Consider the following 115,343-nt stretch of genomic DNA (forward strand, 5'->3'; position numbering starts at 1 on the left):
TATGCGGATGTCGGCCCGATCAAGGTCGAATCCGATCTGCGCGATGACCAGCTGTTGTTTCTTTCGGACATTTATCCGACAGGCTATCAAGCGGTCGACAACTGTGACATGGAAGCCGGCGACACCGTGGCCATCTGGGGTTGCGGTCCGGTCGGCCAGTTCGCCATTCGCAGCGCCTGGATGCGCGGCGCGGGGCGGGTGATCGCGATTGATCGCGTGCCGGAACGCCTGAAGCTGGCCAGTGAGAAAGCCGGCGCCGAGGTCATCGACTTTGAACAAGATGACGTCTACAGCAAGCTACTCGAGATGACCGGCGGTCGTGGCCCGGATTGCGGTATCGACTGTGTGGGTGCCGAAGCACACGGGCAGGGCGATCCCGAAGCTGAGCGCCGCAGTGCGGATTCAAGTGAGGAAAATCACCCCAACGCCTTCAACGAGATGACCATGTCGGTACGCAAGGGCGGCCGGCTTTCGCTGCCCGGGGTATATACCGACAAGGTCGATGGCGTCGCGTTGAACGCGCTGATGAACAAGTCGCTGTCGGTCAAAAGCGGCCAGACCCACATGCAGCAGTATCTAAAACCGCTGCTGAGGACGGTGGAGCAGGGGCTGATCGATCCGTCGTTCATCATCACTCATCGCTACCCGCTGGCCCAGGCACCTGAGGCCTACGCCAATTTCAACGCCAAGCAGGATGGCTGCATCAAGGTGGTGATGACGCCGTAAGGCGCCACCGTTCAATTGTCAAGCACCTAACTGACATGCAGGTCATATGCGGAAAAGCGTCGCCATTTCGGTGGGGCTTTTCCGTGGTGCCGTACACGTTTCTCAGCTCCACTGGAATGCCAAGGAAGGGACCCATGCCGAATCGTAGACAATTTTTGACCGGAGCGGCGGCCGCGGCGACCGCAACAGCTGCACCACGCCTGCTGGCCGCTGGGGAAGGTTCCAGTCCGGCCGACACGACTGCGGCCGGTAACGAAGCGGGCCCCATCTCCGAATTGCCCAATAATCCTCCGCTGGCTTCGAAGCTGTTTCCACCCGAGCACAAGTTCGGCGTGGGCGGTACCCAACTGGGTAACATCTTCGAGGTTACGCCCGACGACGAAGCCGAAAACATGCTCGAAGCCTGTTGGGAAAACGGCGTGCGCTATTTCGACACCTCGCCGTTCTACGGCATGGGATTGTCCGAGCGCCGCCTGGGACATTTTCTCAACGACAAGCCCCCGCAGGACTATCTGTTGTCGACCAAGATGGGGCGCCTGTTGAAACCCGACGCATCGGTGGATAGCCAGGGTAACTGGAAGGGCGATCTGAACTTCAGTTACCACTTCGACTATACCGCCGCCGGTACCCGTCGCTCGGTCGAGGACAGCCTACAGCGCTTGGGCGTGCCCAAGCTCGACATCGTCTACATTCACGACCTGACGCCGGGCATGCTGGGCGACGACTGGAGAGAGTCTCTCGAGGTGGCCCGCAAGGGCGCCATGCCCGAGCTGTCGCGCATGCGCGAGGAAGGCATCATCGGCCATTGGGGGATGGGAGTGAACAACATCGAAACCTGCCTGGCGGCCATGGAGGCTTCCGACCCTGACGTGATGCTGCAGGCCACCAAGTACAACCTGATGGATCATGAGGATGCGCTGAATCGCCTGTTTCCCAAGTGCCGTAAGAACGACGTGTCGGTAATCGTCGGCGCGCCGCTGGGGGCTGGCTTTCTCGCTGGAGTGAATCGCTGGTTGTACAGTGGCGGCATCCCCGACGGTTACTGGGAAAAACGCGACCGTATCGCCCGGATCGCCCATCGGCATGGGATCGATCTGCGCACAGTGGCGCTACAGTTCACCGCCGCGCCCGACGTGGTCGCCGCTACCATTCCTGGCGCGCGCAATGCCCAGCAGGCGCGCGAAAACCGGGCTTCGATGACGGCCAAGATCCCCGCCGAACTCTGGCAGGAGCTTAAGAGCGAAGGGTTGATCGCTCAGGACGCACCTACACCGAGCTGATGTGTAGCCCACGCCGGAACGTAAAAGGCGCCGCGGTTGCAGAGTTCGTGTTGCCGTAGCGCCGGTTACTGGTGAGGCATGCGATCCAGAGGTGCCTGCCGGAAGTAGCGTCCCAGCAGTGCGTAGAGCTCAGGATAGGCGGCGTCGAGGATGTCCGGTGCGGTGAAGAAGTACTCGCAGCAGACCGCGAAGCATTCGCCGGGATGGCTGGCGGCATAGTCGTCGATGGGGGGCGCGTCGCCGCGAGCCAGATGCGCTTGAAGGTCTTCCCACACGTCGGTAAAGACGCGGTGCCAGTCACGTGGATCGATATCGCGTGGCAAGGGTGGGAAGCCGTCGGCGTCCAGTGAGTTGCCCATGTCCAGCTTGTGGGCGAACTCATGAATGATGACGTTGAAGCCGCCCCAGTCGCCGCTTTCCTGGATGTCCGACAAAGCCAGGACGATAGGCCCCTGATGCCAGGTCTCGCCGACGCGCTCGTCCTCGAATTCGTGGACCACGCCCGCCTCGTCCATCTCCGCGACCTTGCTGCGGAATGCCTCCGGCAGTACGCGCACCTCATGGACGTTAGCAAAGGCCTCGCGGGCATCGCCCTCCGACCAGTAGAGCGTCATCAGGCAGGCTTGGGCGACTAGCGCCAACCGTGCGGGAAGGTCGAACAACTCGTCGTCGAATAATGAAAGCCGCTTGCGGCGAAGGAAGGCCCAGGCGCGCTCGCCGAGGCGGCGTGCGTCCTCATCGGGTAATGTCATCAATAGCGGTACCCGCGCAAGGCCCTCAGCCCAGGCCTCGGCAGGGAAGTGATGGCGCTCACCGCGCCAGGCGTTCCACCATTTCATGACTGGGCTCCTTCTCGACGTCTCCCACGACGCATCGATTCAAGCGTCTTCCTGGCGCGAGCCGGATGGCCGGCCCCCCGATTTCCACGACCAGTCGCGCCAGCGCAGGTCGAACAGATCCTGGCGGCGGTCCTTCAGGTTGGTGACCGAGCCTTCGTTGCGCACTACTGTGAGACGGGTCAGGTCGAGATCCGAGAACATGATCATCTCGGTATTGGGCGTGGTTTCGGCCAGCACCGCATCGTGGGGGAAGGCGAAGTCCGAAGGCGAGAACACCGAGGACTGTGCGTACTGGATCTCCATGTTCTCGATCGAGGGCACGTTGCCGACACTACCGCAGAGCACCACGTAGCATTCGTTTTCGATGGCGCGTGCCTGAGAGCAGTGGCGCACACGCAGGTAGCCGTTCTTGGTATCGGTCCAGAACGGCACGAAGAGGATGTCCATGTCTTGATCGGCGAGCAGACGTGAGAGCTCTGGAAACTCGACATCGTAGCAAATCAGGATGCCGATTCGGCCGGCATCGGTATCGAAGACCTTTAGGTCATCGCCGCCCTCGATGATCCAGTCGCGGCGCTCTTGGGGGGTGATGTGAAGTTTGGCCTGCGCCTCTATGTCGCCGTCGCGGTGGAAGAGATAGGAGATGTTGTAGAGGTGCCCGTCGTCGTGTTCCTCGATCATCGAACCGGCGATGATGTTGATGTTGTAGGACACCGCCATGCGTGACAGCTCGGTCTTGAAGTGTTCGGTGAAGCCGGCCAGAAAGCGGATGGCAGCGATTTGATCCTGCTGAGCGGCGCGGTCCTGCAGGCCCATCAGCGGCGCGTTGAAGAGCTCCGGGAAGACCGCGAAGTCGCTTTGATAGTCCGACAGCGCATCGACGAAGTACTCGGCCTGCTGCAAGACCGCCTCCACCGAGGAGAACTCGCGCATCTGCCATTGCACCGCGCCGACCCGAATCTGGGTCTTGCGAGTGTCGAGCACTGACTCGGCCGGTTCGAAAAGGATGTTGTTCCACTCGAGCAGGGTCGCGTAGCCCTGAGATTTTTCGTCCTCCGGCAGGTACTTGCGCAACAGCCGCTTGACTTGGAAATCGTTGGCCAGTTGGAAGGACAGGATGGGGTCGTGGATCTCCTTGCGCGAGACCTGATCCAGGTACTCGGCCGGCGACATGTCGCTGGCGTGCTGGTGATAGTTGGGAATCCGCCCGCCGGCAAGGATGGCCCGCATGTTCAACGATTTGCACAGATCCTTGCGGGCTTCGTAGAGGCGCCTGCCGAGCCGGTAGCCGCGATAAGCAGGATCGATCAGCACGTCCAGGCCATACATGGCGTCGCCTTTGGGGGCGTTGAGGATGATCTCCCGCTGATCCATCAGATCGTCGTAGCGGTGCGGGTTGGAAAACTCCTCATAGTCGACGCGGGCAGTCAAGGCCACGCCGACCAGTGTCTCGTCATCCTCGATGACGATCTGTCCGTCGGGGAACTCGCTGATCAAACGCTCGATGGTGCGCTGCGGCCAGGCGCCGCCGAGATCGTGATAGACACGATCCATCAGCGTCTTGAGCTGTGGATAGTCCTCGGGCGTCAAGTTGCGAAGGTTGAGGTGAAGATCGTCGAGGGACATGGCGGCGTCCTGCATTGCGGATACGAAAGTGAGCGCTAGTGTATCACGCGGGGGCGTGGCCCATGAGCCAATGGCTGGGTAGTGGAAAGCCCCTTGCGACCGAAAAAGCCCTGCACGAAGCAGGGCCTGTCGGGTGACTAAGGAGCTACTGGCGACGTGCTAGGAGGCCTGGAAGTTTTGCCGCGCGTTGGCGTTGCCTTGGCTATCCGCCTTGGGCTGGGTCCGCCAGATGGCGATGTTGGCGTAGCCGTAGAAAATCGTGATCGCGATCACCAGCATGTGGTACCAGAGGAAGGGCAGGTAGGACATGGTCGAGACACCCAGAGTCGTGGCCATGAATACACCGCCGTCGGTCCACGGCACCATGGGGGTGGTGATGGTGCCGCCGGCTTCGGCATTGCGCGAGAGCACTCGCCGATCCACGCCCTGATCGTCATAGTTCTTCTCGGTGATGGTACTGGCGGTAATCAAAGAGACATAAGCCGCGCCGCCGAAGAAGTTGCCGAAGAAGCCGCCCAACATGGTCGATACCGTCAAGCGTCCCGGGTTATTGGCCCAGCGCAAGAACCCATTGCTGATAGCTTTGAGGATGCCCACTTGACTCATCAATCCGCCGAGTCCCAAGGCAAACAGAATCAGTGCCACGACACTGAGCATGGACTCGATGCCGCCGCGATTGAGCAGGGTGTCCAGAAACTCCACGTCGGATTGCATGTCGTTGCCCACGTAGGCGATGCGAATGGCATCGATGGGACCGGTCCCCTGTGCCCACCAGGCGCAGATGCTGCCCAGAACCGCCCCGAAGGTGATGACCGGAATGGCCGGATAGCGGCGAGTCAGCAACCCGATCACGATCGCCGCCGGCAGTAGCAGCCAGGGACTGATGGTGAAGTTGCTCTCGAGCGCTTGCATGGCGACAGTGGCGCGTGAGGTGTCCACGTCACCGCTCACATAGAAGAAGCCGACGACCAGGAACAGAATGGAGGCAACCGGAATGGCGAGGGCGCTGACCGTCAGCATGGAACGGATATGATCGATCAGATTGACCTTGCACAGCGAGGCGGTCATCACCGTGGTATCGGACAGCGGCGACATCTTGTCGCCGACGTAAGCGCCGGAGATGACCGCACCGGCTACCAGTGGGAGCGGAATGCCGAAGCTGTGACCGATGCCCATCATGGCGACGCCGGCGGTGCCCGCAGTCCCGAAGGAGGTGCCGGTGGATAGCGAGGTCAGGGCGCAGATGACGAACGCGGCGAACAGGAATATCTGCGGGTTCATGACCGTCAACCCGTAGTAGATGATGCTGGGCACGATGCCCCCTGCGATCCAGGTGCCGATCAGCGCGCCGACGGTGGTCAGAACCAGTACCGCCTCCATGCCGTTATGAATGCCGTCGATGAGGCCTCGCTGCATGTCGGCATAAGCCATCTTGAGCTTGAGGCCGAGTGCCATGACCAGGAACCAGGAGGCGAACAGCGCAAGCTGGATGGGAAGGCCGAGTACGTTGATGCTGAGGAACATGATGGCGATGAAGCCCACCATGACGGCCAGCACCTCTATCATATTGGGCAGTCTTGCGGGGCTTTGGGATGAGGACATGATGTCTCCTTTGATCTTGTTGTCTTGGATGAATGTATGACGCTTAAAAGCGATCGAGCCGATAGGGTTTCAGCTCGGGAAGTGCTCGGTCGTGGGCAGAGGGAGTGCGCCGGGATGTACCAGAGCCCGTGGCGTCTGACGTTGCCAGCTCTGCTATCAGCTCAGCCGTAACCGCGGCCTGGGTAAGCCCCAGATGGTGATGCCCGAACGCCAGCAGTACCCTGCCGTCTTGCGCGCTATCGATGATGGGTAGCGAATCGGGAAGCGAGGGGCGAAAGCCCATCCAGGGCGTTGCCTCGGTGGTATCGAGTGGCGTCTTGAAAAGACCCTGACTCAAGCGATGCAGCTGCCAGGCCCTTTCCATGTTGGGCGGTCGCTTCAGCCCCGCGAATTCGACGGTGCCTGCCAGGCGCAGGCCGTCCAACATCGGTGTCATGATGAAACGACGCTCCAGCGATGTGACCGCCGTGGGCAGACGCGATTGCTCGCCGGGGAGCATCAAGTGGTAGCCACGCTCCGTATCCAGCGGTACCCGCGTACCGGTAAGGCTGGCGGTAAGCGGTGCCGAGTGAGCGCCACAGGCCACCAACACCTGGCGGCCGTGGAGCCGCCCCAGGGCGGTCGTCTCGAGTGTGACTCCCTGGGCATGAACGTGGCCGGAGACGACTTCGTCTTGGCAGAATTTGACGCCCTCGGCCTTGGCGGTGGCCACCAGGCGCTGGACGACCGCTAGCGGGTCGACGACGTGACCGGTCGAAGGGAAGAACAGGCCTCCGCGAATCGACTCGGACAGTTGCGGCGCCACATCGCGGATGGCGTTTCCCGACCAGGATTCGACCGGCACGCCCTGCGCCGCCATGCGGGACTGCAGTGCTTGCAGGTCGGCCAATGAGCTTTCCTGCTCGTAGACCATGAAGGAGCCATCTTCCTTCAACAGGTGAGCGCCATCGACCGTGTCGAGGAGCCTGCGCCAGGCGTCGAGGCTCGTCTCGTTGAGTGCACGAAGCCCACTGACGCTGGCCTGGTAGGGGGCTGGGCGCAGATTCGACAGCAAGCGGGTGAACCAGGGCAGCGCCCGGGGAAGATAACGCCAATCCAGGCGTAGCGGCCCCGTGGGATCCATCAGCATGCCAGGCAGGCGTTTGAGGATCGACGCATCGGCGATGGGAAAGACCTGCTCGGTCGCCATGTGGCCCGCATTGCCAAAGGAAGCCCCCATGCCCGGCGCCTGCTTGTCCACCACCATCACGTTCAAGCCTCGGCGACTCAGCGTGAGGGCGCTGGCGATACCAACCACGCCGGCGCCGATGACGGTGACGTCGGCGTAATTGGTACCGTCGTGAAAAGCTTGATCCTGTGAGCCCATGGAGGTTTCCTCGTGGGTGGCGCACTTTGTCTTTGTCGATTGTATAAAATATAAGATATGTCGTTGTCGGCTTCAATACCGCGTCGACCAAAGTCGAGACGTATCACGTGAATGACGTTATTGGCGGTGGATGACGGCGGGGCATGGGGCTGCCTCAGCGCCTTGGGTGGGCACTTCGGGCGAGTAAAAAGGGAGATATCGACACGCCGGCGCTGGCTCGAATGATGGCCGAAGGTCCGACGCGGGGTGGTTGGATAGTGTTGAAGAGAAACGCTAGCGCTTGATGGGCGAGAGCCGGTTTATGAGGCGCCGATCATGATGTTTCGGGCTGTTTAGCGCGCTCTTCCAGCAGGGCGACGATGCCTTCGCAGGCTTCCTGAATATGCGTCTTCAACAACTCACAAGCCTTGTCGGCATCGCCCTGACGCGCCAGTTCGAGCAGTCCGTGATGCTCCTGTTCGGCCTTCTCGATTTCCTGTGTGTAGACCAGTTGCATGCGAATGTAGCGATCGGACTTGGTGTTCAACTGGCTAATCAAGGAGAGAGTTTCAGGTAGCTCGGCCGGGGCGTAAAGCGCCTGATGGAAGGCGAAGTTATACTCGCTCCAGTTATCGATGTCGCCGCCGGAATTCAGCGCTTTATCGTACTTGAGCAGGATGTCTTCGGCCTTTTTCAGATCCGCGTCGGTGAGGCCATTGATGGCGTGGCGCAGCACGTAGGTCTCAAGCAAAACGCGCAGATCGAAAAGTTCGCGAATCTTGGCCACCGAAAGCTCGGTGGTGAAGGCACCTCGGTGGGCATGAAACTCGACAAGTCCTTCGGATTCCAGGGTCAGCAGGGCTTCGCGAACAGGGATGCGACTGACATCGTAGTCATTGGCCAAGGCATCCTGACGCAACTGGGTACCGCCCTTGAATTCCCCGCCCAATATGCGCCCGCGCAGGTCGTCCGCGACGAATTGCGCCCGTGTCTTGTAGGTCGCCATAGTCTGCCTCTGCCGAAGGAGTGATTTTGCACACTGTATACAAACTGCAATGAATGTCCATGACGAGGCCGTCTTCCATGGCTTGGTCATAAGTCCACGCCTTGGAGGATCCCTGTGTGTCGAGCCGAGGGCCGTTCATCGAGGCGCGGGGCAGACTCCTCGGCATCGACCTGTGATGTATCGCTCAGGCGCCGTCGTGGGCGGCCGACCAATGGGCGTACCAAGTACGGAACAGATCGTACTGGGCTTCAATGTAATGACGCTGGGCGTCGCTAAGCACGTCGGTTTCATTGAAATGAAGCGTGTACTCGTTTTCGCCGTTAAGGACCATCAGGTGCTTGTAATAAAGCACCAAATCGGCGCCTTCGTCGAAGGAAGACAGCACGCCGAGGGCTTCTTCGAGCTCCTTGGCTTGGCGGCGTGCGACGACGTCCCCCTGGGCGGCTTTCTTGCTGAGTGCGACGAGATGCAATACTTCACGGGGCAGGGCGTTTCCGATACCGGTGATGGCGCCGGTGGCGCCGCAGTTGACGAAGCCGTGATATACGGTGGTGTCGACGCCGACCATCAGGGTGACGTCCCGGTCTTGGGAAGTGATGTGTTCCGCCGCGTAACGCAGGTCATCGGCGCCGCCGAACTCCTTGAAGCCGATCAAGTTCGGGTGTTGGGCGCGCAATTCGAAGAACAGGTCGGCGCGAGTGGCGAAGCCATAGTGCGGACTGTTGTAGATCACGGCCGGCAGGTTGGGTGCAGCGTCCAGAATGGCCGAGAAGTGAGCCTTCTGCGCGGTGGCGGACGTGCCGCGGGACAGGACGCGGGGAATGGCCATCAGTCCATGCGCGCCGACCTTGGCCGCATGCGCCGCATGGGAAACAGCTTCCTTGGAGTTGACCGCACCGGTGCCGACGATGGTCGGGATGCCCGCTTCGACCAGCCGTGCGACGCCTTCCTGACGTTGCGTTTCGCTCAGCAGCGGCCAGTCGCCCATGGAGCCGCAGTACACCACGCCGCTCATTCCCAGTTCGATCAGTTCACGGCCCTTGGCGACCAGAGCGTCGAAATCTGGCTGGCGGTCGGCGGTGCAGGGCGTCATCAGTGCGGGAATGCAACCGGTAAAGATGGCATCGTTCATCGTTGTTCCTCTAAGGTTGGTCTATTGCATGCAAGAAGCTCAGCGCAGCGGTATCGCCGTGATGACCGGCGCTGAATCGTCGAGAGAAGTTGGGTTACTGACGCGTGATGCCCCAGGCGAACGGGTCCTGCTCATCGATCAGTAGGGTGGCGTCGGCGCTGAGATAGGCGCGTCCCTTGATCGAAGGACGAATGCGCTCGCCCTCCCATTCGTAGGAGGCCTCGAAGCGGCTGCCGCAGATGCTTGCCTGAGTCCAGGTCTGCCCCGGTGCCAGCCTGCCATCGGCGGCGAGACAGGCGAGCTTGGCGCTGGTGCCGGTGCCGCAGGGCGAGCGGTCATAGGCCTTTCCGGGGCACAGCACGAAGTTACGGCTGTCGGCTTCGCGGTCGTCGCAGAAGAGCTCGATGTGGTCGATGACGCCGCCGTTTTCCCCGGTGATCGATTGGGCCTCCAGTGCCTGACGAATGGCCCAGGTGTAGTCGGTGAGAGCCTCGACGTTGTCGAGTTCGATGGCCATGCCGTGATCGCTGACCAGGAAGAACCAGTTGCCGCCCCAGGCAATGTCGCCGTGGATAACGCCGTACCCCGGCACCTCGACGGGGACCCGGCGGCGATGGCGGTAGGAGAGGACATTGCGCACGGTCACGGCGCCGTCGTCATGCAGCGTGGCGTTGATGGGGCCCGCCGGCGTATCGATCTTGTGGCACCCCGGCGTCATCTGCCCCAGGTGATGCAGTGATGCCACCAGCCCGATGGTGCCGTGGCCGCACATGCCGAGATACCCGCTGTTGTTGAAGAAGATGACCCCGCAACTGGCATCGTGGGACTCGGGCGCGCAGTACAGCGCGCCGACCAGTACGTCGTGCCCACGCGGTTCCAACATGACGGCCCGTCGCCATGCATCGTGATTGTCGCGGAAGTCGTCGCATTTCTCGGCGATGGTGCGACCCGAAAGCGCCGGTATGCCTTCCATGACCAGTCGTGTCGGCTCTCCCGCCGTGTGGGAGTCGATGACGTGAATGCGTTTCATAAGGCACCTTCATTCGATCTTGTTAGGTTTTATATTTTATACAATCTTCAAATGGATTTGTGAAGCCATGGTCGACGATAGTCTTCCCTGGAGGAGTCCGGGATACAGGTCGAGAGGAGAGTGGACTCGTACATGCTGCAGCCAGCCCTGGATCGGCGAGGAAGACACCGTTTGAACGGATGGAAGCAGGAGAAATGTGATCGGCAAAGGGGAAGGAAAGTGGGTGACCGCAACGGCCGAGCGCCCGATCAAGACGTGGCATATCACGCCCGCTCGACGTCACACAGGTAGGTTCAGACGTGCAAGAAGGGGGCGTCAGACAAGGGGCTAGCGCAACTGGCTGTCCTTGCTGCCGCGTCGATTGTATCCACTGACGGTGGTGCGCTGCTTGTCGCGCTCGCTCTGACATGCGATGCACAACCGCACGCCCTTTATCGCTTCACGTCGTGCCTGTGGAATCAGGTCGCCGCATTCTTCGCAGTATTCGAGGCTTTCCCCGCTGGGTAGCTCGCTACGCGCGCGTTCCAGGGCGTCCTCGATGGTGCTGTCGATCTGCTCCTGGACGGCGCCGTCTTTTGACCATCCGCCTGCCATGTTCTGCCTCCTTCATGGTTAACGGTCGTTTCGGGAAGGTTGCCATTTGCGCCCCTTTGCGTCGCTCATGCAACGTCGGGGCACTGACAGTATGGAACAACAAGTATGGGACAACACGGGCGGCGGCACATGCTCGCATTCAAGCGCCGATGCCGAGGGTGTCGTTATTTCGGGCGAGCCATCTTGAAGTTCTGCTCGGCGCTGATCTCGAAGTAATCGGCGGGGCCGCCGCCACGCAGGATGGGGTGGGCTGCGGCGGTTTGGTAGACGCCCTCGTGAAGCAGTTGCTTGTCGATGTGCACGCCGACGACTTCGCCCAGCACCAGCCAAGTCTCGAGCGACTCACCGGCGGCGGAGTGGAGCTGAATCACCTGACTCAACCGACACTCGAAGGCGACGCGAGCTTCGGCGACGTGAGGCACGTCGACGACCTGGGAAGCGCGCGGCGTGAGGCCGGCTAGCGCGAACTCGTCGACCTCGGGTGCCACACTGGCGCAGCTGGCGTTCATCTGCTCGGCGAGCGGTCGGGTCGCCAAGTGCCAGCAAAACTCGCCGGTGGCGGCGATGTTACGCACGCTGTCCTTATAGCCGATGCTGGAGAAGCCCACGATTGGCGGGGTGTAATTGAAGGCATTGAAGAAACTATAAGGCGCCAGGTTCAAGTGGCCGTCGCGATCCTGGGAGGAAACCCAGCCGATGGGTCGCGGTCCGACGATGGCATTGAATGGATCGTGAGGCAGCTCGTGTCCTTGGCGTGGCTCGTAGAAGTGAAACGTATCACGCATGGTGTTTTCCTTGCTGACGGCGAAAGGCGTGGCACCAGGCCTGTCGCCCGTTGCCGGATATGGCGTGATGGTAGCCAGAGACGTGCGTTGGTGATAGGGCCACCGATGTCCGCTAGGTCGCACTGCCGTCGAGGGCGTCGCGCGTTCGGCGAACGTTGGTGAGAAGCGGCGCACCCGTGGCGGGGTCCGTGATCAGCGAGCACTCGACACCGTACAGTCGCCTGACCAGCTCAGGTGTGACCGTCTCGCCGGGCAGCCCCTCGGCGATGACATGGCCTTGGTGCATGGCAATCAGGTGGTCGGCGTAGCGACATGCGCTGACCAGGTCGTGGATGACCATGACGATGGTCTTGCCCGAGGCGGCGAGTGATTGGATGAGCTCATAGACTTCGACCTGATGGCCGAGGTCGAGCGCCGAGGTGGGTTCGTCGAGCAGCAGCGTTGCGGTCTGCTGGGCGATGGCCATGGCGATCCACGCGCGTTGGCGCTGGCCCCCGGAAAGCGCGTCGACGGGACGCTGGGCAAGCGGCGTGAGCCCTGTCATATCCAGTGCTTCATCGACGATACGTTTGTCCTCGAGGGACCATTGGCGCAGCCAGCTCTGGTGCGGATGCCGACCGAAGCGCACCAGTTCAGCGACGGTCAACGCCTCGGGGGCATGCGGCTGCTGCGGCAATAGTGCCAGCCGCTTGGCCAGTTGGCGGGTCGGCTGGTGCCGGATGTCCGTGCCGTTGAGCAGCACCGTGCCGCCCCGGGGTTTGAGCAGCCGCGACAGCCCGGCCAGCAGTGTCGACTTGCCGCAGCCATTGGGGCCAACGATGGCCGTGACCTGGCCAGCGGGTAGTTGCAGGTCGAGATCCTCGATGACCGCGACCGAGCCGTACGCCAGCGACAAGCCCTGAGTCGCCATATCCGGCGCCGTCATATCCGGTGCGGTGTCGGGCTGAGCAGTGTCACGCTCGCAGGCTGGGGCGTCGTGTGTCATGGCGCGGTCCTGGCATTGGGGTTCAAGAGTATCCACAGCAGTAGTGGGCTGCCGATCAGGGCGGTGACGATCCCCACGGGGATCTCGATGGGTGCGAGCAGCATGCGCCCGAGCAGGTCGGCGGCGACCATGACCACCGCCCCGGCGAGGGTCGCTCCGACCACGGGTACCGTGTTCTTGGCGCTGAGCTGACGCGCAAACTCCGGGCCGATCAATGCCACCATTCCCACCGGTCCCGCGACCGCCACGGCGAGCCCGGTGAGAATCACCGCGACGCTCAGGGCGGCCATCCGGCAGCGTCCCGCCGCGATGCCCAAACTGATGGCGACGGCGTCGGAAAGTCGCAATACGGTGAGCGAGCGGGTCAGCCATATGCCAGCCAGCAACGCGGGCGGCAATGCCAGGGACAGGCTCAGTACTGCGTGATCGGGGCGGGCATTGAGGCTGCCTACCGTCCACGGGTAGGCCGCATTGGCGGCGTCGATGGAGACCCGCGTCAACATGAGTTGGGTTAGGGCACCAAAGACGGCCCCGACGCCGATGCCGGCGACCAGGAAGCGATACCCGCGCACGCCGATGCGGCCCGTCAAGCCGAAGGTGAGTGCTGCGGCGACGGCGGCGCCGGTCAGGGCCATGGCCGGTGGCGCCAGGCTGATGCCGGTGCCCACCACAGAGGCCACGGCAAAGGCGGTGGCGCCGTTATCGAGACCGACGATCCCCGGCGTCGCCAGGCGGTTGCGCGCGACGGTCTGCATCAGGCAACCGGCCAGCGCAAAGGCGCCACCGGTAACGATGCCTGCAATCACGCGTGGCAAGCGCAATTCTTGAATCACGAAGGTGTCGAGTGGGCTGCCGTCGCCTAGCAAGGCGCGAAGCGTCGCCGGCAGCGATAGCGACGCGGCGCTGCCGATATTCAGTGAGGCGCCTGCCAGCAGTATCAGGAGCCCTAACAGCAGCAGATTGGCGAGCAGGTTGCGCTTGTCGACGATCACGCGCAGCGGGGAGCGCTGGCCCAGCGGCAACGCGAGGTAATACTTATCCTGGCGCACTGCGTTCGGGGTATCAGCGGGGGACGTCATGGCGTGTCCCATGGAAGATGTCGTGGATACAGAGTCGGGCATAAACGGCCTAGAGCGTCGGCAGCCGGCGGCCACGCACCACGCCGATCAGTACCGGAGCACCGATCAGCGCCGTGAGCACGCCCAGCGGGAGTTCGGAAGGCGGCACCACGAGCCGCGAGACGATATCCGCGCTGACGACGACGATAGGGCCCAACGGCAGGCATAACCATAGCGTGCGCCGAATGTCGGGGCCGGCCAGTGCGCGTGCGGCGAAGGGGACTACCAGCCCTACGAAGGCGATGGGGCCGGCCGCGGCGGTGGCGCCACCCACTAGAAGGGCGACGACCACGATTACCAGCAGACGCACGACGCGAGGATGATGCCCGAGCCCGATGGCGACGTGCTCACCGAGCGCCAGCGCCGCCAGTGGGCGCGCGAGGAGGATGGTCAGCAATGTGGCCACTCCCAGGGTGGGGAATAGCGGCACCAGGTCGTCGAGTTGGCGGCCAGCGAGGCTGCCCACCACCCAGAAGCGAATTTCATCCGCCGTGTGCTGGTCGTAGAGGAGGATCAGCGACGATAACGAATGCAACAGGCCCGACAGGATGGCGCCGGCCAGGATGAGGCGGATGGGATCACTGCCGATGCCTTGCAGGCGCGCGGCAGCAAGTACGCAGAGACAACCGCCCAGGGCACCGAGTTGGGCGACCGAGACGCGTAGCGTGGCGGTATCGGCGCCCCACAGGATCGCCAGCGTCACGGCGAATGCAGCCCCTGCGCTGACGCCCAGCAGCCCGGGTTCCGCCAGCGGGTTGCGCGTTACGGCCTGAAGTAACGCGCCCGCGATACCCAGTGCGGCGCCCACCACCAGGCCGATCCACAGCCGGGGGGCGCGTAGCTCGGCGATCACGAAATGAGCCTCGCTATCGTATGAAGCGGCGGCGCCCAAGTCCTGCAGTGCTTGCCAGGCGCGTGCAGGGCCGACATCACCGGCCCCATACAGCAAGCTCAACAGCGCAATGGCGGCCAGCAGTCCGCTCAAGCCAAGCCACAGGCCGATCAATGAGCGCGGCTTGCCGAATGACAGGCAATGAGTCAGGACACGCATGAGAGCATCGTCACCATCAAGTGCTTAGGCATCCGTGGACGCCATCATTGGGCCGTATCCATGGCGGAGGCGATATCGTCGAGTATGGCCCTTGCCGCCATCGGCCCGGTAGCACTGGTCCACAACTGACCGTCGACGGTAACCACCTGATCGCGCTGAACGACATCGAGACGCTCGAAGGCCGGCGATTGCTTGGCCGCCTCGTAAGCTTCGTCGCCTTCGGCGTTCAGCGTGGCCAGGAACAACCAATCGTTATCGATCCGTGAGAGGTTCTCGAGACTCAACGGGTCGCTGTGCGGGCGTCCCTCTTTGGCGGTACCGCCGTCGTCGACCGCAAAACCGCTTTTGCTGAGGAGTGTGTTGGAGAAGATTTGCGGCGCCATCACGAGCGCGCCTTGCGGCATCCAGCGAATCAAGCTGGCGCTCGGAGAGTCGTTCTGATGTTCACTCAACGTCTCGGCCTTGGCATTGACCTCGGCGATGGCGTCATCGATGGCGTCGCTGCGCCCGAGTGCCTCGCCATAGACCCGTGCCTCATTCTCCCAGCTATCCATTTGGTAGGGCTTGACATCTGGCACCACGGTCGGGGCGATGTGCGACAGTAGGTCGTACTGAGCCTCGGGTAGTCGCGGAGAAGCCAGAATGACATCTGGCTTGAGCGCCGCCACGGCTTCGATGTTGGTCTCACGCGGTGTGCCGACGATCTCGATATCCCCGGCCTGCTCGCTGAGGTAACGCGCGACGCCGTCACCGCCTCGGGTAGCGACCGCTCCTAAAGGGGCCACGCCCGCCGTCAGCGCGCTATCCAGTGCGTTGGTATAAAGCGTGACGACACGCGAGGGATCGTCGTCGATCTCTACCGTACCGAAGGCGGTCTCCAGGGATTTGGCGTTGGCCGGAAGTGTCGCGGAAAGCGCGGCAATACCGGCAGTCGCCATGCATAGGTGTCGTAGCGAGGTCATGAGAGGCTCCTGATGGTGAATACCGTGCTGGTCGATACCGAATGCAGGTGTCCTAGGTTCGAATGCGTGGAATAGTAAACGAGAACAAATGTAAATGAGAAGCCATCTCATGAGGTTGCCGGTCACGTTCCGGCTCGCGGCGCCATGCCGAGCGAGCATGTCTCCATTGACCTCGTGTTTCACGAGGTAATGTTCGGGGTAGCTCGTAATTTATTAACTTGTTGTTTTTAAATTAATATTTTGAGATGGGAAGTGGCGAAGCAGGCGTGTCCGAGGCGGTGGCGGTGACACAGGCGTTCTAGATGATGAAACAAGGTGTTCGTCGATTATCGAGCTGCGGTGGAAGGGCGCACCGCTCGGTGAGCGGTGCGGGAGCGTGGTGATTATGCGCGGCGATCTGCAAGGACGCGCCGGCCGCGTAGGCAGTCCTGCTCATGGGGCTCGTCGACCCAGGGCTCGGCGATGCCCTGGGATATCCAGTCAGCGACGCTGGGGTGCTCGAGTAGGCGTTGCACATAGGCTAACGCTGTTTCTCCGAGCGGCAGGTCATAGCCGTGAATGCGCACTGCCACTGGGGCGAAGAAAGCATCGACGGCCGTAAAACGTTCGCCTGCCAGCCACGGGCCGCCGAAACGTTTCAAGCCTTCGCACCATAGGGTCTCCAGGCGATCCAGGTCCCGTTGCAGTCCCTCGCTCGGCGTACCCAGTTCAATACGCAACGCACAGTTCATGGAGCATTCGTCACGCAAGGCCGGGAAGCCGGAATGCATTTCGGCGGTGGCGCAACGTGCCCAAGACCGGGCAGCTCGTGATTGAGGCCAGAGGACCGGGTGGGCTTCGGCGACATACTCGATGATCGCCAACGAGTCCCAGACCACGTTGTCGCCCTCATGCAGGCACGGCACCTTGGCGGTGGGCGAGAACGATGTAAAAGCCGTTTGAAGGCCGGCGCCCTCGAATGGTGTCAGTACCTCTTCAAAGGGGATATCGAGCGCTTTGAGTGCCACCCATGCGCGCATGGACCAGGACGAGTAGTTCTTATTGGCGATAAAGAGGCGATATGACATGCGGGACTCCATGGAAAACGCCGGGGCGTCCGTTCGTTGGTGACGAGAAACCCTCAGGCGAGGGTTTCTCGGGATCGTGGGCCTCGCCGAGGTCAGTCCTGGCCTTCGAGGAAGACCAGGGTGCGACCATGGGAAAGCGCAGCCGCGTGACGGTGGTAGGCGCTACGTGCCCAGCAGTTGAAACCGTGATCGGCACCGTCGTAGACATTGATTGTGACGTCGTCGCGGTCGGCGAAGGTGGTGCGGACTTGGTCGACGGTCTCGGCGGGGATATGCCCGTCGTTGCCGGCGAAATGGAACTGTACCGGTACGTCGAGACGCGGCGCCTTGTCCAAGTGCTTGTGGATGCCTCCGGGGTAGAAGCTCGCCGCGCGGTCGACGCCTGACTCAATGGCGGCCAGATAGGCGAGTATACCGCCCATGCAGTAGCCGATAGCGGTGATGTCGCCTTCGCATTCGGCGCGCTGGCGCAATGCCTGGGTCGTGCTGGCGAGATCTTTGACGGCCACCGTGAAGTCGATGTCGCCGACGAGCTTGAAGGCCTTGTCCATGTCGGCGCCTTCATAGGTAAGCTCCACGCCCGGCTCCTGACGCCAGAAGACATCCGGTGCGAGCACCACGTAGCCGTCCTGGGCGTATTGTTCGGCAACGCTGCGGATGTGGGCATTAACGCCGAAGATTTCCTGAATCAATACGATACCGGGGCCCTTGCCCGCGGGTGGTAGGGCCAGATAGCCCTTGAAGGTCTGACCGTCGTGGGAAGCGATATCGATCCACTGGGGGGTGACGGCGGAGTCGTTCATGGTGTCTCCTTGGAAGGATGAAGCGCTCAAGATATGGCTCTAGTCTAGAGAGTCGTTGCCGGAGAGGCCAGGTGGTTCGCAGGCAAATGATGCCCGGGGCTCGGTTTTGTCCTTTAATCCTTATGGGAATATAAAAATCGCGCTTTAGAATTTTTCATTCTTTTCAGACTTGCTAGTCTAGAGGTTTTCGTTTTCCGAGCATTTACGCAACGGTGAGAGGTCCAATGTCGCAAGGACGCTTGTCCGAATCGAACAGCCCCCTTAGCGCCGATCAGGCGCGGCGGCTCAATGACGCGCTGGCCGATCTCGACGCCCGGCAGCGTGCTTGGTTGCAGGGCTATCTAGCCGGTCTGGATGCGCATGACGCGCCGGCAGCCGCCGAGTCGCCGACCTCGGCGCCCGGTGAGCCGCTGACCGTGCTTTTTGGCAGCCAGACCGGCAATGCCGAAGGCGTGGCCGAACAGGCGGCCGAGCGCGCACGCGCCTGGGGGCTCGACGTCGAGCTGAAGGATATGGCGTCCTTCGGCAAGCAAGACCTCAAGCAGGCCACTCGACTGATGGCGGTGGTCAGTACTCAGGGCGATGGCGACCCACCGGATAGCGCCTTGGGCTTTTACGAGTTGCTGGCCGGACGCAAGGCGCCACGTTTGAGTGACGACCATCGCTTCGCCGTCTTTGGACTCGGCGACGCCAGTTACGAATATTTCTGCGAGTCCGGCAAGGTGCTCGATTCGCGGCTCGAGGCCCTGGGCGCGCAGCGCCTGTGTGCGCGGGTCGACGCTGATGTCGACTACGAAGAGGCTGCCACGCAATGGATCGATGCGACGCTCGAGGCTTTCGCCGCGCTCTCGGGGAGTGCTGCGCCGGGGCCGGCGTCGGGTACGTCCGGTGGCGCAGCCGCGACCTACTCGCGTTCACATCCCTTCCAGGCGGAAGTGCTGGAGGCGCAACCACTCAATACCCAGGATTCCGACAAGCAGACCCTGCATATCGAGCTCTCACTGGAGGAATCGGGCCTGGAATATAGTCCCGGCGACGCCGTGGGTGTCGTGCCGCAGAACGATCCTGTTTATGTCGATGAATTGCTGGCCGCCTTGCGACTGGATGGTGAGGCACCGTTCGAGGAAGGGCGCCAGCTGCGCGATGCCTTGCTCAACGATTTCGAGGTCACCACGCTGACGCGTCCCTTCCTCAATCATTGGGCCGAGATCAGCGATGATGCTGAGCTACGTCGCCTGCTCGACGAGGAATCGCGCGACGAGCTGCGCGAGTGGCTGCAGGGGCGGCATATCATTGATGTGCTGGAGCATTTTCCGGTCGAGGGGCTGGAGGCGGACACCTTCATTCGTGCGCTGCGCAAGTTGCCGCCGCGCTTGTACTCGATTGCCTCGAGCCAGGCCGCGTCTCCCGACGAAGTGCATCTCACGGTGGCCGTGGTGCGCTATGAGACCCACGGTCGCGCTCGCGGCGGTGTGGCGACGACTTATCTCGCCGATCGCGTGCAGCCCGGCGATTCAGTGCCGATTTACATCGATCACAACAAGCACTTCAAGCTGCCCGACGATGACGCGGCACCCATTGTGATGATTGGTCCGGGCACGGGTGTGGCACCGTTTCGGGCCTTTCTCCAGGAGCGCGAAGCGCGTGGGGCGAGCGGTGACAACTGGCTGTTCTTCGGCGACCGGCGGCGGCGAAGCGACTTCCTGTATCAGGCCGAATGGCTGCAATGGCGCAAGACAGGGCTTCTGTCGCGATTGGACGTGGCGTTCTCCCGCGATCAACAAGACAAGGTTTATGTGCAGGATCGTCTGCGCGAACAGGCTGCCAATCTCTATGATTGGCTACAGGCCGGGGCCTATGTCTTCGTGTGCGGCGATGCCGAGCGCATGGCGCCGGACGTCCACCAGGCCCTGCTCGATGTGATTCGTGAGCAGGGTGAATACGACGAGGAAGCCGCTGCCGAGTACCTGCGTGACCTGCAGCAGCAAAAGCGCTATCAGCGCGACGTCTATTGAGGAGATCGACATGGATATCATCGCCAAGATGCGTGACGTGTCGCTCGACGAGCTGCACCCCAACGAACGGCTCAAGGTCGAGAGCCACTATTTGTATGGCACCTTGGAGGAGAGCTTGGCCGACCGGGCCACCGGCGCGGTCAATGAAGCGGACACCCAGCTGACCAAATTTCACGGCTTCTATCAGCAGGATGATCGTGATGTGCGCGACGACCGTCGCCATCGCAAGCTGGAGCCGCTGTATTCGTTCATGGTGCGCCTGCGCTTACCCGGTGGGCGGGTGTCGCCTGAACAGTGGTTGACGCTGGATGACAACGCTAGGCGCTATGCCAACGGCACACTGCGTATCACTACGCGCCAGACCTTTCAGTATCACGGGGTGTTCAAGGAAAACCTGCGCGGCCACTTGCAGGCGTTGGACAAGTCGATGATGGACACCATCGCCGCCTGTGGCGACGTCAATCGCAACGTGATCTGCAGTGCCAACCCGCACCGATCGCCGGTGCACCGTCAGGTCTACGACCTCGCGCATGAGATCAGCACTCGCCTGCTGCCGCGGACTCGGGCCTATCACGAGATCTTCCTCGGCGAAGAGCGTGTGGCGGGTGGGTCTCAGGAAACCGATGACGAGGTCGAGCCGCTCTATACGCGGCACTATCTGCCGCGCAAGTTCAAGGTCGCGCTGGCGATTCCGCCTGAAAACGATGTCGATGTGTTCGCCCACGATGTCGGCTTCATCGCCGACGTACAGGCGGGCGAGCTCAAGGGCTTCAATGTTTGCATCGGCGGCGGTATGGGCATGACACACGGTGAGACCGCGACCTTTCCGCGGCTTTCCGACATCGTCGGTTACTGTACGCCGGATCGTGTGGCCGCCGTGTCGGAGGCGATCATGCTCGTGCAGCGTGATAACGGCAATCGCCATGATCGCAAGCAGGCGCGCCTCAAATATACCGTCGAGGCCTTGGGCGTTGAAGGATTCCGCGAGCGCGTCGAGGAGTACTTGGGCGAGTCGCTGGCGCCGGCACTCGAATTGCCGCTCACTCATAACGGCGACCGGCTCGGTTGGTATCAGGGTGAAGACGGCTTTTGGCATTATGGCCTGTTCGTTCAGAACGGCCGCCTGGCGGATGTCGATGGCGGGCCGCAGCTCATGACGGGCATGCGCGAGATCGCCCAGGCGCACGATGGCGATATCGTGCTGACCACCAACCAGAACCTGATCATCACCCAGGTGCCTGAGGTGCGGTGCGAGATCATCGACGAGCTGTTGGATCGCTACCGGATGACGGTCGAGGCGACGCCGCTGCGCCGTCATGCGATGGCCTGTGTGGCATTCCCCACCTGCGGTCTGGCGATGGCCGAAAGCGAACGCTACCTACCGTCGCTGATCGACCGTCTGGACGCGATCATGCATGACGCGGGCCTGGACGATGATGCCATCATCGTACGTATGACGGGGTGCCCCAACGGTTGTGCGCGACCCTACCTGGCGGAGATCGGCTTCGTGGGCAAGACCTTGGGACGCTATAACCTCTATTTGGGAGGCGGTTTTGCCGGCGAGCGCCTCAACAAGCTCTACCGTGAGAACATCGACGAGGCGACTATTCTCAAGGAGCTCACGCCGCTGATTCAGCGCTACGCTGACGAGCGCGAGGCAGGCGAGGCCTTCGGCGACTTCGTGGTGCGCGCGGGCGTGATCGCGCCGACCCTGGCCGGACGTGAATTCCACGCGCGCTGAGCCTGCCCCACTTTGATGCCGCCTTGGCGCCTGGGTGCGCCAAGGCATGGCCTTCGGTCGCGCGGTGCCGTGTTATTGGAAAACGAAGCTCGATCCCTCGTGAATGCCGATCTGCCGCAACAGTTTGACCAGTGCGCTGTAATCGCGAAGTGAGCGGTTCGTTCGGCTCTTCGAGGCCATGTCTTGCAGTATGCTCTCGCGTTCGGGAATCGCCAGATAGTCGAGAATGGCCCTCCAGAAGCCCACGTCGAGTTCGATGAAGTCGTCGATGGCGCGCATCAGGTGGGCACGAAAGATGGCTTGCTGTCCGGTCCCGAGACGCTCGTAAACGGCACGGGCGATCTCACCGAAAATGGCGGCATGCGAGGCTTCGTCCTGACGGTGAAGCTCGGTGTTCAGACGGTTGAGTGGCTGGATGCCGCGGTCCTGTGAAAGACGTTTCAAGAACACGTTGATGGTCATTTCGGCCACGGTGGCGTAGGCCATCCGGATCAGGGCGAACTCGCGTTCGTTGTCCGCCTTGGAAAGCGCTGTCTCCATGCGCTGCTCGAGCAGAGGCGTGGGAATGTGCAAGTCATGTAGCTGGTGCTGGCGGCGTGCGCAGTCGCAGACCTCCAGGCACATCAGGATGTGGAACTGCTCGTCCACTTGGGTCTGGGCGATGGCCTTTTTGGTTACGCTATCGCCGACGCCGGGCAGGGCATCCCGAAGCAGCAACGAACACATGGGATTGATGACCTTGTCCTCGACGCAGATTGTCTTCTCGTTGTAGTTGATCCAGGCGCCGGCGAGGACACGGCGTTTTTTTGTCTCGTCGATGGCTTGGAAACGCGGGTCGTTCCAGAACGGCACCATCGACGGCGGAAAGTCCGGCGCCGTGGTGTCGTAATAGTCATTCAGATCGAGCCGCGCCTTGCGCACCGCAACGCGCTGATTCCAGCTCTCGGTGAGGCGCGCGAGTATCTCGTTTTCACGTGCCGTCATGGGGCTGTCGGTGCCGGTGTACATGTGTGGATCTTTCCCTGAGATATCTACCTAGAAGCCGGCCGCTTTTCCTAGCGTTGGGCGATGTTGATCGAGTCGGCGAAGGAAGTTCGCCAGCATGAGGTGGCCATGCTCGGTGAGGATGGACTCGGGATGAAACTGCACGCCTTCGATGTCCAGGTCGCGATGCCGGATGCCCATGACGTCCTCGATATTGCCCTGTGCGTCACAGGTCCAGGCGCTGATCTCGAAATCGGCGGGCATGCGCTGGCGAGTAACGATCAGCGAGTGGTAGCGCGTCACGCGCACCGGTTGGCTGACCCCGGCGAACACGCCACGTCCGTCATGGTGTACGTGCGATACCTTGCCGTGCATGACCTCGCGAGCATGTTCGATATACCCACCGAAGGCCTCGGCGATCGCTTCATGTCCCAGGCAGATGCCCAGAATCGGGACCTTACCCGCGTAGGCCTTGATGACCTCGAGCGTAATACCGGACTGTGATGGCGTGCAGGGCCCCGGCGAGATCAAGATGCCTTCGATATCGTGGCTCGCCAGTTGGTCAAGCGTCATCGCGTCATTCTTGACGATCCAGGGCTGGACGCCCAGTTGGTTGAGGTAGGACACGATGTTGTAAGTGAACGAATCGTAGTTATCAATGAGACACAGCATAGGTAGCCTCCTGGCCCGCCCAGGCGGTAAGGGTTTGTATGGCCTGCTCGCTGAGCGTGACCGGTATAACGCCACGCACGGCGTTGGTCAGCCATATGGCGTCGGCGTCGAGTAGATCCCGCGGCGTGATCGGGCGTTCGCAACAGCGCTCACAACTCGCTTCGATGAGTGTGTCGCGGGCGATGCCGGGCAGTACGCCTTCGTCGAGGGGCGGTGTCAGCAGCAAGCCGTCCTTCTCGATGAATAGGTTATGGCGACTTGCCTCGGTTACCCGACCGTCGTGATTGAGGAAGGCGACGTCATAGTCGCCTTGAGTCTGATGTCGCCGATATTCGCTATCGTAGAGATCGCGTGCGGTGGTCTTGTAATGCAGCAGGAAGGCGTGCTGGTCGATGGGATGGTCACTAATGCCCAGTCGCGCCGCAGATGGCGCTTCGTCCTCGGGCCCCAGCGACGTGGTGGTAATATCGAACTGGCCGTCGTGGGCCAGGGCAAGGCGCACCCGTGTGTCTTGCTCGAGTCCGTCGATGGCTTCGGCGAGCGCCAGGCGGACGCTGGCGGCCGCGTAGACGAAGTGGAGATCGCGTGCCGCGTGTGACAGCCGTTGCAAGTGTTTCTCGAGATGCTCGATATGAGCGTCATTCGCCCGATAACGCATGGTTTCTATGAGTTGCAGGTCCTGATTGAGCCCGCTCAAGAAGCGCGCCTTGAGCAGGCATTCCTCGTATTCGGCTTCAGGGTCGGACTCATGAAGCACGCCGCCGCCAATTCCCATCTCCGCATGGCCATCGGCATGCGCGATGCAGGTGCGGATGGGCACGTTGAAGCAGAAATCGTTATGAGGCGTCAGGTAGCCGATCGCGCCGGTATAGACGCCGCGCGGCTCGCGCTCCAGCTCTTCGATGATCTGCATCGTACGTATCTTGGGGGCGCCAGTTATCGAGCCGCAGGGGAATAGCTCGCGGAATACCTGCTCGATCCTGGCGTTGGCGTCGATCTTGCCGGTCACCGTGGAAATCATCTGATGCAGCGTCTCGAAGGTCTGTATCTCGAACAGGTTTTTGACCGCCACGGAGCCTGGCGAGGCGACGCGGCTGACATCGTTGCGCAGCAAATCGACGATCATCACGTTCTCGGAGCGTGTCTTCGTATCGTTGCGCATCGTGTCGAGAATATCGGCATCCTCTTCGGCCGATGTGCCGCGTGGGAAGGTGCCCTTCATGGGCTTTGATTCCAGTTCCGTGCCTTGTTTACGCAGGAATAGCTCTGGCGATAACGATAGTACCGCGTATTCCGGAAAGTTGAGCAGTCCACCGAACTCGACTTTCTGGCGGCTGCGGAGTTTGCGATACAGCGCGATGGGTGCGCCTTGATATTCGAAACGATATTTTAGCGTGTAATTGACTTGATAAGTATCGCCTTCTCGAATATAAGATTTTATCTTGTTGATGTTGTCGAGATATTCTTCGCGTCGCGCGTTGAGCGCTAAGTGGCGAATGGCTGCGGGTGTCGTGTCGGGCGTGCGCGCTTCGAGAAACCGGCTGGCTTGGTGCTGCGATAAACGGCGCACGTTGCGAAACGCATAGAAATGCACGAGTGGGGCATCGCTCTTGGCGCGCTTGCAAAACTTGAAATCCGGCTTGTCGGCAAGCGCATAGCCCGCTTCGTAGGCGAGGTAACCGGATACGTAATAGCCTTGCTCACGCAACTCATCGAGCTCTCGCAACGCGCCTTGCAATGCATCGTTGCGGTAACAAATTACTTCGTATTCGGGGTTTTCGAACAGCAATGAAGCGCGGTGATCGCTTGAGCAACGAGTGTTCTCTAGCAATATAAAAACATTGTCTGTTTGTTGTTTATTCAGGCTGCGCATCACCCTTGCTCCCTAGTATTAATTATGTCTTTATTTAAGGATGCGTGGGCATTTATGTCAATAATGATTATATTGGTATTATTATGTTATGTGTTTGGTGAAAAGAGGTGTTTTTGTGTTTAAAAGTTACCTTAAGAGTAGAGTGGTAAATCTACACAATGGGTAGTAGAAAAATACCGCATACCGATGAAGAAGATCATTCCACCGTCGATCGTAATGCAATTCACTGACGGCGGAACGCCTCAGCGCTACTCATGGCGAGAGTCTCTGTGGCATTCCGGCTTTTTAACTATCGTAGGGTGCTAGCAGTATGGCAACGACAGCGCAATCTCGCGGGCTAACCAGGGGGAAGAAGGTGATGGGAGTCAGAGATACGCCGGCGGCGTATCTCATGACGGGGCGGGGTCATGCCACAGCGGCGACGGCGGCCTTGGCGACTTGGACATCCTGATCGGGTTTGACGCCGGAAACGCCGACGCTGGCGATGACGTTGCCCTCGACGATCACCGGCACGCCACCGGCGAGCAACGCCTGCATCGGCGCGCTGACGAAGGCGGTGCGGCCATTGTTGATCATGTCCTCGAAGGCCTGGGTTTCCTTGCGGCCGATGGCGGCGTTGCGGGCCTTTTCGGTGGCAATCCCGGCGCTGAACGGGGCCGCGCCGTCCAGGCGGCGCAAGCCGAGCAGATGGCCGCCGGCATCGGCCACGGCGATGGTCACCGCCCAGCCATTGGCCTCGGCTTCCTGTTGCCCGGCGTCGAGCAGCCGATTGACGTCACTGAGTTCGAGTACGGCTTGAGTTTTCATGCAGGCCTCCTGTGGGAAATGTGAGCTACGAGCTACGCTGTCCGCGCCTCGTCATTCGGTGCCGATGTTAGCGCCTCATCGACGACTTCGATCCAGTGCCGGACGGTGGTGCGCCCTGCGCCGCTCAGGTGAGTCTGGCATCCGATGTTGGCGGTGACGATTTCGTCGGGATGTCCGGCCTCGAGCGCGTCGAGCTTGTCGTCACGTAACTGTGTTGCCAAGGCGGGCTGGGTGATCGAGTAGGTACCGGCCGATCCACAGCATAGATGGGGATCGCGCACCGGGGATAGTGTGAATCCCAGGCGGCCGAGCACGCTTTCCACTGCGCCGCCCAGTTTCTGGGCGTGCTGCAGCGTGCAAGGGCAATGGAAGGCGAGTCGTGCGTCGCCGTGAATCGTCAATGCTTCCAGGTCTTCTTCTCGCAGGATTTCCACCAGGTCCTTGGCCAGGGCGCTGATGCGTCTGGCCTTGTCGGCGTAGCGCGGGTCGTCGGCGAGCATGTCGCCGTATTCCTTGACGAACGCCCCGCAGCCGCTGGCGGTCTGCACGATAGCTTCGACGCCTTGGTCGATGTATGGCCACCAGGCGTCGATGTTGGCCCGCATGCGCTCGCGGCCAGCCTCCTGGGCATTGAGATGATAGTCGATGGCGCCGCAGCAGCCTGCCGCGGGGGCCGAGCTCAGGGCAATGCCCAGCCGGTCGAGAACGCGGGTCGCGGCGTCATTGGTGTTCGGCGACAACCCCGGTTGCACGCAGCCTTCGAGCACGAGCATGCGGCGGGTATGTGCCGCGGGCGCGGTACGTCCCGCGCGGGACGCGCGGGGCGGGATCTTGGCCTTCAGCGAGGTCGGCGCCAGCGGGCGGAAAGTCTGGCCCAGGGCGAGCAACGCTTGAAACCGCCGGGGCTCGACCAGCGCCTTGCGCAGCCCGTAGCGCAGGGCTCGCTCCCTGGTAGAGCGTCCCACACGGCGGTCCACTTCGGCGCGCCCGATGTCGAGCAGCTTGTGGTACTCGACCCCCGAAGGGCAGGTGGTCTCGCAGTTGCGACAGCTCAGGCAGCGGTCGAGGTGGGTTTGCGTTTCGTGGGTGACCTGGTCGTCATCGTCGCGGCTTTCGAGCAGCTCCTTCATCAGGTAGATGCGCCCGCGCGGGCCGTCGCGCTCGTCGCCCAGCAGTTGATAGGTCGGGCAGGTGGCGTTGCAGAAGCCGCAGTGCACGCACGATCGCAGGACGCGGTCGGCCTCGCGAATGTGCGGCTGGCGTAGCGCCTCGTCAGTGAAATTCGTCTGCATGGCTATAGCCCCTCGTAGAGTCGCCCGGGATTGAAGATCCCCCTTGGGTCGAGCTTGGCCTTGAGCTGGCGATGATACTTATCCATCACCACGGAAAGCGGTGTGAACGGCGCGTCGACGCCGTGCGCTCGGTCACGGTCGACAAGGGTGGCATGGCCGCCGGCCTGAGCGGCGTGCTGGCGAATCGTTGCGGCGGGAAGCTCGCTGCGCAGCCAGCGTTGGGCGCCGGCCCAGTCGACGAGCGTGTCGCCGTCGAGTACCAGAGGCGGCGCGCGATGCGGTAGCGATAGCCGCCAGAGCGGGCGGTCGTCGTGTCGGCGCGAGAAGAACGCCAGTTCGAGTTCGCGCAGTTGCGTCCAGAACGCCGTATCGTCCGGCTCGCCACCCAGTTGCGCCTGGGTATTGGCCACCGAACTGGCACCTCCCTCGAGCCGCAGATGCAAGGTCTCGCCGTCGTGGGCGGCGCCGGTGATGGGCATCGGCTTGCGTCCCCATTCGGCGAGGCGTGCCATGGCGTCGCCCAGCCCCATCTCGAGGCGCAACGTGGCGCTGGCGGCGGGGCGCGGCAACACCTTGAACGAGACCTCGTCGATGATGCCGAGCGTGCCCTGGGCGCCGACCATGAGCCGCGAAAGGTCGTAACCAGCGACGTTTTTCATGACCTCGCCACCGAAATGCAGCCGCTTGCCGTCATGGGTGATCATGCGTGTGCCGAGCACGAAATCGCGCACGCTGCCGGCCCACGGACGGCGTGGGCCGGAAAGCCCGCAGGCCACCGTGCCGCCCACGGTCGCATTCTCGCCGAAATGGGGCGGCTCGAAGGCCAGTTGCTGTCCCTCTTGGGCCAGCACGGCTTGCAGATCGGCCAGGCGGGTGCCGGCGCGTACCGTGACCACCAGTTCGACGGGGTCGTAGTTGACGATGCCGGTGTGCTCGGCCAGCGAGAGCGTTTCGCCGGCGACCGGTCGACCATAGAACCCCTTGCTGCCACCCCCGACGAGGCGCAGCGCCGTGCCGGTCGCCGCGGCTTGGCGCACGCGTTCGAGCAGGGTCTCGCTGGCATCGTGATCGCGCGCCGGCAAGGTACGTGCGTCCTGTGGCGGATGTTGATTCTGTGGATGGGTCATATAGTCTCCTTCGCACGCATGCCGTTAGAAACGCGGCAACTCGGGGTGGGGCAGGTTGCCGTGATGCACGTGCATGGCACCGAATTCGGCGCAGCGCGCCAGCGTCGGAATGTTCTTGCCGGGATTGAGCAGCCCGAGTGGGTCGAAGGCGGCTTTGACGGCATGAAAGACCGTGATCTCGTCGGGGGAGAACTGGGCGCACATCTGGTTGATCTTTTCGCGCCCCACGCCATGCTCGCCGGTAATGCTGCCGCCGACCTCGACGCAGAGTTCGAGGATCTTGCCGCCCACTTCCTCGGCCAGTGCCAGTTCTCCCGGCGCATTGGCATCGAACAGGATCAGGGGGTGCATGTTGCCGTCGCCGGCATGGAAGACATTGGCCACGCGCAGGCCGTGGGTTGCCGAGAGGTCGGCGATGCCCTTGAGCACACACGGTAGCTCGCGCCGGGGAATGGTGCCGTCCATGCAATAATAGTCGGGCGACATGCGTCCCACCGCGGGGAAGGCGTTCTTGCGCCCGGCCCAGAAGGTGGCGCGCTCGGCGTCGTCGCGGGCGAGCCGAATGTCGGTCGCGCCGGCGGCCTCGAGCACTCGGCGAACCGTTTCGCAGTCATCATGAACGTCGGCTTCCACGCCATCCAGCTCGCACAGCAGGATGGCCTCGGCCTCCACCGGGTAGCCGGCCTTGACGAAGTTCTCGGCGGCTTGAATGGCCAGTCGGTCCATCATTTCCAGGCCGCCGGGAATGATGCCGGCGGCGATGATGTCGCCCACCGCCTTGCCGGCCTTCTCGACGTCGTCGAAGCTGGCCATCAGTACCTTGGCGCTTTCCGGCTTGGGCAGCAGTTTGACGGTGATTTCGGTGATCACGCCGAGCATGCCTTCGGAGCCGGTGAACAGCGCCAGCAGGTCGAAGCCCGGCGTATCCAGGGCTTCGCTGCCGAGCGTGATGTGCTCCCCTTCGATGGTCAGGATGTTCACCGCGAGCACGTTGTGCACGGTCAGCCCGTACTTGAGGCAGTGCACGCCCCCGGCGTTCTCGGCAACGTTGCCGCCGATCGAGCAGGCGATCTGCGAAGAAGGGTCGGGTGCGTAATACAGCCCATGGGGCGCAGCCGCCTCGGAAATCGCCAGGTTGCGCACACCGGGTTGCACGCGTGCGGTGCGGGCCTCGGGGTCGATGTCGAGAATGCGGCTGAAGCGGGACATCACCAGCAGCACTCCCTTTTCGAGGGGCAGGGCGCCACCGGAGAGGCCGGTGCCCGCGCCGCGCGTGACCACCGGAACGCCCTGGGCGTGGCAGATGCCGAGCAGGGCTTCCACCTGTTCCAGGGTATCGGGCAGTGCCACGAGCATGGGCAGCACGCGGTATGCCGAGAGGCCGTCGCATTCGAAGGGACGCAGGTCCTCCTCGCGATGCAGTAGCGTCATGTCGGGGAGGTGCGCGGTCAGATGCGTGACAAGGGCATCCTTGTCGACCGCCGGCAGCGTGCCGTCCAGGCGTTCGTCAAAGAGGATGTTCATGCGGTCTCCTTGGGCGATGCCGCCACGCGTGGGCGAGGATGTTCGGCGCATGGCGCCAGACTAGGCATTGTCTGAAAACTGCCTGCGCTCGGCCATACTGCGTTAAACCTCAGCTCAAAATGCTCATTTACACCCCGTAAACTCCGCTTTTTCGCTGATTTTTGCCTTGTCTGACCTTCGCTCGTCGACTTTTCAGCCAGTGCCTGGACCTCGCCGCTTATGGAAAGTGTTTCCATATTCTCTTATGGCGCACGGCCGTGCCTATTATCCGAAAGCCTAATGATTGGAGAATTGGTCTTACCAATAATACCCCCGAAGAAAAACCCCGCCCGGCATGGCCGGGGCGGGGCGATAGTGTGGGCGATGATGTGAAAGCGCGTGGTGGTCGGGCGCTAGCCCATGAGCGGGTCGCTCACGCCGATCACGTAGAAGGCGATCAACCCGATGAGTCCCGTGAAGATCAGGTAGTACAGGGTGGGGAGGATCGTCTTGCGCAGCGTGGTGCCCTCGCGGCCCAGCAGCCCCACGGTGGCGGAGGCGGCGACCACGTTGTGGATGGCGATCATGTTGCCGGCGGCGGCGCCCACGGCCTGTAGGGCCACCATCATCGCGGTGGACACGCCCAGCGCCTCGGCGACGTTGAACTGGAAGTCCGAGAGCATCAGGTTGGACACCGTGTTGGAGCCGGCGATGAAGGCACCCAGCGCCCCGACGGCGGGGGAGAAGAACGGATAGACGTGTCCCACGCCATCGGCCACCAGTTGCGCCATGGCCACCGGCATCGAGACCAGGTCCGCCTGGTTGACGCCGGAGTTGATCAGGATGCGCACCATGGGCACGGTGAAGATCAACACGAACCCGGCGCCCAGCAGTGTCTTGGTCGACTCGCTGAAGGCCGCCCCCAGTTCGCTGGCGCGCATGCGGTGCAGCAGTACGGTGAGCAGCACGACGATGAGAATGATGCCGCCGGGAAGGTACAGCGGTTGAAGGCTGCCCGACACACCGCTCTCGCCGAGGATGTTGTTCCAGCTCACGCTGATCGATTGCAGTGCCGAAGTGACCGACGGCACGGTGCGCGAGATGACCAGCAGGACGGCCAGCAGCACGTAGGGCACCCAGCCCATGAAGATCGACATCGGTGCCTTGCCGGCGACTTGGTCCATCTTGATCTCCAGGTTTCCCAGCCATTCGTCCGGCCAGGTCGTGCTGTCGGGGAAATCCCAGGTGTCCTTGGGCAGCAGGAAGCCTTTCTTGGCGGCCGGCACGACGATGGCCAGCCCGACCAGGGCGCCGATCATTGACGGGAACTCGGGGCCCAGAACGACGCCCACCAGCGCGTACGGGACCACGAAGGCGACACCAGTGAATAGCGCGAACGGCGTGATCGACAGGCCCTCTTTCCAGGAGCGGTTAGCACCGAAGAAGCGCACCATCACGATGACCATGATCAACGGCATCAGGACCCCCACGATGGCGTGGGTGATGGCGACTTCCGATGCGATCAGTCGAAAGAAGCTTTCCCAGCTCGAGCCGTTGGCGGTCAGTTGCTCGGTAATCACGTTGCGATTGAGGCCGCCGGTGACACCGACCACGATGGGCGTGCCGACGGCACCGAAGGAGACTGGCGTGGATTGGATCATCATGCCCACGGTGACAGCCCCCAATGCAGGGAAGCCCAGCGCGACCATCAACGGCGCGGCGACGGCGGCGGGCGTGCCGAAGCCGGATGCCCCTTCGATGAAGCAGCCGAATAGCCACGCCACGATCAGCGCCTGGACGCGACGGTCGGGGCTAATGCTGGAGAAGCCGTTGCGGATGGCGGTGATCCCGCCGGAATGCTTCAAGGTATTGAGCAGCATGATGGCGCCGAAGATGATCCACAAAAGGGCCACGGTGAGGATCAACCCTTGGAACGTGGAGGCCAGCACGCGTGTGAAGGTCATGTCCCAGGCCAGTAAGGCGATCAAGGCTGTGACCAGAAACACCACAGGCATGGCGATCTTGGCCTGAACCCGAAAGCCAATCAGCAATACGCCGGCCAGCACCAATGGCAGGAAGGCGAGTAGCGAGAGCAGCGTTTGATTCATGAAAATGCCCCTGATTGTGTTGTTGTACAGCGCAAAACGGAGTCAGACGGATGTCGCCCGTCATCGAGCAAAAGATAAACGTGAAACGCGATGGGGCCAATTAGTGGATAATTGGTATTACCAATAATGACGGTAAGCTGAGAGGCTTAAAATATATTTCAAAATCAAATATCTATGTGTCCTCTTGTGACCTTCGTTGGAGGCATTCAGAGCAGTGGCGAGTCGTTTTGCGCGGTGTGAGTTCGACTAATAGACGAGTCTTTTCAAGGACATCGTGGCCAGGGTGCGTAGCGCATAGGCGCGATTGCATGGCGTGTGGTAGCGTCGACTTCCTGGGCGTGGGCGCTTCCCACGCGATGCATCTCGAGAAGGAGCGATGATATGGCGTTGCAGATGTACGAGTTGAGCGGTCGCGACGAGCGGCTGCGGTTTTCTCCCTATTGCTGGCGCGTGCGTTATGCGCTGGCACACAAGGGCCTGGAATGCGATTTCATTCCATGGCGTTTTACGCAGAAGGAAGCGATCGCGTTTTCAGGACAAGGCAAGGTGCCGGTACTCGTCGACGGTGAGACCTCGGTCACCGATAGCTACGAGATCTTCCGCTATCTGGATCGCGTATATCCCCAAAAGCCGCTGTTGGGCGACGACACGGCGGAGTCACGGGCGCGCTTCTTCAAGTTCTACAGCGAGCGGGCCCTGGCGCCGGGCATCCTGCGCACCATCGTCATGGACTTGTTCAATGTCGTGCATCCCGACGATCAGGCCTATTTTCGAGAAACGCGTGAGAAGGCGCTGGGACGCAGCCTCGAGGAAATGCATGCACCCAGCAAGGGGCTATCGGCACTCGATGCGGCCCTTGAGCCGCTGCGTGGGCGTCTCGAAGAGGCCGATTTCCTCGACGGCGAAGCGCCCGGCGGTGCCGACTACATGGTCTTCGGTCATTTCATGTGGGCACGGTGTGTCTCGGCGGCGGATCTTGTCTCCAATGCCGATCCGGTCTATGCCTGGATCGAGCGCATGCTGGATCAGCATGGTGGCGTAGGTCGCAATGCCACGCGCATCGTCGATATCGAGGGCGGCTATCCTGGTTGATGGCGCTGTGAACGTACCATGAGTGGCAGGGCGTACGTGGATAAGGAGCAAAGCATGAGCGATATCGTATTGATTACTGGCGCGACCTCGGGCTTCGGGCGTGCCGCGGCACGGCGTTTCGCCGAGGCTGGCTGGTCGTTGATTCTCACCGGTCGGCGCGCGGAGCGTCTCGAGGATCTCGAGAAGGAGCTAAGCGACAAGGTGCCCGTGCATACCGCGGTGCTCGACGTGCGCGATGCCGAGGCGATCAAGGACGTCGTGGCGGCCTTGCCGGAAGGCTTTCGCGCGGTCAAGGCGCTGATCAACAACGCCGGCTTGGCCCTGGCACCGGAGCCGGCGCAGAAGGCGGATCTGGACGACTGGCATACGATGATCGATACCAACATCACCGGGTTGGTCAACGTGACGCATGCGCTGCTGCCTACGCTGATCGAGACCGGAGCCGGCGCAAGTATCGTCAACCTGGGCTCGGTCGCGGGGCAGTGGCCGTATCCGGGGAGTCACGTTTACGGCGCGAGCAAGGCCTTCGTGCAGCAGTTCACCTATAACCTGCGTTGCGATCTGCAAGGCACCGGCGTGCGGGTCACCGATATCGCGCCGGGCATGGCCGAAACCGAGTTCACGCTGGTGCGCACTGGCGGCGATCAGGCGGCCTCCGACAAGCTTTACGGTGACACCACGCCACTCGAGGCCGAGGATATCGCCGAGCTGATCTGCTATACGGTATCGTTGCCGGCGCACGTCAACATCAACCGCCTCGAAGTCATGCCGACGCGCCAGGCATGGTCGGCCTTCGCCGTCGACCGCGACTGAGTCAGTCGTCTGCGATCAAGCGCTTGCCAAGGGTCACGAAGTCACCATCGTCGTACCCTTGGCGGCGGTAATACTCGACGAGCTCGGGGTGTTCGTTGCGGACCATCAGCATCAGCTTTGGGCAGCCCCGGGCTTGCAAGGCGCGTTCCACGGCGGCGAGCAGAGACGTGCCGAGCCCTTGCCCCTGATGGTCGGGGTGGATCGCGAGGTAATGCACCCAGCCGCGATGCCCGTCGTAGCCCGCCATGGCACTGGCGATCACCGTGCCCGCCTCTACTCCAACCAGAAACAGACTGGGGTCTTCCGCCAGCTTGCGCGCGATGTCGCGGCGTGGGTCGTTCCATGGACGCGTTAGCTCGCAGCGTTCCCAGAGCACAATGACGCTCTCTTCATCGACAGGCTGAAAAGGTCGAATCTGCATATGTTCCTCTCGCAGGGTGCCGGCCATCAGGCGGTCTTGGCCGTGGCAGTGGCCGGTGTCTGACGTTCGGCCATGACCTCGGCCTGTCGTTCCAGCACCAAGACTAGTCGCTCGATCAAACCTTCGAGGAGCTTGCGCGCGTCTTCCTCGATGCCGCCATGGCGTGCGATGGCGTCGTCCAGGGCTTGGCCGGCCTCGCTTATTCCCTGGGGCGAGCGGCCATGGGCACTGTCCTCGAAGCCGTCGGCCAGCGTGTCCAGGAGATGTCGCATGGCGTCGCGCACGGGCGGTGCGGCATCGTCCAGGCGATGGCGCAGGCGCAAACACGAGCGCCCTAGGTCGAGGCCGTTGAGGCCGATCATGAATAAGTGACGATGATCCTCGGGCAGCATATCGTCATGCCGCGCGAGTTGCAGCAGGCGGTCGGCCATACGCCCGCTAAAGCGGCTCTCGGTTTCGTGCAAGGGCAAGTCGCTGATGTGGCGCAGGTCGTGGCTGATGGCAGTGATCAGGCGTCGGCGCCGAATCGGGGCGCCCAGGCCGGGAATTAAACGAAAGCCCATGACCACGGCACTGAGCCCGACAATGACGGCGATGGCGCGATTGGCGAAGCTGTCAAAAGAGAAGTCCATCCCGTTGCCGGGCATGGTCAGCAGGATATTGAAGATGGTGAAGGCCAGGCAGTAACCCATCAACCGAGGGTTGGAGGCGCCGAGCAGCCCCAGGAACAGGGGCGTGACGAACAGCATGGCGAGCATGGGAAAGCCGTTGGCCTGCGACAGCAGGACATGCCCGAACAGGAAGGCACTGGGCAACGCTGCCAGCATGCCCTTGAAGAACATCATGCAGATCGTCACGGGGTTGTCGCGCGTGGCGAAGAAGGCCGAGAACAGGGTGCCGAGCAGCATGGCCACCTGGCCGTTGCTCCAGTGGGTCTGCAGCCAGAACACCGCCAGGCATGAGAAGACCAGCCCTGCGCGGCCGGCGTTGAGCAGCGCCACCAGATGATCACGGTGCCAGGAAAGCGAGCCGCCGCGTAGTTGTTTACGCCCCGGGTGGGCGATGGCCTCGCGCGCGTCGAGCATGATCATGGCATGACCGAGCACCTCGCGCAGCGCCAGAATGACACGGCGCTGCAAGGGATCGAGCTGAGTATCGGCGTAGGCGTGCGCCCGCTTGCGGAGCTCCAGAAGCTGTTGACGGGCCGCCGGGACGCCTTTCACGTGCTCGGCGTTGCGAAAGCCATCGGCGATCTCGCTGGCCAACTGGTGCAGGGGCGTGCTGATACGCTCGCGATGATCGTGCAACAACTGATAAAGCGCGCCCAGTGTGGCGAAGAAACGCAACGTGCGCCGGGTGAGAACGTGGGTGGCACGCATACGCCCGTTGCCATCGGGCCCTTCGTAGCGCGCTGCTTGGCTATCGGTCTCGAGCATGGTCAATGGCTCGAGGCTGGCGGTCAGCGACTGCTGCATGGCCTCGGGGTCATCGCTGGCATCGAGCCGCTGACTGGCATGTGTGAAGGCTTGGTTGATGACCTCGTCGGCCTGATTGGCCAAGTGATCCTTGACGCGCGTGGGCCACAGCAAGGCACTGACCAGGGTGGCGCACAGCGCACCGAGGCCGAGTTCGGATAGCCGCGCCACGGCGATGTCGAAGATGCCGCTCGGCGGTTGGTTGGCAGAAATCACCACGATCAGCATTGCGGTGACGGCACCCATGATGCAGCCATAGGAGAAGTTGTTGCGCAACAGCGAGCTACCGTAGGTGCAAAACATGATCCACAGCGTCAGCGCAATCAGCGCGGGGACACGCTCCTGGGCGAAGAAGGCCATGATGACGATGCCGACCAGCGCACCGATGAGTGTGCCGCCTATCTGGCAGATGCCCTTCTCGACGACCATGCCGCTCATTGGGCGGATCTGCAGGAAAGCCGCCGAGATCAGTGCCCAATAGGGACGGTCGAGATCGCACCATAGCGCGATATACAGCGCCAGCAGCATCGCCAGTGTGGTCTTGGCGGCGAACTGCAGTGACGCTTTAGAAGGGGTGAGGTAGGTTTCCAGCCAGGGCGACATGGGCGGCTCAGTCGGTATCCGTCTCGTCAACGATATGGATGGTCGCGGTCATGCCGGCACTGAGCAGCGTCTCGTCGGGGACCTCATCGAGCGCGATGCGCACCGGAATTCGCTGCGCTAGCCTGACCCAATTGAAGGTCGGCTCGACCTGGGGCAAGAGCTGATCGTTGGGTGAGGTATTGCTATTGGCGATCCCGCGACTGACTCCCGTGACATGGCCACGCAATTCGGTATCGCCGTTCATCAGCGTGATCCTGGCAGTGTCGCCTTCTTCGATACGCGACATCTTGGTCTCTTCGAAATACCCAGTCACGTAGTAGGAGTTCGCCTTGACCAGCGCCATCACGGCATTGCCGGCATTGACGTAGTTGCCCTCGCTGAGCCGGAGGTTAAGGATATGTCCGTCGGCGGGTGCCGTCACTACGGTGCGTTTCAGGTCGATCTGTGCGCTTTCCAGCTGCGCCTTGGCCGCGTCGAGGTTGGCTTGGGCGACTTGGGTATTGATCCGTGCGATTTCCCGATCCTCGTTGCTGATCGCCTGGTTGCTCAGGCGGTTGCGGCGGCTTTCCTCATGTTTCTTGAGCTCCAGTTGTGCCTGGTTCAGTTTCACGGTGGCCTTGGCCTGTTCGAGGGCAGCACGATAGCGGGCCTGGTTGATCTTGAAGAGCGTCTCGCCCCGGGACACGCGTTGCGTATCTTCCACCGAGAGTTCGCTCACCCAGCCGGAAACATCGGGGGCGATCGTGACGACGTCGGCGCGAACGCGGCCATCGCGGGTCCACGGCGTATAAAGGTAATAATGCCAAAGCCAGACGCCGGCAGCGACGGCCAGTGCCACGACAACGAGAGTGATCAGCATGCGTAGCGGTGTGCGCATTTAAACGATTCCAGCAGTGGTCGAGAAGGCAAAGGCGACGGCGGCGGTAATGATGACGAACAAGGCGGCATCGAACCACGCTTCGAACCAGGGGATATGTTGTCCGCCGATTCGGTGCAACAAGGTACGCACGATGAGTGCGCCAATGAACCCTAACAGGGCATAGATAAGCAGCGGACTGAGATAAATGCCACCGACAGCGATTTCCTTGAGACCCATTCCCTCTCCCGTTTGCCCAGGCAAGCGAATATGTTAGCACGCTATCTAAATGCGCGACACCTGCGCATCAGCATTTCGCATGAACCGACCTTCGCATGAACTAGTCTTTTATATGAACTCGTCTTTTATAAAAGAGTTCAGCATGCTGGTTTGAGGCTATCAGTTTAGCGTGAAAGCGCGTTCGGGCGGGATACGCGAATGCAGGCGCCAGCTTTCCGGCACGGTCTGGCGGATCTGTTCGAGAAGCGTGACGCTCTTGCGAGGTAAACGCCCGAATGGATAGAGCAGGGTGATGGGAAGCGACGAGGGCGCCCATTCTGCAAGACAAGGCGCCAGGCTGCCGGGATGGTGCTGCAGGCGTTTTTCGGCCATCCAATGGGGAAGAATGCCGAGGCCGCCGCCCCGTGCGATGGCGTCGATATGTAGCATATATTGATCGACGCGCAGTCGCGAGGGCGGCAGGGTCAGGTCCCACTCGCCCTCTCGGGCGTGATGCAACGTCACGCCGTGCTCGCTGGTGCCGAGTAAGTCGACCCAAGCATGTTCGGCTAGATCGCGCGGGTGCCGGGGCGCACCATGGCGACGCAGGTAGTCGGGATGAGCATAAAGGCCACGACGCATGCAGCCGAGTGTTTCTTGACGCAAACCGCACTCGTCGACTGCGCCCAACCATACACATAGAGCGTCGTCTTGGGGAGCGGTGGGCGGCGTGTGGCACGTATGCAAATTAAGACGCACGCCGGGATGGTGGGAGACGAAGTCCTCCATCTGTTGCGCAAACCACCCTCGGGCGAAGGCATTGTGCACCTGCACGGTGAGTTCGCCGCTGACTTCCGCGCGCAAGTCCTCCAGGGCGCGCTGGCTCTGCTCGGCGAGCCGCAGTATCTGGTGGCTGTAAGCTAAAAAAAGCGTACCGGCCTCGGTAGGCAGCAAGCGATTGGCCTGGCGACGTAACAGGGGTTGGCCCAGGCGCTCTTCCAACTGACTGATACGACGGCTGAGCGTCGACTTGGCAACCCCGAGCTGCCGTGCGCTGGCGGTCAGACTGCCGGACTCCATGACCGAGGCGAACGCGGCCAACTCATCGAGATCGTGCATGCCACTCGTCACCGTCAATGGGCGTGGTAGGGATGAGCGCGCATTCTTGCATAGTTCCCCGTCTTTTTGAAAATCATTAACGCCTGTAATGGTGTCTCGTTGCGTTGCGGATTGTGAAACGCGCCGTCCCGTGGCCTGTTGTTGTTCCTTGTGAAAGAATCTAAATGATAAAAATTCGCATTAAATTTTAAAGCATCATGCAAGGGTCCCGAAAACAACCGGGGCGGGATTCATCAGGGAGAACAACGCACCATGTCCTATCTTCCACGTCTATCGACGTTGGCACTAGCCGTTGCCGCCTGTAATGCACCCATGGCGTATGCTGTCGATGACGACGTCCAGCTGGATGATGTCGTTGTCACCGCTGCCGGCTATGCGCAGCAGGTCACACAGGCGCCGGCGTCGATCAGTGTTGTTTCACGCGAGCAACTCGAGAAAAAGGCCTACCGCGATATCACCGACGCTCTGCGGGATGTACCGGGTGTCATCGTGACCGGTGGGGGTGCCGGCGATAACGGCGCCGATATCAGCATGCGTGGCATGCCGGCTCAATACACGCTGGTACTCGTGGATGGCCGCCGCCAGTCTTCACGCGAGTCTCGTCCCAATGGGAGTGCTGGGTTCGAGCAGGACTGGTTGCCGCCACTGCAGGCCATCGAGCGTATCGAGGTAATTCGCGGGCCCATGTCGACCTTGTACGGTTCGGACGCGATCGGCGGGGTCATTAACGTCATCACGCGTAAGGTGGCCGATGATTGGCACGGCAACGTGCGCGCCGAAGCCACGCTTCAGGAAGACAGCGACTCGGGGAACTCGAATCAGGAGCAGTTATATGTGTCGGGCCCCTTGGCCGACGACCTGCTGGGCCTGCAGGTGTATGGCCAGTACCAGAAGCGTGAAGAAGACGATATCGAGCAGGGGTACGAGGATAAGGACCTACAGAGTCTGACTGCTAAATTTGCGCTGACGCCGAGCGAGAATCATGACTTTGGCTTGGAGGTAGGCAAGGAGACGCAGGATCGTGCGTCCCATGTCGGCAAATCGGCCCCGGCGGAAGGGTGCCGCGGCGGTTGCACCGATAGCTATTCGGAGCATGATCGGGAACATTACGCATTGACCCATACCGGGCGCTGGGGATTTGCTACCTCCGACAGTTACGTACAGCGCGAGTCCACCGACAATAAGTCGCGAGATATTGAAATTACCAATACGGTGGCGAACACCAAGTGGGTTCTCCCTTTATCGAGTCATATCGTGACGCTGGGCGCTAACTATGAGAAAGAAGAGCTGGATGATCAGAACACCAACCAGATCTCCGACCGGACCCAGGTCAGTAATGATCAGTGGGCGCTGTTCGCCGAGGATGAATGGCTATTGACGCAAGACTTCTCGTTGACCGGCGGGGTGCGTCTGGATGACAACGAAAACTACGGTAGCCATGTCAGCCCGCGCCTGTATGGTGTGTGGCAGGCGGCACCGCGCTGGACGCTAAAGGGCGGTGTTTCAACCGGGTATCGCGCCCCTGGGCTGCGTGAGGTGACGGCTGACTGGGGGGCCATTAGCCGTGGCGGAACCACCTATGGCAATCCAGATCTGGAGCCCGAGACATCGCTCAACAAGGAACTCGCCTTGCTGTATAGCGCCCCGCGCGGATTGAATGCCAGCGTGACGCTGTTCCACAACGACTTCGAGGACAAGATCACGCGGGTACGTTGTGGCTCGGCCACCGCATGCCCGCCGGTAACGCAGTACGATACCGACGATGACGGCACTCTGCGGACCAATACCCGCATCAATGTCGACGAAGCCGTGACGCAAGGCGTGGAGCTCGCACTCTCGTCGCCGCTGACCGAGACGTTGACCTTGTCGACGAGCTATACCTATACCGACTCCGAGCAAAAAAGCGGCGAATACGAAGGCAATCCGTTGACCCAATTGCCCAAACATCAGTTCAGCGGCACGCTGGACTGGACGCCGACGGCGCGACTCAACGCCTGGACGCGCTTGACCTATCGTGGCAAAGAGAGCCAGCCCGTCGAGGGGCCGTCCTCCAGTAGCATTCGTGCCCCTTCCTACACCTTCGTGGATAGTGGCGGTTCGTGGCAGGTGACCGACCAGGCCAAGCTCATGTTCGGTGTCTATAACATGTTCGACGAAGACATCGGCTACGACGAATATGGCTATGTGAACGATGGACGTCGTTATTGGGTAGGGGCGAGCCTCGACTTCTAGAAACTTGCGGTCTGTATGGTGATGCAATGGGAGGCCTCAGGCCTCCCTTTTCGTTCGTGCGCGCGTAGCCAATGCCGGCGTGTGAGAGAGCGCGACCTGCCCGGCGTAGGGCGTTCATGCTATTTTCATGATGCGAATGTGTCGGTTACGCGTACCTAAATATTGATTATCGGGAGAGTCATATGTTGCGTCGTTCATTGGTCCGCCTCCTTCTCGCTTGTGGCGCCGTGCTGTTGCTGGGCTTGGGCAGCGCTTCGGTGCAGGCTGCCGAGCGCGTTACCTTGTTTGCGGCGGCCTCGTTGACTAACGCCGTGGATGCGTTGGCCGCGCGTTACATGCGCGATCACGATGTCGAGATCGTTCCCGTTTACGCCGCTTCATCGACACTGGCTCGACAGATTGCCAACGGCGCGCCGGCGGAGATCTATTTATCGGCCAACGAGCAATGGATGGACTGGCTAGGGTCGCAAGGCGGAATTCCACTGACACAGCGCCATGATGTGTTGAACAATCGCTTGGCGTTGATCGCGCCGCAGGACAGCGCGCTCAAGGCCTTTACACCAAGCGCGGCAACATCGATCGCCGAACGCTTGGGTGCGGGGCGCCTGGCAGTGGGAAACCCTGCCCATGTGCCTGCGGGTATTTATGCCAAACAGGCTCTACAGGGCATGGGCCAGTGGCAAACGTTACGCTCGCGCCTCGCGCGCGCCGATAACGTGCGCACTGCCCTTGCGTTGGTTGAACGTGGCGAGGCGCCGTTGGGTATTGTCTATGCCAGTGACGCTCAGGCTAGCGATAAGGTCGAAACGCTGGGCCTGTTCCCGGATGCGTCCCATGAGCCGATTATCTATCCGATGGCATTGATCGGCGACGCACCGAGTGACGCGGCCAAGTCCTTGGCGGATTGGCTCGATGGCCGTCAGGCGGCCGCGATCTTTCAACGCTTCGGCTTTGCGAGCGTGGCTGCGGAAGACGCGTCATAATGTTGACCCCGCTGGAATGGGAAGCCCTGGCGTTGAGTCTGCGTATTTCCGGGGTGGCGTTGGCCGCGATCTTGTTGCCGGGAATTGCCGTGGCTTATCTTCTGGCACGCTTCGATTTCCCAGGGAAGACACTCCTCGATGGCATTCTGCATTTGCCGCTGGTGCTACCACCGGTGGTCGTGGGGTATTTGCTGTTGGTGTCGTTGGGCCGTCAGGGGCCGCTAGGGCAATGGCTGAACGAGCACCTTGGCGTGAGTTTGCCCTTCACCTGGGAAGGTGCGGCCGTGGCGGGAGGCGTCATGGCGTTTCCATTGCTGGTACGTGCCGTGCGCCTGTCTCTGGAGTCGGTCGATCGCAAGCTGGAGGAGGCTGCGCGTACGCTGGGCGCTAGCCGCTGGAAGACCTTTCTTACGGTGACTCTGCCGCTGATATTACCGGGCATTCTGACCGGTGGCGTGCTGGCGTTCGCACGCTCGCTATCCGAGTTCGGCGCGACGATTACCTTTGCCTCCAACATCCCCGGCGAAACGCGCACCTTGCCGTTGGCGCTTTACAGCCTGGTGCAGACGCCCGGGCAGGAGGCTGCTGCCGCGCGACTGTGTGTGATTTCGGTGATCGTGGCGTTGATCGCACTGGTAGCATCCGAATGGCTGGCGCGGCGCGCACGTCGGCGCCTGGAGGGGCGTCATGCTTGAGGCGCAGGTCTCGCAACGGTTGGGCGATTTCACGCTCGATACCTCGCTGGCGGTGCCGGCGGAAGGCGTCACGGCCTTGTTTGGACGCTCTGGTAGCGGCAAGAGCAGCCTGATTCGGCTGATCGCCGGATTGGGCGTGCCGGATAGTGGCAGTATTCGGTTGGGCGATACATGGCTGGTGGATACCCAGCGTCGCCGTTGGGTGCCGCCCCACCGGCGCCAGCTGGGCGTCGTATTTCAGGAAGCGCGACTGTTTCCACATTATTCGGTGCGCGGCAACCTACGCTACGGTATGCCGCGCGCGGCGCGCGCGGATTTCGATGACCTTGTCGAGCTTCTGGGTATCGGCCATTTGCTATCGCGTACGCCGGGGCGGCTCTCGGGAGGCGAGGCGCGGCGAGTGGCCATCGGCCGGGCGTTGTTGTCGCGACCGCGCATGCTGTTGTTGGACGAGCCGCTCACCGGGCTGGACGGCGCGCGCAAGCAGGAACTACTGCAGTATATCCGGCGTTTAGCGCGCGATACTGGCGTACCGATTCTCTTCGTCAGTCACGACACGCGTGAAATCGGAGCGCTGGCCGACCGCGTGGCATTGCTCGAGGAAGGGCGCGTGATGGCAAGTGGGCCGGTGGACGAGATGTTTGCACGCCTCGACCTGGGACCGCGCACAGGGCGCTTTGAGGCATCATCGTTGCTCGAGGCACGTATCGTCGCGCACGACGAGGCGCTTTGTTTGACGCGTTTGGCGCTGCTGGGCATGCCCGAGGGCGAGATGCTGAGCGTCGCGCGTCTCGAGGGGAGAGTCGGTGACGCGGTGCGCTTGCGACTGCGAGCTCGCGATGTGGGCGTCGCCTTCATGCGGACACCGCCGATGCCGGATGTCGATTGCTTGCCGGCGACGCTGCGAGAGATCGGTGATGAAACCCACGGTCCCTTCGTCGAGGTGATGCTGGATGTCGGCGGGCAGGCACTGCGCGCGCGTCTCACCCGTGAAGCTGTCAGCCAAATGGGGTTGCATACGGGCCAAACGTTGCAGGCGCGGCTGCGTAGCGTGACGATTTCCCGCCATGATGTGATTGTGATGTGAGTGTGCTCAGGACGCGGCGCGAGGACGTCGCCTTCTTGGCAGGTTGATCACCGCCAGCCCGGCGATGACCAGTGCCCCGCCGAGCAACTTGTGACTATCCAGGCCATCGCCGAGCAGCCAGACGCCGAGAAACACGGCGATGACCGGCATAAGTAACGTCAGCGGAACGACCCGGTTGATCGGGTGGCGGCGTAGCAACGCATACCACAAGCCGTAGGCGATGATCGACGACATCACCGCCGTGTAGAATACCGCGCCCCAGCCGATCCAGCCGGCATGGCGAAGCGCCTGCAAGTGCTGAGTTTCGAAAAGCCAGCTGCCCAGTGCGACCTGGGGAATCGCGAACAACGCGATCCACCCGGCCAGCGTCAGCGGCGAGATGGCCGGCGCACGCTTGATGATCAACGTCGACACTGCCCAGGCCAGGGCGCTGGTCAAGAGCGTCAACGTGGCCGTGGCATTGGGCAGTGCCGGCCCACCGGCGAGTACCACGGCGCCAGCGAAGGCCAACAACAAGCCGAGCAGGCGACGGGCGTCGAGGCGCTCCTTGAGGAAGATGGCGGCGAGCAAAGTGGCAAAAGGCGTGCCCATCTGCACCAGCAAAGCGCCGGTGCCGGCTTCGGCCTGTCCCAGGCCCAGAAACAGCAGCGGGAAATGCAGGCCGCCAAAGGTGACCGATAGCACCAGCAGCCATGGCAGTTGCGGTCGTGTCACGCGAGTGAAGGGGACGACCAGAGCGGCGACCAGCATGAATCGCAGTGTCATCAACATCAGTGGTGGCATGTCGTCCACGCCGACCTTGATGACGATGATGTTGAAGGCCCAGATGACGATGACCAGAAGGCCGAGCAGGAGGTCGCGAAGCGGCACGGGGGCGTCCTTGTAGGCGAGTGACGTCAGGCATCATTCGCGTTGGGTGATAGAACGCAAGAGGATAGCGCATGAAACGGTCATTGTACGTGTCGGGTTGGATGATGGTGTTGGGCCTGTTGGCTTTGATCCCCGCGTCGGCGTTCGGCGAGGAGCGCTCGACGCTCGAGCGCGCCACGTTGGAAGTGGCCGGAGAGACGCTATCGGTGGAGGTAGCCAGGCAAGCCGAAGAACGGGCCCAGGGGCTGATGGATCGCGACACGCTCGCGCCGGACGCCGGCATGTTGTTTGTCTATGCACGTCAACAGCCACCGACGTCGAGCTTCTGGATGTACCGCACTCTGATTCCTCTGGACATCGCTTTTCTTGGTGCGGAAGGAGAGATACGCGCCATTAGGCACATGCAGCCGTGTCGTGCGTCGCGCGAGGACTGCCCGCGTTATGCGGCAGGCGAGCCATTTCGCGCGGCACTGGAAGTCAATGCCGGATACTTCGACCGGCACGATATCGAAGTGGGGGATCGGCTTCCGATCACGCCACTGCTATCGCCGCGCTAGGCTAGCGGGCCGACTGTCGACGCTGAAGTGGTACCGAATGTTCGATGACAAGGAGTGAGCACGTGGATCCGATATGGTGGTTGGCTTATCTGGCCTTGGGCGGTGTGGTGGGTATCTTCGCTGGCCTGTTGGGGGTCGGCGGTGGTGGCATCATGGTGCCGATACTGACCTCGCTTTTTGCCCTGCAGGGTTTTCCGCACGACACATTGGTCCATGTGGCACTTGGGACGTCGCTGGCCGCCATCGTACCCACATCGCTGGCGAGCCTGCGAGCGCATCATCGTCGCGGCGGGGTGGTATGGCCGGTAGTGCGCTCCATCACGCCGGGCATTCTAGTGGGGACGTTTCTGGGTACATTCCTGGCGTCCCACGTACCGACGTCGGGGTTGGCCATCTTCTTCGCGTGCTTCATGGCCTTCGTCTCGGTACAGATGCTGGTCAACCTCAAGCCCGCACCGACGCGGACACTGCCGGGTGCGTGGGGCGTCTCGGGCGTGGGGTTGGGGATCGGCGGTATCTCCGCCCTGGTTGCCATCGGCGGTGGATCGCTCACCGTACCATTTCTGACCTGGTGCAACGTGGCCCTGCGCCGGGCGATCGGGACCTCGGCTGCAGTGGGACTACCGATCGCGCTGGCGGGGGCGCTGGGGTATTTGATCAATGGCTGGGGAGCGCCAGGGTTGCCTGTGGGGACGCTGGGATTCGTCTACTGGCCAGCGGTGATCCTGATGTCGAGCGTAAGCTTCTTCACCGCACCACTGGGCGCTCGGCTCGCCCATCGTTTGCCAGTGTCCGCGCTCAAGCGCATCTTCGCGTTTGTCTTGATGGCGCTGTCGGCAAAGATGTTGTTCACCGTCTTGTCAGGTTAGATGTTAGTCGAATGCAGGCTCGATATGTAAAAGGTCTGTTCCGGTCGGCGCAACAGGCGGTTATCATGCCCGCCGGCTATCGGCTTTGGCACATATTGCCTAAGCTGGGTGCAAGGGAATTGAATGCGCTGGAGCGTACTGCCTTCGCAGTGCTTTTCGGTCGCTCCCTGTTGCCGGTCGTGGCCTCGGCCTTGCGATCGGCTCGTCAAAATAATGTTAAAGAGGTGCATGCATGAAACGTTACGCCTTTACCGCTGCGTTATTCTCCGGGGCCCTGCTGGGTGCTGCCGCTCTATCGACGCCGGCGATGGCTCAGGATCAGGAGCGCTTCGTCACCATTGGGACAGGTGGGCAGACAGGGGTTTACTACGTGGTGGGCCAGTCGATCTGTCGTCTGGTCAACCGTAACTCGGAAGACACCAACATTCGCTGCAATGCGCCGTCCACCGGCGGCAGCGTGGCCAACATCAACGGCATCAAGTCCGATGAGCTGAGCATGGGCGTCGCGCAGTCCGACGTTCAATATCGTGCGTACAACGGCGAGGGCGATTTCAAGGAGCCGATGGAAGACCTGCGTTCGGTATTTTCCGTGCACGGCGAACCGTTGACCGTTCTGGCGCGCAAGGATGCTGACATCCACGGCATCGAAGATCTCAAGGGTAAGCGCGTCAACATCGGCAACCCGGGTTCCGGCCAGCGCGCCACCATGGAAGTGCTGATGGATGCCGAAGGCTGGGACAAAGATGTGTTCTCTCTGGCCTCCGAGCTGGGCGCTTCCGAAATGGCCTCGGCGCTGGCGGATAACAACATCGATGCCATGGCGTATGTGGTCGGCCACCCCAATGGCGCGATTCAGGAAGCGACCACGACCGTGGATGCCAACCTCGTCCCGCTGAACGACGACGCGGTGGATGGCTTGGTCGAGGAATATCCTTACTACGCCAAGTCGGTCATTCCCGGCGGTATGTACAAGGGCAATGACGATGATGTCGAGACCTTTGGTGTCAAGGCCACCTTCGTGACCTCTTCCAAAGTGGATGACGATGTCGTCTATGAAGTGGTCAAGGCGGTGTTCGACAACTTCGACCGTTTCAAGCGTCTGCACCCGGCCTTCGCCAACCTGGAGCCGGAAGAAATGATTTCCGACGGTCTCTCCGCGCCGCTGCATGAGGGCGCCAAACGCTATTATAAAGAGCGTGGTTGGTTGTAAACGTCACTTGATGTCGTGCTAGACGATGCGCGGCCGCTTCGGCGCCGCGCATCTCTGGTTCTGGCCACGCGGTGGCGAATGAAACAAGCGATTGTGATGTGTTTTTTGGTCGGTCAGAACACGCGAAGCACGCCCTGACCGACACCACCGGGACAACAGTATGCAAGACGATAAGTCGACGGCATCCACGCGAGAAGCCGAGCTTGAAGAACTGGCTGCCAACGAGACCGGGGCGCGCAAGCCCGCCGGGCCGGTTGGCAAACTGCTGCTTTGCGTGGCGGCGGTCTGGTCGTTGTTCCAACTCTGGATCGCTTCGCCCTTACCCTTCGTGTTTGGCTTTGGGGTGTTCAGTGCCACGGAGGCGCGTTCTATCCATCTGGCCTTTGCCATCTTCCTGGCTTTCATGTCCTATCCAGCCTTCAAGCGCTCACCGCGCGGTAGAGTGCCGATGCTGGACTGGGGGTTGGCTTTGGTAGGCGCCTTTGCGGCGTCCTACATGTATTTCTTTTACGAGCAGCTTGCACAACGCCCTGGCGCGCCGATCCTGCAGGACGTCATCATCGGTGTGATTGGTCTGTTGTTGCTGTTGGAAGCCACGCGGCGTGCGCTTGGACCGCCGTTGATGATCGTGGCGATCGTTTTCATCGTCTATTCACTGGCAGGTCCCTACATGCCGGGGATGTTAGCGCATCGTGGAGTGAGCCTTTATGGCCTGGTCAATCACCAGTGGCTCACATCGCAAGGCGTCTTCGGCATCGCCTTGGGCGTATCGACGAGCTTCGTTTTCCTGTTCGTATTGTTCGGTGCCTTGCTGGACAAAGCAGGGGCCGGTAATTATTTCATCAAGATGGCGTTTTCGATGCTGGGCCACTATCGCGGCGGCCCGGCCAAGGCGGCGGTCGTCGCCTCGGGCATGACCGGTCTTATTTCGGGCTCTTCGATTGCCAATACTGTGACCACCGGTACCTTTACCATTCCCATGATGAAACGTGTCGGCTTTAGTCCCACCAAGGCCGGTGCGGTCGAAGTCTCGTCGTCGGTCAATGGTCAGATCATGCCGCCGGTGATGGGGGCCGCGGCGTTCTTGATGGTCGAGTATGTGGGCATTTCCTATGTCGAAGTCATCAAGCATGCCTTCCTGCCGGCGTTGATTTCCTACATTGCACTGATCTACATCGTTCACCTCGAGGCGCTCAAGGCCAATATGCGCGGGCTCGAGAGCAGCAATCCCGTACGTCCATGGCTTCAGAAAATCGTCGGTTTCCTGACCGGGCTGGTGGGGATCATGGCCTTGGCGCTGATCGTGTATTACGGGTTGGGATGGCTCAAGCCGGTGTTGGGTGAGGCCATGCCGTGGGTGGCCGCCGCCGGGCTGGCGGTGATCTATGTGGCGCTGCTCAAGCTAGGGTCGCGTTACCCCGAGCTCGAGAAGGACGATGCCAATAGCGATATTTCAGTGCTTCCGCAAACGCGGCCCACGGTGATGGTGGGGCTCTATTTCCTGCTACCCGTCGTGGTGCTGGTGTGGTGCCTGATGGTGGAACGCTTGTCGCCAGGGCTCTCGGCGTTCTGGGCGACCGTGCTCATGATCGTCATCATTCTGACCCAGCGTCCGCTGGAGGCATTCTTCCGTGGACGCGGTGGGCTAGGCAATGAAGTGAAGCGTGGCGTCATCGATCTCTGGGAGGGCTTGATCGACGGCGCGCGCAACATGATCGGTATCGGCATCGCCACGGCGGCGGCGGGGATCATCGTTGGGGCCGTATCCCAGACTGGGGTGGGTCTGGTGTTGGCGGGCTTGGTCGAGACACTATCGATGGGCAATTTGTTGCTGATGCTCATGCTGACGGCGGTGCTGAGCCTGATTCTGGGGATGGGCCTGCCGACGACGGCTAACTATATCGTGGTCTCCGCGTTGCTGGCACCGGTCATCGTCCAATTGGGCGAACAGAATGGCTTGATCGTACCGTTGATTGCGGTGCACCTGTTCGTCTTCTATTTCGGCATCATGGCCGATGTGACGCCCCCGGTGGGACTGGCCTCGTTCGCCGCCGCGGCGATTTCCGGGGGTGACCCTATTCGCACCGGTTTCCAGGCGTTTTATTACAGCTTGCGTACGGCGGCGCTACCTTTCCTGTTCATCTTCAATACCGATCTGCTGTTGATCGATGTGAACTGGTGGCACGGCATACTGATCTTCGTGGTGGCGACGGGGGCGATGCTGATCTTCGCCGCCGCCACGCAGGGCTACATGGTGGTGAGAAACCGCTGGTATGAGAGCCTGCTGCTGTTGCTGGTGGCTTTCACGCTGTTCCGGCCCGGGTTCTGGATGGACATGATTCATGATCCTTATCGGGACATCCCGCCCGCGCAGTTCGAGCAAGCGTTGGGCGCTATCGATGACGATAGCAACTTGCGCGTTCGTGTCGACGGTCTCGATGCCTATGGGTCACCGACCAGTTTCGTGATGTTGGTGCCGGCGCCGGAAGGAGACAGTGGTAGCGAGCGTATGCAGAACCTGGGCCTGACCTTGATGCAGGAGGATGGCAAGACGCTGGTCGATATGACTGATTTCAATAGCCAAGCGGAGAAACTGGGCTTCGATTTCGATCAAGAGATCGTGTCGATTCGTGCGCCCGTCGAGCGCTGGCCGAAGGAATGGATGTGGATACCGGGACTGGCGGTATTCGCTCTCGTCGTCTGGTTGCAACGCCGCAGGCGGCCGACACCGAGCCGGCACGCCGACGCTGCGACGTAGACGGACACATCGCGTCGGGTACGTGGTGTAACAAAATGCGCCCGCCTCTCTCGAGGCGGGCGTTTTTGATGGTAGCTGTCGCTTGGTCCACGAATAAGGCAATGGCGTGTCACTACCGAGGCGGCAGTCGGTATTTTTTGCGACAATACGCACAGATACCTTCTCTCCATAAACCCAATGAGGCTGCCATGGCGACGTTATCCTCGGTTCATCTTTACCCTATCAAATCCACTGCGGGACGCATGCAAGAATCGGCATGGGTCGGTTTGGAAGGGCTAGAGGGGGATCGGCGTTTCATGGTCACCAAACCTGATGGCACCTTCCTGACCGCCCGTACGCATCCTCAGTTGCAGTGCGTGACCGCGACATTCGACGGTCAGACGCTGAGCCTGTCGCATCCGCAACTGCCCGCGTTGGAACTGGCGGTGGAGGCCTTCGATCTGGTGACCTTCGCCACTATGGTATGGGCCGACGGCTTCGATGCCTGGACCACGCATGCACGTCTCGATGCTTGGTTCAGCGAGGTGGCAGGAGAACCCGCACGATTATTGTGGCTGGGCGAGCAGTCCCAGCGCTACCGGCGCTCCATCGAACAGCGCGTCAGCTTTGCCGACGGCTACCCGCTGTTATTGATCTCCGAGGCCTCGTTGGCCGATCTCAACACGCGTACTGCTGAGCAGCATCTCATGGCGCAGTTTCGCCCCAATCTGGTGATTGCGGGTACCTCGGCATATGCCGAGGACGAGTGGCGACGCATTCGTTTGGGCGAGGTCGTGTTCCGTGTCGACAAGCCTTGTGCGCGCTGCGCGATGGTCAGCGTCGACCCGGCCACGGGTACGTTCAAAGAAGGCCGTGAACCCTTGCGCACGCTGGCTGGTTATCGGCGCGGCGAGGGCGGCAAGGTGTATTTCGGACAGAACCTGGTTGCCGAAAACGAAGGCTGCGTCGCACGTCATGATCGCCTTGAGGTGCTGGAGTGAGGCGGATGGACCGGCCACGCTATTCGGCAATCGTGCATGGCATGCATGCACCATTTTGCGGTGGTAGGGTTATTGATAGGGGTATGACATTTTCGCTCAAACTCGGATGGGAACGGCTAATCATGAGTGTCCTGATGACGTTGAGGCAATGCCTGGTATTCCGAGGCATGATGGCCTGTCTGGGCTTTTTTTTGCTCATGACCGGCGCCTCGTCGGTGCATGCTCACCCATTGCCGGCACCCGAGGAAGACGTCATGTTGACCGTGGCGGGGGATATCTCACGTACCAACGGTGATGGCGTGGCACGGTTCGACCGCGCCATGCTCCAGGAGTTGCCGCAAGGCACGATAGTCACGCACACCCCTTGGACCGAAGGTGCGTCGCACTTCGAAGGCCCCTTACTGGGCGCGATTTACGATGCGGTCGGCGCTAGCGGCGATTCGCTGCACGTCATCGCATTGAATGATTTCGCCGCCGACGTACCGCTGGCCGAGGCAAAAGAGTATGGGGTGATTCTTGCCATGCGGCGTGACGGCGAACCGATGCCGGTGCGAGAGTACGGCCCGCTATTCGTACTCTATCCTTTCGATGAACACCCCGAACTGCAGACCGAGGAAGTACGTTTCCGCTCGGTCTGGCAGGTCGCGCGTATCGTCGTGGAATGATGATGGCCTGGCGTTCCCGTATCCAACTCGTATCGCGTTTGCCCCTGCGGCTCAAGCTCGGGGCCTGCGCGGCGATCCTGTTTTTCGTCGCGGCCCTGGTGGTGGTCAGCTTGATCATCTGGCGACAGGAAGTCCTGGCCAAGAGCGTGGCCGGCGACGCCGCTTGGGCGGCCTACAAGTTGGATCGGGAGACCGTCCAGATGCGCAATGCCGTCTTGCAGGCCGAACAGAGCCCGGGCAAGTTCGATGACGTGCGCATGCGTTTTGAACTGCTGTATAGCCGCATCAACCTGCTACGCGAAGGTGAGATAGCCGCGCTTTTCCAGTCGCTGCCCGAAGCGCGAGCGTTGTTGCCGGAGATCCTGTCGCGCAGCGATGCGCTTGATGCCGCCCTGTCGCGGATGTCCACTGAGTCCCCCGACCTGGCTTCCCTTGAAGAGCGTCTGCAGGCGTTGAGCGGTCTCAGCGAACGCTTGGTCGTGGCTGTCAATGCCTACCTTGCCGAGTCCAAAACGCGTGAACGTGAGGTCCAACTGGCGCTATACGCCGCCTTACTGGCGCTAATCCTGCTGATGTGTGTCGCCACCGTGCTGGTGATCCGGTTTCTGTTTCAGGAAGCGGGAGAGAACATCGCGGCGCGACGGGCATTAGAGCACCTGAGCCAAGAGCTTCAGGACACCGCGCGTCATGCCGAGTCCGCCAACCAGGCCAAGTCGGATTTCCTGGCCACCGTCAGCCATGAGATACGCACACCACTCAACGGCGTGTTGGGTATGACGGAACTGCTGCGCGAGCGCACGCTGGATGAAACCTCGCATCAATATATCGAGACCATCCACGATAGCGGTGCGCAACTGTTGGCGTTGATCAGCGATCTGCTGGACTTTTCCAAGATCGAGGCCGGACATCTAGGTATCGAGCGTGAGATGTTTTCGCTCCCCGAGCTTGTCGCGTCCTTGATGCGGCTGCTCGAGCCGCGTGCCACACATGTCGAGTTCGCGAGTGCCGTCTCGCCTGTGGTATCCGAGTACCTGGTAGGTGATGTAGGGCGATTGCGCCAGGTATTGCTCAACCTTCTCTCCAATGCGCTCAAGTTCACACGGCAAGGTAGCGTGACGCTGATCGTCAAGCCGATGCGCGGCGATTGGATACACTTCGAGGTGAGTGACACCGGCTGTGGTATCGACTATGTCGACCGCGAACGCTTGTTTCAGCCCTTTTATCAGGCGGCCGCCACACAGAGCGGGACTGGCCTGGGGCTGGCCATCAGCAAGCGTCTGGTGGAAGCGATGCAGGGGCGCATCGGCGTCTCGAGTCCGGCCAACCAGGGCAGCCGCTTCTGGTTCGAACTGCCATTGCCCAGCGACGCCGAGAGTGGGGAACGGCACATTCCGGCAGGAGAAGCATGGGATGTGACGGCAGCACGCACGGCGCCACTGCTGGTGGTTGAGGACAATCCCGTCAATCGCCAGGTAGCCGTGGCCATGCTCGAGCGTCTCGGGCATACGGTGCATGTCGCCGACAGCGGTGAGGCTGCCTTGGCGCTGACGGAATACATGACGTTCGCCTTGATTTTCCTGGATATTCGCATGCCCACGCTCGATGGACCGGAGACGGCACGGCGGATTATCGCTCAGGACGGTCCCAACCAGGCCACACCCCTGGTCGCGATGACCGCGAGCGTCACCACCCAAGAGCACCAACGGGCCTTGGCCGCCGGAATCGCGGAAGTGTTGACGAAGCCCATACGCCAGCAGGTTCTGGTCGATACCCTAGTGCGCTTCGGCGTACGCGATCCGGCAGAGGCGACTACCCCTGACGAGGCACGGTCGTCTGCCGTGGCGGACTCGGCGAATACGTTACCGGTGCTCCTCGATCGGCAGGAATTCGCGACGCTCGGTGAGACGTTGGGGGCGGCGCAGCGTAGTGCGCTGGTGGCCGCCTGGCAGTATCAGTCGCGGGTCCTGGAGGAGGCTCTCGAGGCGGCCGTCGCCGACGCAGACATGACGCGTACGGCCGAGCTGGCCCATCGCCTGAAGGGCGAGTCGTCGTCGCTGGCCTTGACGCGCCTGGTACACGGCAGCGATTGCCTGGAGCGAGCAGCACGCCAGGCGGACTCGGATGAAGCCGGTCGGCAGTGGACCATGCTGCGCCCCACCATCACCTCGTCGCGTCAGGCGCTGCGCATGGCGAATGACATGCCTGCCTGAAGAGGCGTGAACGCGCCTCGCTTCATCTGGAGATCATAATGCACAAGAAACGCTGGATCGGCGGGGGCTGCCTGCTCGTGTTGCTAGGCATCGCTTGGTGCGCGGCGCAGGCGTGGTCGAGTCATGTCGGCGAACAGGCGCTGGAACGTCTGACCGCACGGCTGGATGCTCGCGATGGCTGGCAGGCCTCGCGGCATGAGGTCGAACAGGGGTGGTGGCATTCCTCCGGGGTTCTGCGTCTGGAAACCGTCGCGCCGGAAGGCAGGCCGCTGCGTGTGGCGCTCCCGTATCGCGTCCGCCACGGCGTTCTGAGTAGCCACCTCGATGGCGAAGCGGTCGTCACCCACGCGGGGGAGACGTTGTTGGCGGCGGATGCGGCTCCGACATGGCAGGCCTCTTACCGGACGTTGTCGGGCGACATGAAAGGGCGGCTGGAATGGCCGGCGTTCACTTCAAGCGATGTGTTGCCGGAGGCGGCGTCGCTGGAAGTCGGCGCCGGCGAACTGATGTTGCATGGGCATGCCGGTGACGTGCGTTACCATTTGCGTTCGGCACCGTGGCGCGTATCGCTGGGCGAGGCATCGCTCGATATCGGCGCGCTCGACGTTGAAGGGCGCCATCGCGGAGACGAGCGAACCTTTCACCACACTGCTCGTCTTTCCCTGGCGACGCTGACCTGGCAGGGTGGCGCGCCGTTTTCACTGAATGCGCTGAATTACGAGGCCGATATGCGCCTTGGCGATGACACTTTCGGCTATCACGGCGAAGGTGATGTGGCGGATATCGCCGTGGCAGGGCAGTCGGTAGCCTCGGGACGCATGTCGCTGGGGCTGGAGCGCGTCGATGCCGACGCTTTGCGTGCTCTAATCGAACGCATGCGTGAGAGTAGCTTGGGCGCCGACAGGAGCCGTGACGTGACTTCTGTCGATGAGACGTCGCGGTGGGGGCGCTTGACCCCTTTGATGGTGGACGTGCTGCGCGATTCACCGCGACTTACGCTGGAGACCCTGCAAGTGACCAGCGAGGCCTTCGGCGTCGATAGCCGCGCCTTCGGCGAATTGACGCTCGACGGTGACGATTCGGCCTCGCTGACGACCACACCGGTGACGTCCCCCGCTTTTTGGCGCCACCTCCAGCAACGTCTCGATGGCCACGTCACGCTTGTCGATGCACCGGCGCTTTTGGCCTTGCACCTGGGGCTTCCGCCGGAAACGCCGCGTTTGGTGTTTCGCGTCGATGCCGGCCAGTGGCGCGTCAATGAACGAGCGCTGCGTTGGTAAGCATTACCCCGCGTAGGCTTGAAGTTCGCTGGTGACGCCCGCATTCCTCTTGGCAAACGGGCAATTTGTCCGACGACTTTCAAGGTGAATGATGAGCGAACGCGATCAGGATCAATCCCGGGATTTTTACGCCGAGCTCGAAGAGGCTCGCCAAGACGCCGAAGAGGAAAATTCCCCGACGCAGGACGACCAGGAACCGACCTCCCAAGGACGCGCGGTGGTGCCGACGCAGGACTATTTGCCCGAGCGCCTCTACCTGCTACCGATTCACAACCGGCCGTTCTTCCCTGCGCAGGTGCAGCCGCTGGTCATCCACCGCGAACGCTGGGAAGAGACCATGGAGCGGGTCGGCAACACGCCGCACCAAAGCGTCGGGGTGGCGTTCGTCGGCGATTCCGGCGTCGATGAACTAGGGCCCGGTGACTTTCCGGAGATCGGTACGGCGGTAAAGGTCCACCGCTCGCAGACCGAAGAGCAACAGATCCAGTTCATCGCCCAGGGGATGCGACGTTTTCGCATCGTCCGCTGGCTGTCGAAGACCCCGCCATACCTGGTCGAGGTCACCTATCCCAAGGAATCCATCGAGGCCAGCGACGAGGAAGCGCGTGCCTATGCCATGGCGATGATCAACGGCATCAAGGAATTGCTGCCGATCAACCCGCTGTATGGCGAGGAGCTCAAGCATTATCTCAATCGCTTCAGCCCTCATGAGCCTGGGCCGCTGACAGACTTCGCCGCGGCCATCACCTCGGCCAAGGGGCCTGAGCTTCAGGAAGTACTCGAGACGCTGCCGGTGATGGCGCGCATGCAGAAGGTGCTGCCGCTGCTGCGCAAGGAAATCGAGGTGGCGCAGCTGCAAAGCGAGATCAGCGAGCAGGTCAACGCGCAGATGCAGGACCGCCAGCGCGAGTTCTTCCTGCGTGAACAGCTCAAGGTCATCCAGCGTGAACTGGGGATCTCCAAAGACGATCGCGATAACGACGTCGATACCTTTCGCGAGCGCCTCGAGAACTTGGAAGTGCCCGAGCGCGTCATGGAACGCATCGAGGACGAGCTAGGCAAGCTCTCGGTACTCGAAACCGGCTCGCCGGAATATGGTACTACCCGCAACTACCTGGATTGGTTGACGTCGCTACCGTGGGGGATTACCTCCGAGGACCAGCTCGATCTCCCCCGGGCGCGTAAGATTCTCGATCGCGACCATGATGGTCTGACAGACGTCAAGGAGCGGATTGTCGAGTTCCTCGCTGAAGGCACCTTCAAGGGCGATGTCGGCGGCTCCATCCTGCTGCTGGTTGGCCCGCCCGGGGTGGGTAAGACGTCGGTGGGACGCTCCATCGCCGAAGCTCTGGGCCGCGAGTTCTATCGCTTCTCGGTGGGGGGCATGCGCGACGAGGCCGAAATCAAGGGCCACCGGCGCACCTATATCGGGGCGATGCCAGGCAAGTTGGTGCAGGCGCTCAAGGAAGTCGAGGTCGAAAACCCGGTTATCATGCTCGACGAGGTCGATAAGATGGGCCAGTCGTTCCAAGGCGATCCGGCCTCGGCGCTGCTCGAAGTGCTCGACCCCGAGCAGAACGTCGATTTCCTCGATCACTACCTTGACGTGCGCATGGACCTTTCCAAGGTACTATTCGTGTGCACCGCCAACACGCTGGATTCGTTGCCGCCGGCGCTGCTCGACCGTATGGAGCAGATTCGTCTCTCCGGCTACATCGCCGAGGAGAAGATGGCCATCGCCAAGCACCACCTGTGGCCCAAGCTGCTCGAGCGCGACCGGATTCCCAAGAAGCGGATCAATCTCACCGATGCCGCGCTCAGGAAGGTCATCGAGGGCTATGCGCGCGAGGCCGGGGTGCGTCAGTTGGAGAAGCAGTTGCATCGGATCGTGCGCAAGGCGGCGGTGACGATGCTCGAAAACGAGCAGGACACGGTCAAGATCTCGGTCAACAACCTTGAGGACTTCCTGGGCGCGCCGACGTTCCGTAAGGAAAAAGTGCTCAAGGGCGTCGGCGTGGTCACCGGACTGGCATGGACCTCGATGGGCGGCGCGACGTTGCCGGTTGAGGCGGCACGTGTGCATGCGAAATCGCGCGGTCTCAAGCTCACCGGTCAGTTGGGCGACGTGATGCAGGAGTCGGCGAATATCGCCTATAGCTATACGATGGCGCATCTCAAGGAATTCGGTGCCGACCCGACCTTCTTCGACGAGGCGCATGTGCATATGCACGTGCCCGAGGGCGCCACGCCCAAGGATGGCCCCTCGGCTGGTGTGACGATGACCACGGCCCTGCTGTCGCTGGCCAAGCAGCAGCCCCTTGATCGGCCCCTGGCGATGACGGGTGAGTTGACGCTGAGCGGCCAGGTGATTCCGGTAGGGGGGATTCGCGAGAAAGTAATCGCCGCACGGCGCAGCGATATTTTCGAGTTGATTCTGCCCGAGCCCAACCGTCGCGATTATGAGGAGCTGCCCGATTACCTCAAGAAAGGGATGACCGTGCACTTCGCCAATCGCTACCGGGACGTGGCCAAGGTGGTCTTCGCCTAGCCGCGTCGTACCGGCCCGAAGGGCCGTGTTCACGTGCTCACTATTGGGCGCGATCGGATGTCCGATCGCGCCCAACGTCGTTACAATGGGCTTACCCCTTCGCTGCGAGGGGCGTGCCTGTCCGCTTCAAAAGCGCCGCTTCACAAGAGCCATCACGCCCACGCAACGTCATGTGACCGTGACACCCCGACGTATGTCGCTCGTCTTATCGCTGCATCATCACAGCCGACATGCGTCGCCCATAATTCGCCCTCGGGCCTACCAGACGAAACAGGAGCACTTGATGAGCCAGCAGGACTCTCCCGACAACGCCGATCACCGTCGCCGCCATTCCGCCAATGTCGTCGATGGCCCCGGCAAGGCTGCCAGCCGTGCAATGCTGCGCGCGGTAGGCTTCAACGACGAGGATTTCAAGAAGCCGCAGGTGGGAATCGCCTCGACCTGGAGCCGCGTCACGCCATGCAACAGCCACATCAATGTATTGGCCGACGCCGCCAGTGACGGCGCTGACGCCGCCGGCGGCAAAGGTGTGGTGTTCAATACCATCACCATCAGCGATGGCATCGCCAATGGCACCGAAGGCATGAAGTACTCGATGGCCTCGCGTGAGATCATCGCCGATTCCATCGAGGCGGTGTCCGGTTGCGAGGGCTTCGATGGCGTGGTTGCCATCGGTGGCTGCGACAAGAATATGCCTGGCTGCATGATCGGCCTGGCGCGCCTCAATCGACCCAGCATCTTCGTTTATGGCGGGACCATCCAGCCTGGCGCCGGGCATACCGACCTGGTGTCGGTTTTCGAGGCGATGGGCGCCTACTCGCAGGGCAACAAGTCGCTGATCGAGGTCAAGCAGATCGAGGAAGTCGCCATTCCCGGACCGGGTTCCTGTGGCGGCATGTATACCGCCAACACCATGGCATCGGCGATCGAGGCCATGGGCATGAGCCTGCCCAATTCGTCGGCTCAGGATGCGGTGTCCCAGAGCAAGAAGGATGATAGTCGCGCCGCCGGCGAAGCCGTGCTCAAGCTGCTCGAGCTGGATATCAAACCTTCGGACATCATGACCCGCAAGGCGTTCGAGAACGCCATCACCGTGGTCATTGCCCTGGGTGGTTCCACCAATGCCGTGCTTCACCTGATCGCCATGGCCAACACCATCGGGGTAGAGCTCTCGCTCGACGATTTCACCGAGATCGGCAAGCGCGTGCCGGTGCTCGCCGATCTTCGTCCCAGCGGTCATTACCTGATGAGCGAACTGGTGGCGATCGGCGGTATCCAGCCGCTGATGAAAGTCCTGCTCGACGCGGGCCTGCTCCACGGCGACTGCCTGACCGTGACCGGCAAGACATTGGCCGAGAATCTGGCCGACGTGACGCCCTATCCGACGGGTCAGGAAATCATCAAACCGCTGGATGCGCCGGTCAAATCGAGCAGCCACTTGCGCATCCTCTACGGCAATTTGGCGCCGGAAGGGGCGGTGGCCAAGATCACCGGCAAGGAAGGCACACGCTTTACCGGTCGCGCGCGGGTCTTCAACTCCGAGGAGGAAGCGCAGGCACGCATCAACGACCTGACCGTGGTTGCCGGGGATGTGGTGGTCATTCGTTACGAAGGGCCCAAGGGTGGCCCCGGCATGCGCGAGATGCTGACGCCGACTTCGGCGATCATGGGCCGTGGCCTGGGCGACAAGGTGGCGTTGATCACAGACGGCCGTTTCTCCGGCGGCAGCCATGGTTTCGTGGTTGGTCACATCACGCCGGAAGCCTTCGTCGGAGGCCCCATTGGCCTGGTCGAGGACGGTGACGAGATTACCATCGATGCCGAGAACGACATCATGACGCTGCATATCGACGACGCCGAGATGGCGCGTCGCCGTGCGGCCTGGAAGCGTCCGGCGCCACGTTATACTCGAGGCACGCTGGCCAAGTACGCCAAGACGGTCAGTTCCGCATCGAAAGGGGCGGTCACTGACCTGCCCGAGGCGCTGGACGATTGAGACGGCGTAGGCTGTGTGGCATCCAAGCGGCCCTGCGGGGCCGCTTTTCGTTGGTGGGCTCGTCAGGCTGCCTTCTGGTTGCGCATCCAGGCGATTAGGCCGCCGCTGAACAAGATCTCGACCTGGCGTGGAGTCAAAGCGTGTTCGAGCGTCAGCGTTCTACCGTCAACCTGGGCCGTCACGGGACCGCCGGCTTCCAGCGCTTCTTGTAGCTTGTCGAAGCCGATGCGGGTATCGACCTCGAGCGCGTCGTAATCGTCGCCGTCCGAGAAAGTCAGCGGCAGCACGCCGAAGTTGACCAGGTTCTGGTGGTGAATACGGGCAAAGCTCTTGGCGATGACGACACGCATGCCCAAGTAGCGTGGGGCGATGGCGGCGTGTTCCCTGCTCGAGCCCTGGCCGTAATTCTCGCCACCGATGACGATATGATCGCCTGTCTCGCGGGCACGCTCGGCATAGCCATCGACGACGCCACGAAAGGAAAACTCGGCGATCCTGGGAATGTTGGAGCGGTAGGGCAGCACCTCGCCGCCGGCAGGCATGATCTCGTCGGTGGAGACATCGTCGCCGGCCTTGACCAGAATCGGTAAGTCCAGCTGTGCCTCGAGCGGCTCGAAATCCGGCAGTGACTCGATGTTCGGTCCCTTGATCAGGTGGACCTTGCGCGCCTTGGACGCCTCCATGGGGGCAATCAGGGTGCGGGTATTGATGATCGGATCTTCGGGCTCCCGCACCTGGGGGTAGGCCATGCCCAGCGTCCGGGGATCGGTGATCACGCCCTTGAGCGCCGAGGCTGCAGCAGTTTCCGGGCTGCACAGGTAGACGCGGTCTTCGCGCGTGCCTGAGCGGCCGGGGAAGTTGCGCGGGACCGTGCGCAGGCTATTAGTGTCGTTGGCTGGCGCCTGCCCCATGCCAATGCAGCCGTTGCAGCCGGCCTGATGCAGGCGAGCGCCGGCGCCGAGCAAGCTCAAAAGGTGGCCGTCGCGAGTCAACGTTTCGAGGATCGAGCGCGAGGTGGGATTGATCTCTAGCGAGACGTTGTCGTCGATGGTTCGATCCTTGAGCATGGCGGCGACGATGGCGAAGTCGCGATAGCCGGGATTGGCCGAAGAGCCGACGTACGCCTGCGATAGTGGTTCGCCGGCCACTTCCCGCACGGGAACGACATTGCCGGGGCTCGACGGGGTGGCAATCAGGGGCTCGAGCTGCGACAGATCGATCGTCTCGTGGCGATCGTAGCTACAGCCGTCATCTGGCAGTAGTTCGTGCCAATCCTCGCCGCGTCCTTCGGCGGTGAGGAACGCCTTCACTGCCGCATCGGAGGGGAACACGCTGGTGGTGGCACCGAGCTCCGCGCCCATGTTGGCGATGACATGTCGGTCCATCGCGGAAAGATGCGCGAGGCCGGGACCGTAATATTCGATGATGCGCCCCACGCCGCCGCTAACGCCATGGCGGCGCAACATCTCGAGAATCACGTCCTTGGCGCTGACCCAATCGGGCAGGCGGCCCTCGAGGCGTACACCCCAGACTTCCGGCATGCGCGTATGAAAGGGTTCGCCGGCCATCGCCATGGCGACATCGATGCCGCCCGCGCCGATTGCCAGCATGCCCAGCGAACCGGCGGCCGGTGTATGGCTATCGGACCCCAGTAGGGTCTTGCCGGGCTTACCGAAGCGTTGCTGGTGCGTGGGGTGGCTGACGCCGTTGCCCGGACGCGAAAACCAAACGCCCAAGCGTTCCGCCGAGGTCTGCAGAAAGCGGTGGTCGTCGGGGTTCTTGTTGTCTTCCTGGATCAAGTTGTGGTCGACGTACTGGGCGGAGACCTCCGTTTTGACCCGGTCGAGCGCCATGGCTTCCAGCTCCAGCATCACCATGGTGCCGGTAGCATCTTGGGTGAGGGTCTGGTCGATTTTCAGGCCGATGGCCGCGCCTGGTGTCATGTCGCCGCTGATGAGGTGCGAGGCGATCAGTTTCTGGGTAACGTTGCGGGGAGTGTGACGCATGATGAGTTCCCGAATATTGAAGTCTGTCCCTTCAGTGTAGGACAGACCTTGTCGGCTTCACGGACTGCACATACCACCTTGGCCAGTGGCGGGACAACCATCGCAAGACAAGACCTGTCCCGAGAGTTCGGGAGCGCCTCGAAATCGGGGGGTACGCGGTTTCAGGCGGCAAGTTGCCAAGCCTGCGCGGCATCGTCCATCATTAGCCATTGCTCGATGTCGTACCATAATGTGTCCAGCAGCAGCTCGAGACTCTCTTCCGAGCAACACATAACGTCTCTCCCGGTAACGTGGCAGGATGAGTGAAGGCCAACTTTCAGTATGGCGTTCGTAGGCCAAGTCGCCGAGATTTTTGGTGACGCTTTGTTACTGCGCATGCTGGCGGGCATCATCGCGTCGTCCTGGGGTTGACGCCCGGGTGGCCGGAGTAGAAAGGATTCACACATGACCGACAAGATCAACGTGGGATTGGTAGGTTACGGTTTCGCCAGCAAGACGTTCCATGCGCCGCTATTGATGGCGGAGGACGGCATGACCTTGCAGGCGATTTCCAGCAGCGATGCTGCCAAGGTGACGGCCGATTGGCCGCAGGTCGACGTCGAAGCCAGCGCGGCCGCGCTTTTCGCGCGTGACGATATCGACTTGGTGGTGATTCCCACTCCCAACGATACGCACTACGATCTGGCAAGTGCCGCCCTGGCCGCCGGCAAGCATGTGGTGATCGACAAGCCCTTCACGGTCACTCTCGACGAGGCCGAGTCACTGGTCGAACAAGCTTCGCGGGCGGACAAGCTGCTTTCTGTCTTCCACAATCGGCGCTGGGATGCGGATTTCCTGACCGTGCGGGATCTGCTCGATAGTGGCGATCTGGGACGTATCGTGCATTTCGAATCGCACTTCGACCGTTACCGTCCCGAGGTCAAAACGCGCTGGCGCGAATCCGACACCCCGGGTGGCGGTATCTGGTACGACTTGGGTCCGCATCTCATCGATCAGGCGCTGGTGTTGTTCGGCATGCCCGAAGAGGTATCTCTCGATCAGGCCTGCCAGCGCGATGGCGCGCAGGTAGACGATTATTTCCACGCCGTGCTTCGCTACGGTCAGCGGCGGGTCATTCTGCACGCCGGTAGCCTGATGGCGGCGCCCGCGCCACGTTTCTCCGCGCATGGCACTCAGGGTAGCTATGTCAAGCACGGGCTCGACCCGCAAGAGGATATGCTCAAGCGTGGCGAGCGACTGCCCACGCCGGAATGGGGCGAAGATCCTCAACATGGACTGCATACCGTGGCTAATATTCATGATGCCAGTGCGCGCCCTGAATTGCGGGAAGTACCCACACGGGCGGGCAATTATCCAGCTTATTACGCGGGCGTCCGCGAGGCGATACGGGGTCAGGGGAAGAACCCCGTACCGGCGGAGGAAGCCCTGGCGGTAATGCAGGTGCTCGAAGCCGGACGACGCAGTGCGCAACACGGGGGATTCGAGCAACTTGCGGCGCATTGAGGCTGCCATGGAGGCGTTTGGTAGCCGGTTTCTCCTTGCATCATGCCAATACCTTGCCTAGGGTCTGTATAGGGTTAAGCGATGGCCTTTTGCCCACGCAACCCATGCACTTCACCTGAATGTGAAGGCGTAGAGGATTAAGGAGGATTCGCATGAAACAGCAACTTACCGCACTGACGTTCGCCGCGCTCTTGGCACTGCCCACGGCGGGTGCCTTCGCGCAAGATGATTCGGCGCCGGATATCAGCAGTGAGAAAGGGTCCGCCAATACCGAGCAAGGCTCGACCAAGGCCGAAGGTGGCACCGCCAGTGGTGAAACTACAGGGCATGTCGACGGAGAAGACAGCATCCCCGGTGGTGACCAGGAAGGCCTGAGCACCGAAACCGGTTCGGCCAATACCGAGCAGGGTGACACCGCCGCCCAGGGTGGCACTGCCGCTGATCCCGACGCGGATGATGGCCCAGTATCGGAAAATATGGATGATCCGGAAGATAATCACGGTGTCGACTCCGCACAGGATGTCGATCCCGAAGAATGATCACCTGAAAGGCTTATGAAGTGAGCCGCTACCACGCTAGAAAGTGATACGACGAGGCTCCACCACGGTGGGGCCTCGTTGCGTTCAGGGACGGCTCACCACCACTGTTCGTGGGTACGCTCGCTGCGTAGGCGATCGCGGGCGATGAACAGGGCGGCGATGGCGCGTCCTTCGTGGAAATCCTCTCGTGCCAACAAGGAGGCGATATCCTCGAGAGGATGACGCTCGACGATCAAGGGTTCCGGTTCATCGCCGGGTAAGCGTTTCTCATACAGGTCGGTGGCGAGCATGACGTGGATACGGTGGCTCATGTAGTTGGGCGCCAGGGAGAGTTCCACCAGGGGCTCGATGCGTTGCGCGCCCATGCCGCATTCTTCCATCAGCTCGCGATTGGCGGCACTGACGATATCCTCACCGGGGTCGACGAGCCCCTTGGGCAAGGTCAGGGCATAGTCGTCGAAGCCTGCGGCATATTCATGAATCAGCAGCACGTGGTCCGGGTCCGGCATGGCCACGATCATGACCGCACCGCCGCCATGACCATTGCCACTGCCCGTGAGGCGCTCGAAGGTTCGTTCGGCGCCATTGGCGAAGCGCAGCTCGAGTTCCTCGACGGCAAACAGGCGGCTGCGGGCGACTTCACGGCGGCTCAAGAGGCGTGGCTTGGGATGGCCCACGCCGGTGTCGTCGGGCGGCATGCCGCCAGCGTGGTGGGAAGAAAAGGCCATGGTGTCTCCGTGCGGGTAGCTATCATGCAGCGTACAATAAGAGAGCTTTAGGTTCGATATCCACCCTGGCGGGAGCCCATCATGGTTGACTGGAACGCCATCGACACTGTGCTGCTCGACATGGATGGCACATTGCTGGATCTACACTTCGATAGCCATTTCTGGCTGGAACACTTGCCGCAGCGCTATGTGGAATTGCACAAGTTGGATGCCCATCACGCCGATACGCTGCGTTCGCGTATCATCGGCGAGCAGGGCACGCTCAACTGGTACAGCCTGGCCTATTGGAGCCGTGAGTTGGGTGTCGATGTGATCGCGCTCAAGCGTGAAGTGCAGCACTTGATCGGCTTACGTGGCGATGCGCTGGATTTCCTCAAATGGCTTAAAAAAGCGCATCCGCGTGTCGTGCTGGCGACTAACGCCGATCGTGAAAGCCTGGCGCTCAAGCTGCCGTTGACTGGGCTTGAAGGGTATCTCGATGCCATCGTCTCGTCGGCGGACGTAGGGGTCGCCAAGGAAGCTCCAGAGTTTTGGTTCGCACTGCAGGACATCGAACCCTTCGAGCCCGCGCGTACCTTATTCATCGATGACAACCCTGCGGTGCTGGAAAGCGCGCGTGAATACGGTATTCGCTATCTGCTGGGCATCAAGCAACCCGACAGTCAACGACCCGAGCGTGAGCTAGAAAATTTCGTCGCCCTCGAGCGTTTCGCCACGCTCTTGCCGCAGGATATGCCGAGTGCAGCGCGTCGTTGACGACACCTCATCCAGCCTTGAAAAGTCGCCTTCCGGCGCCCACGTTACACGTCTCTTTCGTGGGGCATTCTCGCGTATTGAGGCGGCGATGCAGGGAGAAATATGAGCGACACGATCCGTATCGACAAGTGGCTATGGGCGGCACGCTTCTTCAAGACGCGTGGCCTGGCCAAGAAAGCCATTGAAGGTGGCAAGGTCCACTACAATGGCGGGCGCGTGAAGACCAGTAAGGCGGTCGAGCTCGGCGCCTTGGTCAAGGTGCCGCAAGGCTGGGACACCCTCGAAGTCGAAGTGACGGGGCTTTCCGGTCAGCGCCGTGGCGCCGCCGAGGCCCGCGAGCTCTACCGTGAAACGTCGGCCAGCCTGGCACGGCGCGAGCGCGAAGCCCAGAATCGGCGCCTGGCTAATCAAAGCATGCAAGGGCCACATGGCCGTCCCGACAAGAAGCAGCGTCGCGCGATTCAGGACTTCCAGCGCCATGGTTTCGATGACTGAATGCTTCCATGGCATCCCTTTCGGCTTTCCCCAACCTGACGACGAACCATCATGACCGACCAGATCCAACGTTTTCTTTTCGACGCAACCAACGTGCGCGGCGAAATCGTCAACCTGCAGCAGGCCTACGCCGAGGTGCTCGACAAGCATGCCTATCCCCAGGCCGTGAGCCGTCAGCTCGGCGAGTTGCTGAGCGCCGTGGCCCTGCTCACCGAGACGGTCAAGCTCGATGGCACCGTAAGCCTCGAGGTCCGTGGCCAGGGCCCTGTGCGTTTGCTGATGGCGGAGTCCAATCCCGGAGGCGACTTGCGTGCTATCGCGCGTCTCGACGATGAAGCGGCGCTTCCTGAGGAAAATGCCTCACTCACTTCCTTGGTCGGCGAGGCGCAGATCGTGATCACCCTCGACCCCCGCGAGGGCCAGCGCTATCAGGGTATTGTCGCCGTCGAGGCCGATAGCTTGGGTGCCTGCCTGGAGGACTACTTCGCGCGTTCCGAACAGCTGGCCACGCGCTTGTGGTTGGCGGCTGACGGTCGCCGTGCGGCGGGAATGCTGCTGCAGCAACTGCCCGATGACGAGGCCAATAGCGATCCTGACGCCTGGGAGCGCACTGTGCACCTGGCCACTACGCTGCGTGATACGGAATTGCTCGATCTTGAGCAACGCGAGCTACTCCATCGTCTCTTTCACGAGGAGCAGACCCGCGTCTTCGATCCCAAGGCGCTACGCTTCGGCTGTACCTGCACGCGCGAGCGCATCGCCAATGCCTTGCATGGCTTGGGCGCCGAGGAATTGCGTAATATCGTGCGCGAACAAGGCGAAGTAGAAACGCAATGCCATTTCTGTCATAGCCATTATCGCTTCAGTGCCGCCGATATCGAGTCCCTGATCGAATCGCCGGGCGCAGGCGCCGCGACCCTGCATTGATCTGACGCGTGTCATGCCCAAGTGCGTGCGGTGTCATCAACGTGCTGGTGACGTTTTCCGCGCAGAGCCTTTTTGCCATAATGACGGCCCCTCAGTCTCGCCTTGTCCTCACAAGAGGCAATCCATTGTCCGGGTGGCCCTGGCGAGTAAGCATCGGTTAACGAGAGAGAAACGCCCTTCGGGCCCAGGACACGATAATGACCACGACCCCAGCCGCCTCCCCGGCAACCCACGAGGCACGTCCCGTGCAGACCCATACCAATCTAAGCAGCGCTGCGTTGATCGAGTATGCCATCGCGCGCGGTGAAGGCCATCTCGCCGACAACGGTGCCTTCGTGGCGAATACCGGACGGCGAACCGGACGCTCACCCTTGGATCGGTTCATCGTCAAGGAACCCTCCACGGCGGACTTGATCGACTGGGGAAGCGTCAATCAGCCGTTCGACGCCGAGCGTTTCGATGCCTTATGGGAGCGCGTCGAGGACTATCTGGCCGAGGGCGACAACTTCGTCTCCGAATTGCATGTCGGTGCCGACCCCGAGTATTACCTGCCGATTCGTGTCACCACCGAGACCGCCTGGCACAATCTTTTCGGGCGGAACCTGTTTGTGCGTCCCGAAGGCTACAACCCCAAGGGCAAGAGCGAGTGGACTATCCTTAATGCGCCGCATTTTGAGTGCGTGCCCGAGCGTGACGGCACGAATTCCGACGGCACGGTGATCCTCAACTTCGCTCGGCGCCGCGTATTGATCGCCGGCATGCGTTACGCCGGCGAGATGAAGAAGGCCATGTTCTCGGTGCAAAACTTCTTGTTGCCGGAGAAAGACGTACTGCCCATGCATTGCAGCGCCAACGTGGGTGAGGATGGTGAGACCACGCTGTTCTTCGGTCTCTCGGGCACCGGCAAGACCACGCTTTCCGCTGATCCTGAACGCTATCTGATCGGCGATGACGAACATGGCTGGGGTGAGGGCACCGTATTCAATCTGGAAGGTGGCTGCTACGCCAAATGCATCGATCTCTCGGAGAAGAATGAGCCGCTTATCTGGAAGGCCATTCGCTTTGGCACGGTACTCGAGAACGTGGTTCTCGATGAATGCCGCCATCCCGACTATAGCGATGATAGCCTGACCCAGAATTCCCGCGCCGCCTATCCGCTCGAGCACATCGACAAGCGCGTGCCCGAGAACCTGGCCGGCGAGCCCAACGCGATCATTTTCCTGACCTGCGATATGAGCGGGGTGTTGCCGCCGGTTTCGCTATTGTCCAAGGAAGCTGCTGCCTATCACTTCCTATCCGGCTACACCGCCAAGGTCGGTTCCACTGAGATGGGCGCATCCGAGGGGCTGGAAGCAACGTTCTCGACTTGCTTCGGTGCGCCATTCTTCCCGCGTCCGGCGCGCGAGTACGCCGATTTGCTGGTCAAGCGCGTCGAGGCCTTCGAGTCGCGCGTGTACCTGGTCAACACCGGTTGGACCGGTGGCGCCTACGGCGAGGGCGGCTCGCGCTTCAGCATTCCCACCACGCGTGCCATCATCGCAGCGATCCAGAACGGTGTTCTCAAGGACGTCGAGACGCGTCACATCGAGGGGTTGAACCTGGACGTTCCAGTAGCCGTGCCGGGCGTCGACTCCACATTGCTTGATCCGCGCCAGGCATGGCCGGACAGCGCCGACTACGAACGCCATATGAAGGCGTTGGCGGATAAATTCATCGCCAACTTCGCCAAGTTCGACGGCGTCGACGAGGATATTGTCGCCGCCGGTCCTTCGCTTCCCTGACCAAGCGAACCATTCAGTGGAATTTGCCTCTAACGGGGAGAGTCGACCATCGGCTCTCCCCGTTATGTATCGCAAGGAGGATACGTCATGCATCGTCGTCGTTTTTTGGGCTGGTTGGGGGTCGCGGGGATCCTGGGTGCGGTGCCGAGCTTCGTCCTGGCACGTCCCAAGTTGTCGCTGGAGCGGGGGGCGGACGTCGAGGTGCTCACGCTCGATGATACCGAGTGGCGCGAGCGACTCAGCGAGGAGCGCTATCATATCCTGCGCGAGGCCGGTACCGAGCCTGCGGGTAGCAGTCCGCTCGACCAGGAAACGCGCGCCGGTGAATATCGTTGTGCCGGTTGTGACTTGCCGCTTTTCTCCTCGCGCACCAAGTATGACTCCGGCACTGGCTGGCCGAGCTTCTTCGACCACATCGAAGGCCACCTGCTGACAGAGCTGGATTTCGTGCTGCTGATTCCGCGCACTGAGTACCACTGCGCGCGCTGCGGCGGGCATCAGGGCCATGTCTTCGAGGACGGCCCCGAGCCGACCGGCCTGCGCTGGTGCAACAATGGGCTGGCGCTGCGTTTCGTGCCCGCCGAGGCCGGATAAGGAAGCGCCGTCTGCGTCGCGTCGGCGGTTGTGATACCTTGTCGCCACTTCTGTGACAGGTCGTTTTCGACAAACGGCTTTCGACATGCCGGCCCGCGCTATCGCGGGCCGAGGTTTTGCCGAGCGTCTCGCGCCCGGCCCGGAGAACGTCAAGGACATCATGGACGCCAATCTCAAGATCGTTTCTCGGCTCGCCGAAGAACTCGCCGTTCGTTCCCAGCAGATCAGTGCTGCTGTGGCTCTGCTCGACGACGGCGCTACCGTGCCCTTCATCTCTCGTTACCGTAAGGAAGTCACCGGCGGGCTGGATGACATTCAACTACGCACGCTGGAAGAGCGTCTGCGCTATTTGCGTGAGCTGGAGGAACGCCGTGTCGCGGTGCTTGCCAGCATCGACGAACAGGGCAAATTGACCGACTCTCTGGCGGCATTGATCCAGGCTGCCGATACCAAGCAGCGTCTCGAAGATCTTTACCTGCCCTATAAGAAGAAGCGCCGCACCAAAGCGCAGATCGCCCGGGAAGCGGGGCTCGCACCGTTGGCGGAGGCGCTTTTGGCGAATCCCGAACTCGACCCCGAGACTGAAGCGGCAAAATATGTTCGTGCCGCAGAAGGCGATACGCCCGCTATCGAGGACGCCAAGGCCGCATTGGATGGCGCCAAGCAGATCCTCATGGAACAGTTCAGCGAAGACCCCGACCTGGTGGGGCAGCTGCGCGAGCGGCTGTGGAGTGAGGGGCAGCTTGTCTCGCGTGTGATGAGTGGGAAGGAGCAGGAAGGCGCGAAGTTCTCCGATTACTTCGAACACGACGAATCATTCGCCAAGGCGCCTTCGCATCGTGCGCTGGCCATGTTCCGGGGCCGCAACGAGGGCGTGCTGGCGTTGGCGATTCGTCTACCGGGCGAGGAAGACGCCGAGATTCATCCTGCCGAAGTCGCCATTGCCAAGCACGTCGGCGTGGCGTTAACTGCCACGCGGCCGGCCTCGCGCTGGCTCAAGGAAGTGGTGCGCTGGACTTGGCGGGTCAAGCTTTATACCCACCTTGAGACCGAGTTGATGAGTCGCCTGCGCGAACGCGCTGAGCGCGAGGCCATCGAGGTATTCGCCGCCAACCTCAAGGATCTTTTGTTGGCGGCGCCCGCCGGAGCGAAGGCTACCCTTGCCATCGACCCGGGGCTGCGTACCGGCTGCAAGGTCGTGGTCGTGGACGCGACCGGCAAGTATCTGGAAGACACCGTCATCTATCCGCACGCGCCGCAAAAGCGCTGGGACCAGTCCCTGGCCACCCTAGCGGCGCTGATCGATAAGCATGAAGTGGCTCTGATCGCGGTAGGCAATGGCACCGCCAGCCGTGAGACCGATAAGCTCGCCGGCGAGGTGGTCAAGCGGGTATCGCGGCCGCTTGCCAAGGTAATGGTCAGTGAGGCGGGCGCCTCGGTGTATTCGGCTTCAGAGCTCGCCTCACGCGAATTCCCGCAGCTTGATGTCACCGTGCGCGGCGCGATCTCCATCGCCCGGCGCTTGCAGGATCCGCTCGCCGAGCTGGTCAAGATCGAGCCCAAGTCCATCGGCGTCGGCCAGTATCAGCACGATGTTTCCCAGGTACAGCTCTCGCGTAGTCTGGAGGCAGTCATCGAGGACTGCGTCAACGCCGTGGGCGTTGAACTCAACACGGCGTCCGGCGCCTTGCTGTCTCGTGTTTCCGGCCTTAACCCTACGCTGGCTGAGAACATCGTTGCCCAGCGCGATGCTAAAGGGCGCTTCGCGTCACGTCGCGAGTTGCTGGATGTCAGCCGGCTAGGGCCCAAGACCTTCGAACAGTGCGCGGGGTTCTTGCGTATCGCGGACGGCGACAACCCGCTCGATGCCAGCGCCGTGCACCCCGAGGCTTACACGGTGGTCAATCGCATCGCCCAGCGTCATGAGCGTGACCTAGCCGGCGTGGTCGGCGATAGCAGCTTCCTCAAGTCGCTCAATCCGGCCGATTACGTCGATGATACCTTCGGTGTGCCTACCATCAACGATATTCTCAAGGAGCTCGACAAGCCCGGTCGCGACCCGCGCCCCGAGTTCAAGGCCGCCGAGTTCCGCGAAGGCGTGGAAACTCTCAAGGATCTCGAGCCAGGGATGATCCTCGAGGGCAGCGTGACCAACGTCACGCACTTCGGGGCGTTCGTGGATATCGGCGTTCATCAGGATGGCCTGGTGCATATCTCGGCACTCTCCGAGAAGTTCGTCGAGGATCCGCGTCAGGTGGTCAAGGCCGGCGACATCGTCAAAGTGAAGGTCATGCAAGTGGATCTCGAGCGCGCCCGGATCGGATTGTCCATGCGCATGGGCGATGCGCCGAGTGATGCCTCGAGCGGCGACGAACCGCGTCGCTCACGCGGACAGCGTGGCGGGGGCAGCAAGCGTGATTCGCAACCCTCGAGCGAAGGTCTCGGGGCACTCGGCGAAGCATTGGCGAAGGCACGTCACCAATCGTGAAACGCCTCGTGCGCGCGATTTGCCTTGAAAGGTGGCCGGCCGCCTCCATAATGGTTTTTTAATGCGGCGCGCTCAGGGGCCGACGATCCGCCGGGTTGTCCTCGGCGATGTTTCCGTTAGCCGCACACATGAGATCGTCCGGCGATGCCGGCAAGACACGATCCACCGGTGACACCAGGGGAAAAGCCGTGCTTTTCCCAGACGTGAGGGAATTTATCTTGTCCGAAACACTCGCCACCGCCATTCAGCGCATGCACGGGCTGGCTCGCCAAGGGCGATTCGGCCGTTTGCGCCGCGGCATCGAGAAAGAAGGCTTGCGCGTCGATGGCGCCGGGCGCATCGCCCAAACGCCCCATCCCCATGCCCTGGGCTCCAAGCTCGCGCATCCCTATATCACCACCGATTACTCGGAAGCATTGCTCGAGTACATTACGCCGGTCTATTGTCGCCCCGATGACGCTCTGGCGTTTCTCGGTGATCTGTTGCGCTATAGCTATCGCAAGCTTGATGGCGAATTGATCTGGCCGGCGAGCATGCCGAGCCGTCTGGATGGCAATGACAGCGTGACCATCGCCGATTACGGCACCTCCAACGTTGGCATCATGAAGCACGTCTACCGCAAGGGGCTAGACGTGCGTTATGGGCGCATCATGCAGTCCATCGCTGGCGTTCACTACAATGTCTCGCTGCCCGAGAACCTGTGGCCGATGCTGCGTGAGCTCGAAGGCCGCGACGGCGAGAGCCTGGAGGGCTATCGCTCCAGCCGCTATTTTGACCTGATCCGTAACTTCCGCCGTCATAGCTGGCTACTGCTGTACCTGTTCGGGGCGTCGCCGGCGCTGGATCGCAGCTTCCTGACCGGTCCGGCGCCGGCGCACCTCGAGGCGCTGGGCGAGCACACATTGGCGGGACGTTATGCGACTAGCCTGCGCATGTCCGATCTGGGCTATCAGAACAAGGTGCAGGAGCAGCTCAAGATCTGCTTCAACTCGTTGTCCAACTACGTGGGCACGCTGCGGCATGCGATCAGCACTCCGTGGCCGGATTACCAGCGCTTCGGCGTCAATGTGGATGGCGACTGGCGTCAGCTCAACGCCAATATTCTGCAGATAGAGAATGAGTATTACAGCGATATCCGCCCCAAGCGCGTGGCGCGTCACGACGAGACGCCCACCCAGGCGCTGGAGGCGCGTGGTGTCGAATACATCGAGGTGCGCTGCCTGGATCTCAATCCTTTTACGCCCTTGGGTATCGACGAAACGCAGATGCGCTTTTTAGATACCTTCCTGATGTGGTGTCTACTCTCCGAGAGCCCATGGATTCCCGACGAGGAGTGCGACCGCCTCGACGACAACCGCCGCCTGGTGGTGGAGCGCGGCCGTGATCCTGAGCTCAAGCTGAGTGTCGGCGATCGCCAGTGCTATTTGCGCGATTGGGGCCACGACATCTTCGCTGAGCTCGATGGTGTCGCCGAGCTGCTCGACACCAATGAGGAGGGTACGCCGCATCGCGACGCCCTCGCGGCGCTCGCGCCACGCCTCGACGACCCCGAATTGACGCCGTCCGGCCAGCTTTACGCTCAGCTGGTCAACGAAGGCGTCGAATACCTTGATCAAGCACGTGCCCTGGCCGAACAACAGGCGGCCGAGTTACGCGAAGCACCTATGGATCGGGCGCGCGAGGCGCTGTTCGAGCAGCTCGTAGAGACCTCGCATCAGCAGCAAGGCGATATCGAGCGCGCCGATCATGAGGATTTCGCGGCCTTCTTGGCGCATTATTTCGAGCGCGCGGGTAAACCTCTCAGCGTCGCGTGAGTCGAAGCGTTGTCCAAGGCCTGTGCTGCACCTGCGGCACAGGCTTTTTCATGAGCGAAGCGAAGCCCCCCCACACGATACTAGTCGGATTGCCTGAGGAGACGTGACGATGATTACCCGATTGGCCGCGATGAACGTGCGTCGAGGCTGTTTGCTGGGCCTGGCGATGTGCGTGCTGATGATGGGCGTGGCCTTGGTATTGCAATATGTCTATGGGTTGACGCCTTGTCCGCTGTGTATCGGGCAGCGTATTGCGGTCTTGCTTGCGGCGCTCGTCTTCGCCGTGGGTGCGGTGCACAATCCTGCGGGACGCGTCGGGCGCGGCGTTTATGCCAGCTTGGGCGCCCTGGCTGCGGCAATGGGCGTGGCGGTTGCCGCGCGCCATGTATGGTTGCAGTCTTTGCCCGCGGAAAGTGTGCCCAGTTGCGGTCCAGGACTGGACTACATGATGGAAGTGCTGCCATTGTGGAGCGTAGTCTCGCGAGTGCTTTCCGGCTCGGGAGAATGCGCCGAGATACACGGCTTGCTGTTGGGCATGTCGATACCACAATGGACGCTTGTGGGGTTCGCCGTGCTGCTACTGATCCCATTGGGAATGCTGGCCGGTATCGTGATTCGCCGCCGTTGAAGGGCGGGAAGGCGGCAGGAGAGCCGCTTTCCTCAATGTCAGGGAGTGGCCCGCGCGGCCATGACAGGAGAGACTCATCATGCTGGAAGATACCAAGACGGTACTTGAGCGCTGGGGCGGGGTGCACACGCTCATCGACCGTTGGCTGCAACAACGCTATGACATGCTGGTGACGCTGATGGAGCTGCGCGAGGCCTGCGATGCGGAACTGGAATCGGTTTCCAAAGCGCGCATCGATGCCTTCAGCGAAGCCCTGATGGACTATATCAGTGGGGGACATTTCGAAGTCTATCCGAAGCTGCGCGACGAGGCGGTGGCGTTCGATGACCGAGACGCCCTGACCCTGGCCGATCGTCTGCTCGAAAGACTAGAGATGTCCACGCAAATGGTGCTGGAGTTCGACAACGATTACTCGACGCCGACGCGCTGCCAGCATTATGTGACGCGTCTGCCGGCCTGGCTAGAGCGCCTGAGCAAGGCCCTAACCGAGCGCTTCGCGCTTGAGGATCAATTGATCGCACGGCTGCATGCCGCGCATGCGCCATCTTTCGGTGTTGGGGGCTCTGCCGCACCGCGCGCCTTGTCGTAAGTCGGACCTTTGGTTGATGCCGTTTGGCGTCAGCCGTCTGTCAGGAAGTATGTGGTGCTGCCGTCGGTGCCCAACTGGGCGATATCCACCGGGCGGCCTTGCGCATCCAGGGTGACCAGTCCGATGCCGGCTTGATTCCATAGTCGCTCACCGTGGCTGGCCCCTTGCGGGTAGCGTGGGCGAATGTGCATGGGTCGACGCTTGGTGAACCAGTTAAGCGGCGACGCTGGGGCATACAGCCAGCGGTTGAGACGGTCGAATATATCCAGTAGACGCGTGGGAAACTCGTTCTTGAGCCCGCTGCTGGTAATCTGCCACAGGCGTGGGCCGTGTTGGCGATGGCGAATCTCGATATCGTAGACAAAAGAATAGTGCACGTCACCGGAGAGGATCACGTAATTGCCGGGTGTGCGGGTATGTCGAAAGATATTGAGCATGACGCTGGCCGCGCCGCGGTGGGCCATCCAGTTTTCTGCATCCACCAGCAGCGGTTTGCCCGCCAGCGTGAATAAGCGCTGTATCCCCTCGATCAACTTCACCCCGAACATCGGTGCCGGCGAGACCACGATCACCGAATATTGTCCGAGCAGTGTCTGTTGGAGTTCGCTCAATGCTTCCCAGTCCATCAGTCCCGAAGGATGATGGCGGTGCCGCTCACTGCGCCACCGTTGTGTGCGGGTGTCGAGTACCACGAGGGGCGGCGTGGAGGGAAGCTGATAATGCCAGTGGTCAAAATCATGCAGGCGCTTGATGAGGGCGTCCTGCGCTTGGCAGTCGAGGCGCCCCTCGGCGTCGCGTTGCTCGAATAACGCCTCCAACGTGGGCCATAGCGAGCGGAAGGCGTCGGGGTCGTTGCCCCATCCTTGGCATAACAGATACCCCAGCAAGGCATTGCCGATGATGCGTCGCGAGAACGGGTGGCCGTAGGCGGTTTCCTCCCAGGCTGCGGACAGGTTCCAGTCATCGGTGACGTCGTGGTCATCGAAGATCATCAGGGTCGGCAGATGGGCCATCACGCGCGCGGCGCGAGGCAGGCCCTCGCGAAAGGCGGCGATGATCCCGGCCTCAGTGTCGAAGGTTTCGGCCAGGGAATCGTCGAGCGCGGGGCGTGCCACCTCGATCAGCGTCCAGGGCGTTGGTGACCACGTCAGCAGGTACATGGCTATGACCTCGGCCAGCGTGATCAAGTGATTGTGCGCACTGCTGGTGGTGAAGACCGGCTTGCGGACACCACCGAAGAAGCGCTCGCGCAGTTTTTCGTTGGCCTCGAACGCGGGCAGCAAGTGCTCCCGACGATAATACGTATCGGGGTGCATGTAGAGGCTGTCAGCATCCTCGACCACGGCGCCTTGCACACACTCGCCGAATAGTCCCAGTCGCTGAATAAGCGCGTGGATGGCGACCAGCATCGGCCCGGCAACATCATCGGCATAGATTTGATCGCCGCTCATCACCAGCACCGCTGGTATGCGTTCAGGGCTGCCCCGCATCGCCTCGACATGCGCATCGGCACGTACCAGGCCGTCCCCGGAAGGATGGTGCGGTTTACGACACGACCCATGCAGCAGCGAATCGAAACGCGAGCGCAGCACGAAACTCGGGCGGATCGCCTCGTCATGCAGCAGATGCGGTGCCCAGTCGGCGATACCTTGTGTCTTGCCATCGGCGTCGTCGGTCACGAGCAGGTCATAGCCGATCGAGCGGTTGCAGGGTAGCGGCGTGGCGAGCGGCACGTCGATGAGGTGCAGCCAGGCGTGCGTGCCCACCCGCAAGCGCCGGCACAACGAGTGATCCAGCGCCAAGCGTTGACTCGGCGTGTCCGCGTCATCGATGTACAAGGTCAATGTCAGGTCGAGCGGAAGCGACCCGACCAGCCAGATCACCAGGCGGTCAGGCAGTGCGCGGCGCAGGATCGGTCCAGCCAGGACTGCAGGCAGGGGAGTGTGAGACGGCGTCATGGGACCAGCATAACGGGCGGCTTGCATGCCGTCATCAAGCGTCTCGCGCATTGCGCAAGCAGGCGCTCACCTCGGCGTCGCTGGTCTGGTCGAAGTGCCGGTACCACTGACCCACCGAGGCAAAGTGTTCCGGCGCTGCCAGACATACAACGTGATCGACCTCGGGGCGCAGTGAATCGAGGCTCTCGGGAGCTGCCACCGGCACTGCCAGAGTGCAGTACTCGGCGCCTAGGCGGCGCACCGCACGAATCGCCGCACGCATGGTTGCACCGGTGGCAATGCCATCGTCGACCAGTATCACTTGCCGGCCGGTGAGCGACGGGTAAGCTCGGTCGCCGCGAAACGCGTGTTCGCGACGCTCGAGTTCGTGGCGCTCATGGTCGATGACCGATTCGAGTCGCCGCGCGTCGACGCCCAGCCGCTGGATAAGGGGCTTGTCGAGTACCTGTACGCCACCGCTGGCGATGGCGCCCATGGCGAATTCTTCGTGACCGGGCACCCCCAGCTTGCGTACGACCATCACGTCGAGGGGGATACCTAGGGCGTGAGCGATCTCGGCGGCAACCGGTACACCGCCACGGGGGAGGCCCAGTACGAGAGCCGAAGCGTCAACGTGGCCCCGTAAGCGCTGGGCGAGGCGCCGACCGGCGTCTCGACGGTCTTGCAGTGGTAGCTCTTGCTCTTTCATGATGAGCCTCATCGGGTGAATGACAATCCTGAAGACAGCATGGCCAGTTTTTCGCGCCCGGGCCAACACCGCCGCTCAAGGTGTCGGGGCGTGCGTCCGCTCGAGGCTCCGGCGGTCGTACAGCGAGCGTTCGATGATGTCGATGCCGGGGCGGTAATTGCCGGATGCTGCCTGCATGGCGCGGGTCAGGGCCAGTTCGGCGATGCGGTCGTGATGCTGGGGCAGGGAGTTGACTGCCAACGGCAGGAAGTCCAGTAGGCGGTCGTCGCCGAATGTCGCCAGACGCAGCTCTTCGGGTAGCCCCCCTTGTTCGAGCAGAACATCGAAGACGCCATCGAGTAGCACATAGGACGCAGTAACGAGAGCGTCGGGCATGCCGTGCTCGTCGATCAGGCGACGCATGAGCGCCGCGCCGGTGGCACGGTCGTAGCGCGCGCCGCTGAGCAATATCGGACTGTCGAGGGATGCCTCGCGAACCGTCTCCAGAAAGCCTGCCCGCCGTTCCACGCTGATCGACAGCTCTGGCACTGCATCCAGCCAAGCAATGCGAGCGACCTCGGCGTCTAGCACCGAACGCGTCAGTGCGCCGGCGGCCTGATGGTTGTTACTGACCACACAGACTACGCGTTCAGGGTCGAGGGCGCGGTCGAGGGCAATGATCGGCAGACCACTCGCCATTAGGTCGGGATAGAAGGGGTCGTCCATGGCCAGGCTGCTAGCGACGATAAGGGCATCGCAGCGCTGGGCGCGCAAGGCTCGCGCTAGCTCGCGTTCGGTGTCCGGGTCATCGTCCGAGCCGGCGATCAGCAACTGGTAGCCCAGACGGCGCGCGCCATTCTCTAGACGTTTGGCCAGGCGGGCGTAACTGGTGTTTTCCAGGTCCGGCACGATGAATCCCAACGTGCGACTCGCGCCCCGGCGCAGCGCCGCCGCCTGAGCATCGATACGGTAGTCATGCTTGGCGACCACGGCCATGACGTGCGCCACTGTCTCCGGCCGGATGCGCCGCTCGGCGGCCTGGCCGTTGATCACGTAACTTGCCGTGGTACGCGAGACGCCCGCCAGTCGAGCGATTTCTGCGAGAGTCATGGGTGCATTCCTTGAATGAGCCGACGATACAAAAGCGCCTATTCTAGAGGCTGGTAGGCGGTCTTGCTTGTCCGCCCCTGCGAAGGTCTAGTCCCGTGTGGCTTGATAAATCGTAGTGAACGTTTCAGCATTGCTCCTAAGATAGCTGACACGATTCAGCCCGTCATCTGCGAACGCCGGATGGTCGGCTTCCAATCGTCGGCATGTTCCGGTTCGACGGTGCTCATTCTTATAGGCGGTGCCACGTCGGGCGTGATCGTTGGCCTTACCCGGGGGACGGACGGCTCCGTTCCGGCGGCATTCTGGAGATATCCATGCTGACACTGACAAGCGAAGACGTTCTACTCGACCGGCACGCCGATGATTGGCGCGATGCCTTGAATCAGGCTGGCGATGCCTTGGTCGAGGCCGGTCGTGTGGCGCCCGGTTACCGTGACGGCCTGCACGCGCGTGAGGCGCAGTCGTCGACCTACTTGGGCAATGGTATTGCCATTCCTCACGGCACTCCCGAGAGTCGCGAACACGTCAAGACCACCGGCGTGCGGGTACTGCAATTCCCGCAGGGCATAGAGTGGCACGATGGCCAGCGGGTGACGCTGCTGGTGACCATCGCCGCGCAGAGCGACGAGCATCTCGATATTCTGCGCCAGTTGACGCACGTGCTTGATCGCGATGGCGTAGCTGAGCGTCTGGCGGCTGCCGACAGCCGCGAAGAGATCATTACGCTGTTGTCCAAAGCACCGGTCGAGGCGCGTCTGGATGCCGATACGCTGTGCCTGGGGTTCCCCGCGCGCGACCGCTTCGAGTTAGCGCTGGCCGCCGCGGCGCGCTTGCGCCAGGTGGGCAGCGTGGATAGCAGCTTCGTGGCCGAGATCAACACGCTGGAGCCGGTAGCGCTGGGCCAGGGATTATGGCTGGTGAGCAGTGCCCAGGGCGTCATCACGCCGACGCTGGGCGTGGCCACGCCGGAGCAGGCTTTCTCGGGCCCCAAGGGGCCGGTCAATGCGGTCTTCTGTCTGGCGGCGCAAGGTGATGCGCATCGCGGTTTGCTCGAACGCCTGGGTAGCCTGCTGGATGCCGGCGATGGGGAGAGTCTCGCCGATGCCGACGCGGCGACGTTACTGGCGCGCTTGTCGGGAGAGTCCGCCGAGGCGGATACGGCGCGCGCAACGGTACTCAATGCCCATGGCCTGCATGCGCGTCCGGCGAAGCAGCTGGTGCAGGTTGCCCGGCGCCAGGCCATGCCGGTCAAAGTGCGTTTGCTCGAGGGTAGTGCCGAGGCGGTCTCGGCGGCGAGTCTGACCAAGGTCATCGGATTGGGTGCGCGACGCGGCCAGACGCTGGTGTTCTCCGCCGAAGGCGAGGGCGCCAGCGAGGCGCTGGAAGCTCTCGTCGCGGCCGTCAGGGAGGGCCTCGGCGAGCACGTGACGCCGCTTCAGGAGACGTCGTTCGAGGCGCCCACTGCCGAGGATGAGAGCCTTCCCGCGCCCTTGGAAGACGACGTCGCGCATCCCGCCGTGTCGGCGTCACCGGGGCTGGCCATCGCGCCGGCCTTCGTGATGCGTACGCCGAGATTCGAGTACCCCGAACGGGCCGACGGTCTCGATGAAACTCGTCGCGGCGATAGCGCTGCGCAACTGGTCCGTCTCGATGCCGCGATCCGAGAAGCCGCCGAGCAACTTCGTGCCTTGGTGCGGACTGCTCAGGGTGGGGAGGTCGCCGAGATACTGTCGATGCACGAGGAAATGCTCGACGACCCCGAGCTGCGTGAAGCGGCGCACGAATCGCTGAATACCGGCATGAGCGCCGAGGCGGCATGGTGGTCGGCCATCGACACCGCCGCCCGCGCACAGGAAAACCTCGCCGATCGGCTGCTTGCCGAGCGTGCCGCCGACCTGCGTGACGTCGGCCGCCGCGTGCTGGGGATTCTGTGCGGCGTGCGCCTGCCCACGCCGCCGGAAACGCCCTACGTGCTGGTCACCGACGATGTCGGCCCGTCCGACGTGGCGCGGCTGGATACCAGCAAGGTCCGGGGTCTGGTCACTGCGCGTGGCGGCGCCACCTCGCACAGTGCGATTCTCGCCCGCGCGCTGGGTATTCCTGCCGTGGTGGGCGCTGGCGAACGCGTACTGACGCTGACCAATGACATTGATGTCATCGTCGATGGCGAGCGTGGCCGCGTGATTCCCGCACCCTCCGATGAGCGCCGGTCGCGTACCGAGCTGCGCTTGAAGGAGCACGAGATGCGCGAGCGTGAGGCCTATGCTGCGCGGCATGAGGAAGCGCGCACGCAGGATGGCCATCGTGTCGAGGTCGCCGCCAACCTGGGCAACACGGCTCACGCGGCGGATGCCGTCGAACGCGGCGCCGAGGGCGTGGGGCTGCTGCGTACCGAGTTCGTATTCATGGCGCACCCCGAAGCGCCGGATCTGGACACCCAGATCGCCGAATATCGCCAGGCCATCGACGCGCTCGACGGGCGCCCGCTGGTCGCCCGCACGCTGGATGTCGGCGGTGACAAGCCCTTGCCGTACTGGCCGCTGCCCCAAGAAGATAACCCTTTCCTCGGTTTGCGGGGCATTCGCTTGGCGCTGACCCGCCCCGAGGTGCTCGAGACGCAACTGCGTGCCCTGCTGACTGCCGCCGGCGATCGGCCGCTGCGGGTCATGTTCCCGATGGTCAAGGACATCGCCGAGTTCCGCGCCGCTCGCGAGATCTTCGATCGCGTGCAGGCCGAGGTGAAGGCTGGCGACGTGCAACTGGGGGTGATGATCGAGATTCCCTCGTGCGCGCTGTTGGCACCGAGCCTGGCCGCCGAGGTCGATTTCTTCTCCATCGGTACCAATGATCTGACCCAGTACACCCTGGCCATCGATCGCGGTCATGCCGAGCTCTCGGCCCAGGCCGATGGGCTGCATCCCGCCGTATTGGCGCTGATCCGCATGACCGTCGATGCGGCGCACGCCCAGGGCAAATGGGTCGGCGTATGCGGCGAACTGGCCAGCGACGCCCAGGCGGTTCCCGTGTTGGTGGGGCTGGGTGTCGATGAGCTTTCGGTCTCGGCGCGGCAGGTGCCGATGGTCAAGGCGCGGCTGCGTGAGCTGACCCTAGAGACCGCGCGTCATCATGCCGATATGGCCCTGCGCCAGTCGACCAGCGATGCCGTACGCGAAGCGCTGGAGGCCCTCTGATGGCGCGCGTGCTGACATTGACGCTCAATCCTGCGCTGGACCTGGCGATTCGTTTGCCCGCGCTGACCCTGGGGGCGGTCAATCGCACCGATGCTACCCATCTCGAAGCGGCGGGTAAGGGGGTCAATGTTGCCCGTGTACTAGCGGCGCTGGGCCATGAGGTAGCGGTCTCGGGCTTTCTGGGCGCCGACAACGATGGCGCCTTCGTGCGTGCCTTTGCCAACTGGGGGCTCGAGGACGCCTTCCTGCGCTTGCCCGGTGACACGCGTATCAATGCCAAGGTGGCCGAGGCTCAGGGACGCATCACCGATATCAATGGCCCTGGTCTCGAGGTCACGAGTGATGACCTGGCGGCGCTGTATCGTGCGCTCGAGGCACGAGTGGCGGACGCCGCGACACGGCCCGATGCGGTGGTGATTGCCGGTAGCTTGCCACCCGGCGTCACGCCCGGCGATCTGGGCACCTTGATTCGCTGGCTGCGTGCGCGTGACCTGCCGGTCTGGGTGGATACCAGCGGCGCGGCGTTGAACGCCGCGATTGCCGCCACGCCCAGTGCCGTCAAGCCCAACGAGACGGAATTGGCCGAGTGGGCGGGTGAGCCGCTGGAAGACGCTGCGTCGCGCCTGGCCGCTGCCACACGCTTGCATGCGTCAGGCATCGAGCATGCCCTGGTGTCGTTGGGCGGCGAAGGCATGTTGTGGGTGGGGCCGCAAGGCAGCTGGCAGGCTACGCCGCCGCGTGTCGAGGTCGCAAGCACGGTGTGCGCCGGCGATACGTTGCTGGCGGCAATGCTCCACGGCCGGCTCGCAGATCTCACTGCTGAGGTCACCTTACGCCTGGCGACGGCACTATCCGCCGAGGCGGTTCGTCATGTCGGGGTGGGCGATTTGCATGCCTCGGACCTAGAGCAACTCCAACAAAACACGTGCGTGCATCGGCTCGACGATAACGCGAGGGAGGACTCATGAAAGCGATCCTGATCACGGCCTGCCCGAGTGGTGTGGCGACGACGTTCCTGGCCGCTCGACGCCTTGAGCAGGCCGCCCAGCGTCGCGGTTGGCAGGCCACGGTGGAAATGCATGGCGAGCTCGAGCCGCCGCAGCCGGTGTCCGAGGCGGACGTGTGCGATGCCGACCTGGTGATCGTGGCCGCCGACCATGTGCCGGAGGCGTCGCGTTTCGTGGATAAGCGTTTGTTCCAAGCGCCCATCGCCGAGGCGCTGCCCGACCCGGATGCGTTCCTCTCACGCGCCGAGCGCGAGGCCGCTCCTTACAGTGGTGATGCGGCGAGTGTCGCCACCAGCGCGGCCCCAGAGGCGGACAAGGGGCAGCGCATCGTGGCGGTGACGGCTTGTCCGACCGGCGTCGCGCATACCTTCATGGCGGCCGAGGCACTGGAAGACGCCGGGCGTAGCCTGGGGCATCATATGCGTGTCGAGACCCAGGGCTCGGTGGGAGCACAGAACCAACTGACTGAGGCGGATATCGCCGCCGCCGATGTGGTGTTGCTGGCCTGCGATATCGAAGTCGACGATGAGCGTTTCGCGGGCAAGCGTATCTATCGCACGTCCACGGGTAATGCGCTCAAAAAGGCCCGGCAGACTGTTCAGGAAGCCCTCGCCGAAGCCGCTGTGGAGCGCCAGGGTGGCGGCGCTACCGGGTCCGCTGAAAAAACCGCCGGCAAGGGCAAGAGCGTCAAGGAAAAAGGGGTCTACAAGCACCTGCTGACGGGTGTCTCGTTCATGCTGCCCATGGTCGTCGCCGGTGGTTTGTGCATCGCGCTGTCGTTCGTGTTCGGCATCGAGGCCTTCAAGGAAGAAGGGACGCTGGCGGCGGCCTTGATGCAGATCGGTGGTGATGCCGCCTTCGCCTTGATGGTGCCGGTGCTCGCCGGTTATATCGCCTATTCCATCGCCGATCGGCCGGGGATTGCACCCGGCATGATTGGGGGGATGCTTGCCAGCAATATAGGCGCTGGGTTCATCGGCGGCATTCTCGCTGGTTTTCTAGCGGGGTACGCCGCTAAGGCCATTACCCGGTATCTCAAGCTGCCGGCGAGCGTGGAATCGCTCAAGCCGATTCTGATCATTCCCCTGCTGGCGAGCTTGTTTACCGGTCTGGTGATGATCTATGTGATCGGCACGCCGGTGGCGGGGCTGCTTGATGCGTTGACCAATTTCCTCAACGGCATGGGCTCGACCAACGCCGTGCTGCTGGGGATGTTGCTCGGCGGGATGATGTGCGTCGACATGGGCGGGCCGGTCAACAAGGCGGCGTATACCTTTGGTGTGGGGCTGCTGTCGAGTGAGACCTATGCGCCGATGGCGGCCATCATGGCGGCGGGGATGGTGCCGCCACTGGCGATGGGGATCGCTAGCATGCTGGCCAAGCGCAAGTTCGATACGACCGAGCGCGAGGGGGGCAAGGCGGCCTTCGTGTTGGGGCTTTGCTTCATTACCGAAGGCGCGATCCCCTTCGCCGCCAAAGACCCGCTGCGTGTGTTGCCGGTATGCATCGTCGGCGGTGCCGTGACCGGGGCCATGTCGATGTATTTCGGTATTCAGTTGATGGCACCGCATGGTGGGCTCTTCGTGTTGCTGATTCCCCACGCGGTCAACCTGGCGCTGCTGTATCTCGTGTCCATCGCGGTGGGCGCGGTGATCGCCGGGGTAGCGTATGCCGTCATCAAACCGGGTGCCTCTGCCATGCCGGTCGAAGAGAAAGTGGCATCTTGATATGCCGCTTGCCAGACGTGCCCGCCAGCGAGGGCGCCAATGCAAGGGGGCCATAAGGTTCATTGCACTTTGCCAGGAAATGCGGCATAGATCATCGCGAACAAGTTCGCTCCCACAGTCCCTGCCAGTTAGCTTGTCCTTGTGGGAGGAACTTGTTCCCGATAGCGGTGAGCATGGCAGGTCGACTACACGGATCATCGCCAATTAAGTACGCTTCAATACTGCTGGTAGCTTGCCTCTGTGCTTGATCGAGCTGACAGTCGTTTCTCCATCCTGCTTGTCCTCATAGGTCCTGTCTCACGCTGATCTGCGAAGAACTAATAAAAAGGGGCGCATCTGGCGATGCGCCCCTAATGGGTCGGTGTGGCGGTTGCCTAGATCATGCCGGCGGTTGCTCAGTGCTGTCGGGCATGGCCACGGTCCCCGGCGCTTGCCGGTTCATGTGCAGGAAGTGGAGATGACGTTCGTACTGATCGAGAATGTCTTCGATCACCTGCCCTTTATTGTAGCCCATCAGGTCGTAGCCCTGGCTGCCCTCGAGCAGATAGACCTCTAGGCGATAGTAATGGGCATTATCCTGTTGGGCGCGAAGTGCGAACGAGGGGGTGGCGAAACGGCGCGGCCAGATCTGATAGGTGAAGTTCTGCTCGTCGCCGAGGCTTACATTGAGTGCAAGATGCGCTTCGTCGCCTTCCTTCTCTTCGACCTCGACGTTGACGCCTTCCTGGCCGATGGCCTGACTGACTTCCTGCATGGCCGGTTTGGCCACTTCATCGAGGAAGCGTCGTGCCTGCTTGTCGCCCGGGAAACTCATCGCTCGGCTGAGGCGTTGGCGCCAACCGCGCGGCGCGCGCTCGCCGCCACCGGTGCGGCTGGAAAGGTGCCCGGCGAGGCTGGAGCGATGGCTGTCCTCTTTGAGACCTTCCACACGCAGCGCCTTGAGCAAGCCCGCCATCATAAAGAACAGCACGATGGAGAAGGGCAGGCCGGTGATGACCACCACGCTCTGTAGGGCCGACAAGCCACCGGCCATGAGCAACGCTAGCGTCAGCAAGCCAATCACGCAGGCCCATAGGATGCGCATCCAGATCGGTGCGTCGCTGTTCACGTCTTTGAGCTTGGAGGTGAAGTTGGAGAGAACCAATGCCCCGGAGTCTCCCGACGTGACGAAGAAAACGATGGCCAGAATGGTCGTGACCAGCGTGGTAATTCCGGTCAGCGGCAAGGATTCGAGGAACAGATAGATGGACGAAGCCGGCGTGTTCATCGCCGCATCCCCGAAATCTGTGGCCCCGTTCATGACCATGTCGATGGCGCTGTTCCCCATGATCGACATCCACGCCATCATGAAGACCAACGGCAGAATGAGCGTGCCGGCCACGAATTCACGAATCGTGCGGCCGCGCGAGATACGTGCCAGGAAAAGACCCACGAAAGGCCCCCAGGCAATCCACCAGGCCCAGAAAAACAGGGTCCAGCCATTGAGCCAAGCAGAGGGCGGATCGAAGGCGTAGGTATTCATCGAGAGGCTGATGAAGTCGGAAAAGTAGTCGCCGACGTTGAGCACCAGCACGTTGAGCAGGAACAAGGTCTTGCCGCTGAAGAGTACGAACAGCAACAGCAACAGGGCCAGCAGCATGTTGAACTCGGATAGGCGGCGAATGCCTTTCTCTACCCCGGTGACGGCGGACACCGTGGCGAAGAATACGATCATGATCACCAACGCCGCTTGCACCAGGGTATTCTCGGGAATCGAGAACATGTAGCTGAGGCCGAAGTTGAGCTGGATGACCCCGATTCCCAGGCTGGTAGCGATACCGAAGACCGTGCCCAGCACCGCGGCGATATCCACGGTATGCCCAATGGGACCATGGATTTTCTTGCCGAAGATGGGATAGAGCGCGCTGCGGATGGTCAGCGGCAGATTATGCCGGTAGCTGAAGAACGCTAGCGACATGCCCACCAACGTGTAAATGCCCCATCCGGAAAGTCCCCAGTGAAGGAACGTTAGCTGCATGGCGTGCCGCGCGGCTTCTATCGTGTTGCCTTCACCTTCGGGAGGCGTTAGGAACTGGGTTACCGGTTCGGCGATACAGAAAAACAACAGGTCGATGCCGATCCCTGCCGAGAACAACATCGCCGCCCAGGAGGCCATGTTGAAGTCGGGCTTGGAGTGATCGGGCCCCAACTTGATCTTGCCGAAACGTGACAGGCCAATGCCGATCACGAACACTAAGTAGGCAACCACGGCGAGGAAGTAATACCAACCGAAGGTGTTGGAAATCCAGCCCAGAATGGCGTTGATGATGCCGCTGGCCGAGTCGGTGAAAAACATCGTCCAGAGCGCGAAGAGCACGATGCCAATCACCGAACCGTAGAAGACCACCGGATTGAGGCGGTCGCGGCTGACGTCGTCGGTGTGTTGTGGATGCATGAGCAATCCTCTAGTTGTGTAAGCACGACGGTAGCGAGACGAGAGGCGCGTTCTTTTACTAGGGCCGAGTCAAGATGTGGTCTGGCCGCGCGCCGCCGTCGTGAACACGACCTACCCATGCGAGCTCCTTGGCAGCGGATCTCTGGCCGCTGCCGAGATGTTCGCGGGAGACGTGACTGTCTTGGTTGCGTGTCACGCTCCGTTGGAGGCATGCGTCACGTAGCTACCGATGGAATGAAATCATATTTTTATTAATTGATTGTTCAATCAAAATACGTGGTTATGCATCGCCTTTCAACCGTTAGGCGAAATCTAAGCGGCGGATTTCAACCCGATACGGCATACCCGAGATCGTCCAAGAAACGCTGCCACCAGCGCGTCAGGTCATTGCAGCGGACGCTAGCCAGCATGCTGGCATGGCGTTGGCAACGCTCTTCGTATGGCATCTGCAGTGCTTGATCGAGCGCTTCTGCGATGGCATGCGGGTCGTAGGGGTTGACCAGCAAGGCGCCCTCGAGCTCATGCGCGGCGCCGGCGAGTTCACTGAGCACCAGCGCGCCGGGGTTGCGGCTGTCCTGGGCCGCGACGAACTCCTTGCATACCAGGTTCATGCCATCGCGCAGCGGTGTGACAAGACCCACCTGGGCGGCGCGAAAGAGCCCCATGAGGGCGGTGCGCGGATAAGTCTTGTTGATATAGTGCACTGGCACCCAATCGAGATCGGAATGCAGGCCGTTGATGTGGCCGGCTTGGGATTCGAGCTGCTGGCGAAGGTCGTCGTATTCAGCGATGGCACTTCGCGAAGGGCTTGCGACTTGCGTATAGAGTACCTGGCGCCGGTATTGGGGGTAGTCGTCGAGCAGATGCTCGAAGGCGAGCATGCGTTCGCCGAGTCCCTTGGAATAGTCGAGCCGGTCGGCGCCGGCGATCAGCGCACAGCCGCCCAACGAGGCGCGTAGCTGACGGACGGCTTGCTTGGTTTCGCTGTGCTGTGCCTCGCGTTGCAGTGTGTCGACATCGATGCCCACGGGATAGATGCCGAGTTTCAGGCGTCGGTCGCCGTAGCGCAGCACATTGTCACTGCGCTTGGCCCCGAGGATGCGGATCGCGGCGTGGCAGAAGGTTTCGAGGTCTTGGGGCGTCTGGAATCCCAGCAAGTCGTAAGCGAAGAAGTTTGCCAGCAAGTCGCGATGTCCGGGAATACAGCGCAACAGCTCGGCGCTGGGAAAGGGAATGTGCAGAAAGAAACCCATCGGGGCGTGGCTCCCCTGGCGCCGCAGGGCTTCACCAAGGGGGATCAGGTGGTAGTCGTGTACCCAGATGAGCTCGTCGCCGGTGAGCAGCGTGCTGAGTTTCTCGGCGAAATGCAGGTTGGTCGCGTAGTAGACCTGGGCATGGCGGCGTTGGAATTTCATGGCGCCCAGATTGAAGTGAAAGATCGGCCACAGCACTTCGTTGGAGAAACCCAGGTAATAGTTATCGTGCTGCTCCGCGTTCAGCGGCAAGGTGGCGTAGGTAATGCCGTTGCGGCGTGTCTGCGTCGGTTGTGGAGAAGAGTCATGGCAAATCTCGCCATTCCAACCGAACCACATGCCCCCATGGCGGGCGAGGGCGCTATTGAGCGCCATCGCCAGGCCGCCTGCCTGTGAGCGTCCGGCCTCGGGGATCGATACCCGGTTAGAGACCACGACAAGGTCTTTCATAGCGCTTCCTCCCAGCTCTTGCTGAGGTGCAGCGCCGAGTTGATCAGCCCCACCATGCTGTAGGTTTGCGGGAAGTTGCCCCATAGCTGATGACTGTTGGGGTCGAGATCCTCTGAGAGTAGCCCGACCTTGTTGCGACATGCCAGCAGCTCCTCGAACAGCCGCCTGGCTTCGGTGTGATCACCGATCGCCCAGAGCGCGTCGATATACCAGAAAGTGCAGATATTGAAGGCGTTTTCGGGCGCCCCGAAATCATCGTCGGCGACGTAGCGAAAGAGGTGGTTGCCACGCCGCAAATGTCGGCCGATCGCCTTGACGGTGGCGACGAAGCGCGGGTCGCTGGCGGGCAGGAAGCCAAGCTCGTTGATGAGCAACAGGCTGGCATCCAGGCCCTCGCCGCCGAAACTCTCGGCGAAGAAATCTTGCGTCTCGTTCCAGGATTCGGTGCAGATGGTGCGATGCATGGTATCGGCGGTATCGCGCCAGTGCCGCGCGGCGCTGTCCAGATCGAGCTGCGCGGCGATCTTGGCCAGCCGGTCGCAGGCCGCCCAGCACATGATAGCCGAGTAAGTATGCACACGCTCACGGCCGCGATATTCCCAAATGCTGGCATCCGGCCGGTCGTAACATTCGGCGGCCAAGCGGCCCAGGGGCTCGAGGCGCCGGAATAGCGTCTCGTTGCCGACCTCCTCGAGACGCTGATCGAAGAAGACCTGGTTAGCGGCCAGGATGACGGCGCCGTAGACGTCATGCTGATTTTGTAAATAGGCCGCGTTGCCCACGCGCACTGGCCCCATGCCGTGATAGCCGGCGAGTTTTTCCATGGCGTGTTCGTCTAGGACGGTCTCGCCACCGATGCCATACAGCGGCTGCAGCTGGTGATGCTGGGTACCGACGACGAGATCGATAATGTAGTGCAGGAAGTTTTCCATCGTCCCTGTCGCGCCGAGCCGGTTGAGTGCATGCACCACGAAGTACGCATCGCGTAGCCAGCAGTAACGGTAATCCCAGTTACGCTGGGTGTTCGCGGCTTCGGGAATCGATGTGGTCATGGCGGCGACGACGGCGCCGGTGTCGTCGAAGGTGCTGAGTTTCAACGTGATAGCGGCACGAATGACCGCATCCTGCCATTCGAAGGGCACAGCCAGCCGGCTCACCCAGTCATGCCAATAGCGACGCGTTTCTTCGCAATAGTGGTTGTAGAGGCGCGCGGGTGAGGTGGTCAGGCTCTCGTCGGGGCCCAGCAAGAAGTGTAGCGGGCGATCCAGAGCGTGAGCCGATTCCTGCTGGATATGGGTGATCGAAGCGTCCGTGGTCAAGCGCACCACACCGTCCTGGCACAGGTAGCGTACATGATGGCTACCGTGGGTCGTGTCGGGGGGGATGGCCTCGTAGCCTTGTACCGGGCGCATTCGCATGCGGATGACCGGCGTGCCAGCGAGTCGCTCGACGCGACGGCAAAGCGATGTGGGATGAAATTCTCGACCGAATTGTAGAAAACGGGGGCAAAAGTCGGTAATGCGTACCCGGCCACCGTCGGCATCGTCGATTTCCGTGCATAAGATAGCGGTGTTGCGAACGTAGTACTGATGGCTGGCGACGCGGTTCTCGACCTCGATGGCAAAGTAGCCATAATCCTGCGTATCCACCAGGCGCGAAAACATCGGTGCGCTATCCAGGCGTGGAAAACAGAACCAGACGATACGCGATTGGTCGTCGATCAAGCCGCTGACTTGGCAGTTGCCCACCACACCCAACTCGAGTGTCGGGTCTTGCGTTAGGGTGGCATGCTCCTTGTCTGATGTTCCAACCATGATAAAACCTCCTCAATGCTATCCAGGCGATACGTGGCTTGACTCTGCGCGGCTTCACCGACGCGCACGGAGAAGCCGCCGTGGGCATTGACGACGGGGAATGCGTCCTCGTCCGTGCGGTCGTCGCCAATGAACAGTGGGATGCGCTGCTGAAAGGGTGGCGTATCGAGCAGTTTCTGCACGGCACGCCCCTTGTGGCACGCATGATGACGAAGCTCCAGCAGGCACTTGCCCTCGGTGAGTTGGTAGGTGTCGCGGTAGGCCTGCCAAAGGCGTGTCATCGTGTCTCGGCAGGCCCGTTCGTACTGGGGCGCCTGACGGTAGTGGAGAGTGAAGGCGTACGTTTTGTCCTCGAATACGGTGCCGGGATGTTGTTGTGTGAATTCGGCCAGGAAAGCACCCAGATACGCCACGGCCTCGGGTTCGAGCCGCTCGGCGTGTCGGGCGCCATCACCGTCGCGTCTCTGCGCGCCGTGGCAACCTATGAGGGTTAGCGGCAGAGGCGCCGTTAGGCGCTCCAGATCGGCCAGGCGGCGGCCGCTGATAACGGCCACGGCGCCCTCTAGTTGGGTCTGCAGGATGCTTAGCAAGCGGCGCTGTCGAAGCGGCAGCATGACGGCATCCGGGTGCGATGCGATGGGCACCAAGGTGCCGTCGAAATCGAGAAACAGGGCGATGTTGGAAAAAGAAAGGGCCGACGGTAATGGCGTCTGCATGCCGATATCGGTCTCAGTATTCGTAGTCAATATTCTTAAGCGTTGGTCATGCAAGGAAAAATTGCAAGCGGACCCTAGCGCTTGGCCGCCGATGGAGGGCCTGGACGGGATGGCCTTGTGGCTCTTGCACCGTTCGGCTAATGGCCCGTCGCGCCCGGCGCCTCTATGATCACGGCATGCATTCCAATTAACACATACGTTTGAATGTAAGCGTCTGAATGATGAAGGTGAGCCATGTCTTCCTATGCTGCGCCGTTACGCGATCTTCGTTTTGTTCTCGAAGAATTGCTTGAACACCGCTCGCTGCGCCTACCCGAGTATCAAGAGCTTTCCGGGGAGCTGGTCAGTGCGATCCTTGACGAGGCGGCGCGGTTGGCGGGCGAGGTGTGGGCACCACTCAATCGCCGGGGCGATGAACAAGGGTGCCGTCTGGAAGAAGGTGTCGTGCACACGCCCACGGGCTTCGTCGAGGCCTACCGTGCCTTCGCTGAGGGTGGGTGGAACGGCATCGGTAGCGATCCTGCCCATGGCGGGCAGGGCTTGCCGGAGGTCGTCGCCAGTGCGGTGCAGGAAATGTGGCAAGCTGCCAACATGGCGCTGGCGTTGTGCCCGCTGTTGACGGCGGGGGCCGTCGAAGCACTGGCCCAGCACGGTAGCGAGGAACTCAAGTCGCGCTACCTGGAGAAGCTGATCGGTGGCGAGTGGACGGGCACCATGAACCTCACCGAGCCGCAGGCCGGCTCGGACTTGTCGATGGTACGCACACGGGCAGTGCCGGAGGGGGCACACTATCGGCTGAACGGTCAGAAGATCTTCATTACCTGGGGCGAGCATGACTGCGCCGACAACATCATCCACCTGGTTCTCGCCCGCCTGCCGGATGCCGCCGAGGGCAATCGCGGTATATCGCTGTTTCTGGTGCCCAAGTTCCTGGTCGATGAACAGGGCCGCCTGGGCGCGCGCAATGACGTGAGTTGCGTGTCGTTGGAGCACAAGCTGGGCATTCATGGATCGCCGACCTGTGTACTCAGCTTCGGCGAGCACAAGGGCGCCGTCGGTTATTTGGTCGGCGAGCCCGGCCGCGGGCTTCAGCACATGTTCACGATGATGAACGCGGCGCGCCACAAGGTCGGCATTCAAGGCATTGGCGTGGCCGAGCGGGCCTATCAGCAGGCACGTGCGTATGCCGCGGAGCGAGTGCAAGGTCGCACGCCCGAATCGCGCGGTGGCCGACCCGCCGCGCTCAGCGAGCATTACGACGTGCGCCGCATGCTGCTGTCGATGCGCGCGCGCCTGGAGGCCCTGAGAGCCCTGGCTTTGCTCTCGGCCAGCGAGATGGATCGTGCCCGCCATGCGCCCACGGTGGACGAACGGCAACGCGCCCAACAGCGAGTCGATCTCTACACGCCGGTGGTCAAAGCCTTTTCCACCGACCAGGCAGTGGATATTGCCTCGCTGGGCATTCAGGTACACGGTGGCGCGGGGTTCATCGAAGAGACTGGCGCCGCGCAGCATCTACGCGATGCACGCATCGCGCCGATCTACGAAGGCACCAACGGCATTCAAGCGCTCGACCTTGCCGGTCGGAAGATTCACCGCGACGGCGGTGCCGCCTTGGGTGACGTGCTTGACGAGGTCGCCGCTTGCGCCGATGCGCTCACAGCTGATGCTAAACTCGCTGACTTGGGGGTGTCGCTGCATCAGGGTGTGGTGGACCTACGTCGGGCGATGGTCATCGTGCTGGCACGGGGCGACGATGCCGAGCGCGGCCCCGACGCGCTCCAGGCGCTGGCGACGCCGCTGCTGGCGTTGACCGGGCATGTGCTATGCGCCTGGCAGATGGGGCGTGCGGCGCTGATCGCGCAGGCGGCGTTGATAACCGGTAATGACGATGCCTTCTATCGAGCCAAGTTGGCCAGCGCGGACTTCGTCTTGCGTCAGTGGCTGCCCATGGGGAGAGCGCAGTTGGCTGCGATCGAGGCCGATCCTGGCGTGTTTGACTAAAGTGATGAGGCAGCGTCTTCAGCGGGCCGGGTCGGTGGTTCCGCCCAGCGAGGTGTTGCGGCGGAACCAGCCAGCGATGCTGGCGCGCGGAGTCTGGGTCGGCAGCACCTCGTGGGGGAGGCGGTCGGCGAGAAAACACACGAAGGTCCCGAGTTCGGGGCGTATGCGCGCAATTTCACGGTCGGGGTCATCGGGGTCGAACAACGCCATCTCGCCGCCGTGCGAGGTCGTCCACGCGGAATTGAGGTACAGCACGGTCGAGACGATACGGTTGCTGCGGCCGCGAAAGCTGTCGAGATGCTTCTTGTAAAAGGCGCCGGGCGGGTACAAGGCAAAGTGCGCCTCGAACTCGAAAAGCCCCAGGTAGAGTGCGCGATTGATGGCCTGCTGCAAGAATGTCATTACTGCCAGGTATTGGCGCTGGGCTCGGCTTTCGCGATCCAGCCAATGAATGGCATCGCCACGAACATCGCGTTTGATACGGTGCGCCTGGCCACGGCCGATGCCGGCTTCGTCGAGCTGCGATTGTGTCTTCAGCGTCTGCAATTCCGCCTGCAAGCTGTGGCATAGCGCGGTATCGATGAAGCGTTCGCCGACGAACCAGCCCTGCGCGACCAGCGCATCCAGCAGTCGGGGTAACGCGGCCTTGTCGAGGTAGTCGGCGGGGTCATGTCGCGACATGCGAATAGGCTCCGGTGCAGTTTTCAAGACCGTGGCGGGGATGGTGCGGGCAGATGACGCAACGGACTACCGAGGGGCGCACGGTCGAGACTGATGGGGCGCGCGAAACCCACCGCCAGCAGTTCGACCAGCATCATCGCCGACAGCCCCCATATTACATGATCGGCGTAGGCATAGCTGGGCACATAATACGTGTGCTCACCGTGACGGATGACGTCCGTGTGGCTGCGGCGATCCTCGAGGAACCACGTCAGCGGCACCTCGAAAATGGTATCCAGCTCATTATGGTCCGGCCTCAGGGGAAGGTCGGGAGGGATCAGGCCGACGAACGGCGTCACGCAGATGCCGTGGCGCGAGATGACATCGCTCAACCGGCCGAGACACGTGACATGAGAAGGCGGTAGGGCGATTTCCTCGTGGGCTTCTCTCAAGGCCGTGGCCCATAGGTCGGCATCTTCGAGCTCGGCCTTACCGCCGGGAAACGCGACTTGTCCACCGTGTTGCGCGAGGTGGCCGGCACGGCGCGTCAGCACGAGCGTGGGCTCGCGGCGCTCGACGATCGCGAGCAGCACAGCGGCCCTCGGCAGATCGGCGTTCAAATGGCGCGGATGGTGTGCTTGCAGGCGTTCACGCAGTGTCTCTAACATGTTGCTTTTCACCTAATGGGGCGCCGTACCGCTCGCCCGAGGACGACCATGAATTTCTGTAGCCATTGTGGCCAAACCGTGCGTTTCGCGATTCCCAGCGGTGACGATCGCGGACGCTTTCTCTGCGATGCCTGCGGCACCATCCATTACCAGAATCCGCGCATCGTGGCCGGTACCTTACCGGTAGCGGGCGAGCGCGTCTTGCTGTGCCGGCGTGCGATCGCACCTCGCAAAGGCTACTGGACGCTGCCTGCCGGCTTCATGGAAAACGGTGAGACCACATCTGAGGCAGCCGCGCGCGAGACACGCGAAGAAGCCTGCGCCGACGTCGAACTCGAGGGCCTTTACACGCTCATCAACCTGCCGCATATCGACCAGGTCTACATGATCTTCCGTGGTGTGCTGCGCGGCGACTATGCGTCTGGTCCCGAGAGTCTCGAGGTGGCGCTGTTCGAGGAGGCCGAGATTCCCTGGCACGAGTTGGCGTTTCCCACCATCGAGCGCACCTTGCGTCACTATTTTGATGATCGCCGGGGCGGTGACTATCCGCTGCACGTGAGCGACATCACCGCCGAAGACCGCGAACGATACTTCGGCAGCGCGTGACGTCCCTCCGCTTCAAGTGATCGACGGCGCCTAGACGTCTGCCAGACGCCACGCTTCATAGGCCGGTTCTTCGTATGGGTGGGCCAGTTTGAGCGCCGCCACGGCGGCTTCCAAATAGTCGTCCTCGCAGACCAGTTCGACCTTCAACTCCTCGACATGGCTGAGCGCACCGACCTGGCCGATATGCGGGTCGGCGCCATCGAGCGGGCGAAACTGGCCCTGTCCGGGCGTCTGGAAGCAGCAGGCTTCGTAGTCACCGATGCGTCCGGCGCCGGTAGCAAAAACCGCTTCCTTGACGCTTTCGGCGTCGTCCATGGGAACGAAAAACGCGAGTTTGTACATTCAGGGCTCCTTGACGTCGCTTTCAGCGGTGCGCGTTGTGCGGCAATGGCTCGCCGCGTGGACTGCGCGGGTGTCTTGATGATGGCATAATGCCGAGCAGCTGTCGGTCCAGGACGGAACCAACGATGTTGAAGTGGATATGCATAACGCTAGTGGTACTGATCGGTCTACTGCAGTATCACCTGTGGTTTGGTGAAGGGGGAGTGCGTGAACTCAACCATATTAGCCACCGTGCCGATGTGCTTGAAGAAAAAAACGACCGGCTGCAGGCGCGAAATGACCGTCTGGCGGCGGAAGTGATCGATCTCAAGAAAGGACTCGATGCTATCGAGGAGCGGGCACGCAGCGACCTGGGCATGGTGCGCCGTGACGAGCAGTTCTTCTGGGTGCCCGGCGTGACCGCGGAGCGCTCCATCGTCGAGCAAAGTGCCACTACGGTACGCGGCGACCCCGAAAAGGCGGCGGCGATGCCCGAGGAGGCCGCGCCGTGAGCCGATTATGGTTGATCGTGCCGGCGGCGGGGCAAGGCCGTCGCATGGGGGCCTCCTTGCCCAAGCAATATCTCGACATCGCAGGCAGACCGGTACTGGCGCATACCTTGGCGCGGCTACACGCTGCCTTTCCAGACGCGGCGCTACGTCTGTGCCTCGATGCCGACGATGCTCGCTTCTCTCCCGAGTGGGTTCCCTTCACCGACTGGCAGCGCGTGCCCGGAGGTCGTGAACGCGCCGATTCGGTGGCGAACGCGTTGGCCTCGCTCGAGGGTGTCGCGGCGGACGATGACCTGGTCTTGGTCCACGATGTCGCGCGGCCTTGTGTGGCGCTCGATGACTTACGTCGCCTGCGCGCCGTCCTTGAGACCTCGCCCGACGGAGGACTGCTGGCGGCGCCGGTGGCGGACACCATGAAGCGCGCCGATGCCGACGGTTACGTAGTGCATACTGTGTCGCGCGAGGGGTTATGGCATGCCATGACCCCGCAAGGCGCGGCTTATCGCGTGCTGTGCCGGGCATTCGCGCATGCCCGCGACACGCGCGTGACGCTTACCGACGAGGCTTCGGCACTCGAGGCGCTGGGCCTGGCGCCGCGCTTGGTGTCCGGACGCCGGGACAATCTCAAGATTACGCATCCCGAGGACCTTTCCCTCGCCACGCGGCTTCTCAGCGAAACCGCGTACGATGCTCCGCTTTCCGACGAGACATTTTCATGACGCTACGTATTGGTCACGGTTTTGATGTACACCGCTTTGGCGATGGCGATCACCTGATGGTCGGTGGTGTGCGCATTGCGCATACGCACGGTTTTATCGCCCATTCGGACGGCGACGTTCTGTTGCACGCGCTGTGCGATGCGCTGCTCGGTGCCTGCGGTTTGGGCGATATAGGTCATCATTTTCCCGATACCGACGCGACTTGGGCCGGTGCCGACAGTCGCGAATTGTTGCGCCGGGTATATGACCTGGTCATCGCCACGGGTTATCGGATCGTCAATCTGGATACGACCGTGATCGCTCAGGCACCGCGCCTGGCCGATTACATCGCGTTAATGCGCACGCGTATTGCCGAGACGCTCGGTATGGCGGAAGACGCGGTCAACGTCAAGGCTACCACCAGCGAGCGGCTCGGTTTCACCGGACGCAAGGAAGGCATCGCCGCCGAGGCAGTGGTGCTACTGACACGCGCGGACGCCACATGATCGATATGTCGCTCTGGCCACCCGATTGGCCACGTGTTCACGGGGAGCCTCTGGCCTCGGGCGATTTTCGCATGACGCCCGAGGACTTTCTCGTCGAGGAAGTATTCGATTTCGCGCCGGAAGGGCAGGGTGAACATCTCTGGCTGTGGGTCGAGAAGCGCGATCTGACGACACCGGAAGCCGTCAAGCATGTGGCGCGAGTGTGTGGCGTGCGTCCGCGTGACGTGGGCTATAGCGGCCTCAAGGACCGCGTTGCGGTTACCCGCCAATGGCTCTCGGTGCACCTGCCCGGACGTGATGCCCCTGACGCGTTTGCCGCCCAACTGAGCGACGTGGGGGTCGTGGTGCAAGAGACGCGACGTCACCCACGCAAGCTCAAGCGCGGCGTGCACCGTGCCAACCATTTTACGCTTCGTCTGAGCGGCGAGATCGCCTCGCATCCCGAGTTATCGCGTCGCTGGCAAGCCCTGTGCGCGGATGGCGTGCCCAATTACTTCGGCCCGCAACGCTTCGGCCGCGAAGGGCGCAATCTGGTGCTTGCTCAGAAGGCCTTTGCGCGCGGTTGGCGCAAGCGTGACGATCCTCATGGTATGCAGCTTTCTGCGGCGCGCAGCTTCCTGTTCAATGAGGCGCTGGCCGCGCGCCTACGGGCTCAGACTTGGCGAACGCCACGGCCCGGCGATGTGCTGACGCTGGCGGGAACGGCCAGTCGCTTCGTGGCCGACGAGATCGACACCGCCTTGCACGAACGCGCTGCGCGCGGCGACGTCACGCCCACCGGTCCGTTGTGGGGGCGCGGGCGTCTGGAGAGTGGCGCAGAGGTAGCCGAGGAAGAAACGCGGCTTGCGACGCGGCACGAAGCACTCATGCAGGGACTGGAAGCGGCCGGCGTGCGGATGGATCGGCGCGTGTTCGGCGTGCCGCTTGACGCACCGTCGCTGATGCATGAGACCCCAAGCCGGGTGACGCTTGGTTTCGGCTTGCCGCGCGGTGCTTTCGCGACCTCAGTATTGCGTGAATTGATGCATCACCCGTTGCTGTGAAGGGATATCGGCGATCAGACAAGCAAGAGGATAGATATGCGCAAGTTACTGTTATCCAATGATGATGGCGTTCATGCACCGGGCCTACGCGCACTTCATGATGCACTCTCGGCACATGGGCGTCTGCGCGTGGTGGCACCGGACCGTGACAAGAGCGGTGCCAGCAATTCGCTGACGCTGACGCGTCCCCTGGCATTGACGGCCCTCGACAACGGCTTCTATTCAGTCGACGGCACGCCGGCCGATTGCGTGTATCTGGGCGTCAACGGGGTCTGGGACGAGAAGCCTGATTTGGTAATTTCGGGTATCAATCATGGCGGCAATCTGGGCGATGATGTGCTGTATTCGGGCACCGTGGCCGCCGCCATGGAAGGACGCAATTTAGGCATGGCGGCGATTGCCGTATCGCTTTGCGGCGAGCGCTATTTCGAGACGGCCGGTCGCGTCGCGGCGACCCTGGTGGGAGCGGCGGAGTCACTGTCATTGCCTCCGCGCAGTCTGCTCAACGTCAATGTGCCGGACGTGCCCTGGGAAGATATTCAGGGAGTACGCGTGACGCGGATGGGATATCGCGGTCCTGCGGCTCAACCCTTGAGAGTGAAAGACCCGCGCGGCCGCGAGCGTTATTGGATTGCCGCCGTCGGCGATAACGCCGATGATGGGGCGGACACCGATTTCGCGGCCATCGACGCGGGATACGTGTCGATCACGCCCCTTCAGACCGATCTCACACGCCACGCAGCGTTGGACGACGTACGGAACTGGCTGGATGCATTGTCGAATTCCTGACACACACGATACACACCGACTCGGTGGCATCGGTATGACCTCACAGCGTACCCGCAATCGCTTGATACGGCGGCTGCAGGCGAGCGGTATTCGTGACGCGCGGGTGCTCGATACCATGGCCCGCGAACCGCGTCACGTTTTCCTCGACGAGGCGCTGGCGCATCGTGCCTATGAAGATACCGCCTTGCCGTTGGGACAGGGGCAGACGCTCTCGCAGCCGTGGATCGTGGCGCGCATGACCGAGCTGGTGCTGGCGGCGCAGCCGCGACGTGTGTTGGAAGTCGGGACCGGCTCGGGCTACCAGACGTTGATTCTGGCGCGCTTGGTCGAGTCGGTGTGGAGTATCGAGCGCATCGGTGCGCTGCATCGTAGTGCTGCCTCGCGTCTATCCATGCTGGGTGTCGATAACGTGCATCTTCGCCATGAAGACGGCGGGCATGGATGGCCTCAGTCGGCCCTCTTCGATGTCATCCTGCTCACGGCCTGTGCCAGCGTGCTGCCTCCGGAGCTGTTGTCTCAGTTGGATGATGGGGGGGAACTGATCGCACCGCTGGAGGATGAGGCGGGGCGTCAATGGCTGACACGTGTGCGGCGTCGCGGCGCTATCTTTGAACACACGCGGCTCGAGCAGGTCAGATTCGTACCGCTACTGGAAGGGGTCATAAAATGAAGCGTTACCTGACGCTTTTCTTCAAAGGTGCCGGGATGGGCGCTGCGGACGCGGTACCCGGAGTGTCCGGCGGCACCATTGCCTTCATCACCGGTATCTACGAGGAGTTGATCCACTCGATCAAGCAGTTCGGCCCCCGTGCTTTCGGAGCGTGGCGTCGCGGTGGTCTGGCGGGGCTCGCCGGGCATCTCAACTTGGCGTTTCTGCTGCCCTTGATGCTGGGTATCGTAGCGAGTCTTGTGAGTGTCGCGCATCTCGTGACCTGGCTACTCGAGCATTATCAGCTACTGCTCAATGCTTTTTTCTTCGGCCTGGTGCTGGCCTCGGCCATCGTCGTAGGCCGACAGGTCGGTCATTGGCAGTGGCAGCACATCTTTCCCTTGATTCTGGGCGTCTGCGCGGCCCTGTGGCTGCCCAGCCTGTTGCCAGCGCCCACCGAGGCCAGCCAGTGGGTATTGTTGGTAGGGGGAGCCATCGCCATCAGTGCGATGCTCCTGCCGGGCGTCTCGGGGAGCTTCCTGCTACTGGTGATGGGGCTTTACGGGACGGTCATGGAGGGCATCAAGAGTGCCGATCTGGCCTTGATCGCGACCTTCGGCATGGGCTGTGTCATTGGTTTGATGGTGTTTTCGCGGGTCCTGTCGTGGCTTTTTCATCACTACCGACTGGGAACGCTCTTGACCCTGGTCGGTTTCATTCTTGGCTCGTTACCGCAACTCTGGCCATGGCGCGAAATGGTCAGCTATCGCCTGGCAAGTGGCGACCAGGTCGTGCCGCTCGACTATCGCTATCTCATGCCTTCGGACTACAGCGTGATCACCGGTGAGCCGGCTCAACTGCTGACGGCGGTTGCCTTGATGATCGCTGGCCTGGTGCTGGTCATGGTCATCGGCGAACGCAGTCCTTCCCCGTTTAAAGAGGACCGAACCCATGTCTGACTCTCGTCGACTACTGCCTGCGCTGGGAATCGTGGCGCTGGGACTGGCGGGATGCGTAAGCTCCAGTGGCGCACCCCAGGTGCAGGATCTCTCGGTCAGTCGTAACAGCGACCCGCCGAGTTCGTACACCGTCAAGTCGGGCGACACCTTGTATGGCATCGCCTGGCAGAACAACCTCGATTTTCGTGACTTGGCGCAACTCAATGATATTACACCGCCCTATCGCCTCGATCCGGGACAAACGCTACGTCTGACCCCCAGTGGCGACGCCCAGGCGGCGTCAAGTCAAGCGTCCGACGAGCCAAGTGGCGCGGTCGCAACTCCGCTCGGCGGTGGCGCCGATACGACCGGCGGCGCTCAGGACGATGACTGGCTGGCGCCAGCGGATGGCACGGCGTCGCAAGGTCGCGACATGGAGATCGCGTCTAACGGCGTGCAGGCCGCGGGCGCTGCTTCTAAAGCCAGCGAAAGCGGCGCGCCGGGGCCGGTCTACGACGCGGACGATGCAGCTGAGGAGTCCGCGCGCGATGACGGTGACGAGAGCGATGCCTCGGGAGCATCAGCCGCCGGCAATGAGCCGCAGGAGACGCAAGCCGATAGTACTAGCGTGGATGACCAGGCACCGGCCGACGAGCCGTCCGAGCCCACCAGCGAAGCCGGCACAAGCGTCGCCGGTGAAAGCGACACGACGACCAACCGCTCGCAACGCGAGTACCAGCCGGTTGAAAATGTGGCTTGGCAGTGGCCCACCGAGGGCAATGTCGTCAACGGTTTCGACGACAATTCCACCGTGACGGCTGGCATTGATATCGCTGGTGAAAAGGGGCAACCTGTCAAGGCAGCGGGTCCAGGCATCGTGGTGTATGCCGGCAGTGGCGTTCGTGGATACGGCAACCTCATCATTCTCAAGCATAACGACCATTTTCTGAGTGCTTACGCGCATAACGATACGCTGCGCGTGGAGGAAAACGATGTCGTCGAAGCAGGAGAAGTCATCGCCACCATGGGCGATACCGATGCCGATCGCGTCAAGTTGCATTTCGAGGTGCGCCAGGACGGCCAGCCTCAGGACCCAATGGAATACCTGCCGTCGCGTTGAGCACGGTAGGATTCAGACCCTGAACATGCGCACAACAATAAACGGGTAGTCCGCCATGGCCGGTGGCTCGCACGCCCCGGCCGTGGTTATCAAATCGGCAGCAGTAAAATGGGGTATAGGATATGAGCATGCTGGAGCGGGATATTCAGGGTGTGGACCTCGACGACGTTGACAACGAAGTGGACGTCGATGCCGGAGAGGTCGCTAGCGACAAGGATGACGATGCGTTCGAGAAAGCGCTGAATCGTGACGAAAAAAGTTACCATCAAAGCCTCGACGCAACACAAATTTACCTCAATGAGATCGGCTTTTCGCCGCTTTTGACCCCCGAAGAAGAAGTGCACTACGGACGCCTGGCCCAAAAGGGCGATCCCGCTGGGCGTCAGCGCATGATCGAGTCCAATCTGCGGCTAGTGGTCAAGATTGCTAGGCGCTATCTCAACCGAGGTCTGTCACTGCTCGATCTTATCGAGGAAGGCAACCTGGGCTTGATTCGTGCCGTGGAAAAGTTCGATCCCGAACGGGGCTTTCGCTTCTCGACTTATGCAACTTGGTGGATTCGCCAGACCATTGAGCGGGCGCTGATGAATCAGACGCGCACGATTCGCCTGCCCATTCATGTAGTCAAGGAACTCAATATTTACCTGCGGGCCGCGCGTGAGCTGACACAGCGACTCGACCATGAAGCCACAGCCGAGGAAATCGCCGACTTCCTGGACAAGCCGGTCGGCACCGTCAAGAAGATGCTCGGGCTCAACGAGCGCGTGTCGTCGGTCGATTATCCGATGGGCGGCGAGAGCGATAAGCCTTTGATCGACACGCTCGCGGATGAAAACGAAGCCGGTCCCGAGTCGTTACTGGTCGGCAACGATGTCAAGCAGCACGTCGACGACTGGCTGGCGGAATTGACCGACAAACAAATGGAAGTTGTCGTGCGTCGTTTTGGTTTGCGGGGGCATGAAGCCGCGACCCTCGAGGATGTCGGTGCGGAAATCGGTCTGACGCGTGAACGGGTGCGTCAAATCCAAGTCGAGGCGTTGAAAAAATTGCGCCGGGTACTGGAGAAGCAAGGATTGTCGCTGGACTCGATTTTCGAATGACGCGCCAGGCATGACAGGCCGGATGGCTTGTCATGCCACTGGTTTGTCACGGCAATGACGCGCTTTCCACGCTATCCTTGGTACTTGCTTATTTGCCTGATACATTGATTTGAGGCAATACATGCGGCATTGTATGTAACCCCGATGTCCCCTATTGGCGGTGACGCTGCCGGTCGTCGAGCCCGTATTCAGCCCGCCCCCGAGACAATCTGTGCAAAGCAAGTCAGTCAAAAGCACGTTCGCCAAAAGAACGTGCGCCAAAAGAAAGGAACCCAAGCCGATGTCCTCTCGAGAGCCGTCATCGCCGAAATTTCGGCTGCGTTTATTGCCGGTGTTAATCGCCGCCGCTGTTACCTCTCAGGCGCACGCCGCCGATTTGTGGACCATTACTCAGGACGCCCTGCAGAACAATTCCACTCTGAGTGCCTCGCGGTCGACCTTTCAGAGTGTTGAGGCCGGACGTGACGTGGCACGTGGCAGCTTGTTGCCGCAGATCGATGCGACCGCGCAGGTCGCGCACAGCAATACCCTGGAGAGCCAAAGTTCATCGGATGCTGCGGTAGGTGGCGGATCGGGAGGTACTGCGACGGGTTCCGAAAGTAGCTATAACTCTACCAGCGCCGGCCTCGAGTTGACCCAGGCGCTGTACGATGCCACGAGCTGGGCTGCGCTTGAAATCGCCAAGCGCGAAACCAGCCAGCAAGCGCTCTTGCTGCAGGCCGACCGCCAGCAGTTGCTCTATGATGTCGCCTCGGCGTATTTCGAGATCCTGCGTGCCCATGACGTGCTCGAGGCGAGTATTTCCCAGGAGAAAGCTATCAAGCGTCAACTCGACCAGGCGCAGGAGCAGTTCAATGTCGGGCTAGTGGCGATCACCGATGTCAACGAGGCGCAGGCATCTTATGATCTAGCCCGCTCCCAGCGTATTTCCGCCGAAAACGATCTGCAGGTCAGTTTCGAGGCACTGGAACGCCTGACCGGCAAGCGTTACGACAGCATCGATGCCTTGTCGGACGATATTCCCATCGAGTCCCCCGAGCCAACGGGGCGCGATAACTGGATTCAGATGGCGATCGCCAATAACCCTAACGTGCAGGCGGCGCAAGCTGCGGTGGATGTCTCCCAGGCGGAAGTCGAGCAGGCGGAAGCCGGCCATAAGCCGACGCTCTCGGCCTTCGCCAACTATAATTATTCGGATAGCGATCAAGATTACCTGGACGGGCACAATGCTGACACGCAAGTCGGACTCCAGGCCTCGCTGCCTATCTATAGTGGCGGGACGACCAGTGCCCAGGTGCGTCAGCAGACCTACTCGCTAGAGGCGACGCAGTACGATTACGAGGCCCAGCGTCGTGATACCACGCAGCAGGTACGCTCGCTGTTCACGCAGGTCATGAACGATGTCGAAAGCGTCGAAGCCCAGCGGCAGGCTATCGTTTCCAACCGTAGCGCGCTGGAAGCCACGCGTTCCGGCTACGAGGTAGGGACCCGCAATATCGTCGATGTGCTCGATGCCGAGCAGTCCTTGTATCAGGCGATTTCCGATTATGCCGATGCGCGTTACACCTACGTGACCGACATGGTGGAGTTGCGCCAACAGGCTGGGGTGCTCGATCAGGACGTGATTCGCGATCTCAACCAGTGGCTTCGGGAGACCGAGACAGTGACGCTGCGTCTACCCGAGGAGGGCGGCATGAGCCAGATGGAAGATATCGGTGAGCGACCCACGTTGGAGCAGTCGTCCGCGCCTTGATACGAGTTCGACAAGCGCCATTCGTCACGCCGCACCTTTGAGTGCGGCGTTTTACGTCGTGCCGCGTCCCACTCCCTGTGGGTGAGGTAGAATAGAGCGTCCGTTATTGCCTTGTTAGAAGGAACGTTTGCCATGTCCCGGCCGCTGATCGCCGATATCGACCTGGGCGCTTTGCGCCACAATTACCGTCTTGCCTGCGATCAAGCGCCGCAAAGCCGTGCCATGGCAGTCCTCAAGGCGGGCGCCTACGGCCATGGCGCGGTAGAGTGCGCCAATGCCCTGGCCGATGTTGCCCCCGCGTTTGCTGTCGCGAGTCTCGAGGAAGCGGTTGCGCTGCGTGAAGCGGGTATCGCACAGCCAATCATGTTGCTGGAGGGATTCTTCGATGCCACAGAGTTGCCGCTCATCGACTCACATCGACTATGGGTTGCCGCGCACAGCGACTGGCAGATCGATGCCTTGCTGGCGTTTCGGCCTCGGGCGCCGATTCCGACCTGGCTAAAGCTGGACTCCGGCATGCATCGCCTGGGGTTCGCGCCGGAAGATTTCGTGGCGCGCTGGCAGCGTCTGAAGGCGGCACCGGCTCAGGTCGCCGACCTACACCTGATGACCCACTTCGCCACCGCCGATGCGCTCGATCCTGGTTATTTTCGTCGCCAATTGGCATGTGCCGAGGCGCTGCGTGAGCGACTCGCGGCACCGGTTTGCCTCGCCAATTCGCCGGCCACGCTGGCCTGGCCGCAGACGCACGGTGCATGGACTCGTCCTGGCGTCATGCTCTATGGCAGTGATCCGCTGGAAGGTGCCAACGATGCGAGTCGCGCTCTCAAGCCGGTGATGACGTTACGCTCTGAGATCATTGCGGTGCGTGAGCTGGCGACGGGGGAAGCAGTGGGTTATGGCGGGCGTTGGCGGGCCCCGCGCCCTTCGCGCATTGGCGTGGTCGCGTGTGGCTACGGCGATGGCTACGATCGCCATGCTCGAGATGGCACGCCAGTGCTCGTCGATGGCCGGCGCGTGCCATTGGCCGGCAAGGTGTCCATGGACATGCTGACGGTCGATCTCACTGACGTGCCTGAGGCAGCTATCGGCAGTCGGGTCGTGCTATGGGGCGAAGGGCTGTCCATCGACGAGGTGGCGCGTCATTGCGATACCATTAGCTATACGCTGATGACCGGTGTCTTGCCCCGCGTGCCACGCCGTTATCGGGTGTCCGACACAGTGTAAAAATCCGCTACAATGAGCGGCGTTTCGATGCCCCGAGAGAGACATGGCCAAGCACGTATTTCCTGACAGTTTCGCCCACCCCCGCTATTGGCCCACCTGGTTGGCCATCGGACTGATGCGTCTCGGTGCCTGGCTACCCTGGCGCCTCAAGATGGCGACAGGGCACCTCATTGGGCTGGGCGCCTGGCGTTTCGCACGGAGTCGCCGGCGCATTACCGAGACCAATTTGGCGCTGTGCTTTCCCGAGCTGAGCGAGCATGAACGTGCCCGCTTGGTGCGCGATACTTTCATAGCCAATGGCAAGGGCATTCTCGAGACTGCCACCGGTTGGTGCCGGGATCCGGAGCACTTGCGTCATCGCGTCATCTTCAAGGGCGAAGAGCATATGGCGCGGGCCTTGGCACAGGGGAAAGGTGCGTTGATCATCGGCGTTCATTTTTCGACGCTCGATCTCGGCGGCGCGTTGCATTCGCTGTTCTTTCCTGCGGACGTCGTCTATCGCGCGCACGATAACCCCCTGTTCGAGCGTTTCATGACACGCGCTCGGGGACGTATCTTCGGGCGCGCCATCGATCGCCACGATCTGCGGGATGTCGTGCGTCGCATCAAGGCGGGGCATGCCGTCTGGTACTCGCCGGACCAGGATTTCGGGCGTGACGCCAGCGTGTTTGCACCGTTCTTCGGCGTGCAGGCGGCCACCCTCAAGTTGACCGCCAAGATTGCTCGCATGACCGGGGCCCCTGTCATGCCGCTGATCTTTCATCGCAATCCCGATGACGAGACCTATACGATGGAATACCTGCCTGCGCTGGAAGGTTTTCCCACGGGGGACGATGTTGCCGACGCCACACGTATCAACGGCCTCATCGCAGATGCCATTCGCCGGCATCCCGAGCAGTATCTATGGCTGCACCGGCGCTTCAAGACGCGCCCGCGAGGCGAGCCGAAGCTCTACTGAAACGGCGCTTCAAGCTGGAAGAGCGGAGCTTCGCGTTTGGAAGAGGGACGTTATAAGAATACCCCACGAACCTGGCGGTTGTGGGGTATTCTTCAAGCTTCAGCCCGCGAAGCGGGCGTTCTTACGTCTCCGGCGAAGCCGGTCAGGCATCGATACGCTTGTACTTCATGCGCTTGGGCGTGTCACTGCCCACACGCTGGCGATAGTCTTCCTCGTACTCGCTGTAGTTACCCTCGAAAAACTCCACCTGGGATTCACCCTCGTAGGCGAGAATATGGGTTGCGATGCGGTCGAGGAACCAGCGGTCGTGCGAGATGACCAGTGCACAGCCGGGGAAGGCGAGCAGCGCTTCTTCCAAGGCACGCAGCGTCTCGATGTCGAGATCGTTGGACGGTTCATCGAGCAGCAGGACGTTGGCGCCTTGCTTGAGGGTCTGTGCCAGTTGCAAGCGACCGCGCTCGCCCCCCGAAAGCTCCGATAGACGCTTTTGCTGATCGTTGCCCTTGAAGTTGAAACGTCCCACGTAGGCACGTGAAGACATCTCGTAGCCATTGATGCTGATCATGTCCTGACCGTCGGATACTGCTTCCCAGACAGTCTGTTTGTCGTCGAGATGATCGCGTAGCTGCTCCACATAGGCGATGTCCACGGTCTCGCCGATGACGACTTCGCCGCTGTCGGGCTGTTCCATGCCGGCGATCAGCTTGAACAGCGTTGACTTGCCGGCGCCATTGCCGCCGACGATGCCCACGATGGCACCCTTGGGTAGCTGGAATGAGAGGTTCTCGAACAGCAGCTTGTCGTCGAAGCGCTTGGCCACGTCATGGAATTCGATGACCTTGTCGCCGAGGCGCGGCCCGGGCGGAATGTAGATTTCGTTGGTCTCGTTGCGCTTCTGGAAATCGCCCGATTGCATTTCCTCGAAACGGTTCAGGCGCGCCTTGCTCTTGGCCTGACGCCCCTTGGCGTTGCTGCGTACCCACTCGAGCTCTTGCTTGATCGCCTTGTTCTTGGAGGCCTCCTGCTTGGCTTCCTGCTCGAGGCGTTTTTCCTTCGACTCAAGCCACTGCGAATAATTGCCCTCGAAGGGAATGCCCTGGCCGCGGTCCAGCTCAAGAATCCAGCCGGCCACGTTGTCGAGGAAGTAGCGGTCGTGGGTAATCGCCACCACGGTTCCGCTATAGTCGTGCAGATAGCGTTCCAGCCAGGCCACCGATTCGGCGTCGAGGTGGTTGGTCGGCTCATCGAGCAGCAGCATGTCGGGGCTCGAGAGCAACAGACGACACAATGCCACGCGTCGGCGCTCGCCCCCGGAGAGGTTACCGACCTTGGCGTCCCAGGGCGGCAGGCGCAGAGCCTCGGCAGCGACTTCCAGCTTGCGTTCGATGTTGTGCGCGTCGGCAGCCTCGATCAGATCCTCAAGACGTGCCTGCTCGGCAGCCAGGGCATCGAAATCGGCATCCGGCTCGGCGTAGGCGACATACACCGCCTCGAGCTTTTCTTGGGCGTCCTTGATCTCGCTCAAGGCTTCTTCGGCCGTTTCGCGGACGTTCTTGTCGTCGTCGAGTTCGGGCTCCTGCGGCAGATAGCCGATGTTAATGCCCGGCATGGGGCGTGCTTCGCCGTTATATTCCTTGTCCACACCGGCCATGATCCGTAACAGCGTGGATTTACCCGCGCCGTTGAGGCCGAGCACGCCGATCTTCGCGCCAGGGAAGAAGGAAAGCGAAATATCCTTGAGGATTTCATGCTTGGGCGGGACGATCTTGCCCACCCGATTCATGGTATAGACGTATTGCGCCATGGAATTCCGGTTTGGTTGGGAAATGGATCACAAGTAACGATGATAGAGGGGGCGTGGCGTAAAGGCTAGCGTGATGAAAGCGCGTCTACTCGCCGCGCGCCCCATTGCTTGAAACTTCCTCTCAGGCCTGCCCGAGCTCGGCGCGCAGACGCTTGAGTTCCTGCATTGCTTCGACACGTTCGGTGATATTCTTCTGCACACCGACGAAGTAGGTTAGCTGGTCTTCATCGTCGTAGACAGGCGTGATCGAAAGTTCGTTCCAGAACATCGAGCCGTCCTTGCGATAGTTGCGCAAGACCTCCTGGCAGGGTTGTCCTTCGCGAATCGCCTGACGAATGTTATCCAACTGAGGCTGGTCGCGGTCGTCGTTCTGAAGGAAACGGCAGTCGCGGTAGAGGATCTCGTCGGCACTGTAGCCGGTGAGCCGTTCGAAGCCTTGGTTGACATAGATCAGGATGGTTTCGTCGCCTTCCTGTTCGGCCACCACGATGCCATCGTCTGACGCGTTGACAATACGCTCCAGTAGCGCCGGGCTGATCATGGGAGGTCGTTTCATCGTCTCTGCGTTCCTTGGGACTGTCATGCACTCATCATGGCCATGCCGGGGGTGGATTTCAACGCGACGTATTACATCTCGACCTCCGGCAAGCGCTGGCTGGCAGCCGCCGCGCCTAGTGCGCATATCGCCAGTACGAGCAACAACCCACCGCTACCGATGAAGTATGCGACAGCGCCCAGCAACCCGCCTACCAGTAACATGAGAATTCCGGTAAAGGTGTTAGATAGCGCGACATACAAGGCACGCTTTTCACTACCTGCCATGTCGACCACATAGGTTTTGCGCCCCAACCGAACGCCGGCATGGGCGATGACGAGCAGCGCGTATACTAGCGCGTACGGCCATACGCTGTCGGTCCACATGCCGGGGAGCCAGGCGATCAATGCCGCCGCCGTGCAGCACAATGTGGCAATCACGGCGCTGTCGCGCATCACCTTGCGACTGGAGCGGTCTGCAAGCTTGCCCCATATAGGGCTGGCCAACATGCCTGCCAAGCCCGATACCAGGATCATGATACCCAGGCCGCCGAGGTTGGCGCCGCTTTGTTGTTGTCCCAACAGGGCGATATAGGGCAGAGCCAGCGCGCTGGAAAGCAGCAGAGCCCGCGCCAGATTGAAGTGCAGGAAGTGTCGGTCGGTACGCAGTAGGCGCAGGCCTTCGCCGAGGCTGCTCCAGATATTCTTGCCGCCCTCGGTGGCGCCGGGCGCTTCCTTGATGCGTGATGCACAGAGAGCATTCAGCGCCCAGCCGAGCGTGGCGGCGAGCAAGAGGATAGCTAGTGCGATCTGTCCCGGTCGATCTCCAAACAACATCAGCACCGCGCCCACGGCCAGTGTGATTGCGCCCGCGGCGCTACCGCTCCATCCCATGAGCGTGCCGCGGCGTTGCTTGGAAATCGTCTTGCCCAGCACGTCCTTGGTGGCGATCGACGAGAGCCCGCGGCCGAGCGACAGCACCACCAAGGCTGCGAGAATGATAGCCCCGCCCCAGGCGCCTCGGCCGAACAGCGCCATGATGGCCATGATCAGCGCCGCGAACGCTTGCACGATACCGCCGGTGACCCATACGCCCTTGCGAATCGCTTTGAGGCGAATGTAGCCGGCGACGAACACTTGCGGCAGCAGGGCGCCGGCCTCGCGGATCGGGACCAGAAAGCCCACCATCCACACTGGCGCGCCAAGAGCGCCTAGCAGCCATGGCAATACCAGGCGGGCGCTGGAAAGCTCATCGGCGAGCTTGTTGCCCAGCGAGGCCAGTAAGTGGCGCAGGAAGTTGCCAGGCTGCTCTTGGCAGGCGGCGTCGGAAATGTCCTTGCATAGCCGGCTGTCTTCGTCGCCGGTCAAGCGCTCGTAGAGCCGCGTCAGGGAAGAGGCACGATCACTCATGCGTTGTGTGTCCTTACGTTATGTCCTTGCTGACTGGTTGGCACGATTGTCTGACTTGTCCGAGGGGCACGGTCACCGCATCATGCCGTTTTATCCACCGTCGGAGGCGCGCTCGCCATGTCCCGCATTCGCATCCATTATTGCACGCAATGTCACTGGTTGTTACGGGCCGGATGGTATGCCCAGGAACTGCTACAGACCTTTGGTGAAGATCTCGATCAAGTTGCGCTGGCGCCAAGCCACGGCGGCCATTTCGAGATCGTCTACGATAACGACGACGTGATCTGGGAGCGCAAGCGCGACGGCGGCTTCCCCGATATCAAATGGCTCAAGCAGCAGGTGCGCGATAGGCTCGATCCCGAGCGAGATCTGGGGCACACCGACCGATAAGCCTGGGTAATACTGGGGTTTATCGCGAATAAATTCGCTCCCACGAAAACCAAGTTGGGTGGCGATGGCCTGATGTGGGAGGGAACTTGTTCCCGATAGCTTTAGCCGCTCTCGATCGCGAATAAATTCGCTCCCACGAAAACAAGCTCGGGTGGCAATGGTCCGATGTGGGAGGGAACTTGTTCCCGATGAGGTTGTGGTGAAGCCGTCTCGGCGTCACCACCAATGCTTGCGCTTGAGTAGCCACATCACGCCTAGTCCCATCACCAAGGTGAGCGTGATAAAGACGGAGAAACCATAAGGACTGTCGGCCCCTGGAATGCCGCCCACGTTGATGCCCAGTAGTCCGGTCAGGAAGCTCAAGGGCAGGAAAACGGTGGTGATGATGGCCAGCATGTACATGCGCTGGTTGAGCTGCTCGTTGTGCTCGCTCCAGATCTGTTCCTGGAGGATCAGCGCGCGCTCCTGCATGGCGCTGAAATCCTCGACATAGCGCGAGAGCTGGTTGGCATTCTCGCGCAACGAGACTTGAGTCGATTCATCGAGCCATTGCGGGCTCTGGGAAAGCTGCGAGAGACAGTCGCGCTGCGGCCCCATGAAGCGCCGCAGGGTGATGAAAGGGCGGCGCAGGCGGGTGAGGTCGTCGGCGTCGACATCGCCCTTGGCGAGTTGCAATTCTTCCAGCTCGCCGAGGGCGTTATCGAGTTGGTGGGAATAGTCGCCGACCTGATCCACCAACGTCTCGGCCAGCCAGGCAAGGAGGTCGGGGACCGACAGGGCCCCTTCGCCAGCATCCAGGCGTTCACGGACATCGCTGGCGGCTTTCAACGGACGACGACGCAGCGTAATCATGCGCTTGGGTGTCATCCACACCCGTAGCGAGATCATGTCGTCCATGGCGGCGCCGGGGTTGTGGTTGACGCCACGTAGCGTGGTGACGATGCCGCGCCCGAACTTAGCAACGCGCGGACGCGTATCCTCCTCGAGTAACGCCTCGACCACTGTCTCGTCGAGCTTGGCCAAGTCGTTGAGATAAGTCGCAACATCGTCGTGGCGAAAGTCGAGATGCATCCATACGGGGGCCTCATCGCTGGCCCAGGTGGCCTGCAACTCGCTTACGCTCAATAATTCGCCGCCACCTTGGCCGTTCAACCGATAGGCGGCCACCAGTGCGGTGTCTATGTCACTCATCGAGATCTCCTTGTCGACGATTAGCCCTGTACGCTAAACATGAGTGAAATAGTCATCGCTGATATGCGTAAAATCAACTGGGTAGGCAAGACTCCAGCGCCAGTGTCAGCGACTCTCTAATCATTCGTCGTCGAGGCTTGTTTCAGCATAGGTGTGAGGCCTTCCCACACATTGTCGAGGATCAACGGTTGCGCTTCGGTAGTGGGGTGTATGCCGTCGTCCTGCATCATGGCGTCTTGCAAGGCGATGCCATCGAGAATGAAAGGCACCAGGGGGACGTCGTATTCTTCACTGAGCTGCCGGAAGACGCCGCGAAAGGCATCGGTGTAAGAGGCGCCATAATTGGGCGGTATTTCGATGCCCAGCAGTAATACGCGCGCGTCGGCTGCCTGGCTTTTTTCGATCATGTCACGCAAATTGAGCTTCATCTGCTGTGGTGAAAGCCCGCGCAGGCCATCGTTACCGCCTAGTTCGAGCAGCACGATGTCCGGAGAGTGACGCTTGAGTAGCTCCGGCAGGCGTGCCGCGCCGCTCGAGGTGGTGTCGCCACTGATGCTGGCATTGATTACTCGGTGTTGACTGCCCAGGCGCTGTCGAAGCAAGTTGACCCAGCCGGTGTCGCTCTCGATACCGTGGGTCGCACTCAGGCTATCGCCGACCACGAGCAAGGTATCGGCGCGGGCATTCACGGCATGTCCTGCAGCGAAGCACAACACGGCGACCATCAGGACGCGCATGCCTCTGCGTATCCAGGAAGAGGAATTATCACGCATGTCCGACGACTCCTTGAGTGAAGCGAAAGCTCCCATTTTACACGCAAGTCACGTCGCGCAGCGCGTACGTAGCGGTGAGCGAGTACTGACGATTCTCGACGACTTGGCGTTGGACGTCCATGGCGGTGAGAGCGTGGCTATTCTGGGTAGCTCCGGATCGGGCAAATCGACCTTGCTGGGCTTGCTGGCGGGGTTGGATACGCCTAGTGAAGGCGATATTCAGTTATTCGGTGAATCGCTGAATGTCCTGGATGAAGACGGCCGGGCGCGGCTGCGTGCCGGGCAAGTCGGGTTCGTGTTTCAGAATTTTCAACTCCTGCCGACTCTGACGGCGCTGGAAAACGTCCTGCTGCCTCAAGAGCTTGCGCCCTCGGGCGATGACGAGCAGCGAGCGCGCGCCTGGTTGACACGGGTCGGGCTCGGCGAGCGGCTTGACCATCTGCCCAAACAGCTCTCTGGCGGTGAACAGCAACGTGTGGCGGTCGCGCGCGCCTTCGTCAGCCATCCTAGGCTGGTCTTCGCTGACGAGCCCACCGGCAACCTCGACCGAGCCACAGGGACGCATATCATCGACTTGCTGTTCGAGCTCAACCGGGAAATGGGGACGACCCTGATCTTGGTCACGCACGATCATGCCCTGGCGCGCCGCTGCGGGCGTTGTCTGCGCCTTGAAGAAGGGCGTCTGCAGGCCATGAGCCACGACGAGGTGGCCTCGTGAAGGCCTTCTCGCTATCGCTCAAGGGGTTGTGGCGCGATCTTCGTGCCGCCGATGTGCGGGCGCTTTTCGTGGCGCTGGCGTTGGCGGTGGCGGCCTCGACGATGATCGGCTTCTTCCTCGATCGTCTCGACCGGGGGCTGACCCGACAGGCCGGACAACTGATGGGCGGCGACTTGGTGCTCGAGCAGAGTGATCCCTTCTCCGAGGAGCTTCGCCAGACGCTGCGCGATGCCGGGCTGACGCTCTCGCAGCAAGTCGACCTGATCTCGATGGTCAGTCGCGACGATGCCTTCCAACCGGCCAGCCTCAAGGTCGTTGACGCCGCTTATCCGTTGTATGGGCAAGTGCGCGTCGACCGCGGCAAGGGCCTGGAGAGGCTGGCTCACGGCCCTGTGCCCGGTAGCGTGTGGGTGGCGCCGCGTCTGGCGCGCCTGATGGAACTCGACATCGGTGACACGCTCGCGATAGGCGACAGCACGCTCACCGTGAGTGGCCTGATCGAGCGCGAGCCGGATCAGAGCGCGGGGTTCTCGGCCTTCAATCCGCGGGTGATGATGCATCGCGATGACCTGGCGGCGACGGACCTGGTGCAGCCTGGCTCGCGGCTCGAATACGAACTGTTGGCCAAGGGACCGCCCGAAGCGGTGGCGCGTGTACAGTCACGTCTGGAGAGCCTGCGCGATAACGGTGTCGAAGTACGCGACGTGCGCGAGGATCGTCCTCGACTGGGCGGTGCACTGGACCGCGCCCAGCGCTACCTGAGCCTATCGGGACTGGCGGCAGTTTTGCTGGCGGGAGTGGCGGTGGCTATGGCCACACGTCGCTATGTCGATCGCCATTTGGATACTGCGGCATTGTTGCGCTGTTTCGGTGCTTCTCAGCGACAACTGGTGACATTGTTTGTCCTGCAGCTCGCCTGGCTGGCATTGGCGGCTGCGGTAGTGGGGGCGCTCCTGGGTCTGCTGGGACAGGCTGGTTTGCTGGTGATTCTGACGAATTTTCTGCCCCTCGAGCTGCCACCGCCGGGGCCATTGCCGCTATTGATGGGAGTGCTCACAGCACTGGCGGTGCTCATCGGCTTCGCCGGTCCCACCTTGTTGCGTCTCAAGCGTGTGAGCGCGCTCAAGGTGCTACGGCGAGAACTCGACCCTGTGCCCATGGCCGGCTGGGCCGTGGTGGTCATCGCCAGTGGCGTTTTCGGTGCCTTGCTATGGTTGTATTCGGGCGATTTCACGCTCTCGCTGGGACTTTTGATCGGCGGCGAACTGGCGCTGGCGGCCTTGTGGTTATTGGGCCACGGGCTACTCTCGGGGCTACTGCGACTGGTGCGAGGCGTCGCTGGCGAGCGCCGCCACGGCGCGCGGCACGCTTGGCGTCTCGGTGCGCGACAATTGGCCCGCCGCCGGCATGCCAGCTTGGGACAGTTGCTGGCCTTTTCGGTCACCTTCGCGGCCATGGCGATCATTGCTTTGGTGCGCGGCGATCTGGTGACGGCCTGGGAATCGCAATTGCCCGAGGATACGCCCAACTACTTTGCCATCAATATCCAACCGGCCGAGCGCGAAGGCTTCCGCGAGATCGTCGAGGGCGCCAGCGATACACGCAGTGCCCTGTATCCCATCGTACGTGGGCGGCTAGTGGCCATCGATGGCGACGCCGCCGAGGACGCAGTCCCGGCCGAGCAACGCGACGCCAACGTGCTGCGCCGCGAGCTCAATCTGACCTGGCGCGAGACACTGCCCGAGGGCAATCGCATCGTCGCCGGCGAATGGTTCGATGCGGACGCGCCTGCCGAGGACGACCGCCCGGTGCCGATCTCCATGGAACAAGATTTGGCCGAACGCCTGGACGTGACGCTTGGCGAGGTGCTGCGGTTCGACATCGGCGGCGAAACGGTCGAGGGACGCGTCACCAGCCTGCGCAGTCTCGACTGGGAAAGCTTCCGGCCCAATTTCTTCGTGATCTTTCCCCCGGGCACGCTGGAGCGCTTCAGCCATAGCTATATCACGGCCTTTCACCTGGAAGATGAGCGCCAGACGACCATCGGCCAGCTAGTCTCGCGCTACCCCGGCGTCTCGCTGCTCAATGTCGACGCGATTCTCGAGCAAGTCCGCGAATTGCTGGGGCAAGTGACGCGTGCCATCGAATTGGTGCTGGTATTCGTATTGCTGGCGGGCATCAGCGT

97 protein-coding genes (2 of these 97 cut by a window edge) are annotated in these 115,343 nt (G+C 61.8%); 51 read left to right on the forward strand and 46 right to left on the reverse strand.

From position 1 onward, the window contains the following. Both LUN51_RS01950 and LUN51_RS01955 read left to right on the forward strand, forming a co-directional pair. Positions 1–726, forward strand: the 3' portion of a protein-coding gene (locus tag LUN51_RS01950; protein WP_277809898.1) for a zinc-dependent alcohol dehydrogenase. 438 nt of this gene lie to the left of the window's left edge; 726 of the gene's 1,164 nt are visible here — the last part of the coding sequence; its start codon lies off the left edge, out of view; it ends in the stop codon at positions 724–726. A 134-nt stretch (positions 727–860) separates the two neighbouring features. Then, positions 861–2,006: an aldo/keto reductase gene (locus LUN51_RS01955; RefSeq protein WP_277809899.1), complete on the forward strand. Its 1,146-nt coding sequence runs from the start codon at positions 861–863 to the stop codon at positions 2,004–2,006. A gap of 65 nt (positions 2,007–2,071) precedes the next feature. On the opposite strand, the gene LUN51_RS01960 is transcribed toward LUN51_RS01955, so the two are convergent. The 15 genes from LUN51_RS01960 to LUN51_RS02030 form a co-directional block, all read right to left on the reverse strand. After that, positions 2,072–2,845: a zinc-dependent peptidase gene (locus tag LUN51_RS01960; protein WP_277809900.1), complete on the reverse strand. Its 774-nt coding sequence runs from the start codon at positions 2,843–2,845 to the stop codon at positions 2,072–2,074. Between the two features lie 39 nt (positions 2,846–2,884). Continuing rightward, on the reverse strand, positions 2,885–4,471 hold the full coding sequence (locus tag LUN51_RS01965) for a carbon-nitrogen hydrolase family protein (protein ID WP_277809901.1): 1,587 nt from the start codon (positions 4,469–4,471) through the stop codon (positions 2,885–2,887). 159 nt (positions 4,472–4,630) lie between these two features. Next, entirely contained in the window at positions 4,631–6,073 is a 1,443-nt protein-coding gene (nhaC, locus tag LUN51_RS01970; protein WP_277809902.1) for a Na+/H+ antiporter NhaC, read from the reverse strand. A gap of 43 nt (positions 6,074–6,116) precedes the next feature. Beyond that, a complete protein-coding gene (locus LUN51_RS01975; protein WP_277809903.1) occupies positions 6,117–7,439 on the reverse strand; it encodes an NAD(P)/FAD-dependent oxidoreductase in 1,323 nt (440 codons plus the stop codon). Between the two features lie 313 nt (positions 7,440–7,752). Beyond that, positions 7,753–8,424 carry a GntR family transcriptional regulator gene (locus LUN51_RS01980; RefSeq protein ID WP_277809904.1) on the reverse strand — a complete coding sequence of 224 codons (672 nt, stop codon included), beginning with the start codon at positions 8,422–8,424 and terminating at the stop codon, positions 7,753–7,755. Positions 8,425–8,608: 184 nt separating this feature from the next. Next, a complete protein-coding gene (locus LUN51_RS01985) occupies positions 8,609–9,556 on the reverse strand; it encodes a dihydrodipicolinate synthase family protein (RefSeq protein ID WP_277809905.1) in 948 nt (315 codons plus the stop codon). A 94-nt stretch (positions 9,557–9,650) separates the two neighbouring features. Beyond that, positions 9,651–10,586 (reverse strand): 4-hydroxyproline epimerase, encoded by a 936-nt coding sequence (locus LUN51_RS01990; protein WP_277809906.1) that lies wholly within the window; start codon positions 10,584–10,586, stop codon positions 9,651–9,653. Positions 10,587–10,913: 327 nt separating this feature from the next. After that, positions 10,914–11,180, reverse strand: a complete 267-nt coding sequence (locus LUN51_RS01995; RefSeq protein ID WP_277809907.1) for a DksA/TraR family C4-type zinc finger protein — start codon at positions 11,178–11,180, stop codon at positions 10,914–10,916. A gap of 164 nt (positions 11,181–11,344) precedes the next feature. Beyond that, positions 11,345–11,965, reverse strand: a complete 621-nt coding sequence (locus tag LUN51_RS02000) for a flavin reductase family protein (RefSeq protein WP_040242672.1) — start codon at positions 11,963–11,965, stop codon at positions 11,345–11,347. A gap of 112 nt (positions 11,966–12,077) precedes the next feature. After that, positions 12,078–12,890, reverse strand: a complete 813-nt coding sequence (locus LUN51_RS02005; protein ID WP_277810179.1) for an ABC transporter ATP-binding protein — start codon at positions 12,888–12,890, stop codon at positions 12,078–12,080. 56 nt (positions 12,891–12,946) lie between these two features. Beyond that, positions 12,947–14,029, reverse strand: coding sequence for a FecCD family ABC transporter permease (locus tag LUN51_RS02010; RefSeq protein WP_277809908.1), 1,083 nt, complete (start codon positions 14,027–14,029; stop codon positions 12,947–12,949). A gap of 49 nt (positions 14,030–14,078) precedes the next feature. Further along, positions 14,079–15,119, reverse strand: a complete 1,041-nt coding sequence (locus LUN51_RS02015; protein ID WP_277809909.1) for a FecCD family ABC transporter permease — start codon at positions 15,117–15,119, stop codon at positions 14,079–14,081. Positions 15,120–15,163: 44 nt separating this feature from the next. Further along, positions 15,164–16,081: an ABC transporter substrate-binding protein gene (locus LUN51_RS02020; RefSeq protein ID WP_277809910.1), complete on the reverse strand. Its 918-nt coding sequence runs from the start codon at positions 16,079–16,081 to the stop codon at positions 15,164–15,166. A gap of 383 nt (positions 16,082–16,464) precedes the next feature. Further along, complete coding sequence (locus LUN51_RS02025) at positions 16,465–17,148, reverse strand: glutathione S-transferase family protein (protein WP_277809911.1); 684 nt, start codon at positions 17,146–17,148, stop codon at positions 16,465–16,467. Between the two features lie 92 nt (positions 17,149–17,240). Beyond that, positions 17,241–17,951 (reverse strand): dienelactone hydrolase family protein, encoded by a 711-nt coding sequence (locus LUN51_RS02030; protein WP_277809912.1) that lies wholly within the window; start codon positions 17,949–17,951, stop codon positions 17,241–17,243. 224 nt (positions 17,952–18,175) lie between these two features. Between LUN51_RS02030 and LUN51_RS02035 the strand changes: the two genes are divergently transcribed. After that, complete coding sequence (locus LUN51_RS02035) at positions 18,176–19,966, forward strand: assimilatory sulfite reductase (NADPH) flavoprotein subunit (protein WP_277809913.1); 1,791 nt, start codon at positions 18,176–18,178, stop codon at positions 19,964–19,966. 10 nt (positions 19,967–19,976) lie between these two features. Beyond that, the gene (locus tag LUN51_RS02040; protein WP_277809914.1) at positions 19,977–21,707 is read left to right on the forward strand and encodes an NADPH-dependent assimilatory sulfite reductase hemoprotein subunit; all 1,731 of its coding nucleotides are present in this window, start codon (positions 19,977–19,979) and stop codon (positions 21,705–21,707) included. A gap of 72 nt (positions 21,708–21,779) precedes the next feature. Here the strand turns inward: LUN51_RS02040 and LUN51_RS02045 are convergent, their stop codons facing one another. The 8 genes from LUN51_RS02045 to LUN51_RS02080 all read right to left on the reverse strand — a co-directional run bounded on the left by LUN51_RS02045 (position 21,780) and on the right by LUN51_RS02080 (position 32,073). Then, positions 21,780–22,715, reverse strand: a complete 936-nt coding sequence (locus LUN51_RS02045; RefSeq protein ID WP_277809915.1) for a diiron oxygenase — start codon at positions 22,713–22,715, stop codon at positions 21,780–21,782. A gap of 27 nt (positions 22,716–22,742) precedes the next feature. After that, entirely contained in the window at positions 22,743–23,363 is a 621-nt protein-coding gene (locus LUN51_RS02050; protein ID WP_277809916.1) for an anthranilate synthase component II, read from the reverse strand. Further along, positions 23,347–25,194 (reverse strand): aminodeoxychorismate synthase component I, encoded by a 1,848-nt coding sequence (pabB, locus tag LUN51_RS02055; RefSeq protein ID WP_277809917.1) that lies wholly within the window; start codon positions 25,192–25,194, stop codon positions 23,347–23,349. The genes LUN51_RS02050 and pabB overlap by 17 nt, the downstream gene beginning before the upstream one ends. 447 nt (positions 25,195–25,641) lie before the next feature. Then, positions 25,642–26,043 carry a heme-binding protein gene (locus tag LUN51_RS02060; RefSeq protein WP_277809918.1) on the reverse strand — a complete coding sequence of 134 codons (402 nt, stop codon included), beginning with the start codon at positions 26,041–26,043 and terminating at the stop codon, positions 25,642–25,644. Between the two features lie 32 nt (positions 26,044–26,075). After that, complete coding sequence (gene glcF / locus LUN51_RS02065; RefSeq protein ID WP_277809919.1) at positions 26,076–27,335, reverse strand: glycolate oxidase subunit GlcF; 1,260 nt, start codon at positions 27,333–27,335, stop codon at positions 26,076–26,078. 2 nt (positions 27,336–27,337) lie between these two features. Then, positions 27,338–28,462 (reverse strand): glycolate oxidase subunit GlcE, encoded by a 1,125-nt coding sequence (gene glcE, locus LUN51_RS02070; protein WP_277809920.1) that lies wholly within the window; start codon positions 28,460–28,462, stop codon positions 27,338–27,340. Positions 28,463–28,486: 24 nt separating this feature from the next. Then, positions 28,487–29,986, reverse strand: coding sequence for a glycolate oxidase subunit GlcD (gene glcD / locus LUN51_RS02075; RefSeq protein ID WP_277809921.1), 1,500 nt, complete (start codon positions 29,984–29,986; stop codon positions 28,487–28,489). A gap of 392 nt (positions 29,987–30,378) precedes the next feature. Continuing rightward, positions 30,379–32,073: an L-lactate permease gene (locus LUN51_RS02080; RefSeq protein ID WP_277809922.1), complete on the reverse strand. Its 1,695-nt coding sequence runs from the start codon at positions 32,071–32,073 to the stop codon at positions 30,379–30,381. A 381-nt stretch (positions 32,074–32,454) separates the two neighbouring features. Between LUN51_RS02080 and LUN51_RS02085 the strand changes: the two genes are divergently transcribed. Further along, positions 32,455–33,165, forward strand: a complete 711-nt coding sequence (locus LUN51_RS02085) for a glutathione S-transferase N-terminal domain-containing protein (protein WP_246940437.1) — start codon at positions 32,455–32,457, stop codon at positions 33,163–33,165. Positions 33,166–33,219: 54 nt separating this feature from the next. Then, complete coding sequence (locus LUN51_RS02090; protein ID WP_277809923.1) at positions 33,220–33,978, forward strand: SDR family NAD(P)-dependent oxidoreductase; 759 nt, start codon at positions 33,220–33,222, stop codon at positions 33,976–33,978. 1 nt (position 33,979) lies between these two features. Here LUN51_RS02090 and LUN51_RS02095 read toward each other — a convergent pair whose 3' ends face one another. The 5 genes from LUN51_RS02095 to LUN51_RS02115 form a co-directional block, all read right to left on the reverse strand. Continuing rightward, positions 33,980–34,399, reverse strand: a complete 420-nt coding sequence (locus LUN51_RS02095; protein WP_246940442.1) for a GNAT family acetyltransferase — start codon at positions 34,397–34,399, stop codon at positions 33,980–33,982. 26 nt (positions 34,400–34,425) lie between these two features. Beyond that, positions 34,426–36,477, reverse strand: coding sequence for an FUSC family protein (locus LUN51_RS02100; RefSeq protein ID WP_277809924.1), 2,052 nt, complete (start codon positions 36,475–36,477; stop codon positions 34,426–34,428). Positions 36,478–36,484: 7 nt separating this feature from the next. Next, positions 36,485–37,354, reverse strand: a complete 870-nt coding sequence (locus tag LUN51_RS02105; protein ID WP_277809925.1) for an efflux RND transporter periplasmic adaptor subunit — start codon at positions 37,352–37,354, stop codon at positions 36,485–36,487. Further along, positions 37,355–37,573: a DUF1656 domain-containing protein gene (locus LUN51_RS02110; RefSeq protein ID WP_277809926.1), complete on the reverse strand. Its 219-nt coding sequence runs from the start codon at positions 37,571–37,573 to the stop codon at positions 37,355–37,357. Between the two features lie 159 nt (positions 37,574–37,732). Beyond that, complete coding sequence (locus tag LUN51_RS02115) at positions 37,733–38,671, reverse strand: LysR family transcriptional regulator (RefSeq protein ID WP_277809927.1); 939 nt, start codon at positions 38,669–38,671, stop codon at positions 37,733–37,735. 252 nt (positions 38,672–38,923) lie between these two features. On the opposite strand from LUN51_RS02115, the gene LUN51_RS02120 reads away from it, so the two are divergent. The 4 genes from LUN51_RS02120 to modC all read left to right on the forward strand — a co-directional run bounded on the left by LUN51_RS02120 (position 38,924) and on the right by modC (position 43,668). Further along, positions 38,924–40,903 (forward strand): ligand-gated channel protein, encoded by a 1,980-nt coding sequence (locus LUN51_RS02120; protein WP_277809928.1) that lies wholly within the window; start codon positions 38,924–38,926, stop codon positions 40,901–40,903. A 182-nt stretch (positions 40,904–41,085) separates the two neighbouring features. Then, complete coding sequence (gene modA / locus LUN51_RS02125; RefSeq protein ID WP_277809929.1) at positions 41,086–41,886, forward strand: molybdate ABC transporter substrate-binding protein; 801 nt, start codon at positions 41,086–41,088, stop codon at positions 41,884–41,886. Next, positions 41,886–42,581, forward strand: a complete 696-nt coding sequence (modB, locus tag LUN51_RS02130) for a molybdate ABC transporter permease subunit (protein WP_277809930.1) — start codon at positions 41,886–41,888, stop codon at positions 42,579–42,581. Before modA ends, modB begins: the two co-directional genes overlap by 1 nt. Further along, positions 42,574–43,668: a molybdenum ABC transporter ATP-binding protein gene (gene modC, locus LUN51_RS02135; protein WP_277809931.1), complete on the forward strand. Its 1,095-nt coding sequence runs from the start codon at positions 42,574–42,576 to the stop codon at positions 43,666–43,668. The genes modB and modC overlap by 8 nt, the downstream gene beginning before the upstream one ends. A gap of 6 nt (positions 43,669–43,674) precedes the next feature. Here modC and LUN51_RS02140 read toward each other — a convergent pair whose 3' ends face one another. Further along, positions 43,675–44,538: a DMT family transporter gene (locus LUN51_RS02140; protein ID WP_277809932.1), complete on the reverse strand. Its 864-nt coding sequence runs from the start codon at positions 44,536–44,538 to the stop codon at positions 43,675–43,677. A gap of 71 nt (positions 44,539–44,609) precedes the next feature. Between LUN51_RS02140 and LUN51_RS02145 the strand changes: the two genes are divergently transcribed. The 10 genes from LUN51_RS02145 (at position 44,610) to ilvD (ending at position 59,611) form a co-directional block, all read left to right on the forward strand. Then, positions 44,610–45,095 (forward strand): DUF192 domain-containing protein, encoded by a 486-nt coding sequence (locus LUN51_RS02145; protein WP_277809933.1) that lies wholly within the window; start codon positions 44,610–44,612, stop codon positions 45,093–45,095. 62 nt (positions 45,096–45,157) lie between these two features. Continuing rightward, positions 45,158–45,964 carry a sulfite exporter TauE/SafE family protein gene (locus tag LUN51_RS02150; protein ID WP_277809934.1) on the forward strand — a complete coding sequence of 269 codons (807 nt, stop codon included), beginning with the start codon at positions 45,158–45,160 and terminating at the stop codon, positions 45,962–45,964. 232 nt (positions 45,965–46,196) lie between these two features. Next, positions 46,197–47,174, forward strand: a complete 978-nt coding sequence (locus LUN51_RS02155) for a TAXI family TRAP transporter solute-binding subunit (protein WP_277809935.1) — start codon at positions 46,197–46,199, stop codon at positions 47,172–47,174. 160 nt (positions 47,175–47,334) lie between these two features. After that, positions 47,335–49,932, forward strand: a complete 2,598-nt coding sequence (locus LUN51_RS02160) for a TRAP transporter permease (protein WP_277809936.1) — start codon at positions 47,335–47,337, stop codon at positions 49,930–49,932. Between the two features lie 188 nt (positions 49,933–50,120). Beyond that, positions 50,121–50,912 (forward strand): MOSC domain-containing protein, encoded by a 792-nt coding sequence (locus LUN51_RS02165; RefSeq protein ID WP_277809937.1) that lies wholly within the window; start codon positions 50,121–50,123, stop codon positions 50,910–50,912. Between the two features lie 122 nt (positions 50,913–51,034). Next, on the forward strand, positions 51,035–51,577 hold the full coding sequence (locus LUN51_RS02170; protein WP_277809938.1) for an oxidoreductase: 543 nt from the start codon (positions 51,035–51,037) through the stop codon (positions 51,575–51,577). 2 nt (positions 51,578–51,579) lie between these two features. After that, the gene (locus tag LUN51_RS02175) at positions 51,580–53,787 is read left to right on the forward strand and encodes an ATP-binding protein (RefSeq protein WP_277809939.1); all 2,208 of its coding nucleotides are present in this window, start codon (positions 51,580–51,582) and stop codon (positions 53,785–53,787) included. Positions 53,788–53,825: 38 nt separating this feature from the next. After that, on the forward strand, positions 53,826–55,067 hold the full coding sequence (locus LUN51_RS02180) for a DUF945 family protein (RefSeq protein WP_277809940.1): 1,242 nt from the start codon (positions 53,826–53,828) through the stop codon (positions 55,065–55,067). A gap of 91 nt (positions 55,068–55,158) precedes the next feature. Continuing rightward, positions 55,159–57,615 (forward strand): endopeptidase La, encoded by a 2,457-nt coding sequence (gene lon / locus LUN51_RS02185; RefSeq protein ID WP_277809941.1) that lies wholly within the window; start codon positions 55,159–55,161, stop codon positions 57,613–57,615. A gap of 283 nt (positions 57,616–57,898) precedes the next feature. Continuing rightward, positions 57,899–59,611: a dihydroxy-acid dehydratase gene (ilvD, locus tag LUN51_RS02190; protein WP_277809942.1), complete on the forward strand. Its 1,713-nt coding sequence runs from the start codon at positions 57,899–57,901 to the stop codon at positions 59,609–59,611. Between the two features lie 62 nt (positions 59,612–59,673). Here the strand turns inward: ilvD and LUN51_RS02195 are convergent, their stop codons facing one another. Continuing rightward, a complete protein-coding gene (locus LUN51_RS02195; protein ID WP_277809943.1) occupies positions 59,674–61,617 on the reverse strand; it encodes an aconitate hydratase in 1,944 nt (647 codons plus the stop codon). Between the two features lie 444 nt (positions 61,618–62,061). Here LUN51_RS02195 and LUN51_RS02200 point away from each other — a divergent pair, with 444 nt between their 5' ends. Both LUN51_RS02200 and LUN51_RS02205 read left to right on the forward strand, forming a co-directional pair. Then, positions 62,062–63,120: an oxidoreductase gene (locus tag LUN51_RS02200; RefSeq protein ID WP_277809944.1), complete on the forward strand. Its 1,059-nt coding sequence runs from the start codon at positions 62,062–62,064 to the stop codon at positions 63,118–63,120. 152 nt (positions 63,121–63,272) lie between these two features. Beyond that, positions 63,273–63,659: a hypothetical protein gene (locus LUN51_RS02205; RefSeq protein ID WP_277809945.1), complete on the forward strand. Its 387-nt coding sequence runs from the start codon at positions 63,273–63,275 to the stop codon at positions 63,657–63,659. A 95-nt stretch (positions 63,660–63,754) separates the two neighbouring features. Here the strand turns inward: LUN51_RS02205 and nudE are convergent, their stop codons facing one another. Then, positions 63,755–64,357 (reverse strand): ADP compounds hydrolase NudE, encoded by a 603-nt coding sequence (gene nudE, locus LUN51_RS02210; RefSeq protein WP_277810180.1) that lies wholly within the window; start codon positions 64,355–64,357, stop codon positions 63,755–63,757. A 111-nt stretch (positions 64,358–64,468) separates the two neighbouring features. Here nudE and yrfG point away from each other — a divergent pair, with 111 nt between their 5' ends. From yrfG to rsd, 9 genes are all read left to right on the forward strand, one after another. Then, positions 64,469–65,143 carry a GMP/IMP nucleotidase gene (yrfG, locus tag LUN51_RS02215; protein WP_277809946.1) on the forward strand — a complete coding sequence of 225 codons (675 nt, stop codon included), beginning with the start codon at positions 64,469–64,471 and terminating at the stop codon, positions 65,141–65,143. Positions 65,144–65,245: 102 nt separating this feature from the next. Continuing rightward, positions 65,246–65,638: an RNA-binding S4 domain-containing protein gene (locus LUN51_RS02220; protein ID WP_075368070.1), complete on the forward strand. Its 393-nt coding sequence runs from the start codon at positions 65,246–65,248 to the stop codon at positions 65,636–65,638. A 51-nt stretch (positions 65,639–65,689) separates the two neighbouring features. Next, entirely contained in the window at positions 65,690–66,565 is an 876-nt protein-coding gene (hslO, locus tag LUN51_RS02225) for an Hsp33 family molecular chaperone HslO (protein ID WP_277809947.1), read from the forward strand. 197 nt (positions 66,566–66,762) lie between these two features. Further along, complete coding sequence (locus LUN51_RS02230; RefSeq protein WP_277809948.1) at positions 66,763–68,346, forward strand: phosphoenolpyruvate carboxykinase; 1,584 nt, start codon at positions 66,763–66,765, stop codon at positions 68,344–68,346. An 87-nt stretch (positions 68,347–68,433) separates the two neighbouring features. Next, positions 68,434–68,940: a peptide-methionine (R)-S-oxide reductase MsrB gene (gene msrB, locus LUN51_RS02235; RefSeq protein WP_277809949.1), complete on the forward strand. Its 507-nt coding sequence runs from the start codon at positions 68,434–68,436 to the stop codon at positions 68,938–68,940. A gap of 160 nt (positions 68,941–69,100) precedes the next feature. Further along, a complete protein-coding gene (locus LUN51_RS02240; RefSeq protein WP_277810181.1) occupies positions 69,101–71,428 on the forward strand; it encodes a Tex family protein in 2,328 nt (775 codons plus the stop codon). A 251-nt stretch (positions 71,429–71,679) separates the two neighbouring features. Then, the gene (gene gshA, locus LUN51_RS02245; RefSeq protein WP_052445059.1) at positions 71,680–73,242 is read left to right on the forward strand and encodes a glutamate--cysteine ligase; all 1,563 of its coding nucleotides are present in this window, start codon (positions 71,680–71,682) and stop codon (positions 73,240–73,242) included. 109 nt (positions 73,243–73,351) lie between these two features. Beyond that, positions 73,352–73,870: a disulfide bond formation protein B gene (locus tag LUN51_RS02250; RefSeq protein WP_052445019.1), complete on the forward strand. Its 519-nt coding sequence runs from the start codon at positions 73,352–73,354 to the stop codon at positions 73,868–73,870. A gap of 79 nt (positions 73,871–73,949) precedes the next feature. Then, complete coding sequence (rsd, locus tag LUN51_RS02255) at positions 73,950–74,459, forward strand: sigma D regulator (RefSeq protein WP_246894030.1); 510 nt, start codon at positions 73,950–73,952, stop codon at positions 74,457–74,459. 29 nt (positions 74,460–74,488) lie between these two features. On the opposite strand, the gene LUN51_RS02260 is transcribed toward rsd, so the two are convergent. The 3 genes from LUN51_RS02260 to cra form a co-directional block, all read right to left on the reverse strand. Continuing rightward, on the reverse strand, positions 74,489–76,417 hold the full coding sequence (locus LUN51_RS02260) for an alkaline phosphatase family protein (protein ID WP_277809950.1): 1,929 nt from the start codon (positions 76,415–76,417) through the stop codon (positions 74,489–74,491). A 34-nt stretch (positions 76,418–76,451) separates the two neighbouring features. Then, the gene (locus tag LUN51_RS02265) at positions 76,452–77,105 is read right to left on the reverse strand and encodes a phosphoribosyltransferase (protein ID WP_277809951.1); all 654 of its coding nucleotides are present in this window, start codon (positions 77,103–77,105) and stop codon (positions 76,452–76,454) included. 75 nt (positions 77,106–77,180) lie between these two features. Next, positions 77,181–78,194, reverse strand: a complete 1,014-nt coding sequence (gene cra, locus LUN51_RS02270) for a catabolite repressor/activator (RefSeq protein ID WP_277809952.1) — start codon at positions 78,192–78,194, stop codon at positions 77,181–77,183. A gap of 314 nt (positions 78,195–78,508) precedes the next feature. Between cra and ptsP the strand changes: the two genes are divergently transcribed. From ptsP to fruA, 3 genes are read left to right on the forward strand one after another with little or no spacing between them, the layout of a single operon-like run. After that, positions 78,509–81,385, forward strand: a complete 2,877-nt coding sequence (gene ptsP / locus LUN51_RS02275; protein ID WP_277809953.1) for a phosphoenolpyruvate--protein phosphotransferase — start codon at positions 78,509–78,511, stop codon at positions 81,383–81,385. Further along, on the forward strand, positions 81,385–82,353 hold the full coding sequence (gene pfkB, locus LUN51_RS02280; RefSeq protein ID WP_277809954.1) for a 1-phosphofructokinase: 969 nt from the start codon (positions 81,385–81,387) through the stop codon (positions 82,351–82,353). The genes ptsP and pfkB overlap by 1 nt, the downstream gene beginning before the upstream one ends. Continuing rightward, a complete protein-coding gene (fruA, locus tag LUN51_RS02285) occupies positions 82,350–84,119 on the forward strand; it encodes a PTS fructose transporter subunit IIBC (RefSeq protein WP_277809955.1) in 1,770 nt (589 codons plus the stop codon). The genes pfkB and fruA overlap by 4 nt, the downstream gene beginning before the upstream one ends. 379 nt (positions 84,120–84,498) lie before the next feature. Here fruA and LUN51_RS02290 read toward each other — a convergent pair whose 3' ends face one another. From LUN51_RS02290 to otsB, 4 genes are all read right to left on the reverse strand, one after another. Then, the gene (locus LUN51_RS02290; RefSeq protein WP_277809956.1) at positions 84,499–86,553 is read right to left on the reverse strand and encodes a choline transporter; all 2,055 of its coding nucleotides are present in this window, start codon (positions 86,551–86,553) and stop codon (positions 84,499–84,501) included. A gap of 326 nt (positions 86,554–86,879) precedes the next feature. Further along, positions 86,880–88,256 carry an alpha,alpha-trehalose-phosphate synthase (UDP-forming) gene (locus tag LUN51_RS02295; protein WP_277809957.1) on the reverse strand — a complete coding sequence of 459 codons (1,377 nt, stop codon included), beginning with the start codon at positions 88,254–88,256 and terminating at the stop codon, positions 86,880–86,882. Further along, positions 88,253–90,070, reverse strand: coding sequence for a glycoside hydrolase family 15 protein (locus LUN51_RS02300; RefSeq protein ID WP_277809958.1), 1,818 nt, complete (start codon positions 90,068–90,070; stop codon positions 88,253–88,255). Before LUN51_RS02300 ends, LUN51_RS02295 begins: the two co-directional genes overlap by 4 nt. Beyond that, complete coding sequence (otsB, locus tag LUN51_RS02305) at positions 90,034–90,786, reverse strand: trehalose-phosphatase (protein ID WP_277809959.1); 753 nt, start codon at positions 90,784–90,786, stop codon at positions 90,034–90,036. The genes LUN51_RS02300 and otsB overlap by 37 nt, the downstream gene beginning before the upstream one ends. A 234-nt stretch (positions 90,787–91,020) precedes the next feature. Between otsB and LUN51_RS02310 the strand changes: the two genes are divergently transcribed. Beyond that, a complete protein-coding gene (locus tag LUN51_RS02310; protein WP_277809960.1) occupies positions 91,021–92,790 on the forward strand; it encodes an acyl-CoA dehydrogenase in 1,770 nt (589 codons plus the stop codon). 18 nt (positions 92,791–92,808) lie between these two features. On the opposite strand, the gene LUN51_RS02315 is transcribed toward LUN51_RS02310, so the two are convergent. Then, entirely contained in the window at positions 92,809–93,471 is a 663-nt protein-coding gene (locus LUN51_RS02315) for a 2OG-Fe(II) oxygenase (RefSeq protein WP_277809961.1), read from the reverse strand. Positions 93,472–93,494: 23 nt separating this feature from the next. After that, positions 93,495–94,118 (reverse strand): CoA pyrophosphatase, encoded by a 624-nt coding sequence (locus LUN51_RS02320; protein WP_246940963.1) that lies wholly within the window; start codon positions 94,116–94,118, stop codon positions 93,495–93,497. A 48-nt stretch (positions 94,119–94,166) separates the two neighbouring features. Here LUN51_RS02320 and LUN51_RS02325 point away from each other — a divergent pair, with 48 nt between their 5' ends. Further along, on the forward strand, positions 94,167–94,724 hold the full coding sequence (locus LUN51_RS02325) for an NUDIX hydrolase (protein ID WP_246894043.1): 558 nt from the start codon (positions 94,167–94,169) through the stop codon (positions 94,722–94,724). A 30-nt stretch (positions 94,725–94,754) separates the two neighbouring features. Here LUN51_RS02325 and LUN51_RS02330 read toward each other — a convergent pair whose 3' ends face one another. Next, on the reverse strand, positions 94,755–95,066 hold the full coding sequence (locus tag LUN51_RS02330; RefSeq protein WP_246894044.1) for a YqfO family protein: 312 nt from the start codon (positions 95,064–95,066) through the stop codon (positions 94,755–94,757). 125 nt (positions 95,067–95,191) lie between these two features. Here LUN51_RS02330 and ftsB point away from each other — a divergent pair, with 125 nt between their 5' ends. From ftsB to lpxL, 12 genes are all read left to right on the forward strand, one after another. Further along, complete coding sequence (ftsB, locus tag LUN51_RS02335; RefSeq protein WP_246894045.1) at positions 95,192–95,557, forward strand: cell division protein FtsB; 366 nt, start codon at positions 95,192–95,194, stop codon at positions 95,555–95,557. Then, positions 95,554–96,276, forward strand: coding sequence for a 2-C-methyl-D-erythritol 4-phosphate cytidylyltransferase (ispD, locus tag LUN51_RS02340; protein ID WP_277809962.1), 723 nt, complete (start codon positions 95,554–95,556; stop codon positions 96,274–96,276). Before ftsB ends, ispD begins: the two co-directional genes overlap by 4 nt. After that, on the forward strand, positions 96,273–96,761 hold the full coding sequence (ispF, locus tag LUN51_RS02345; protein ID WP_040242569.1) for a 2-C-methyl-D-erythritol 2,4-cyclodiphosphate synthase: 489 nt from the start codon (positions 96,273–96,275) through the stop codon (positions 96,759–96,761). The genes ispD and ispF overlap by 4 nt, the downstream gene beginning before the upstream one ends. Further along, positions 96,758–97,804 carry a tRNA pseudouridine(13) synthase TruD gene (truD, locus tag LUN51_RS02350; RefSeq protein ID WP_277809963.1) on the forward strand — a complete coding sequence of 349 codons (1,047 nt, stop codon included), beginning with the start codon at positions 96,758–96,760 and terminating at the stop codon, positions 97,802–97,804. Before ispF ends, truD begins: the two co-directional genes overlap by 4 nt. A 36-nt stretch (positions 97,805–97,840) precedes the next feature. After that, positions 97,841–98,593 carry a 5'/3'-nucleotidase SurE gene (surE, locus tag LUN51_RS02355; RefSeq protein WP_277809964.1) on the forward strand — a complete coding sequence of 251 codons (753 nt, stop codon included), beginning with the start codon at positions 97,841–97,843 and terminating at the stop codon, positions 98,591–98,593. Next, a complete protein-coding gene (locus LUN51_RS02360; protein WP_277809965.1) occupies positions 98,574–99,263 on the forward strand; it encodes a protein-L-isoaspartate(D-aspartate) O-methyltransferase in 690 nt (229 codons plus the stop codon). The genes surE and LUN51_RS02360 overlap by 20 nt, the downstream gene beginning before the upstream one ends. After that, positions 99,260–100,201 carry a DUF368 domain-containing protein gene (locus tag LUN51_RS02365; protein WP_277809966.1) on the forward strand — a complete coding sequence of 314 codons (942 nt, stop codon included), beginning with the start codon at positions 99,260–99,262 and terminating at the stop codon, positions 100,199–100,201. The genes LUN51_RS02360 and LUN51_RS02365 overlap by 4 nt, the downstream gene beginning before the upstream one ends. Next, positions 100,194–101,300, forward strand: coding sequence for a peptidoglycan DD-metalloendopeptidase family protein (locus tag LUN51_RS02370; protein WP_277809967.1), 1,107 nt, complete (start codon positions 100,194–100,196; stop codon positions 101,298–101,300). The genes LUN51_RS02365 and LUN51_RS02370 overlap by 8 nt, the downstream gene beginning before the upstream one ends. A 122-nt stretch (positions 101,301–101,422) precedes the next feature. Next, positions 101,423–102,400, forward strand: coding sequence for an RNA polymerase sigma factor RpoS (rpoS, locus tag LUN51_RS02375; RefSeq protein ID WP_075368049.1), 978 nt, complete (start codon positions 101,423–101,425; stop codon positions 102,398–102,400). Positions 102,401–102,680: 280 nt separating this feature from the next. Then, a complete protein-coding gene (locus tag LUN51_RS02380; RefSeq protein ID WP_277809968.1) occupies positions 102,681–104,153 on the forward strand; it encodes a TolC family outer membrane protein in 1,473 nt (490 codons plus the stop codon). A 132-nt stretch (positions 104,154–104,285) separates the two neighbouring features. Then, entirely contained in the window at positions 104,286–105,380 is a 1,095-nt protein-coding gene (gene alr / locus LUN51_RS02385) for an alanine racemase (RefSeq protein WP_277809969.1), read from the forward strand. A gap of 43 nt (positions 105,381–105,423) precedes the next feature. Further along, on the forward strand, positions 105,424–106,338 hold the full coding sequence (lpxL, locus tag LUN51_RS02390; RefSeq protein WP_277809970.1) for an LpxL/LpxP family Kdo(2)-lipid IV(A) lauroyl/palmitoleoyl acyltransferase: 915 nt from the start codon (positions 105,424–105,426) through the stop codon (positions 106,336–106,338). 142 nt (positions 106,339–106,480) lie between these two features. On the opposite strand, the gene ettA is transcribed toward lpxL, so the two are convergent. The 3 genes from ettA to LUN51_RS02405 form a co-directional block, all read right to left on the reverse strand. Then, positions 106,481–108,142, reverse strand: coding sequence for an energy-dependent translational throttle protein EttA (gene ettA / locus LUN51_RS02395; RefSeq protein ID WP_277809971.1), 1,662 nt, complete (start codon positions 108,140–108,142; stop codon positions 106,481–106,483). Positions 108,143–108,263: 121 nt separating this feature from the next. After that, complete coding sequence (locus LUN51_RS02400) at positions 108,264–108,698, reverse strand: PAS domain-containing protein (protein WP_277809972.1); 435 nt, start codon at positions 108,696–108,698, stop codon at positions 108,264–108,266. A 71-nt stretch (positions 108,699–108,769) separates the two neighbouring features. Next, entirely contained in the window at positions 108,770–110,086 is a 1,317-nt protein-coding gene (locus LUN51_RS02405) for an MFS transporter (RefSeq protein WP_277809973.1), read from the reverse strand. Positions 110,087–110,203: 117 nt separating this feature from the next. Between LUN51_RS02405 and LUN51_RS02410 the strand changes: the two genes are divergently transcribed. Beyond that, positions 110,204–110,476, forward strand: a complete 273-nt coding sequence (locus LUN51_RS02410; protein ID WP_277809974.1) for a SelT/SelW/SelH family protein — start codon at positions 110,204–110,206, stop codon at positions 110,474–110,476. A gap of 216 nt (positions 110,477–110,692) precedes the next feature. On the opposite strand, the gene LUN51_RS02415 is transcribed toward LUN51_RS02410, so the two are convergent. Together LUN51_RS02415 and LUN51_RS02420 are read right to left on the reverse strand one after the other, a co-directional pair. Continuing rightward, entirely contained in the window at positions 110,693–111,667 is a 975-nt protein-coding gene (locus LUN51_RS02415; RefSeq protein ID WP_277809975.1) for a zinc transporter ZntB, read from the reverse strand. 116 nt (positions 111,668–111,783) lie between these two features. After that, positions 111,784–112,392, reverse strand: a complete 609-nt coding sequence (locus LUN51_RS02420; protein ID WP_277810182.1) for an arylesterase — start codon at positions 112,390–112,392, stop codon at positions 111,784–111,786. 46 nt (positions 112,393–112,438) lie between these two features. On the opposite strand from LUN51_RS02420, the gene LUN51_RS02425 reads away from it, so the two are divergent. Together LUN51_RS02425 and LUN51_RS02430 are read left to right on the forward strand one after the other, a co-directional pair. Continuing rightward, entirely contained in the window at positions 112,439–113,158 is a 720-nt protein-coding gene (locus LUN51_RS02425; protein ID WP_277809976.1) for an ABC transporter ATP-binding protein, read from the forward strand. Then, positions 113,155–115,343 carry the 5' portion of an ABC transporter permease gene (locus LUN51_RS02430; RefSeq protein ID WP_277809977.1) on the forward strand. It continues 340 nt past the right edge of the window, so 2,189 of the gene's 2,529 nt are visible here — the first part of the coding sequence; its start codon is at positions 113,155–113,157; its stop codon lies off the right edge, out of view. Before LUN51_RS02425 ends, LUN51_RS02430 begins: the two co-directional genes overlap by 4 nt.

Source organism: Chromohalobacter canadensis, from assembly GCF_029544075.1.
Classification (GTDB): Bacteria; Pseudomonadota; Gammaproteobacteria; order Pseudomonadales; family Halomonadaceae; genus Chromohalobacter; species Chromohalobacter canadensis_A.

What these genes read in the sequence shown, in the direction of transcription:
- LUN51_RS01955 (WP_277809899.1), top strand. Translation starts at nt 861, where the DNA reads ATGCCGAATCGTAGACAATTTTTGACCGGAGCGGCGGCCGCGGCGACC.
- LUN51_RS01960 (WP_277809900.1), bottom strand. Translation starts at nt 2,845, where the DNA reads ATGAAATGGTGGAACGCCTGGCGCGGTGAGCGCCATCACTTCCCTGCC.
- LUN51_RS01965 (WP_277809901.1), bottom strand. Translation starts at nt 4,471, where the DNA reads ATGTCCCTCGACGATCTTCACCTCAACCTTCGCAACTTGACGCCCGAG.
- nhaC (WP_277809902.1), bottom strand. Translation starts at nt 6,073, where the DNA reads ATGTCCTCATCCCAAAGCCCCGCAAGACTGCCCAATATGATAGAGGTG.
- LUN51_RS01975 (WP_277809903.1), bottom strand. Translation starts at nt 7,439, where the DNA reads ATGGGCTCACAGGATCAAGCTTTTCACGACGGTACCAATTACGCCGAC.
- LUN51_RS01980 (WP_277809904.1), bottom strand. Translation starts at nt 8,424, where the DNA reads ATGGCGACCTACAAGACACGGGCGCAATTCGTCGCGGACGACCTGCGC.
- LUN51_RS01985 (WP_277809905.1), bottom strand. Translation starts at nt 9,556, where the DNA reads ATGAACGATGCCATCTTTACCGGTTGCATTCCCGCACTGATGACGCCC.
- LUN51_RS01990 (WP_277809906.1), bottom strand. Translation starts at nt 10,586, where the DNA reads ATGAAACGCATTCACGTCATCGACTCCCACACGGCGGGAGAGCCGACA.
- LUN51_RS01995 (WP_277809907.1), bottom strand. Translation starts at nt 11,180, where the DNA reads ATGGCAGGCGGATGGTCAAAAGACGGCGCCGTCCAGGAGCAGATCGAC.
- LUN51_RS02000 (WP_040242672.1), bottom strand. Translation starts at nt 11,965, where the DNA reads ATGCGTGATACGTTTCACTTCTACGAGCCACGCCAAGGACACGAGCTG.
- LUN51_RS02005 (WP_277810179.1), bottom strand. Translation starts at nt 12,890, where the DNA reads ATGACGGCGCCGGATATGGCGACTCAGGGCTTGTCGCTGGCGTACGGC.
- LUN51_RS02010 (WP_277809908.1), bottom strand. Translation starts at nt 14,029, where the DNA reads ATGACGTCCCCCGCTGATACCCCGAACGCAGTGCGCCAGGATAAGTAT.
- LUN51_RS02015 (WP_277809909.1), bottom strand. Translation starts at nt 15,119, where the DNA reads ATGCGTGTCCTGACTCATTGCCTGTCATTCGGCAAGCCGCGCTCATTG.
- LUN51_RS02020 (WP_277809910.1), bottom strand. Translation starts at nt 16,081, where the DNA reads ATGACCTCGCTACGACACCTATGCATGGCGACTGCCGGTATTGCCGCG.
- LUN51_RS02025 (WP_277809911.1), bottom strand. Translation starts at nt 17,148, where the DNA reads ATGTCATATCGCCTCTTTATCGCCAATAAGAACTACTCGTCCTGGTCC.
- LUN51_RS02030 (WP_277809912.1), bottom strand. Translation starts at nt 17,951, where the DNA reads ATGAACGACTCCGCCGTCACCCCCCAGTGGATCGATATCGCTTCCCAC.
- LUN51_RS02035 (WP_277809913.1), top strand. Translation starts at nt 18,176, where the DNA reads ATGTCGCAAGGACGCTTGTCCGAATCGAACAGCCCCCTTAGCGCCGAT.
- LUN51_RS02040 (WP_277809914.1), top strand. Translation starts at nt 19,977, where the DNA reads ATGGATATCATCGCCAAGATGCGTGACGTGTCGCTCGACGAGCTGCAC.
- LUN51_RS02045 (WP_277809915.1), bottom strand. Translation starts at nt 22,715, where the DNA reads ATGTACACCGGCACCGACAGCCCCATGACGGCACGTGAAAACGAGATA.
- LUN51_RS02050 (WP_277809916.1), bottom strand. Translation starts at nt 23,363, where the DNA reads ATGCTGTGTCTCATTGATAACTACGATTCGTTCACTTACAACATCGTG.
- LUN51_RS02060 (WP_277809918.1), bottom strand. Translation starts at nt 26,043, where the DNA reads ATGAAAACTCAAGCCGTACTCGAACTCAGTGACGTCAATCGGCTGCTC.
- glcF (WP_277809919.1), bottom strand. Translation starts at nt 27,335, where the DNA reads ATGCAGACGAATTTCACTGACGAGGCGCTACGCCAGCCGCACATTCGC.
- glcE (WP_277809920.1), bottom strand. Translation starts at nt 28,462, where the DNA reads ATGACCCATCCACAGAATCAACATCCGCCACAGGACGCACGTACCTTG.
- glcD (WP_277809921.1), bottom strand. Translation starts at nt 29,986, where the DNA reads ATGAACATCCTCTTTGACGAACGCCTGGACGGCACGCTGCCGGCGGTC.
- LUN51_RS02080 (WP_277809922.1), bottom strand. Translation starts at nt 32,073, where the DNA reads ATGAATCAAACGCTGCTCTCGCTACTCGCCTTCCTGCCATTGGTGCTG.
- LUN51_RS02085 (WP_246940437.1), top strand. Translation starts at nt 32,455, where the DNA reads ATGGCGTTGCAGATGTACGAGTTGAGCGGTCGCGACGAGCGGCTGCGG.
- LUN51_RS02090 (WP_277809923.1), top strand. Translation starts at nt 33,220, where the DNA reads ATGAGCGATATCGTATTGATTACTGGCGCGACCTCGGGCTTCGGGCGT.
- LUN51_RS02095 (WP_246940442.1), bottom strand. Translation starts at nt 34,399, where the DNA reads ATGCAGATTCGACCTTTTCAGCCTGTCGATGAAGAGAGCGTCATTGTG.
- LUN51_RS02100 (WP_277809924.1), bottom strand. Translation starts at nt 36,477, where the DNA reads ATGTCGCCCTGGCTGGAAACCTACCTCACCCCTTCTAAAGCGTCACTG.
- LUN51_RS02105 (WP_277809925.1), bottom strand. Translation starts at nt 37,354, where the DNA reads ATGCGCACACCGCTACGCATGCTGATCACTCTCGTTGTCGTGGCACTG.
- LUN51_RS02110 (WP_277809926.1), bottom strand. Translation starts at nt 37,573, where the DNA reads ATGGGTCTCAAGGAAATCGCTGTCGGTGGCATTTATCTCAGTCCGCTG.
- LUN51_RS02115 (WP_277809927.1), bottom strand. Translation starts at nt 38,671, where the DNA reads ATGCACGATCTCGATGAGTTGGCCGCGTTCGCCTCGGTCATGGAGTCC.
- LUN51_RS02120 (WP_277809928.1), top strand. Translation starts at nt 38,924, where the DNA reads ATGTCCTATCTTCCACGTCTATCGACGTTGGCACTAGCCGTTGCCGCC.
- modA (WP_277809929.1), top strand. Translation starts at nt 41,086, where the DNA reads ATGTTGCGTCGTTCATTGGTCCGCCTCCTTCTCGCTTGTGGCGCCGTG.
- modB (WP_277809930.1), top strand. Translation starts at nt 41,886, where the DNA reads ATGTTGACCCCGCTGGAATGGGAAGCCCTGGCGTTGAGTCTGCGTATT.
- modC (WP_277809931.1), top strand. Translation starts at nt 42,574, where the DNA reads ATGCTTGAGGCGCAGGTCTCGCAACGGTTGGGCGATTTCACGCTCGAT.
- LUN51_RS02145 (WP_277809933.1), top strand. Translation starts at nt 44,610, where the DNA reads ATGAAACGGTCATTGTACGTGTCGGGTTGGATGATGGTGTTGGGCCTG.
- LUN51_RS02155 (WP_277809935.1), top strand. Translation starts at nt 46,197, where the DNA reads ATGAAACGTTACGCCTTTACCGCTGCGTTATTCTCCGGGGCCCTGCTG.
- LUN51_RS02160 (WP_277809936.1), top strand. Translation starts at nt 47,335, where the DNA reads ATGCAAGACGATAAGTCGACGGCATCCACGCGAGAAGCCGAGCTTGAA.
- LUN51_RS02165 (WP_277809937.1), top strand. Translation starts at nt 50,121, where the DNA reads ATGGCGACGTTATCCTCGGTTCATCTTTACCCTATCAAATCCACTGCG.
- LUN51_RS02170 (WP_277809938.1), top strand. Translation starts at nt 51,035, where the DNA reads ATGAGTGTCCTGATGACGTTGAGGCAATGCCTGGTATTCCGAGGCATG.
- LUN51_RS02175 (WP_277809939.1), top strand. Translation starts at nt 51,580, where the DNA reads ATGGCCTGGCGTTCCCGTATCCAACTCGTATCGCGTTTGCCCCTGCGG.
- LUN51_RS02180 (WP_277809940.1), top strand. Translation starts at nt 53,826, where the DNA reads ATGCACAAGAAACGCTGGATCGGCGGGGGCTGCCTGCTCGTGTTGCTA.
- lon (WP_277809941.1), top strand. Translation starts at nt 55,159, where the DNA reads ATGAGCGAACGCGATCAGGATCAATCCCGGGATTTTTACGCCGAGCTC.
- ilvD (WP_277809942.1), top strand. Translation starts at nt 57,899, where the DNA reads ATGAGCCAGCAGGACTCTCCCGACAACGCCGATCACCGTCGCCGCCAT.
- LUN51_RS02195 (WP_277809943.1), bottom strand. Translation starts at nt 61,617, where the DNA reads ATGCGTCACACTCCCCGCAACGTTACCCAGAAACTGATCGCCTCGCAC.
- LUN51_RS02200 (WP_277809944.1), top strand. Translation starts at nt 62,062, where the DNA reads ATGACCGACAAGATCAACGTGGGATTGGTAGGTTACGGTTTCGCCAGC.
- LUN51_RS02205 (WP_277809945.1), top strand. Translation starts at nt 63,273, where the DNA reads ATGAAACAGCAACTTACCGCACTGACGTTCGCCGCGCTCTTGGCACTG.
- nudE (WP_277810180.1), bottom strand. Translation starts at nt 64,357, where the DNA reads ATGCCGCCCGACGACACCGGCGTGGGCCATCCCAAGCCACGCCTCTTG.
- yrfG (WP_277809946.1), top strand. Translation starts at nt 64,469, where the DNA reads ATGGTTGACTGGAACGCCATCGACACTGTGCTGCTCGACATGGATGGC.
- LUN51_RS02220 (WP_075368070.1), top strand. Translation starts at nt 65,246, where the DNA reads ATGAGCGACACGATCCGTATCGACAAGTGGCTATGGGCGGCACGCTTC.
- hslO (WP_277809947.1), top strand. Translation starts at nt 65,690, where the DNA reads ATGACCGACCAGATCCAACGTTTTCTTTTCGACGCAACCAACGTGCGC.
- LUN51_RS02230 (WP_277809948.1), top strand. Translation starts at nt 66,763, where the DNA reads ATGACCACGACCCCAGCCGCCTCCCCGGCAACCCACGAGGCACGTCCC.
- msrB (WP_277809949.1), top strand. Translation starts at nt 68,434, where the DNA reads ATGCATCGTCGTCGTTTTTTGGGCTGGTTGGGGGTCGCGGGGATCCTG.
- LUN51_RS02240 (WP_277810181.1), top strand. Translation starts at nt 69,101, where the DNA reads ATGGACGCCAATCTCAAGATCGTTTCTCGGCTCGCCGAAGAACTCGCC.
- gshA (WP_052445059.1), top strand. Translation starts at nt 71,680, where the DNA reads ATGCACGGGCTGGCTCGCCAAGGGCGATTCGGCCGTTTGCGCCGCGGC.
- LUN51_RS02250 (WP_052445019.1), top strand. Translation starts at nt 73,352, where the DNA reads ATGATTACCCGATTGGCCGCGATGAACGTGCGTCGAGGCTGTTTGCTG.
- rsd (WP_246894030.1), top strand. Translation starts at nt 73,950, where the DNA reads ATGCTGGAAGATACCAAGACGGTACTTGAGCGCTGGGGCGGGGTGCAC.
- LUN51_RS02260 (WP_277809950.1), bottom strand. Translation starts at nt 76,417, where the DNA reads ATGACGCCGTCTCACACTCCCCTGCCTGCAGTCCTGGCTGGACCGATC.
- LUN51_RS02265 (WP_277809951.1), bottom strand. Translation starts at nt 77,105, where the DNA reads ATGAAAGAGCAAGAGCTACCACTGCAAGACCGTCGAGACGCCGGTCGG.
- cra (WP_277809952.1), bottom strand. Translation starts at nt 78,194, where the DNA reads ATGACTCTCGCAGAAATCGCTCGACTGGCGGGCGTCTCGCGTACCACG.
- ptsP (WP_277809953.1), top strand. Translation starts at nt 78,509, where the DNA reads ATGCTGACACTGACAAGCGAAGACGTTCTACTCGACCGGCACGCCGAT.
- pfkB (WP_277809954.1), top strand. Translation starts at nt 81,385, where the DNA reads ATGGCGCGCGTGCTGACATTGACGCTCAATCCTGCGCTGGACCTGGCG.
- fruA (WP_277809955.1), top strand. Translation starts at nt 82,350, where the DNA reads ATGAAAGCGATCCTGATCACGGCCTGCCCGAGTGGTGTGGCGACGACG.
- LUN51_RS02290 (WP_277809956.1), bottom strand. Translation starts at nt 86,553, where the DNA reads ATGCATCCACAACACACCGACGACGTCAGCCGCGACCGCCTCAATCCG.
- LUN51_RS02295 (WP_277809957.1), bottom strand. Translation starts at nt 88,256, where the DNA reads ATGAAAGACCTTGTCGTGGTCTCTAACCGGGTATCGATCCCCGAGGCC.
- LUN51_RS02300 (WP_277809958.1), bottom strand. Translation starts at nt 90,070, where the DNA reads ATGGTTGGAACATCAGACAAGGAGCATGCCACCCTAACGCAAGACCCG.
- otsB (WP_277809959.1), bottom strand. Translation starts at nt 90,786, where the DNA reads ATGCAGACGCCATTACCGTCGGCCCTTTCTTTTTCCAACATCGCCCTG.
- LUN51_RS02310 (WP_277809960.1), top strand. Translation starts at nt 91,021, where the DNA reads ATGTCTTCCTATGCTGCGCCGTTACGCGATCTTCGTTTTGTTCTCGAA.
- LUN51_RS02315 (WP_277809961.1), bottom strand. Translation starts at nt 93,471, where the DNA reads ATGTCGCGACATGACCCCGCCGACTACCTCGACAAGGCCGCGTTACCC.
- LUN51_RS02320 (WP_246940963.1), bottom strand. Translation starts at nt 94,118, where the DNA reads ATGTTAGAGACACTGCGTGAACGCCTGCAAGCACACCATCCGCGCCAT.
- LUN51_RS02325 (WP_246894043.1), top strand. Translation starts at nt 94,167, where the DNA reads ATGAATTTCTGTAGCCATTGTGGCCAAACCGTGCGTTTCGCGATTCCC.
- LUN51_RS02330 (WP_246894044.1), bottom strand. Translation starts at nt 95,066, where the DNA reads ATGTACAAACTCGCGTTTTTCGTTCCCATGGACGACGCCGAAAGCGTC.
- ftsB (WP_246894045.1), top strand. Translation starts at nt 95,192, where the DNA reads ATGTTGAAGTGGATATGCATAACGCTAGTGGTACTGATCGGTCTACTG.
- ispF (WP_040242569.1), top strand. Translation starts at nt 96,273, where the DNA reads ATGACGCTACGTATTGGTCACGGTTTTGATGTACACCGCTTTGGCGAT.
- truD (WP_277809963.1), top strand. Translation starts at nt 96,758, where the DNA reads ATGATCGATATGTCGCTCTGGCCACCCGATTGGCCACGTGTTCACGGG.
- surE (WP_277809964.1), top strand. Translation starts at nt 97,841, where the DNA reads ATGCGCAAGTTACTGTTATCCAATGATGATGGCGTTCATGCACCGGGC.
- LUN51_RS02360 (WP_277809965.1), top strand. Translation starts at nt 98,574, where the DNA reads ATGCATTGTCGAATTCCTGACACACACGATACACACCGACTCGGTGGC.
- LUN51_RS02365 (WP_277809966.1), top strand. Translation starts at nt 99,260, where the DNA reads ATGAAGCGTTACCTGACGCTTTTCTTCAAAGGTGCCGGGATGGGCGCT.
- LUN51_RS02370 (WP_277809967.1), top strand. Translation starts at nt 100,194, where the DNA reads ATGTCTGACTCTCGTCGACTACTGCCTGCGCTGGGAATCGTGGCGCTG.
- rpoS (WP_075368049.1), top strand. Translation starts at nt 101,423, where the DNA reads ATGAGCATGCTGGAGCGGGATATTCAGGGTGTGGACCTCGACGACGTT.
- LUN51_RS02380 (WP_277809968.1), top strand. Translation starts at nt 102,681, where the DNA reads ATGTCCTCTCGAGAGCCGTCATCGCCGAAATTTCGGCTGCGTTTATTG.
- alr (WP_277809969.1), top strand. Translation starts at nt 104,286, where the DNA reads ATGTCCCGGCCGCTGATCGCCGATATCGACCTGGGCGCTTTGCGCCAC.
- lpxL (WP_277809970.1), top strand. Translation starts at nt 105,424, where the DNA reads ATGGCCAAGCACGTATTTCCTGACAGTTTCGCCCACCCCCGCTATTGG.
- ettA (WP_277809971.1), bottom strand. Translation starts at nt 108,142, where the DNA reads ATGGCGCAATACGTCTATACCATGAATCGGGTGGGCAAGATCGTCCCG.
- LUN51_RS02400 (WP_277809972.1), bottom strand. Translation starts at nt 108,698, where the DNA reads ATGAAACGACCTCCCATGATCAGCCCGGCGCTACTGGAGCGTATTGTC.
- LUN51_RS02405 (WP_277809973.1), bottom strand. Translation starts at nt 110,086, where the DNA reads ATGAGTGATCGTGCCTCTTCCCTGACGCGGCTCTACGAGCGCTTGACC.
- LUN51_RS02410 (WP_277809974.1), top strand. Translation starts at nt 110,204, where the DNA reads ATGTCCCGCATTCGCATCCATTATTGCACGCAATGTCACTGGTTGTTA.
- LUN51_RS02415 (WP_277809975.1), bottom strand. Translation starts at nt 111,667, where the DNA reads ATGAGTGACATAGACACCGCACTGGTGGCCGCCTATCGGTTGAACGGC.
- LUN51_RS02420 (WP_277810182.1), bottom strand. Translation starts at nt 112,392, where the DNA reads ATGGTCGCCGTGTTGTGCTTCGCTGCAGGACATGCCGTGAATGCCCGC.
- LUN51_RS02425 (WP_277809976.1), top strand. Translation starts at nt 112,439, where the DNA reads ATGTCCGACGACTCCTTGAGTGAAGCGAAAGCTCCCATTTTACACGCA.